This window comes from Stenotrophomonas sp. YJH_SMC_57 (genome assembly GCF_059369755.1).
The window spans coordinates 1-112,982 of record NZ_JCAFSZ010000003.1 but is presented as its reverse complement, the minus strand read 5'-3'; the positions used below and the strand labels follow the sequence as shown (position 1 = coordinate 112,982).

The 112,982-nt window shown below is 66.2% G+C and carries 98 protein-coding genes, 1 tRNA gene and 4 pseudogenes (1 of these 103 running past the window's edge); 55 read left to right on the top strand and 48 right to left on the bottom strand.

Annotated elements, in window-relative coordinates; translation table 11 throughout:
- A protein-coding gene (locus tag AC5P7U_RS04565) for a J domain-containing protein (RefSeq protein ID WP_005411327.1) crosses the window boundary here: on the bottom strand, positions 1-204 show its 5' portion. Its footprint begins 126 nt before the window's first position; 204 of the gene's 330 nt are visible here — the first part of the coding sequence; the start codon lies at positions 202-204; the stop codon falls past the left edge of the window.
- 144 nt (positions 205-348) lie between these two features.
- Between AC5P7U_RS04565 and AC5P7U_RS04560 the strand changes: the two genes are divergently transcribed.
- From AC5P7U_RS04560 to AC5P7U_RS04525, 8 genes are all read left to right on the top strand, one after another.
- Positions 349-1,275, top strand: a complete 927-nt coding sequence (locus AC5P7U_RS04560; RefSeq protein WP_197564877.1) for a phosphoribosylaminoimidazolesuccinocarboxamide synthase — start codon at positions 349-351, stop codon at positions 1,273-1,275.
- Positions 1,276-1,419: 144 nt separating this feature from the next.
- Positions 1,420-1,905 carry an Mpo1 family 2-hydroxy fatty acid dioxygenase gene (locus tag AC5P7U_RS04555; protein ID WP_049456234.1) on the top strand — a complete coding sequence of 162 codons (486 nt, stop codon included), beginning with the start codon at positions 1,420-1,422 and terminating at the stop codon, positions 1,903-1,905.
- Positions 1,906-2,238: 333 nt separating this feature from the next.
- Entirely contained in the window at positions 2,239-5,067 is a 2,829-nt protein-coding gene (locus tag AC5P7U_RS04550) for a monovalent cation/H+ antiporter subunit A (protein ID WP_197565052.1), read from the top strand.
- Positions 5,067-5,459 (top strand): Na+/H+ antiporter subunit C, encoded by a 393-nt coding sequence (locus AC5P7U_RS04545; protein WP_006474204.1) that lies wholly within the window; start codon positions 5,067-5,069, stop codon positions 5,457-5,459. The genes AC5P7U_RS04550 and AC5P7U_RS04545 overlap by 1 nt, the downstream gene beginning before the upstream one ends.
- A complete protein-coding gene (locus tag AC5P7U_RS04540; RefSeq protein WP_006474205.1) occupies positions 5,456-6,991 on the top strand; it encodes a monovalent cation/H+ antiporter subunit D in 1,536 nt (511 codons plus the stop codon). The genes AC5P7U_RS04545 and AC5P7U_RS04540 overlap by 4 nt, the downstream gene beginning before the upstream one ends.
- On the top strand, positions 6,988-7,494 hold the full coding sequence (locus tag AC5P7U_RS04535; RefSeq protein ID WP_006474206.1) for a Na+/H+ antiporter subunit E: 507 nt from the start codon (positions 6,988-6,990) through the stop codon (positions 7,492-7,494). The genes AC5P7U_RS04540 and AC5P7U_RS04535 overlap by 4 nt, the downstream gene beginning before the upstream one ends.
- Positions 7,491-7,775 (top strand): K+/H+ antiporter subunit F, encoded by a 285-nt coding sequence (locus AC5P7U_RS04530; protein ID WP_006399171.1) that lies wholly within the window; start codon positions 7,491-7,493, stop codon positions 7,773-7,775. Before AC5P7U_RS04535 ends, AC5P7U_RS04530 begins: the two co-directional genes overlap by 4 nt.
- Positions 7,772-8,161 (top strand): Na+/H+ antiporter subunit G, encoded by a 390-nt coding sequence (locus AC5P7U_RS04525; RefSeq protein WP_008266226.1) that lies wholly within the window; start codon positions 7,772-7,774, stop codon positions 8,159-8,161. Before AC5P7U_RS04530 ends, AC5P7U_RS04525 begins: the two co-directional genes overlap by 4 nt.
- 71 nt (positions 8,162-8,232) lie before the next feature.
- On the opposite strand, the gene AC5P7U_RS04520 is transcribed toward AC5P7U_RS04525, so the two are convergent.
- Together AC5P7U_RS04520 and AC5P7U_RS04515 are read right to left on the bottom strand one after the other, a co-directional pair.
- Positions 8,233-9,192 carry a sodium:calcium antiporter gene (locus AC5P7U_RS04520; RefSeq protein WP_197564013.1) on the bottom strand — a complete coding sequence of 320 codons (960 nt, stop codon included), beginning with the start codon at positions 9,190-9,192 and terminating at the stop codon, positions 8,233-8,235.
- A 73-nt stretch (positions 9,193-9,265) separates the two neighbouring features.
- Positions 9,266-9,922 (bottom strand): hypothetical protein, encoded by a 657-nt coding sequence (locus AC5P7U_RS04515; protein ID WP_197564014.1) that lies wholly within the window; start codon positions 9,920-9,922, stop codon positions 9,266-9,268.
- 125 nt (positions 9,923-10,047) lie between these two features.
- Between AC5P7U_RS04515 and AC5P7U_RS04510 the strand changes: the two genes are divergently transcribed.
- A complete protein-coding gene (locus tag AC5P7U_RS04510) occupies positions 10,048-10,587 on the top strand; it encodes a hypothetical protein (protein WP_006474215.1) in 540 nt (179 codons plus the stop codon).
- 75 nt (positions 10,588-10,662) lie between these two features.
- Here AC5P7U_RS04510 and hmgA read toward each other — a convergent pair whose 3' ends face one another.
- Together hmgA and hppD are read right to left on the bottom strand one after the other, a co-directional pair.
- Positions 10,663-11,970, bottom strand: a complete 1,308-nt coding sequence (hmgA, locus tag AC5P7U_RS04505) for a homogentisate 1,2-dioxygenase (RefSeq protein ID WP_006474249.1) — start codon at positions 11,968-11,970, stop codon at positions 10,663-10,665.
- Positions 11,971-12,055: 85 nt separating this feature from the next.
- On the bottom strand, positions 12,056-13,168 hold the full coding sequence (hppD, locus tag AC5P7U_RS04500) for a 4-hydroxyphenylpyruvate dioxygenase (protein ID WP_006474253.1): 1,113 nt from the start codon (positions 13,166-13,168) through the stop codon (positions 12,056-12,058).
- A gap of 129 nt (positions 13,169-13,297) precedes the next feature.
- Here hppD and AC5P7U_RS04495 point away from each other — a divergent pair, with 129 nt between their 5' ends.
- Positions 13,298-13,789 (top strand): MarR family winged helix-turn-helix transcriptional regulator, encoded by a 492-nt coding sequence (locus tag AC5P7U_RS04495; protein WP_049456242.1) that lies wholly within the window; start codon positions 13,298-13,300, stop codon positions 13,787-13,789.
- Between the two features lie 79 nt (positions 13,790-13,868).
- On the opposite strand, the gene AC5P7U_RS04490 is transcribed toward AC5P7U_RS04495, so the two are convergent.
- From AC5P7U_RS04490 to AC5P7U_RS04475, 4 genes are all read right to left on the bottom strand, one after another.
- Entirely contained in the window at positions 13,869-15,008 is a 1,140-nt protein-coding gene (locus AC5P7U_RS04490) for a hypothetical protein (RefSeq protein ID WP_197564015.1), read from the bottom strand.
- A gap of 203 nt (positions 15,009-15,211) precedes the next feature.
- Positions 15,212-15,817 carry a thioredoxin family protein gene (locus AC5P7U_RS04485; RefSeq protein WP_049456244.1) on the bottom strand — a complete coding sequence of 202 codons (606 nt, stop codon included), beginning with the start codon at positions 15,815-15,817 and terminating at the stop codon, positions 15,212-15,214.
- A 19-nt stretch (positions 15,818-15,836) separates the two neighbouring features.
- Positions 15,837-17,336 (bottom strand): peptide MFS transporter, encoded by a 1,500-nt coding sequence (locus AC5P7U_RS04480; protein WP_006474291.1) that lies wholly within the window; start codon positions 17,334-17,336, stop codon positions 15,837-15,839.
- A gap of 180 nt (positions 17,337-17,516) precedes the next feature.
- Entirely contained in the window at positions 17,517-18,392 is an 876-nt protein-coding gene (locus tag AC5P7U_RS04475; protein ID WP_197564016.1) for a tryptophan 2,3-dioxygenase, read from the bottom strand.
- Positions 18,393-18,727: 335 nt separating this feature from the next.
- Here AC5P7U_RS04475 and pdhA point away from each other — a divergent pair, with 335 nt between their 5' ends.
- From pdhA to AC5P7U_RS04455, 4 genes are read left to right on the top strand one after another with little or no spacing between them, the layout of a single operon-like run.
- Entirely contained in the window at positions 18,728-19,810 is a 1,083-nt protein-coding gene (pdhA, locus tag AC5P7U_RS04470) for a pyruvate dehydrogenase (acetyl-transferring) E1 component subunit alpha (protein ID WP_006474350.1), read from the top strand.
- Positions 19,803-20,870, top strand: a complete 1,068-nt coding sequence (locus AC5P7U_RS04465; protein WP_006474353.1) for an alpha-ketoacid dehydrogenase subunit beta — start codon at positions 19,803-19,805, stop codon at positions 20,868-20,870. Before pdhA ends, AC5P7U_RS04465 begins: the two co-directional genes overlap by 8 nt.
- A 1-nt stretch (position 20,871) precedes the next feature.
- Complete coding sequence (locus tag AC5P7U_RS04460) at positions 20,872-21,225, top strand: SH3 domain-containing protein (protein ID WP_012512332.1); 354 nt, start codon at positions 20,872-20,874, stop codon at positions 21,223-21,225.
- Positions 21,222-22,610 carry a dihydrolipoamide acetyltransferase family protein gene (locus AC5P7U_RS04455; RefSeq protein ID WP_197564017.1) on the top strand — a complete coding sequence of 463 codons (1,389 nt, stop codon included), beginning with the start codon at positions 21,222-21,224 and terminating at the stop codon, positions 22,608-22,610. Before AC5P7U_RS04460 ends, AC5P7U_RS04455 begins: the two co-directional genes overlap by 4 nt.
- A 111-nt stretch (positions 22,611-22,721) precedes the next feature.
- Here AC5P7U_RS04455 and AC5P7U_RS04450 read toward each other — a convergent pair.
- From AC5P7U_RS04450 to AC5P7U_RS04440, 3 genes and pseudogenes are all read right to left on the bottom strand, one after another.
- A pseudogene (locus AC5P7U_RS04450) lies at positions 22,722-23,027 on the bottom strand (VOC family protein); the annotation flags it as partial.
- Between the two features lie 3 nt (positions 23,028-23,030).
- A pseudogene (locus AC5P7U_RS04445) lies at positions 23,031-23,642 on the bottom strand (helix-turn-helix transcriptional regulator); the annotation flags it as partial.
- A complete protein-coding gene (locus AC5P7U_RS04440; RefSeq protein ID WP_197564018.1) occupies positions 23,642-24,277 on the bottom strand; it encodes a Rossmann-fold NAD(P)-binding domain-containing protein in 636 nt (211 codons plus the stop codon). The pseudogene AC5P7U_RS04445 and the gene AC5P7U_RS04440, both read right to left, overlap by 1 nt.
- Before the next feature lie 105 nt (positions 24,278-24,382).
- Here AC5P7U_RS04440 and AC5P7U_RS04435 point away from each other — a divergent pair, with 105 nt between their 5' ends.
- On the top strand, positions 24,383-25,921 hold the full coding sequence (locus AC5P7U_RS04435; protein ID WP_197564019.1) for a GGDEF domain-containing protein: 1,539 nt from the start codon (positions 24,383-24,385) through the stop codon (positions 25,919-25,921).
- A 105-nt stretch (positions 25,922-26,026) separates the two neighbouring features.
- On the opposite strand, the gene AC5P7U_RS04430 is transcribed toward AC5P7U_RS04435, so the two are convergent.
- The gene (locus AC5P7U_RS04430; RefSeq protein WP_006474503.1) at positions 26,027-26,953 is read right to left on the bottom strand and encodes a DUF808 domain-containing protein; all 927 of its coding nucleotides are present in this window, start codon (positions 26,951-26,953) and stop codon (positions 26,027-26,029) included.
- Positions 26,954-27,160: 207 nt separating this feature from the next.
- Here AC5P7U_RS04430 and AC5P7U_RS04425 point away from each other — a divergent pair.
- Positions 27,161-28,807 (top strand): annotated as a pseudogene (locus AC5P7U_RS04425) (ABC1 kinase family protein); the annotation flags it as partial.
- Positions 28,808-29,051: 244 nt separating this feature from the next.
- On the top strand, positions 29,052-31,157 hold the full coding sequence (locus tag AC5P7U_RS04420) for a phosphoglycerol transferase I (protein WP_197564020.1): 2,106 nt from the start codon (positions 29,052-29,054) through the stop codon (positions 31,155-31,157).
- A 393-nt stretch (positions 31,158-31,550) separates the two neighbouring features.
- Here the strand turns inward: AC5P7U_RS04420 and AC5P7U_RS04415 are convergent, their stop codons facing one another.
- Together AC5P7U_RS04415 and AC5P7U_RS04410 are read right to left on the bottom strand one after the other, a co-directional pair.
- Positions 31,551-33,980 carry a DUF3772 domain-containing protein gene (locus AC5P7U_RS04415; RefSeq protein WP_197564021.1) on the bottom strand — a complete coding sequence of 810 codons (2,430 nt, stop codon included), beginning with the start codon at positions 33,978-33,980 and terminating at the stop codon, positions 31,551-31,553.
- An 87-nt stretch (positions 33,981-34,067) separates the two neighbouring features.
- A complete protein-coding gene (locus tag AC5P7U_RS04410; RefSeq protein WP_006474562.1) occupies positions 34,068-34,316 on the bottom strand; it encodes a hypothetical protein in 249 nt (82 codons plus the stop codon).
- A 182-nt stretch (positions 34,317-34,498) separates the two neighbouring features.
- On the opposite strand from AC5P7U_RS04410, the gene AC5P7U_RS04405 reads away from it, so the two are divergent.
- The 3 genes from AC5P7U_RS04405 (at position 34,499) to AC5P7U_RS04395 (ending at position 36,865) form a co-directional block, all read left to right on the top strand.
- Positions 34,499-34,993, top strand: coding sequence for a lipocalin family protein (locus tag AC5P7U_RS04405; protein ID WP_197564022.1), 495 nt, complete (start codon positions 34,499-34,501; stop codon positions 34,991-34,993).
- 12 nt (positions 34,994-35,005) lie between these two features.
- Positions 35,006-36,217 carry an NAD(P)/FAD-dependent oxidoreductase gene (locus AC5P7U_RS04400; RefSeq protein WP_197564023.1) on the top strand — a complete coding sequence of 404 codons (1,212 nt, stop codon included), beginning with the start codon at positions 35,006-35,008 and terminating at the stop codon, positions 36,215-36,217.
- A gap of 168 nt (positions 36,218-36,385) precedes the next feature.
- Positions 36,386-36,865 carry a hypothetical protein gene (locus AC5P7U_RS04395; protein WP_006474647.1) on the top strand — a complete coding sequence of 160 codons (480 nt, stop codon included), beginning with the start codon at positions 36,386-36,388 and terminating at the stop codon, positions 36,863-36,865.
- Positions 36,866-36,917: 52 nt separating this feature from the next.
- Here the strand turns inward: AC5P7U_RS04395 and AC5P7U_RS04390 are convergent, their stop codons facing one another.
- Complete coding sequence (locus AC5P7U_RS04390) at positions 36,918-37,352, bottom strand: PepSY domain-containing protein (RefSeq protein ID WP_006474649.1); 435 nt, start codon at positions 37,350-37,352, stop codon at positions 36,918-36,920.
- Positions 37,353-37,495: 143 nt separating this feature from the next.
- Here AC5P7U_RS04390 and AC5P7U_RS04385 point away from each other — a divergent pair, with 143 nt between their 5' ends.
- Genes AC5P7U_RS04385 through AC5P7U_RS04375 form a run of 3 tightly spaced genes read left to right on the top strand, consistent with a single transcriptional unit; the run spans position 37,496 to position 39,770 of the window.
- Positions 37,496-37,786 (top strand): PepSY domain-containing protein, encoded by a 291-nt coding sequence (locus AC5P7U_RS04385; protein WP_008267113.1) that lies wholly within the window; start codon positions 37,496-37,498, stop codon positions 37,784-37,786.
- Positions 37,786-38,445, top strand: a complete 660-nt coding sequence (locus tag AC5P7U_RS04380) for a response regulator transcription factor (RefSeq protein WP_197564024.1) — start codon at positions 37,786-37,788, stop codon at positions 38,443-38,445. The genes AC5P7U_RS04385 and AC5P7U_RS04380 overlap by 1 nt, the downstream gene beginning before the upstream one ends.
- Positions 38,442-39,770: an ATP-binding protein gene (locus AC5P7U_RS04375; protein WP_197564025.1), complete on the top strand. Its 1,329-nt coding sequence runs from the start codon at positions 38,442-38,444 to the stop codon at positions 39,768-39,770. Before AC5P7U_RS04380 ends, AC5P7U_RS04375 begins: the two co-directional genes overlap by 4 nt.
- Positions 39,771-39,829: 59 nt before the next feature.
- On the opposite strand, the gene AC5P7U_RS04370 is transcribed toward AC5P7U_RS04375, so the two are convergent.
- Positions 39,830-40,150, bottom strand: a complete 321-nt coding sequence (locus AC5P7U_RS04370; protein WP_006474656.1) for a DUF6122 family protein — start codon at positions 40,148-40,150, stop codon at positions 39,830-39,832.
- Between the two features lie 43 nt (positions 40,151-40,193).
- On the bottom strand, positions 40,194-42,083 hold the full coding sequence (speA, locus tag AC5P7U_RS04365) for an arginine decarboxylase (RefSeq protein WP_133935788.1): 1,890 nt from the start codon (positions 42,081-42,083) through the stop codon (positions 40,194-40,196).
- Positions 42,084-42,274: 191 nt separating this feature from the next.
- On the opposite strand from speA, the gene speE reads away from it, so the two are divergent.
- Positions 42,275-43,129 (top strand): polyamine aminopropyltransferase, encoded by an 855-nt coding sequence (speE, locus tag AC5P7U_RS04360; RefSeq protein WP_197564026.1) that lies wholly within the window; start codon positions 42,275-42,277, stop codon positions 43,127-43,129.
- A gap of 123 nt (positions 43,130-43,252) precedes the next feature.
- Here speE and AC5P7U_RS04355 read toward each other — a convergent pair whose 3' ends face one another.
- Positions 43,253-44,158, bottom strand: a complete 906-nt coding sequence (locus AC5P7U_RS04355) for an aspartyl/asparaginyl beta-hydroxylase domain-containing protein (protein WP_053511758.1) — start codon at positions 44,156-44,158, stop codon at positions 43,253-43,255.
- A gap of 434 nt (positions 44,159-44,592) precedes the next feature.
- Between AC5P7U_RS04355 and AC5P7U_RS04350 the strand changes: the two genes are divergently transcribed.
- Entirely contained in the window at positions 44,593-45,252 is a 660-nt protein-coding gene (locus tag AC5P7U_RS04350) for an RIO1 family regulatory kinase/ATPase domain-containing protein (RefSeq protein ID WP_197564027.1), read from the top strand.
- A gap of 145 nt (positions 45,253-45,397) precedes the next feature.
- Here the strand turns inward: AC5P7U_RS04350 and AC5P7U_RS04345 are convergent, their stop codons facing one another.
- Complete coding sequence (locus AC5P7U_RS04345; protein WP_005411374.1) at positions 45,398-45,736, bottom strand: P-II family nitrogen regulator; 339 nt, start codon at positions 45,734-45,736, stop codon at positions 45,398-45,400.
- 154 nt (positions 45,737-45,890) lie between these two features.
- Here AC5P7U_RS04345 and ubiK (AC5P7U_RS04340) point away from each other — a divergent pair, with 154 nt between their 5' ends.
- Positions 45,891-46,142: a ubiquinone biosynthesis accessory factor UbiK gene (gene ubiK, locus AC5P7U_RS04340; protein ID WP_197564505.1), complete on the top strand. Its 252-nt coding sequence runs from the start codon at positions 45,891-45,893 to the stop codon at positions 46,140-46,142.
- Between the two features lie 40 nt (positions 46,143-46,182).
- On the opposite strand, the gene AC5P7U_RS04335 is transcribed toward ubiK (AC5P7U_RS04340), so the two are convergent.
- Genes AC5P7U_RS04335 through AC5P7U_RS04325 form a run of 3 tightly spaced genes read right to left on the bottom strand, consistent with a single transcriptional unit; the run spans position 46,183 to position 52,774 of the window.
- Positions 46,183-46,590, bottom strand: coding sequence for a hypothetical protein (locus tag AC5P7U_RS04335; protein ID WP_197564504.1), 408 nt, complete (start codon positions 46,588-46,590; stop codon positions 46,183-46,185).
- Between the two features lie 26 nt (positions 46,591-46,616).
- Positions 46,617-50,366: an RHS repeat domain-containing protein gene (locus AC5P7U_RS04330; protein WP_197564503.1), complete on the bottom strand. Its 3,750-nt coding sequence runs from the start codon at positions 50,364-50,366 to the stop codon at positions 46,617-46,619.
- Complete coding sequence (locus AC5P7U_RS04325; RefSeq protein ID WP_495220818.1) at positions 50,366-52,774, bottom strand: RHS repeat protein; 2,409 nt, start codon at positions 52,772-52,774, stop codon at positions 50,366-50,368. Before AC5P7U_RS04325 ends, AC5P7U_RS04330 begins: the two co-directional genes overlap by 1 nt.
- Before the next feature lie 188 nt (positions 52,775-52,962).
- Between AC5P7U_RS04325 and ubiK (AC5P7U_RS04320) the strand changes: the two genes are divergently transcribed.
- Together ubiK (AC5P7U_RS04320) and arr are read left to right on the top strand one after the other, a co-directional pair.
- Positions 52,963-53,214 carry a ubiquinone biosynthesis accessory factor UbiK gene (gene ubiK, locus AC5P7U_RS04320; protein ID WP_006474684.1) on the top strand — a complete coding sequence of 84 codons (252 nt, stop codon included), beginning with the start codon at positions 52,963-52,965 and terminating at the stop codon, positions 53,212-53,214.
- Positions 53,215-53,340: 126 nt separating this feature from the next.
- A complete protein-coding gene (gene arr, locus AC5P7U_RS04315) occupies positions 53,341-53,775 on the top strand; it encodes an NAD(+)--rifampin ADP-ribosyltransferase (RefSeq protein ID WP_006474692.1) in 435 nt (144 codons plus the stop codon).
- Positions 53,776-53,882: 107 nt separating this feature from the next.
- Here arr and arsB read toward each other — a convergent pair whose 3' ends face one another.
- The 3 genes from arsB to AC5P7U_RS04300 are packed head-to-tail and all read right to left on the bottom strand — an operon-like array spanning position 53,883 to position 55,799.
- Entirely contained in the window at positions 53,883-54,914 is a 1,032-nt protein-coding gene (gene arsB / locus AC5P7U_RS04310; protein WP_197564501.1) for an ACR3 family arsenite efflux transporter, read from the bottom strand.
- 14 nt (positions 54,915-54,928) lie between these two features.
- Positions 54,929-55,432 carry an arsenate reductase ArsC gene (locus AC5P7U_RS04305; RefSeq protein ID WP_006474699.1) on the bottom strand — a complete coding sequence of 168 codons (504 nt, stop codon included), beginning with the start codon at positions 55,430-55,432 and terminating at the stop codon, positions 54,929-54,931.
- A 37-nt stretch (positions 55,433-55,469) separates the two neighbouring features.
- Positions 55,470-55,799, bottom strand: a complete 330-nt coding sequence (locus AC5P7U_RS04300) for an ArsR/SmtB family transcription factor (protein WP_006474700.1) — start codon at positions 55,797-55,799, stop codon at positions 55,470-55,472.
- Between the two features lie 17 nt (positions 55,800-55,816).
- Here AC5P7U_RS04300 and arsH point away from each other — a divergent pair, with 17 nt between their 5' ends.
- Positions 55,817-56,545: an arsenical resistance protein ArsH gene (gene arsH, locus AC5P7U_RS04295; protein ID WP_006474701.1), complete on the top strand. Its 729-nt coding sequence runs from the start codon at positions 55,817-55,819 to the stop codon at positions 56,543-56,545.
- Positions 56,546-56,692: 147 nt separating this feature from the next.
- Here the strand turns inward: arsH and AC5P7U_RS04290 are convergent, their stop codons facing one another.
- Complete coding sequence (locus tag AC5P7U_RS04290; RefSeq protein ID WP_197564500.1) at positions 56,693-57,100, bottom strand: hypothetical protein; 408 nt, start codon at positions 57,098-57,100, stop codon at positions 56,693-56,695.
- Positions 57,101-57,155: 55 nt separating this feature from the next.
- Entirely contained in the window at positions 57,156-57,758 is a 603-nt protein-coding gene (locus AC5P7U_RS04285; protein WP_197564499.1) for a DUF998 domain-containing protein, read from the bottom strand.
- 259 nt (positions 57,759-58,017) lie between these two features.
- On the opposite strand from AC5P7U_RS04285, the gene AC5P7U_RS04280 reads away from it, so the two are divergent.
- The 5 genes from AC5P7U_RS04280 (at position 58,018) to AC5P7U_RS04260 (ending at position 63,591) form a co-directional block, all read left to right on the top strand.
- Positions 58,018-58,878 carry an OST-HTH/LOTUS domain-containing protein gene (locus AC5P7U_RS04280; RefSeq protein WP_197564498.1) on the top strand — a complete coding sequence of 287 codons (861 nt, stop codon included), beginning with the start codon at positions 58,018-58,020 and terminating at the stop codon, positions 58,876-58,878.
- A gap of 473 nt (positions 58,879-59,351) precedes the next feature.
- Positions 59,352-59,708 carry a hypothetical protein gene (locus tag AC5P7U_RS04275; RefSeq protein WP_197564497.1) on the top strand — a complete coding sequence of 119 codons (357 nt, stop codon included), beginning with the start codon at positions 59,352-59,354 and terminating at the stop codon, positions 59,706-59,708.
- Positions 59,709-59,936: 228 nt separating this feature from the next.
- Entirely contained in the window at positions 59,937-60,713 is a 777-nt protein-coding gene (locus AC5P7U_RS04270) for a hypothetical protein (protein ID WP_197564496.1), read from the top strand.
- A gap of 179 nt (positions 60,714-60,892) precedes the next feature.
- Positions 60,893-62,398 carry a YifB family Mg chelatase-like AAA ATPase gene (locus AC5P7U_RS04265; protein ID WP_495220817.1) on the top strand — a complete coding sequence of 502 codons (1,506 nt, stop codon included), beginning with the start codon at positions 60,893-60,895 and terminating at the stop codon, positions 62,396-62,398.
- Positions 62,399-63,027: 629 nt separating this feature from the next.
- On the top strand, positions 63,028-63,591 hold the full coding sequence (locus AC5P7U_RS04260) for a hypothetical protein (protein ID WP_197564495.1): 564 nt from the start codon (positions 63,028-63,030) through the stop codon (positions 63,589-63,591).
- A 142-nt stretch (positions 63,592-63,733) separates the two neighbouring features.
- On the opposite strand, the gene AC5P7U_RS04255 is transcribed toward AC5P7U_RS04260, so the two are convergent.
- Positions 63,734-66,052: a TonB-dependent receptor gene (locus tag AC5P7U_RS04255; protein ID WP_495220816.1), complete on the bottom strand. Its 2,319-nt coding sequence runs from the start codon at positions 66,050-66,052 to the stop codon at positions 63,734-63,736.
- Between the two features lie 334 nt (positions 66,053-66,386).
- Complete coding sequence (gene yidA / locus AC5P7U_RS04250; protein WP_495220815.1) at positions 66,387-67,220, bottom strand: sugar-phosphatase; 834 nt, start codon at positions 67,218-67,220, stop codon at positions 66,387-66,389.
- A 149-nt stretch (positions 67,221-67,369) separates the two neighbouring features.
- Between yidA and AC5P7U_RS04245 the strand changes: the two genes are divergently transcribed.
- Positions 67,370-68,032, top strand: coding sequence for an exopolysaccharide biosynthesis protein (locus AC5P7U_RS04245; protein ID WP_049421123.1), 663 nt, complete (start codon positions 67,370-67,372; stop codon positions 68,030-68,032).
- Between the two features lie 140 nt (positions 68,033-68,172).
- On the opposite strand, the gene AC5P7U_RS04240 is transcribed toward AC5P7U_RS04245, so the two are convergent.
- Together AC5P7U_RS04240 and AC5P7U_RS04235 are read right to left on the bottom strand one after the other, a co-directional pair.
- On the bottom strand, positions 68,173-69,483 hold the full coding sequence (locus AC5P7U_RS04240) for a PQQ-dependent sugar dehydrogenase (RefSeq protein ID WP_006474815.1): 1,311 nt from the start codon (positions 69,481-69,483) through the stop codon (positions 68,173-68,175).
- Entirely contained in the window at positions 69,476-69,916 is a 441-nt protein-coding gene (locus tag AC5P7U_RS04235; protein WP_049456483.1) for a DUF2231 domain-containing protein, read from the bottom strand. Before AC5P7U_RS04235 ends, AC5P7U_RS04240 begins: the two co-directional genes overlap by 8 nt.
- 344 nt (positions 69,917-70,260) lie before the next feature.
- Here AC5P7U_RS04235 and AC5P7U_RS04230 point away from each other — a divergent pair, with 344 nt between their 5' ends.
- A complete protein-coding gene (locus AC5P7U_RS04230; protein WP_006474820.1) occupies positions 70,261-72,027 on the top strand; it encodes a S8 family serine peptidase in 1,767 nt (588 codons plus the stop codon).
- A complete protein-coding gene (locus AC5P7U_RS04225; protein ID WP_197564245.1) occupies positions 72,027-72,623 on the top strand; it encodes a S8 family serine peptidase in 597 nt (198 codons plus the stop codon). Before AC5P7U_RS04230 ends, AC5P7U_RS04225 begins: the two co-directional genes overlap by 1 nt.
- An 87-nt stretch (positions 72,624-72,710) precedes the next feature.
- On the opposite strand, the gene AC5P7U_RS04220 is transcribed toward AC5P7U_RS04225, so the two are convergent.
- The 5 genes from AC5P7U_RS04220 to cyoA are packed head-to-tail and all read right to left on the bottom strand — an operon-like array spanning position 72,711 to position 77,256.
- Positions 72,711-73,391 (bottom strand): SCO family protein, encoded by a 681-nt coding sequence (locus tag AC5P7U_RS04220; protein WP_197564244.1) that lies wholly within the window; start codon positions 73,389-73,391, stop codon positions 72,711-72,713.
- Between the two features lie 11 nt (positions 73,392-73,402).
- Positions 73,403-73,735: a cytochrome o ubiquinol oxidase subunit IV gene (gene cyoD / locus AC5P7U_RS04215; RefSeq protein WP_006474871.1), complete on the bottom strand. Its 333-nt coding sequence runs from the start codon at positions 73,733-73,735 to the stop codon at positions 73,403-73,405.
- Between the two features lies 1 nt (position 73,736).
- Positions 73,737-74,372, bottom strand: coding sequence for a cytochrome o ubiquinol oxidase subunit III (gene cyoC / locus AC5P7U_RS04210; RefSeq protein WP_006474875.1), 636 nt, complete (start codon positions 74,370-74,372; stop codon positions 73,737-73,739).
- Complete coding sequence (cyoB, locus tag AC5P7U_RS04205) at positions 74,369-76,345, bottom strand: cytochrome o ubiquinol oxidase subunit I (RefSeq protein WP_006474876.1); 1,977 nt, start codon at positions 76,343-76,345, stop codon at positions 74,369-74,371. Before cyoB ends, cyoC begins: the two co-directional genes overlap by 4 nt.
- 5 nt (positions 76,346-76,350) lie before the next feature.
- Positions 76,351-77,256 (bottom strand): ubiquinol oxidase subunit II, encoded by a 906-nt coding sequence (cyoA, locus tag AC5P7U_RS04200; RefSeq protein ID WP_006474878.1) that lies wholly within the window; start codon positions 77,254-77,256, stop codon positions 76,351-76,353.
- A gap of 183 nt (positions 77,257-77,439) precedes the next feature.
- Here cyoA and AC5P7U_RS04195 point away from each other — a divergent pair, with 183 nt between their 5' ends.
- From AC5P7U_RS04195 to AC5P7U_RS04180, 4 genes are read left to right on the top strand one after another with little or no spacing between them, the layout of a single operon-like run.
- Positions 77,440-78,855, top strand: coding sequence for an aminotransferase-like domain-containing protein (locus AC5P7U_RS04195; protein WP_006474880.1), 1,416 nt, complete (start codon positions 77,440-77,442; stop codon positions 78,853-78,855).
- 55 nt (positions 78,856-78,910) lie between these two features.
- Positions 78,911-79,189, top strand: coding sequence for a hypothetical protein (locus AC5P7U_RS04190; protein ID WP_308308019.1), 279 nt, complete (start codon positions 78,911-78,913; stop codon positions 79,187-79,189).
- A complete protein-coding gene (locus tag AC5P7U_RS04185; RefSeq protein WP_495220814.1) occupies positions 79,189-79,788 on the top strand; it encodes a DUF6436 domain-containing protein in 600 nt (199 codons plus the stop codon). The genes AC5P7U_RS04190 and AC5P7U_RS04185 overlap by 1 nt, the downstream gene beginning before the upstream one ends.
- Positions 79,789-79,797: 9 nt before the next feature.
- Positions 79,798-81,312 (top strand): aminotransferase-like domain-containing protein, encoded by a 1,515-nt coding sequence (locus AC5P7U_RS04180; RefSeq protein WP_495220813.1) that lies wholly within the window; start codon positions 79,798-79,800, stop codon positions 81,310-81,312.
- Positions 81,313-81,379: 67 nt separating this feature from the next.
- Here AC5P7U_RS04180 and AC5P7U_RS04175 read toward each other — a convergent pair whose 3' ends face one another.
- Positions 81,380-82,681: an aminotransferase class V-fold PLP-dependent enzyme gene (locus AC5P7U_RS04175; RefSeq protein ID WP_308308021.1), complete on the bottom strand. Its 1,302-nt coding sequence runs from the start codon at positions 82,679-82,681 to the stop codon at positions 81,380-81,382.
- Positions 82,681-85,083, bottom strand: coding sequence for a TonB-dependent receptor plug domain-containing protein (locus AC5P7U_RS04170; RefSeq protein WP_495220812.1), 2,403 nt, complete (start codon positions 85,081-85,083; stop codon positions 82,681-82,683). Before AC5P7U_RS04170 ends, AC5P7U_RS04175 begins: the two co-directional genes overlap by 1 nt.
- Before the next feature lie 201 nt (positions 85,084-85,284).
- On the opposite strand from AC5P7U_RS04170, the gene AC5P7U_RS04165 reads away from it, so the two are divergent.
- Genes AC5P7U_RS04165 through AC5P7U_RS04155 form a run of 3 tightly spaced genes read left to right on the top strand, consistent with a single transcriptional unit; the run spans position 85,285 to position 87,968 of the window.
- Positions 85,285-86,112 carry an AraC family transcriptional regulator gene (locus tag AC5P7U_RS04165; RefSeq protein WP_006474964.1) on the top strand — a complete coding sequence of 276 codons (828 nt, stop codon included), beginning with the start codon at positions 85,285-85,287 and terminating at the stop codon, positions 86,110-86,112.
- Positions 86,113-86,125: 13 nt separating this feature from the next.
- A complete protein-coding gene (locus tag AC5P7U_RS04160) occupies positions 86,126-87,238 on the top strand; it encodes an alpha/beta hydrolase family protein (protein ID WP_414554932.1) in 1,113 nt (370 codons plus the stop codon).
- 58 nt (positions 87,239-87,296) lie between these two features.
- Entirely contained in the window at positions 87,297-87,968 is a 672-nt protein-coding gene (locus tag AC5P7U_RS04155) for a VOC family protein (protein ID WP_414554931.1), read from the top strand.
- Between the two features lies 1 nt (position 87,969).
- Here AC5P7U_RS04155 and AC5P7U_RS04150 read toward each other — a convergent pair whose 3' ends face one another.
- The 3 genes from AC5P7U_RS04150 to AC5P7U_RS04140 form a co-directional block, all read right to left on the bottom strand.
- On the bottom strand, positions 87,970-89,373 hold the full coding sequence (locus tag AC5P7U_RS04150) for a TPM domain-containing protein (RefSeq protein WP_414554930.1): 1,404 nt from the start codon (positions 89,371-89,373) through the stop codon (positions 87,970-87,972).
- Entirely contained in the window at positions 89,370-91,193 is a 1,824-nt protein-coding gene (locus tag AC5P7U_RS04145; RefSeq protein ID WP_495220811.1) for a M3 family metallopeptidase, read from the bottom strand. The genes AC5P7U_RS04150 and AC5P7U_RS04145 overlap by 4 nt, the downstream gene beginning before the upstream one ends.
- Positions 91,194-91,285: 92 nt before the next feature.
- Positions 91,286-91,792 carry a hypothetical protein gene (locus tag AC5P7U_RS04140; RefSeq protein WP_197564234.1) on the bottom strand — a complete coding sequence of 169 codons (507 nt, stop codon included), beginning with the start codon at positions 91,790-91,792 and terminating at the stop codon, positions 91,286-91,288.
- 81 nt (positions 91,793-91,873) lie between these two features.
- On the opposite strand from AC5P7U_RS04140, the gene AC5P7U_RS04135 reads away from it, so the two are divergent.
- Positions 91,874-92,500, top strand: coding sequence for a YiiX/YebB-like N1pC/P60 family cysteine hydrolase (locus tag AC5P7U_RS04135; protein ID WP_308308028.1), 627 nt, complete (start codon positions 91,874-91,876; stop codon positions 92,498-92,500).
- A gap of 54 nt (positions 92,501-92,554) precedes the next feature.
- Here the strand turns inward: AC5P7U_RS04135 and AC5P7U_RS04130 are convergent, their stop codons facing one another.
- The 3 genes from AC5P7U_RS04130 to ubiA form a co-directional block, all read right to left on the bottom strand.
- On the bottom strand, positions 92,555-92,713 hold the full coding sequence (locus AC5P7U_RS04130) for a hypothetical protein (RefSeq protein ID WP_014038817.1): 159 nt from the start codon (positions 92,711-92,713) through the stop codon (positions 92,555-92,557).
- Positions 92,714-92,985: 272 nt separating this feature from the next.
- Positions 92,986-94,410, bottom strand: coding sequence for a short-chain fatty acid transporter (locus tag AC5P7U_RS04125; RefSeq protein WP_197564232.1), 1,425 nt, complete (start codon positions 94,408-94,410; stop codon positions 92,986-92,988).
- A gap of 168 nt (positions 94,411-94,578) precedes the next feature.
- Positions 94,579-95,472, bottom strand: coding sequence for a 4-hydroxybenzoate octaprenyltransferase (ubiA, locus tag AC5P7U_RS04120; protein ID WP_006475017.1), 894 nt, complete (start codon positions 95,470-95,472; stop codon positions 94,579-94,581).
- Positions 95,473-95,622: 150 nt separating this feature from the next.
- Here ubiA and AC5P7U_RS04115 point away from each other — a divergent pair.
- The 3 genes from AC5P7U_RS04115 (at position 95,623) to AC5P7U_RS04105 (ending at position 96,960) form a co-directional block, all read left to right on the top strand.
- A tRNA-Arg gene (locus AC5P7U_RS04115) sits at positions 95,623-95,699 on the top strand.
- A gap of 146 nt (positions 95,700-95,845) precedes the next feature.
- Positions 95,846-96,550 (top strand): DUF433 domain-containing protein, encoded by a 705-nt coding sequence (locus AC5P7U_RS04110; RefSeq protein ID WP_006475019.1) that lies wholly within the window; start codon positions 95,846-95,848, stop codon positions 96,548-96,550.
- Complete coding sequence (locus AC5P7U_RS04105; protein ID WP_197564231.1) at positions 96,547-96,960, top strand: DUF5615 family PIN-like protein; 414 nt, start codon at positions 96,547-96,549, stop codon at positions 96,958-96,960. Before AC5P7U_RS04110 ends, AC5P7U_RS04105 begins: the two co-directional genes overlap by 4 nt.
- 77 nt (positions 96,961-97,037) lie before the next feature.
- Here AC5P7U_RS04105 and AC5P7U_RS04100 read toward each other — a convergent pair whose 3' ends face one another.
- The 3 genes from AC5P7U_RS04100 to AC5P7U_RS04090 form a co-directional block, all read right to left on the bottom strand.
- On the bottom strand, positions 97,038-98,393 hold the full coding sequence (locus AC5P7U_RS04100; RefSeq protein WP_414554927.1) for a Gfo/Idh/MocA family protein: 1,356 nt from the start codon (positions 98,391-98,393) through the stop codon (positions 97,038-97,040).
- A 65-nt stretch (positions 98,394-98,458) separates the two neighbouring features.
- Positions 98,459-101,434, bottom strand: coding sequence for a TonB-dependent receptor (locus tag AC5P7U_RS04095; RefSeq protein WP_164241624.1), 2,976 nt, complete (start codon positions 101,432-101,434; stop codon positions 98,459-98,461).
- A 122-nt stretch (positions 101,435-101,556) separates the two neighbouring features.
- Positions 101,557-104,916 carry a TIM-barrel domain-containing protein gene (locus tag AC5P7U_RS04090; RefSeq protein ID WP_495220810.1) on the bottom strand — a complete coding sequence of 1,120 codons (3,360 nt, stop codon included), beginning with the start codon at positions 104,914-104,916 and terminating at the stop codon, positions 101,557-101,559.
- Between the two features lie 322 nt (positions 104,917-105,238).
- Between AC5P7U_RS04090 and AC5P7U_RS04085 the strand changes: the two genes are divergently transcribed.
- The 7 genes and pseudogenes from AC5P7U_RS04085 to AC5P7U_RS04055 all read left to right on the top strand — a co-directional run.
- On the top strand, positions 105,239-106,393 hold the full coding sequence (locus tag AC5P7U_RS04085) for an SIS domain-containing protein (RefSeq protein WP_495220808.1): 1,155 nt from the start codon (positions 105,239-105,241) through the stop codon (positions 106,391-106,393).
- Positions 106,386-107,324, top strand: a complete 939-nt coding sequence (locus AC5P7U_RS04080) for an ROK family protein (RefSeq protein WP_414554924.1) — start codon at positions 106,386-106,388, stop codon at positions 107,322-107,324. The genes AC5P7U_RS04085 and AC5P7U_RS04080 overlap by 8 nt, the downstream gene beginning before the upstream one ends.
- A 16-nt stretch (positions 107,325-107,340) precedes the next feature.
- Entirely contained in the window at positions 107,341-108,675 is a 1,335-nt protein-coding gene (locus AC5P7U_RS04075; RefSeq protein WP_312560993.1) for a D-tagatose-bisphosphate aldolase, class II, non-catalytic subunit, read from the top strand.
- A gap of 34 nt (positions 108,676-108,709) precedes the next feature.
- Positions 108,710-109,486 (top strand): DeoR family transcriptional regulator, encoded by a 777-nt coding sequence (locus AC5P7U_RS04070; RefSeq protein WP_308308035.1) that lies wholly within the window; start codon positions 108,710-108,712, stop codon positions 109,484-109,486.
- Positions 109,483-110,610 (top strand): N-acetylglucosamine-6-phosphate deacetylase, encoded by a 1,128-nt coding sequence (gene nagA / locus AC5P7U_RS04065; RefSeq protein WP_308308036.1) that lies wholly within the window; start codon positions 109,483-109,485, stop codon positions 110,608-110,610. The genes AC5P7U_RS04070 and nagA overlap by 4 nt, the downstream gene beginning before the upstream one ends.
- A gap of 186 nt (positions 110,611-110,796) precedes the next feature.
- Complete coding sequence (locus AC5P7U_RS04060) at positions 110,797-112,584, top strand: MFS transporter (protein ID WP_308308037.1); 1,788 nt, start codon at positions 110,797-110,799, stop codon at positions 112,582-112,584.
- A gap of 159 nt (positions 112,585-112,743) precedes the next feature.
- A pseudogene (locus tag AC5P7U_RS04055) lies at positions 112,744-112,982 on the top strand (type VI secretion system tip protein VgrG); the annotation flags it as partial.

The following is a 112,982-nucleotide window of genomic DNA, read 5'->3' as shown; positions in this document are numbered from 1 at the left end:
CTTGCGATAGGCGCGCTCGACCTCGGCATCGGTGGCCTCCGAGGTCAGCCCCAGCTCCCGGTACGGGTTCTCCTTGTTCAGGCGGAACCAGTCCGAGTCGAAGGCATGGCCGATCAACAGGCCGACCACCGCGCCGAACAGCGGATTGGGCCGGAACAGCAGGGCGCCGGCGATGAATCCGAGCAGTTTTCCGTACCAGCGCATGGCGCTCCGGGGTCGACCGACGAAATGGACGCTCATTTTACGTCACAGCGGGCCCGGACCGCTTTACACTAGGCCGCCCGCTGGTCAGCGGGCCCGCCGGGTCCGTTGGGCAGCAGCCGTATCGACAACGCCCCAGGAGTGCCCGTGCCAACCACGCTGTTGCAATCCGATCTCCCCGGCCTGCCCTTGCGCCATCGCGGCAAGGTGCGTGATGTGTTCGATATCCCGCGCGAGCGGCTGCCAGCCGGAACCCCGCCGGGCGAGTACCTGCTGATGGTCGCCACCGATCGCCTGTCGGCGTTCGACGTGGTGCTGCCTGACCCGATTCCGGGCAAGGGCGAGATGCTCTGCCAGGTCTCCAACTTCTGGTTCGCCAAGACCGCGCACCTGATGCCCAACCACCTGACCGGCATCGACGTGGCCAGCGTGCTGCCCGAGGGCGTGGACCCGGCCCTGTATGCCAAGCGCGCGGTGGTCACCCGCAAGCTGAAGCCGGTACCGGTGGAAGCGATCGCCCGCGGCTACCTGATCGGCAGCGGCTGGAAGGACTACCAGCGCACCGGCAAGGTCAGCGGCATCGACCTTCCCGATGGCCTGCGCCAGGCCGAGCAGCTGCCGGAGCCGATCTTCACCCCCTCGACCAAGGCCGCCGTCGGCGACCATGACGAGAACATCGATTTCGATGCGATGGTCAAGCAGGTGGGTGCGGACCTGGCCGAGCGCGTGCGTGATGCCACCCTGCGCATCTACAAGTTCGCCGCCGATTACGCCCGCGAGCGCGGCATCATCCTGGCCGACACCAAGTTCGAGTTCGGCACCGACGCCGATGGCCGCCTGTACATCATGGATGAGATGCTGACCCCGGATTCGTCGCGCTACTGGCCGGCCGACGAGTACGAAGTGGGCACCAGCCCGCCGAGCTACGACAAGCAGTTCGTGCGTGATTACCTGGAGACGCTGGACTGGGGCAAGACCGCTCCGGGCCCGAGCATCCCGGCCGACATCATCGAGCGCACCCGCGCCAAGTACGCCGAGGCGCTGCAGCGCCTGGCCGGGATCAGCGTCGACTGATCCCCCTGCGCCCCCGGCCGGAAGGTCCGGGGGCGTTCTGAATGGGGTAGTGCCGGCCGCTGGCCGGCAACCTCGCGAACTCGGCTATGCTCTGGATTGCCGGCCAGCGGCCGGCACTACCGTTGTCCGAGGAAGCAACGCAGCATGCAGACCACCACCCAGCTTGCGCGGCCGATCGACCGCTACTTCGCCAGCTACTCCGACGACCACCGCAATGTGATCAACCAGCGCATCCATGTGGTGGCGGTGCCGGCCATCCTCTGGTCGGTGGTGGCCCTGCTGTGGTGCCTGCCGCCACTGATTACCTGGTTCCAGTACGGCATCTGGTCGGCGTTCGCGATGTTCAGCGCCTGGTGCTTCTACAACAAGCTGTCGCGCCCGCTGGGCATCGGCATGCTCATCCAGTTCTTCGTGTTCGGCTGCCTGTGCCGCCTGCTGGAGGCCGAAATCGGCCTGCATAACCTGTTCTGGCTGGCCGTGGGCGTGTTCGTGGTAGCGTGGGTCGCACAGTTCATCGGCCACAAGTTCGAGGGCCGCAAGCCCAGCTTCCTGACCGACCTGACCTACCTGCTGATCGGCCCGGCCTGGGTGATGGCCAAGGCTTACCGCAAGCTCGACTGGCGCTACTGACGTGCCGGCGGCCGACAGCGGTCGTCGTTTCCTGAACGGGCGGATTCCGTCACCCGCACTCGACGGCGGCCCTGCCAGCCTGCGCCGGTGAACCGCTCCCCACGCCCCGCCCGTTGACGGCAGCCCCTGTGCGACAGGGGCTGCGGTCTCCCTGCGCGGGCGTAGGGTGTCCCCCGAGGGCAACCGGGGAGGTGATGCAGGAACGCGATGCTGCGCCGCAAAAAAGATGAATCAGCGGACGTTACATGCAATTGATCGCTGTTCGATGGGTTTCGGCGACATTTGGCGGCCTGTTATCCTCCCTGACCTGCTCGTGAATCATGGATTCCCTGCATGCTCCCCAGCCTGCCCCTGCTGCTGGCCCTGCCCTTCCTGATGGCAGCGGCCGTTGCGGCCTTCCCCCGTAGTTCGCGCTCGACTGCTGCCTGGCTGGCGGCGCTGGCGCCGTTGGGTGGGCTGGCCATCCTCGGCTGGCTGACCCCTTCCGTACTCGATGGCCAGGTGGTGCGCACGATGGTGCCCTGGCTGCCGCAGATCGGCCTGGACTTCACCCTGCGCCTAGACGGGCTGGCCTGGATGTTCGCCGGGCTGGTGCTGGGCATCGGCGCGCTGGTGGTGCTGTATGCGCGCTACTACCTGAGCCAGCAGGACAGCGCGCACCGCTTCTACTGCTACCTGCTGCTGTTCATGGGCGCCATGCTGGGCATGGTGCTGTCGGGCAACCTGCTGTTGCTGATGATCTTCTGGGAAATGACCAGCATCAGCTCGTTCCTGCTGATCGGTTTCTGGTCGCACCGCCAGGACGCCCGCGAGGGCGCGCGCATGGCGCTGGTGATCACCGGCGGCGGTGGCCTGGCCCTGCTCGGTGGCGTGCTGCTGATCGGCCGCATCGTCGGCAGCTTCGACCTGGATGTGGTGCTGGCCGCCGGCGAGCAGATCCGCGCCAGTGCGCTGTACCCGTACGCGCTGTTCCTGGTACTGGCCGGCATCTTCACCAAGAGTGCGCAGTTCCCCTTCCACTTCTGGCTGCCGCACGCGATGGCGGCACCGACCCCGGTCTCGGCCTACCTGCATTCGGCCACCATGGTGAAGGCCGGCGTGTTCCTGCTGGCGCGCCTGCACCCGGCGCTGGCCGGCAGCGACCTGTTCTTCTACACGGTCAGCGGCATCGGCGCGCTGACCCTGCTGATCGGCGCCTGGAACGCGATCTTCCAGCACGACCTCAAAGGCCTGCTGGCCTATTCGACGATCTCGCACCTGGGCCTGATCACCCTGCTGTTCGGCCTGTCCACGCCGATGGCGGTGGTGGCCGGCGTGTTCCACATCCTCAACCACGCCACCTTCAAGGCCTCGCTGTTCATGGCCGCCGGCATCATCGACCACGAGACCGGCACCCGTGACATGCGCAAGCTGGGCGGGCTGCGCAGGCTGATGCCGTTCACCAGTGCGCTGGCGATCATCGCCTCGCTGGCGATGGCCGGCATTCCGCTGCTCAACGGCTTCCTGTCCAAGGAAATGCTGTTCGCCGAAGCGATCACCGCGGGCGGCCCGGGCACCATGCGCACGGCGGTGTCGATCGCCGCGCTGCTGGCCGGTGTGTTCGGCGTGGCCTACAGCCTGCGCTTCGTGCACGACACCTTCTTCGGCCCCGGCCCGCACGACCTGGACCGCGTGCCGCACGAGCCGCCGCGCTGGATGAAGGTGCCGGTGGAGTTGCTGGTGGTGATCTGCATCGCGGTGGGCGTGGCCCCGGCGCTGACCGTGGCACCGGTGCTGCATGCCGCCGCCGCGTCGATTCTCGGCCCGGCCATGCCCGAGTACAGCCTGGCCGTGTGGCATGGCTTCAACCTGCCGCTGGCGATGAGCGCGATCGGCGTGGTCGGTGGCGTGGCGCTGTACTTCGGGCTGCGCAAGCTGATCAACCTGCACGGCGTGACCAACGTCAGCACCGGTCGCAACGTGTTCCATGCCCAGCTGGATGCGGTGTCCGCGCTGGCCATGCGCCTGACCAATGGCATCGCCAACGGCAGCCTGCAGCGCATGCTGCTGGGCCTGGTGCTGGTGGCGATCGTGGTTGCTGCGGCGCCGTTCGTGGCCAATCCGGCCTCGCCGAACTGGACCGCACCGCAGCCGATCCCGCTGCTGGGCTGGGCACTGTGGCTGGTGATGATGGCCTGTGCGGTGGCCACCCTGCGCGTCTACAAGCAACGCCTGCTGGCGGTGCTGCTGGTCGGCGGCGTCGGCCTGATGGTGGCGCTGACCTTCGTGTTCCTGTCCGCGCCCGACCTCGCCCTGACCCAGCTGCTGGTGGAGATGGTCACCCTGGTGCTGATGCTGCTGGGCATGAACTACCTGCCTGCGCAATCCGGGCCGGAGCGGCCGCGCTGGCGCAAGCGCCGCGACGCGGTGATCGCGATCCTCGCCGGTGCCGGTCTCGGCGCGCTGGCCTATTCGGCGATGACCCTGCCGCCCAACACCATGGCCGGCGAACTGCTGGGCCGGGCGCTGCCCGAGGCGTATGGGCAGAACGTGGTCAACGTGATCCTGGTCGACTTCCGCGGCTTCGATACCTTCGGCGAGATCACCGTGTTCGGCATCGCCGCGCTGGTGGTGCATGCGCTGCTGCGGCGCACGCGGATGGCACCGGAGCAGATCATGCCCGGCCCGCCGATCAAGCTGCCGGTGCCGGCCGACCTGGCGCAGATCATGTTCCCGCTGACCCTGACCGTGTCGATCTTCCTGTTCCTGCGCGGCCACAACGCGCCGGGCGGTGGCTTCATTGCCGGCCTGGTGCTGGCGGTGCCGCTGCTGATCCAGTACGTGATCCAGGGCACCGCGTCGGTGGAATCGCGCTTCGGCTTCGACTACATCCGCTGCATCGGCATGGGCCTGCTGATCGCCCTGCTCAGCGGCAGCGCCTCGATGCTGTTCGGCGTACCGTTCCTGACCAGCGGCCACCTCGACCTGCACCTGCCGCTGATCGGCGAGGTGCCGTTGGCCAGCGCGATTGGTTTTGACATCGGCGTCTATCTGGTGGTGTTCGGCGGCGCCATGCTGATGCTGTCGATGATGGGCACGATCAAGCCGTCGCGCACCCGCACCGCCCGCAAGGGTGAGATCGACCTGCAACGCCGTTCGGCACGCACCGGGGAGATGCACTGATGGAACTGGCCCTGGCTACCGCGATCGGCGTGCTGACCGCCATCGGCATCTACCTGCTGCTGCGTGCGCGCAGCTTCGATGTGATCCTCGGCATGACCTTCCTGTCCTACGCGACCAACCTGCTGATCTTCGCCGGTGGCCGCGTGGTGCTGGGCAAGGCGCCGGTGCTGCAGGAGGGCGTGGACAGCCACCTCGGCAACTACACCGACCCGCTGCCGCAGGCGCTGGTGCTCACTGCCATCGTCATCGCGTTTGCGATGACCGCGGTGAGCATCGTGCTGGCCATGCGCAGCCGCAGCGACAACCACAGCGACCACGTGGACGCCCACGAGCCGGATGATGACCTGCAGGATGAGGGCATTTCGCCGCGCCAGGGCGAGGACCGCGCATGAACCATCTGGTGATCCTGCCGATCCTGATTCCGCTGTTGGGTGCTGCGTTGTCGCTGTTCGTCGAGCACCGCCGCTATGGCCCCCGGGTGCAGCGCGCGGTGGCCTGGACCTCGCTGTCGGCGCTGGCCCTGGCGGTCGGCCTGCTGTTCGCCACCACCACCAGCGGTGAGATCAACGTCTACCTGCTGGGCGACTGGCCGTCGCGGCTGGGCATCGCGCTGGTGGCCGACCGGCTGTCGGCGTGGATGCTGCTGACCACCCTGCTGCTGGCCATTCCCTGCCTGCTGCATGCCTGTTCGGGCTGGGACCGCCGCGCGCCGCACTTCCATGCGCTGTTCCAGTTCCAGCTGGTCGGCCTCAACGGCGCGTTCCTTACCGGCGACATCTTCAACCTGTTCGTGTTCTTCGAGGTGATGCTGATCGCCTCCTATGGCCTGCTGCTCAGCGGCGGCCGCGGCCTGCGCATGCGCATCGGCCTGCACTACGTGGTGTTCAACGTCACCGCCTCGACCCTGTTCCTGATCGCGCTGGGCCTGCTGTATGCCTCGCTGGGCTCGTTGAACATGGCCGAGCTGTCGCAGCGCATCGCCGAAGTGCCGCCGGCACAGCTGACCCTGGTCAAGGCAACGATGGGCCTGTTGCTGCTGGTGTTCTGCGCCAAGGCAGCGCTGATGCCGCTCTACCTGTGGCTGCCGGAGGCCTATTCGCGTGCCCCGGCGGCAGTGGCTGCGCTGTTCGCGATCATGACCAAGGTCGGCCTGTACGCGGTGCTGCGCATCCAGATGCTGTGGTTCGGCGACGACGCCGGTGCGATGGCCGGCTACGGCCGCGACTGGCTGCTGTGGGCCGGCGTGGCGACGCTGGTGCTCGGTGGCCTCGGTGCATTGGCCGCGACCCGCCTGCGCGTGCTGATCTCGTACCTGGTGATCGTCTCGGCGGCCACGCTGTTCATCGCCTTCGCCGTGGGTACGCCGCAGGTGCTCTCCGCTGGCCTGTACTACCTGCCGCACAGCAGCTTCGTGGCCGCGGCGCTGTTCCTGATTGCCGACCTGATCCGCCGCCGCCGCGGCGGCGCCAGCGACCGCAAGGAAGTGGTCGCGCCGATGCCGGGCAAGGAAACGCCGGCGGTGCTGTTCCTGATCGGCGCGGTGTCGGTGGCCGGCCTGCCGCCCCTGTCCGGCTTCCTGGCCAAGGCCGCGCTGCTGGCCGGCATGCCGCCGCAGTACACCGGCCCGGTGTGGACCGCGGTGCTGGTCAGCAGCCTGCTGGTGATCATGGGCCTGACCCGCGGCGGCATCCGCCTGTTCTGGCGCGTGCCGCCGGTCGACCCGCAGGCGCCGCCGCCACGCAAGGCACGGCTGCGCCGGGTCGAGCTGTACGCCGCCTGCATCCTGCTGGCCTACGGCATCGGCATGACCCTGGCCGCCGCACCGCTGATGCGCTACACCGACGCCACTGCCGCACAGCTGCTGCACCCCAGCGAGTACGTGCAGCAGCTGCGTGCGACCACGCCGGAGATCCGCCAGCCATGACCGCCCAGCGCTCCCTGTTCCGCCGCATCATTCCCTCGCCGGTGCTCAGCATCATGGTGGTGGCGTTCTGGCTGCTGATGTCCGACAGCTTCACCCTCGGCCAGATCGTGCTGGGGCTGGTGCTGGGCGTGGTGGTGCCCCTGTTCGCCGCACGCCTAGACCGCGAGTTCGCCCGCATCGGCACGTTGCGGCCGCTGCCGAAACTGCTGTGCGTGACCCTGTGGGACATCCTGATGTCCAACATCCGCGTGGCCATCCAGGTGCTGGGCCCGGAGAAGAACATCCACCCGGGCTTCATCTGGCTGCCGCTGGACATCGCCAACATCCACGGGATCGCCGCACTGACCAGCATGATCACGCTGACCCCGGGCACGGTCTCGGCCGTGCTCAGCGACGACCGCAGGTTCCTGATGGTGCATGTGCTGCACCTGGAGGACCCGCAGGACCTGATCGATACGATCAAGCGACGTTACGAAGCCCCGTTGATGGAGATCTTCCCATGACTGGATTCCAGATCATCCAGACCACGCTGGTGGTGTGCATGCACGTGGTCGGCCTGGCCATGCTGCTGGCTACCTGGCGCCTGCTGCGCGGCCCGACCGTGCCCGACCGCATCTTGGCGCTGGACACGCTGTCGGTGACCGCCATCGCCGAGCTGATGCTGTTCGGCATGTACCTGAACTCCGCGATCTACTTCGAAGCCGCACTGGTCATCGCCATGCTCGGCTTCGGCAGCACCGTGGTGCTGAGCAAGTTCGTGCTGCGCCGGGACATCGTCGAATGATCACCGCGATCCAGATCGGCCTGTCGATCCTGCTGCTGTTCGGCTGCTTCTTCATCCTGGTCGGGGCATTGGGCCTGGTGAAGCTGTCCACGTTCTTCAAGCGCCTGCACGCCCCCACCAAGGCCAGCACGCTGGGCGTGGGCTGCGTGCTGGTGTGTTCGGTGTGCTACCACATCTTCCTCGGCCAGGACCCGCAGCCGCGTGAGCTGCTGATCACCGTGTTCCTGTTCATCACCGCGCCGATCAGCGCACACATGATGGCCAAGGCCGCGCTGTCGCTGCTGATGGAGAAGCGTCCCAGCCTGCCGGGCAACGAACCGGCCGCCGAGGAACAGCTGCCGCCGCCGGAACCGGTGCGGGAAGAAGAGACCACACAGAAACGGTAGTGCCGGCCGCTGGCCGGCAACCGCAAGGTTCCGTAAGGCAACGAGGTTGCCGGCCAGCGGCCGGCACTACCTCAGGGTGCGCCCACCAGCAGCACTTCCAGCACCAGCCAGCCCACGAACGCGACCAGCAGGATCGCGCCTTCACCGCGGTTGATCTTCAAGTCGCCACGCAGCATCGGGTACAGCACCAGCGCGAACGCCAGCAGCGCCGGCAGTTCCAGGCGCACGAACGAGGCCGGCAGCGCCAGCGGCTGCAGCATGGCCATCGCGCCGATCACCAGCAGCAGGTTGACCGCGCTGGAACCCAGCACATGCCCCAGCACCATGTCGCCATGACCGCGGCGCGCGGCGGCGATGGCGGCAGCCACCTCCGGAAGCGCGGTACCGATGGCCACCGGCAGCAGGCCGACCAGCAACGGCGTCCAGCCCAGCGCGGTTCCGAAATCAGCCGCCGCACCGACCACCAGGCGTGCGCCCCAGTACAGGGCCAGCGCAGCAATCAGCACGCGCAGGACGTTCAACGGCAGGCTGGTGCGGCTCAGCGCGGACTCGGCGATGGCCGCCTGCACCTCGGCGCTCTCGCGGCGGCCACGGCGCAGCAGCACGACCTGCATGACGATGAAGCCGGCGACCAGCACGCCGCCTTCCCAGCGCACCAGCCGGCCGTCGAGGCCGAACAGGATCAGCAGCGCAGCGCCCGCCAGCAGCGACCACCACAGCACCGTCTGCAGGCGCGCGCGCAGCAGCAACGGTGCGGCGATCGCCGCCAGGGCCAGGGTCAAGCCCAGGTTGGCGATGCTGCTGCCCACCGCATTGCCCAATGCCAGCTCCGGTTGGCCGACCGCCAACGCCCGCGCGTTGACCGCCAGTTCCGGCAACGAGGTGGTCACCCCAAGCAACAGCAGGCCGGCGGTGAACGGGCTGGCCCCGAAGCGCTGGGCCAGGCCGGACACGGCCTTGACGATGGAGTCCCCGCCCAGCGCCAGCAGCAGCAGGCCGAGCAGGAACCAGGCAATGGCAATGGCGATCATCGAGCACTCCCCCAGCGGTCGTGGCGCGATTCTACGCTGGCCCCGGGCGCGTGGCTGGGCCGTGGATCAAGGATCAGCCACAGCCTTCCACGTAATCGACCTGCGGAGTCTTGCCGACCCGCCATGCGCCGACCCTGCCGTCGGCACCCAGCGCGAAGTCGATCACCGCATCGCCTTCCTGCGCCGGGCGCACACGCAGGTGCTGGGCCTTCTCGTCGTACTTGTCAGGGCCGACATCGGCGCGCTCGGGGTACAGCACCTGCAGCTCGCCCAGGGTCATGCCGACCTTGCCGCCGCCCGGTGCGGTGATCGCGGCGCTGCGCACGTCATAGCGCACCAGCTTGCGGCCTTCGATCATCAGGCGCGGATCCTCGGCGCCCTGCGGGCGCAGGAAGTAGCAGCCATCGTTGCTGTCGTCGGCCGGCAGCGGCTTGCCGGCCGCATCGGTGCCGAGCCCCTGCAGCGGCGCTCCAAATCCACTACGGACCTCGGCGATGTTGACGCCCAGCTTGGCGCCTGCGAAGCCGTCCAGGCGCGCTGGGCTGTCAGCCCGGAGGTCATTGGCGGGACGGGCGGCCAGATCCGGATCCGCCGACTGTGCCGGCCCGGTTGCGGACGCGGTTTCCGCCGGCGTGTCACTGCCGCTGCCCGCAGCTCCCTGTTTGTCGGAGCCGCCGTTGCAGGCGGTGAGCGAAAGGAGCAACAGACCAGCAATCGGGAGGTGCTTCATCGGTGCGGTTCCGTGGCACGAAGGTGGCTGCACGCTAGCGCAACGCGCGTGCAGGCGCTGCATTGTCATCGCGGTTTCATCGCCTTCGTTCAGGCTCGGCCTGCACCGACTCGCCAGTCCCTTCCATGCAACCGCGCAAGACCGATCTCGCCCGAACCGCGCTGCAGGCCCACCGCGCGCCGCTGGACATGCGCCAGCGCCGGCTGCTGATCCTGTGCGACGGCCAGCGCACTGTCGCCGAGCTGACCGGCCTGCTCGGCCAGGAAGCGCCCGCCATGGTGATCCAGCTGGTGCAGAGCGGCTACCTGGACACCGGGCCGACCGCAGCACCGCTGCCAGCGCCCGCAGTACCGGTCGCACGGCCCGCTGCGCCACCGGCCCCGACGCCCATCACGACCAGCGCACCGGTCGAACGCCGCCGCTCGCTGGTGGCCGCGCGCATCTATGTACTGGGCATTCTGGAAATGCAGCGCCACCCGCAGGCGGCGGCGCTGTTCCGCGACCTGCAGCAGGCACGCGCGGAAGACGAGGTGTTGCAGCGGCTGCAGTCGGCGATGCAGATGCTGCCCGTACTGACCTCGGACGGCTATTGCCAACGCGTGCGGCAGCGCCTGCTGGAGGCACTGCCGCTGGAGCATTGCGACGCCTTCGCCGAAGCGGCGTAAAGAAAAAGGGGACGGAGGGAATTAAGTCGTTTCAAGCATATAAGTGGGTGCCGACCAAGGTCGGCACCCACCAAGCTAGCGGGACGGCCGGAAATTGTTGCGCAGGCCGTTCCAGCACTGCTGGTAATCGCCCTGGCGATGGCCGGCGGCCAGCGCCTGCGCGGTCGGCCGGATCACCGCGCGGGTCTCGAACATGAAGGCCATTGTGTCCTTGATCACGTCCGCCTTCGACAGATCGGCATTGGAGGCCTTGTCGAAGGTCGGTGCATCCGGACCGTGGCCGCTCATGCAGTTGTGCAGCGACGCCCCGCCCGGCACGAAGCCTTCGGCCTTGGCGTCGTAGGCACCATGCACCAGGCCCATGAACTCGCTGGCGATGTTGCGGTGGAACCACGGCGGGCGGAACGTGTTCTGTGCCACCAGCCAGCGCGGCGGGAAGATCGCGAAGTCCATGTTGCTGGTGCCCGGTGTGTCGCTGGGCGAATGCAGCACCAGGAAGATCGACGGGTCCGGGTGGTCGTAACTGATCGAGCCGATGGTGTTGAAGCGGCGCAGGTCGTAGCGGTACGGCGCGTAGTTGCCGTGCCATGCCACCACGTCCAGCGGCGAATGGTTGATCGGGGCGCGCCACAGGCGGCCGTCGAACTTGGCGATCAGTTCGAAATCACCGTCCACGTCCTCGAACGCCGCGTGCGGGGTCTCGAAGTCGCGTGGGTTGGCCAGGCCGTTGGAGCCGATCGGGCCGAGGTCGGGCAGCTTCAGCAGCGCGCCGTAGTTCTCGCAGATGTAGCCGCGGCTCGGGCCGTCGGGCAGTTCCACCCGGAAGCGCACGCCACGCGGGATCACCGCGATCTGCTGCGGCTCGATCTCGATCACGCCCATCTCGGTCAGCAGGCGCAGCGCGCCCAGCTGCGGCACGATCAGCAGCTCGCCATCGGCGTCGTAGAAGTAGCGGCCGACCATGTCGCGGTTGGCCGCGTACAGATGGATGCCCACACCCGCGTGCGCATCGGGCGAACCGTTGCCACCCATGGTGTACAGGCCTTCGACGAAGTCGGTTGGCAGCTCCGGCAACGGCAGCGGGCTCCAGCGCAGCTGGTTCGGCGAGGCCGGCTGTGCGCCGAAATCGCACTGTAGCTGCGACTGCGCGAACGGGGTGAACTCGCCGTGGGTGACGGCCGGACGGATCCGGTACAGCCAGCTGCGGCGGTTGCTGCCACGCGGCGCGGTGAACGCGGTGCCGGTCAGCTGTTCGGCGTACAGGCCGTGGGCCACCTTCTGCGGCGAGTTCTGCCCGACCGGCAGTGCACCGGCCACGGCCTCGGTGGCGAATTCGTTGCCGAAACCGGACTGGTAGCCGCGGGCGGTGAGGGCGGTGGACATGGAAACTCCAGAGATTGCCGGCCAGCGGCCGGCACTACCATTTGGACAGGCCATGCCGGCGGGAGGCCGACATTACCCGCAGACCTTACAGCACGCCGCGGCGGATCTGGTCGCGCTCGATGCTCTCGAACAGCGCGGTGAAGTTGCCTTCGCCGAAGCCTTCGTTGCCCTTGCGCTGGATGATCTCGAAGAAGATCGGGCCGATGCAGTTCTGGGTGAAGATCTGCAGCAGCTTGCGCTGGTGGGTTTCCGGATCGGCGTCGATCAGGATCTTGTTCTTCGCCAGGCGCGCCACGTCTTCACCGTGGTTCGGCACGCGCTGGTCGATCACGTCGAAGTAGGTCTCCGGCGTGTCGAGGAAGTCCACGCCCTGCGCGCGCATCGCTTCAACGGTCTCGTAGATGTTCTCGGTGAAGCAGGCGATGTGCTGGATGCCCTCGCCCTTGTACGCGTCCAGGTACTCGTTGATCTGGCTCTTCGGGTCGGACGATTCGTTCAGCGGGATGCGCACGATGCCGTCCGGCGCGGTCATCGCCTTGGACACCAGGCCGGTCTTCAGGCCCTTGATGTCGAAGTAGCGGATCTCGCGGAAGTTGAACAGGCGCTCGTAGTAGTCCGACCACTGCTGCATGTTGCCGAAGTACAGGTTGTGGGTCAGGTGGTCGATGAAGGTCAGGCCGAAGCCGACCGGGTGCAGGTCGGTACCCGGGATCTGCTCGTAGTCGCCGTCGAAGATGCTGCCGGCGCTGCCATAGCGGTCGACCAGGTACAGCATGCAGTCGCCGATGCCCTTGATGACCGGCGCGTTGACCGCCTTGCTGTCCGGCTTGAAGGCGATGGCTTCGGCGCCATTGCCCAGTGCGGTCTGGTAGACCTCCTGGCCCGGCTTCTTGAAGCGGATGGCGAAGCCGCAGGCGCACGGACCATGCTTTTCGGCGAAGTCGGCGGCGAACGAATCGGGGTCTTCATTGACCAGGAAGTTGACGTCGCCCTGACGATAGACGGTAATCGGACGCTGCTTGTGCTTGAGCACCGCACTGAAGCCCATCTTCCGGAAGTACTCGTGCAGCTCCTGGCCACGGCCGGCCGGGGCGGCGAATTCGACGAACTCGAAGCCGTCGATGCCCATCGGGTTCTCGAAGGTGGTGACCTGCATGCCGGGGTTGGGGTGCGAGGCGGTCGGGACTGCGGTATTCATGGCGTGGCTCCGAATCGGTACCGCATCGGTACAAACCAGGTGCGGGCAGGTGGCGACCCGGCGAGAATGCAGGGTCTGGACCTACCCCTTATAGTTACACTTGAAACCACCAGCAAGGTGCACCGCAACATGAGCCCCGAACCCGCCTCGACCCGCCTGCGTGCCTCGCACGTCCTGCTCGACCTTGAACAGTTCCTGCCCTACCGGCTGAGCGTGCTGTCCAACCGGGTCAGCGGCAACATCGCCAAGCTGTACGGCGATCGTTACGGCCTGGCGATTCCCGAGTGGCGGGTCATCACCATCCTGGCGCTGTACCCCGGCTCGTCGGCCAGCGAGGTGTCCGACCGCACGGCGATGGACAAGGTGGCGGTCAGCCGCGCCGTGGCCCGCCTGCTGGAGCGCGGCTTCATCAAGCGCGAAACCCACGGCGACGACCGCCGGCGCTCGGTGCTGGCACTGTCCGCGGCCGGCTTCGAGGTGTACGAGACCATCGCACCGATGGTGATCGAGATCACCCGCAAGCTGATGTCGGTACTGAGCGACGAGGAAGAGCAGGTGCTGGAGAAGCTGATCCTGCGCCTGGCCAGCGACGGCCTGGAGCGGATGGGCGAAGGGGTCTGAGCAAAAAAGGGACGGAGGGGATTAAGTCGTTTCAGGCACACGTGTGCTGATTGCGGCTTAATCCCCTCCGTCCCCTTTTTCAGCTCAGGTGCTTGCGCCGCGCATGGATCCACGGCACTGCCAGCGCCGCGATGGCGCCGCCGGCGAAGCCCAGTGACGCCGCGACGGTGGCCGCTTCGACCGCCCCCGGCAGTGCCAGCGCCGCGGCCACCAGCAGCAGTGACGGCAGGCCGACGAAGGTACCCAGGAAGAAGTGCCAGCGCGGCGACCACGTGTTGAGCTGCAGCAGGCTGACCGGCTGCCAGGCTTCGGATGCGGCGTCTTCGGCGATCTTCGCCACCACCTTGCCCAGGTCCACTTCGGGCAGCGCGCGGCCGAGCCGGGCGGTGGCCAGCACTTCGGCAACCGCCTCCACCGGCGGGAAGCTGGTCGGCCACGCGACCGGTGCCGGCACGCCGTAAGCGGTCAGCAGCGGCACGCTCAGCCACGGCGCCACCAGCGGGCGCATGCGGCGACGGCCATGCACGCACCAGATCTGCGGCTGGCCGTGCGCGGTGACGCTGTACAGCGCCAGCTCGTTGGCCGGCGGGTAGCCCAGCATGGTCACCCGTGCCGCCAGGCTGTCCTGGCCCATCGCACGCAGGAAACCCGGGCGGCTGCGCCCTTCCTGCATCCACGCCAGGCCCAGCGCCCCCACCAGGTAGGCCTCGGCCACGTCCTTGCTGCCGGCGGTGGCGCGCTCGTCACTGGCCAGGTACCAGGCCAGTGACTTCGGTTCGGACACATCATCCAGCCCCCAGCGGCTGTCATCGCCCAGCACGTGGCGCACCGGCAGCCGCGCCGGGGCGGTCTCGCCCCGCTCGCCCGGCTGCAGGAACGGCAGCACGCCCTGGATGAAGGTGGACAGTTCGATCGCGCGCACGCCATGGCCCTGCCATTCCGGCGGCAGCAGTCCGGCCAGCTGGCCCTCGGCAGCCAGCGCGTCGAGCCGCGATTTCTGCTCGACCAGCTTCTGCACCGCACCCTTCAGCACCACGTTGTCGGGCAGCGCGATCTGCGGCAGGCGGTGGCGCGGGGGGGCCAGTTCGACGGCGTCCTGGCCGGTGCCCGCGTCATCCAGCAGCGCTTCCTGCGGCGGCAGGGTCACGCCGTCGCCTGCCCCAGCGTCGGCCAGGTCGCTGGCAGCTTCGGACAATCGTTCGGCGTGGTCGCTGTGCATGGGGCGTTCCGGTAGGTTGTGTCGACGGAGCGTCGACTGAAGTCCTTGCCGGTAACGGCGTACGTTCGGTGAAGTTGAGACGCCAATTCGGAGAGTGTGACGGCGCGCGCAGTAGATCCGCGCGGGGCGTGGATGCGAGCCGGTATCAGTGCCGGCCAACGGTCGGTACCCACCGAGCATGCCGGCCAGCGGTCGGCGCGACCTCATTCCGGTTTGTCAGGCGCCCACTGCTTGAGGAAGGCGCTCACACGCACAGGCTGGAACGCTTCGCCCCGGCGCAACTCGGCGGTGGCCTGCGACACCAGCAGGCTGCCGTCGGCGTCCAGCACCAGCAGGTGCGGGTAGTCGCGCTCCATTTCCGGGAACTGGGCGAGGAAGGCGGTGTTGGGCTGTTCGTCGCTGGCGTTGACCTTCACCCACACGTAGTGGGCGTCGCGGAAGCGGCGCAGGTCGCCGTTGCCTTCCACCAGCTCGTCCAGCGCCTGGCAGCGATCGCAGGCCGCGTTGCCGACCTCGAGCAGGATGCGCTTCTTGCCGCGCTGGGCTTCCACCTTGGCGGTGGCCAGGTCATCGGCGGGGTCTCGGGCCGGGTCGAACTGCGCGCCGAGCCCGGCGATGGCGGCGATGTCCGCCGCCACCGGGGTGTTGCCCGAGGCCACCGGTTCGCTGGGGTCAGCGACCGGTGGCTCGGTGGGTCGGGTGTCCAGCGGCTGCGTCGGCTCGGCGGCGGCAGGCGGTTGCGGTTGGGAACAGGCGCCGATCAGCGCCGCACAGACCACCACCACTGCACTACCGAGCTTCATACGCATGCCAGCTACCCTCTCATCATTACTTGACGCCGTGCATCAGCTTGTTGATCAGCGGGGCGATCAGGAACAGCACCACGCCGGAGCCGATCAGGGCCCAGAACCCGAAGGTATACCCCTTCAGGGCCGACTCGACCGTCATGCCGCCTTCACCACTGACCACGCCGGCGAAGATGCCCGACAGGTTGTTGCCGATGCCGGTGGACAGGAACCAGCCACCCATGCCGAAGCCGACCAGGCGCACCGGAGCCAGCTTGGTCACCATCGACAGGCCGATCGGCGACAGGCACAACTCACCTACCGACTGGATGACGTAGACCATGAACAGGGTCCAGAACGGGATCTTGCCGTCCACGACCATCTGCGACAGCGCGTACATCAGCAGGGCGAAGGCGGCGCCGTTGAACAGCAGGCCGAGGCCGAACTTGCGCGGAATCGACGGATTGGCGCGACCCAGGGCCACCCAGATCCAGGCGATGATCGGCGCCAGGGTGATGATGGCCACCGAGTTGACCGACTGGAACCAGGCCGTCGGGAAGGTCCAGTCACCCATCTGGCGGTTGACGATGTTCTCGGCCAGGAAGGTGAACGAGCTGCCGGCCTGTTCGAAGAACATCCAGAACATCACGTTGAACGCGAAGATGATCAGCATGGCGATCACGCGGTCGCGCTGCACCTTGCCCTCGCGGATGCCCTCGACCAGCAGCAGGATGGCCAGCGCGGTGAACATCGCGCCCAGGATCCAGGCCAGCGCAGTGGCGCCGGTGGCCAGCAGGAAGTACGCAACCGGGATCGCGACCACGGCACCGACCAGCACCAAGATGATGCGGCCGAAACCTTCAGCGCCGGCCGGCGGTGCACCGATGCCCTTCAGGCCGGCGCGGCCGATGTAGAACCACACCAGCGAGATCAGCATGCCCACGCCCGAGGCGATGAACACGACCTTGTACGACGGCATTTCCGAGGTACCGAAGACCTTGCGGGCCAGATACTCGGTCAGCACCGGGGCGATCATCGCGCCGATGTTGATACCCATGTAGAAGATGGTGAAGCCCGAATCGCGGCGCTCGTCCTTCAGGCCGTACAGCTTGCCGACCATGGTCGAGATGTTCGGCTTGAACAGGCCGTTGCCAACGATGATGGTGGCCAGGCCAAGCTTGAAGATGTGCTCCTGCGGCAGCGAGATCATGAACAGGCCGGCGGCCATGATGATCGCGCCGGTCAGGATCGAGCGCTGGTAGCCCAGTACCCGGTCGGCCACGTAGCCACCGAAGATCGCCGCGGCGTACACCAGGGCCAGGTAGGCACCGTAGATGCGGCTGGCGTCGCCCTCACCGGCAGCGTTGCCGTTGTAGAACTGGGAGACGATGTACAGCACCAAGGCCCAGCGGATGCCGTAGAACGCAAAGCGTTCCCAGAACTCGGTCATGAACAGCATCCACAGCGGGCGCGGATGGCCCAGCGTGGTCTTGAAGTCCGGCAGCGCCGGCTCTGGGGTGTTCGCAGTGGCGTTTACGCTCATGCGGGTTTCCTGGTTCGGTGGATGACGAGCACGTCCGATGTGCAGTGGAGCAACGCGCGAGGATCACCGACTTCTGGCGTTCACGTCAAATACACGCCGTTTGAGGCAGGTCACCGCCTGCTCGCTGAACTTGCATCTGAAACGATCCAGCCGCCGGCCGGGATTCAAGCTGAATGGGGATCAGCCCAATGCGGCCGGGGGCGCCGCCTGCAGGCTGGTGCGTACCTGGAACAGCTCGGGGAAGAAGGTCAGCTCCAGCGCCTTGGCCAGGAAGCCCACCCCGGACGAGCCGCCGGTGCCGCGCTTGAAGCCGATCACCCGCATCACGGTGCGCATGTGACGGAATCGCCAGAGCTGGAAGGCAGTCTCCAGGTCCACCAGGTCCTCGCACAGTGAGTACTCGCGCCAGTAGCGGTCGGTGTCCTGGTAGATGCGCTCGAACACCGGCTGCAGGGCGTCGTCGGCCACGTGCGGCTGGGTCCAGTCGTGGGTCTCGTACACCGCCGGCACGGCGTGGCCGAAGCGGGCCAGGTACTTCAGGAATTCCTCGTACAGGCTCGGCGCCTCCAGCACGGCGCGCAGCTGCGCCTGCCCGGCCGGGTCGTGCTCGAACACCTGCAGCATCTGCGCGTTCTTGTTGCCCAGCAGGAACTCGATGTAGCGGTACTGCAGCGACTGGAAGCCCGAGGACGGGCCCAGCACATCGCGGAAACCCATGTACTCGGACGGGGTCAGCGTTTCCAGCACCGACCACTGCTCGGTGAGCTGGCGCAGCACCTGCTTGCTGCGCGCCAGCACCTTGCGGCACTGCCAGACTTCATCGCGCTGCAGGAAGCCGATCGCCGCCCGCAGTTCGTGGCCGAGCAGCTTCAGCCACAGCTCCGAGGTCTGGTGCTGGATGATGAAGAGCATCTCGTCGTGGTGCGGCGGACTGGACAGCGGCTGCTGCGCGCTGAGCAGCTGGTCCAGCCGCAGGTAGCCTCCATAGGTCAGGCGCCCCTGCAGATCGGTGTGGATGCCGGCTTCGAGATCGCGTTGGTTGTTGTCGACGGACATGGGCGGGACCAGATCGGGGGCGGCAAGGGTAGCGCGTTGCCGCCGCGCTGGCAGCCGCCGGGTCCATACCGGGCCGTGCGGTTGGCCGTGGAGCATCGGCCGATGCCGGGGCTGCGCGTGGAACCGATCAGGCCGTTGCGCAGCCAGTCAGCCAGAGGCGTATTCTGATGCTTTGCAGCAACGACTGAATACGTTGTTGTTATTGGCCCCCCACCCGCCGGCAGGGGTAAAACAGGGCTTCGCCGTGTTGCGGCGCAGGAAGGCTATTCCGTACGCGTTCCTTAACATGGCGATTCATATCATTTGTAACTTCTCTGTCGAAGGTGCAGTACGCAATGACGGTTGCCGCTGAATTCAAGATCGAATACCTGCAGTACCTGGACGCGGACGGTAAGCTCGTCCGCGATGACCTGCCCGCGTCGCTGCGCGACCCCAAGGTCCTGGTACCGCTGTTCAAGCAGATGCTGTTCGTACGTACGTTCGACAGCAAATCCATTGCGCTGCAGCGCACCGGCAAGCTCGGCACCTACGCCGCCTGCCTGGGCCATGAAGCCGCGCACGTGGGTATCGGTGCCGCGATGCAGAAGGACGACGTGTTCGCACCGTCCTACCGCGAGTATGGCGCGATGTTCATGCGTGGCGTACGTCCGCACGACGTGCTGATGTACTGGGGCGGCGACGAGCGCGGCAACGACTACGGCGGCAATGCGGCCAAGGACTTCCCGTTCTGCGTGCCGATCTCCACCCAGTGCCTGCACGCCGCAGGTGCCGCACTGAAGTTCAAGCTCAACAAGGAACCGCAGATCGCCGTGGCGGTGTGCGGCGACGGCGGCAGCTCCAAGACCGACTTCTATGCTGCATTGAATTCGGCCGGCGCCTACAAGCTGCCGCTGATCCTGTGCATCGTCAACAACGGCTGGGCCATATCGGTTCCGCGTTCGGCCCAGACCGGTGCCGAGACGCTGGCGCAGAAGGGCCTGGCCGGCGGCCTGCACTGCCTGCAGGTGGACGGCAACGACCTGATCGCGGTGCTGGCGGCCATGGAGCAGGCGCGCGAACGTGCGCTGGCCGGCGACGGTGGCACCGTGCTGGAACTGATGACCTATCGCTTGTCCGACCACACCACCGCCGATGACGCGCGCCGCTACCGCGACGACGCCGAGGTGAAGGATGCCTGGCAGCGCGAGCCGATGCTGCGCCTGCGCAAGTACCTGATCAACGCCGGCGTCTGGAGCGAGGAAGAAGAAACCGCCTGGGTCGCCGCGTGCGGCACGCGCGTGGACGAGGAAGTGAACCTGTATCTCAACACGCCGGTGCAGCCGGTCGAGGCGATGTTCGATTTCCTCTACGCCGATCCACCGCAGGACCTGCTGGCCCAGCGTGCGCAGGCGATCGCCCTGGAGCAGCGCCATGGATGAGATCAAGAACGGCGCGCCCGGCGCGCACACCAACGCCGCCGACAGCGCCGCCGTCGCGCGCGGAGAACAGAGCATGACCACCACCCCCATCACCCTGATCGAAGCCATCACCCAGGCACTGGCCTGGGAGCTGGAGCACGACCCGTCGGTGCTGGTGCTGGGCGAGGACGTGGGCGTCAACGGTGGCGTGTTCCGTGCCACCGCCGGCCTGCAGCAGCGCTTCGGCTCCGAACGCATCCTCGACACCCCGCTGGATGAAACCACCATCGCCGGCCTGACCATCGGCCTGGCCGCGCAGGGCATGAAGCCGGTGGCCGAGGCCCAGTTCGACGGTTTCATGTACCCGATGGTCGACCATATCGTCTGCCACGCCGCGCGCCTGCGTTACCGCACCCGTGGCCGCCTGCACTGCCCGATGGTGCTGCGCGTGCCGTGGGGCGGTGGCATCCGCGCGCCGGAACACCACAGCGAAGCCAACGAGGCCATCTTCACCAACGTGCCGGGCCTGCGCGTGGTGCTGCCGTCGTCGCCGCAGCGCGCCTACGGCCTGCTGCTGGCCGCGATCCGCGAGCCGGATCCGGTGATCTACATGGAGCCCAAGCGCATCTACCGCCAGTACAAGGAAGTGGTCGTCAACGACGGCGAAGCCCTGCCGCTGGACGTCTGCTTCGTGCTGCGCGACGGCACCGACGTGACCCTGGTGACCTGGGGCGCGCAGGTGAAGGAAGCACTGGAAGCGGCCGACAAGCTGGCCGGCGAAGGCATCAGCGCCGAAGTGATCGACGTGGCCACGCTGCGTCCGCTGGACTTCGCCACCATCGCCGAGTCGGTGGCCAAGACCGGCCGCTGCGTGATCGTGCAGGAGGCCCCGAAGACCGCGGGCTTCGGCGCCGAGATCGCCGCGCGCCTGGCCGAGGAATCGATCTACGACCTGCTGGCTCCGGTCGAGCGCGTCACTGGCTACGACACCCACATTCCGCTGTTCCGCCTGGAAATGAAGTACCTGCCGAGCGTTGAGCGGATCGTGGCTGCGGCCAAGCGCGCGGTGGCGGCCGGCTGACATGCGGGCCCGCCTTCTGGGGGCTTACCGCAGCCAGTATCCCAACCCGCTCCGGTTCCGCACCGGCCAGATCGTCGAAGTAGGCGTTCGTGACGAGGAATGGCCGGCGTTTGCCTGGGTACGCACCAACGATGGGCGCGCTGGATGGGCGCCCATCGCCTGGCTGCAGCTGCTGGACGAGGGTCGCGCCGAAGCGCTGTGCGACTACGACGCCCGCGAGCTGGATGTGGAGAGCGGCGAGATGGTGAAGCTTCATCACGAACACGGTGGGTGGTGGTGGTCCGAGCGCGCCAATGGCGCGACGGGTTGGCTGCCGGCCCGCGAACTGGAACTGCTGGAAGAGAACTGCAAATGAGCCAGACCAAGAACTTCAACCTGCCCGACCTGGGCGAAGGCCTGCCGGACGCGACCATCGTCGAGTGGTTCGTCAAGGAAGGCGATGTGATCAAGCTGGACGAGCCGCTGGTCTCGATGGAGACCGCCAAGGCCGTCGTCGAAGTGCCCTCGCCGTTCTCCGGCAAGGTGCTGAAGCTGTCCGGCGTGGCCGGCGACATCATCCCGACCGGCTCGGTGCTGGCCAGCTTCGAGCTGGACCCGAACCTGCCGCAGCGTGCCGATGGCCAGGACACCGGCCACAGCCATGGCCATGCCGCACCGGCTGCCGCACCGACCCCGCCGCCGCTGCCGGCCGCTGCCGCACCGGTGGCTGCCGAAGCCGCCAAGCCCGCCGCTGCCGAGCGCGATGACGCCGGTACCGTGGTCGGCGCGATGCAGAGCTCCAATGCCGTGCACGCCGAGCAGGCGCTGGCAGTCGGTGGCGTCAAGGCCGTACCCGCCGTGCGTGCGATGGCGCGCAAGCTGGGCGTCGACCTGAGCCGCGTGCCTGCCACCGGCACCGATGGCGCGGTGACCATGGCCGACGTCAAGCAGGCCGCCGCCAACGGCAGCGCCAAGCTTGGCGCCACCCCGGCACCGGTTGCCGCGGCTGCCTATGCCGCGCCGGCCCCGGCGCAGGTATCGGCCCCGGTGCAGAGCGAAGCGCGCACGCCGCTGTCTGCCGCCGGCAAGCCGATGCGCACCCAGCCGCCGGGCGTGGTGGCCAAGGGCCAGCCGGAACCGCTGAAGGGCGTGCGCCGCAACATGGCCCGCGTGATGGCCGACGCGCACAGCAAGGTCGTGCCGACCACGCTGAACGACGATGCCGACATCCACGCCTGGCTGCCGGGCAACGACGTCACCGCACGCCTGGTGCGTTCGATCGTGGTGGCCGCGCAGAAGGTGCCGGCGATGAATGCCTGGTTCGACGGTGAAGCGCTGACCCGCACCCTGCACGCGCAGGTGGACATCGGCATCGCCGTGGACACCGACGACGGCCTGTTCGTGCCGGCCCTGCGCAATGCCGACATGCTCGATGCCCGCGGCATCCGCGAAGGCGTCAACCGCCTGCGCGAGCAGGTGGAATCGCGTTCGATCGCCGCCTCGGAACTGAGCGGCTACACCATCTCGCTGTCCAACTTCGGCATGTTCGCCGGCCGCTACGCGACCCCGGTCGTGGTGCCGCCGTGCGTGGCCATCGTCGGTGCCGGCCGTGCCCGCCACCAGATGACCCCGGTGATGGGCGGCGTGGAAGCGCACAAGGTGATCCCGCTGTCGGTCACCTTCGACCACCGCGCGGCCACCGGTGGTGAAGCGGCCCGCTTCCTGCGCGCGATGATGGACGACCTGGCGCTGGCCAGCTGATCGGTGGGTGCCAACCTTGGTTGGCACATGATCTGGAAAAACGCCGGGCACTGCCCGGCGTTTTTTTGTGCCCGTATCCACGCATGGCGTGGATCTACACAATGCGGGCGATCAATCGCGCGCGACCAACCCCTCGGCGCGACTGTAGACGCGCAGGCGATGGCCATCGGGATCGGCACCGACGAAGGTGTGTCCGAATTCCAGGGCTACCGGCGCCTGCAGGATCTGCACGCCGAGCGCGCGCCATGCATCGTGCATCTGCTGCACGGCTTCCGGGTTGTCCACCACCATCGCCAGTTCGGCGGCACCGGCCTGCGCAGACACGGGGGGCTGCACGTCATCGCGCTGCCACAGGCCCAGTGCGGCGCCATCGCCGAGCAGGAACAGGGCAAAGCCTGGTGACTGCTCGACCGGCGGCGCGCGCACCTGGCGGATGCGGTCCAGGCGGAAATGGCGGAAGTCCTCGCGGCTCTCGCACCAGGCAGCCAGCATCGGAACTTCATCGAAGTAGGCCAGCGCGAACGGCCAGACGATGCGTTCGCTGCGCTGGCCATGCGCATCCTCGTAACCGAACCTGAGGCGCTGCTGCGCACTGACCGCCTCGCGCACGGCCTGCAGGCGCGCCGCCGGCACTTTGGCCGCCGTTCGCGAAGGGCCTACCCGCAGGCCACTGTCACGCAATGCCTCGCGCCGCGCTGCGGGCAACACATGCGCGATACGCGCCAGGGCATCGCGTGCGGCTTCGGCCAACGCGGGTTCGGTACGGGCCGCAACCCAGCGCAGGCCCAGCACCAATGCATCGATCTCAGCCGGTGGCAGGGTCATCGGCGGCAGGGTATCGCTCGGCGCCAGCTGGTAGCCGATGCCGGCTTCCCCGCGCAGGTCGGCTCCCTGCTCGCGCAGGGTCTCGATATCGCGGTACAGCGTGCGCAGGCTGATGCCCAGCGCGTTGGCCAACGTCTGCCCGGCCACCGGCCGCCGATGGCGGCGCAGCAGCTGCAGCAGCTGGGTCAGGCGCAGCGCACGCGACATCAGCCGACCAGTGCGCTGGATGCCACCACGTGCTCGCCCGGCGGCGGAGCCAGCGCGGCATCCACCAGCGCCCTGGCAATCCGTTCGGCCGGATTGATCCGCCACGCCCGCGGCAACACCGGCCCCAGCACCCCCAGCACCCGCAGGGCGAAGTGTTCGCCACGGCGCACCTGCTGCCGCTGCCCGCCAATCAGGCCTGGCCGCACCAGGGTGAGCGAAGCAAACGCGAGCGTGCGCAGATCGCGCTCCAGTTCACCCTTCACCCGGTTGTAGAAGATCGCGGAGCCTGCATTGGCCCCCGCTGCCGAATTCAGTACGAACGCGCGCGCGCCCTGGCCGCGTGCCAGCTGCGCAAACGCCAGCGGGTAGTCATGGTCGATACGGTGGAAGGCCTCACGGCTCCCCGCTTGGGCCATCGTGCTGCCCAGCGCGCAGATCACCGCATCCACCTGCGCCCAGTCGGGCGCCTCCGGCAGGGCGTCGAACTGCAGCACCGGCGCGTACAGCTTCGGGTGGGCCAGGGTCAGCGCCCGCCGGGAAGGGGCCACCACCGCGCGGCAGCGCGGGTCCTCCAGCAGCATCGGCAGGGCCAGCCCGCCGACCAGGCCGGTTGCCCCCAGCAGCATCACGCGCATCACTACCTCCACTGCGGCATCCTGTCGCCCATCCTAGCCGTTCAAGCCGTCGGCGGCCGCGCCGATATGCTGGAACCAGTCCCTGCCAGCCCCAGGATTTGCTCCATGACGGACCAGCCCGACCACCGCCCCGCCCCCGGTACTGCCCTTGGGCCGCCGGCACGCGTGCGCGCGGTGGTGGATGACGGGCTGGGCGACCGCGTGGTGCTGCAGGGCGGCGGTGGCGTGGCCCTGCAGCAGCTGTTTGCTGGCGCCGATGCACCGGAGCCGCTGCTGGCCGCGTTCGCCAACGGCATGGCCACCCTGCCCGGCGAGCTGGGCGACATGGGCGACCGCCTGCAATCGGCGCAGGCCAGTGCCGATTGGCCGCGCTATGGGCGCGCGATGCGGCAGTTGATCGACAAGTACATCCGCACCATCGAGCAGCATTCACCAGATGGGCAGCCCGAAAGCCTGCGCTTGTCCGAGCAGCTGCGGCTGCTGCTGGGCGGCGCGGTGGTCGCACTGCTGCAGCACGACCCGGACCTGCGCGAACAGGCACAGGCGCTCGCCCTGCGCCTGCGCCAGTGGCAGCCGGGCACCGCTCTGGAGCCGATTGAACAGGGCGTGCGCGAACTCGGCCACCAGGTCGGCGTGCGCGCGGAGAGCTGGCAGGAGCAGCAGGCGCTGCTGCTGGAGCTGTTCGCGCTGCTGCTGGAGAACGTGAGCGAACTGCTGGACGACCGCAGCTGGCTGCAGGGCCAGATCGCCGCGGTACGCCAGCTGCTGGACGGGCCGCTGGAGGCCGAAGCCGTCGAGCGCACCCGCGCCGAGCTGCGCGAAGTGATCTACAAGCAAGGCCTGCTGCGCCAGGGCATCGACGATTCAAAGGCAGCGATGCGCGGGCTGATGGGCGAGTTCATCGAGCGCATGGATGGCATGGCTGCCAGCACCGGCGAATACCACGATCGCATCGGCAGCTACGCGTTGCAGCTGCGCGAAGCGCGCAGCATCGCCGACCTCAACCAGCTGCTGCAGGACGTGATGCGCGACACCGGCAAGGTGCAGCAGCAAGCCGCGCAGGCGCGCGACCACCTGGCCAACGCCCGCCAGGAAGTGGAGCGTGCCGAGCAGCGCATCGCCGAGCTGGAGCAGGAACTGCGCGCGGCCGGTGATCTGGCGCGCATCGACCCGCTCACCCAGGCATTGAACCGCCGCGGGCTGGAAGAGCTGCTGCAACGCGAGCTGGCGCGTGCCGCGCGCAACAACTCGCCGCTGGGCGTGGCGGTGATCGACCTGGATGATTTCCACCAGACCAACGATGCGCATGGCCATGCCGGTGGCGATGCGCTGCTGCAGCACCTGGTGTCCGTATGCAAGCTGCTGCTGCGCGCCACCGATGGCATCGCGCGGCTGGGCGGGGACGAGTTCGTGCTGGTGCTGCCGGAAACCCAGGGCGCTGACAGCATGGCCACGGTGCAGCGGCTGCAACGCTCGCTGGCACACCGCGTGCTGACCGTGCAGGAGAAGCGTGTGCCGGTGCATTTCAGTGCGGGGCTGGCCCAATGGCAGCCCGGCGACGACGCCGAAGCGCTGCTGCGGCGCGCCGATGATGCGTTGTACGCGGCCAAGCGACAAGGCAAGAACCGGGTGCAGGCGGGATAGCGCCCGGCCCCCGTGAACCGCCCAGGTAGGTGCCAACCTTGGTTGGCACACGCGAAAAACAAAGCGCCGACCAAGGCCGGCCTCCACCGGGGACCCCGTCGCCGCTTACTTCCCGCGCAGCTTCTGGAAGCCGCTCACCGCCGCCAGCACGATGGCACCGGCGATGATGCCGACCACCATGTTGCCCACCGCGCTGACCAGCCAGCCCCACTGGCCCTCGCCGCCCAGTGCCTGCACCGCGTGATGCAGTGCCGGCACGTTGTGCACCAGGATGCCGCCACCGACCAGGAACATGGCGATGGTGCCGGCTACCGACAGGAACTTCATCAGCCACGGTGCAGAGGCGACCAGGCCACGACCGAACGCCGCAATCGCGCCGCCCTTGCGCGACAGGTACAGGCCGACGTCGTCGAGCTTGACGATGCCCGCCACCAGTCCGTAGACGAAGATCGTCATTGCCAGTGCGACCACCGCCAGCGTCAGCAGCTGGTTGGTGAAGGTCGCGGTGGCCACCACGCCCAGGGTCAACACGATGATCTCGGCCGAGAGGATGAAGTCGGTGCGGATCGCCCCCTTCACCTTGTCCTTCTCCCACGCCACCATGTCCACCTGCGCGTCGGCCAGCGCCTTGCGCCGCTCGGCCTGGCGCTCGGCGTCGTCATCGGATGAGTGCAGGAAGCGGTGTGCCAGTTTCTCCACGCCTTCAAAGCACAGGAAGGCGCCACCGATCATCATCAACGGCACGATCAGCGGCACGTTCCAGCCACGGCTGTGCAGCCACGCCTCCAGCGCACTGATCGCCAGCGCAGCCGGCACCAGGATCACCTTGTTGACCAGCGACCCCTTGGCCACCGCCCACACCACCGGCAGCTCGCGGTTGGCGTTGACCCCGGTCACCTGCTGCGCGTTCAGCGCCAGGTCGTCGCCCAACACACCCGCGGTCTTCTTCGCCGCCACCTTGGTCAGCACCGAGACATCGTCAAGCAGGGAGGCGATATCGTCGAGCAGGGCGAACAGGCTGGCACCGGCCATGGGGCATCCAAGTGAGGGAATGAGCGGATTCTGACCGATACCGGGGCCGCTGCGGAAGCGGTCGGATTCACCGCGTGCCTACCGCCCCCCGGCGACACTGCGGAATCTGGACATTGCCGGCCAGCGGCCGGCACTACCAACTTTGTCGCATGGGAGTGTCGCTTGAGCAATCCGCCCACCGCCAATGGCAATCCCCCGCTGGTCAAGGGCATGAACCGGCGCAGCCAGATCCTGCGCCTGCTGATGCGCTACCGCCATTCGGGGGTGTTCTCGGGCATGAACCTGGATGCTGCCAGCAGCCAGGCCGACGTGCCCGCCGACGGCAACCCGGAACAGTTCGTCAGCGATCTGGAAGCGCTGGGGCCGACCTTCGTCAAACTGGGCCAGATGCTGTCCACGCGACCGGACATGGTGCCGGTGGAATTCGCCACAGCGCTGGAGCGCATGCAGGAAAAGGTGGCCGAGATCCCGGTCGAGCGCATCCATGCCATCGTCGAGCAGGAACTGGGTGCGCCGGTGAACAAGCTGTTCGCTTCGTTCGATCCCGAGCCGCTGGGCTGCGCATCGATCGCGCAGGTGCACCGCGCGGTGCTGCACGATGGCCGGCAGGTGGCGGTGAAGGTACAGAAGCCCGAGGTGGCCGCGCAGCTGCGCTCGGACCTGGAGGCGCTGCGCAGCTTCGCGCTGGCTGCCGACCACCTGACCCAGGTGGGCCGCCGCGTGCGCCTGCGCGACTGGCTCAACGAGTTCGCCAAGACCCTGATGCAGGAGCTGGACTACCACGCCGAGGCCGAGAACCTGGCCCGGTTCGGCCGGCACCTGAAGCCGTTCCGCCGGCTGTGGATTCCGCAACCGCTGTGGGATTACAGCAGCCAGCGCGTGCTGACCATGGAGCTGGCTACCGGCGTGCGCGTGGACGCGATTCCCGATGTGCGCCGCACCGAGCAATCGATGGACCCGCTGGCCGCGGCGCTGATCCGTGGCTACCTGGACCAGATCTTCGTGCACGGCGAGATCCATGCCGATCCGCACCCGGGCAACCTGCGGGTGATGCCCGATGGCCGGCTGGCGATCTTCGACCTGGGCATGGTCGCGCACATGCCGCCGCGCCTGCGCGAGCGGCTGCTGAAGATCCTGTTCGCCGCCGTGGATGGCCGCGGCGAAGAAGTGGCCGACGACCTGATCAGCATCAGCACCCGGCTGGAGGCGTTCGACGAGGAGCGCTACCTGCGCGAGACCGGCCAGTTGATTGCGCGCTACGCCGCCAGCGGCAGTTTCTCCGAGGGCCGCGTGGTGCTGGACATGGTGCGCATCGCCACCGCCTGCGGCCTGCGCACGCCGCCGGAGCTGAGCCTGCTGGGCAAGGCGCTGCTCAATCTGGAAACCGTGTGCCGGCTGCTGGCGCCCGAGCTGGAAACCCGCCGCATCGTCGAGCGCCAGCTGCAGCACGTCATGCGCGCGCGCCTGAAGAAGTCGCTGTCGGCCGCCAACATCGCCAGCGAAGCAATGGAGCTGCAGCAGCTGCTGCGCGATGGGCCGCGCAAGCTCTCGGACATCATGGCGCTGCTGGCCGAGAACCGCCTGCAGATGAAGGTGACCGGCCTGGAAGAATCACGGTTGATGGAGAACCTGCAGAAGATCGCCAACCGCGTGGCGGCCGGCATCATCAGCGCCGCATTGATCATGGCCGCTGCGATGATGATGAAGATCGACACTGGCTGGCACCTGTTCGGCTACCCGCTCATCGCGCTGATCCTGCTGTTGATCGGCGTGGTGCTCGGATTGGGCATCGTGACCAGCGCGCTACTGTTCGATCGTCGCGCGCGGGCACGCGAGGAACGCGGCCACCGCTAGCGCATGCATTGAAACCGCCGTATTCATGCGGTTTTTAATGCAATCCAACGAAGCCTTTCACGCCTGCTTTACCTTGCGGGCGTGATTCCGCGCGCGTCATTTCAACAAACATTTCAGTCAGGTTCGTGCATGCACTATCGGGTCATCGGCCTGTCATGTGGATGTGCTTGTGGCAGCGCCGGTCGGATGGACACGCGTCGGTACGACGTCCATCACCACCACCCCGTCACTGCCGAAGCTGCCTATGCTCTGGATACTGCTGCTGTCGTTGTTGCTGCTGTGCTGGTTGTTCCTCGCGTCCGACAGGTGGGTGTGGTGGAAGGCCGGTGCGTTCTCGCTGCTGCTGCTTGCACTCAGTGCGTGGTGGTTGATCGACAAGCTGTCCGGTGACGGGCTCAATGCCGCCACCCTGTACCACCTGGGCGCCGACATGGAAGGCGCCGGTGTCGCCGACTTCAAGGGCTATATCGCCGGTTTCATCGTGCTGGCGCTGGTCTCGCTGCTGCCGTTGTTTGCCACGCGGGTGAAGCGCTGGCGCCGGCCCGGCCACGGTGCTGCCTGGTTTGCAGGCTTCGCGGCGGTGTGGGTGGCCACGATCATGATCAGCCCGCTGGCGCGCGACGGCCAGCGCCTGTACCAGCAGCTGCGCCCGGTCGATTTCGCCCGTATCGCACCCGAATACCAGGTGCCGACGCAGCCATTGCAGCGCCCGCGCAACATCGTCTGGATCTACGGCGAAAGCCTGGAGCGCACCTACCTGGACGAGAACGTGTTCCCGGGCCTGATGCCCAACCTCAACCGCCTGGCCTCCGAGTCGCTGGATGTGCGGGGGCTGGCCTCGGCCGAGGGCAGCGGCTGGACCATCGCCGGCCTGGTGTCGTCGATGTGCGGCGTGCCGCTGACCACCTCGCAGGGCGACGAGAACAGCATGGACCGCATGGGCAGCTTCCTGCCCAAGGCCGTGTGCCTGGGCGACTACCTGAAGCAGCAGGGCTACACCAATCATTACCTGGGCGGCGCCAACGGCCAGTTCGCCGGCAAGGGCCAGTTCCTGGCCAGCCACGGCTTCGATGAAGTGCACGACCTGGCGTGGTTCAAGCAGCAGAAGAAGATCGGCCGCATCCACTACTCGGCCTGGGGCGTGCATGACGACGTACTGCTGGATACCGCCTACCAGCGCTTCGAACAGCTCTCGCGTGCGGGCTCACCGTTCATGCTGACCACGCTTACGATGGACACCCATCATCCCGCCGGCCATCTGCCGGTGTCGTGCAAGGGCGAGCGCTACCAGAGCCAGTACGGCAACATCAACATGCTCAACGCGCTCAAGTGCAGCGACCGGCTGATCTCGCAGCTGGTGCAGCGCATCCAGGCCAGCCCGTACGGCAAGGACACGCTGATCGTGATCGCCTCCGACCACCTGGCGATGCCCAACGATCTGACCCACATCCTGACCCAGCAGAAGCGCGAGAACCTGCTGCTGTTCCTCGGCAACGGCGTGGCACCGCGCCAGCTGGCGGTGGAGGACGGTTCGACGCTCGATTCCGGCGCCACCCTGCTCAGCCTGCTCGACCCGAAGCTGCAGACCATGGGCTTCGGCCGTTCGCTGCTGGATGAGAAGCGCGCACCGAGTGCCAGCGTGGCCGCACGCCGCGAGGGGGGCCGGGACTATCCGCAGTACCTCGCCTTCGCGCGTTCACTGTGGCTGGGCGAACCGACCCGCGAACTGAAGATCGATGGCGATGACCAGGTAGTGGTCGGCCTGCAGCACGTGCAGCCACCGGTGCTGCTGGAGTACGACAAGGACTGGGGCCTGAAGTCGGTGTATCTGGAAAACACCTCGCGCCAGTTCGATGACGCGAACCCGGACAACACCCTGGCCTACGTCGACCGCTGCACCGCGTTCGAGGACGGCTCGGCCGACGGCGACTGGTGCGCCCTGCTGGTCAACCGCGACAACGGCATCAAGCTCTACCGCGACAATGACCTGCGCGGCGGCATCGCGGTGGATGCACCGCTGGACGCCTTCCAGGGCCCGCGCCCGAGCGTGCGCCAGGCACACATGATCACCCAGAAGGGCCGCCGTACCCGCGCCGGCCAGTACATGCTGCAGCTGGTGGCGAGCACGCGCCCGGATCGCGGTTTCTGGATCGAGGCGGTGTCCTCGCAGCGCAAGGTGGTGTTGGCCCAGCAGTGGGTTCAGCCTGATGCCAACGGCAAGATCAACGTGTCCTTCGGGCTGGACCACGAAGTGGATGATCTGGAGATCCGTGCGTGGTTGAACCATGCCGAGAAGCTGGCGGTGGATACCTTCGCGCTGGTGCCCTCGCGCAGCCGCCCGCGGGGGTAGGGTTCTTTGCAGGGCCTGCGGCCCTGCACCTGCTGCAAGCAACGGCAACATCAAGAGCGGGCAGTCCGTGGGTTGGCGGGGCGGTGTCGACCTTGGTCGACACGTCTCTCAGATATCGAAATCAATCTGGGATCAGATCCGTTCTCCTCCGGAAAGCGGATCTGACCCCAAGAGCATTTCCGACAGATCGCGGAAATCTGTCGAAGGCGGGGTGGGTCCGGTTGCGGGGGTGTCCGCGGCATGGATGCCGCGGCCAAGCCTACATGGACGTATTTACGGCGTCCCCCGCAACCGGACCCACTCCGCCCTCCCACGGAATGCACGTTGTTGCCGTTGCCGTTGCTGTTGCTCCGGCTCGTAGCGGGTGCAGGGCGCAGCCCTGCAAAGAACCCCCTACTCCTGCGGATCGCGGGTGATGTGGATGTCGGTCGGGGTCGACAGCGGAATGTTCCGCTCCGCCAGGATCTGCAGCAGGCTGAAATACAGATCGCTGCGCGTCGCGTAGACCTGCCGCGGACTGGCCACGTAGGCGAAACTGTTCATCGTGATCTGGCCACCGGCAATGCTGTCGATGTAGACCGTCGGCGCCGGCTGCTTCAGCACGTTGGTATGCGCGGTGTACGCATCCAGCAGCGCCTGGCGCAGATTGCCGACATCGGTGCTGGGCGGCACCGCGAACTGGATCTGGATGCGGCCCTGGTTGTTGCCCATCGTCATGTTGCGGATCGTCTTGGTGATCAGCTCCGAGTTCGGCACGATCAGCGTTGACCGGTCGCCCACCTGGATCTCAGTCGAACGCACGTTGATGCGGCGGATGTCGCCTTCCTGATCACCCAGCTTCACCCAGTCGCCGATCTTCACCGGGCGCTCGGCCAGCAGGATCAGGCCCGAGACGAAGTTCTGGATGATCGCCTGCAGGCCGAAACCGATACCCACCGACAGCGCGCTGACCAGCAACGCCAGGTTCTTCAGGTTCAAGCCCATCGCGGTCAGCGCCCACAGGCCCACCAGGATGATGCCGACGTAACCGGCGATGGTGCTGATCGAGTTGCGCGCGCCCAGATCCAGTTCGGTCTTGGGCAGATAGGTATCGGTCAGCCAGCGCTGCAGCAGCTGGGTCAGCCCCATGCCCACCAGCAGCACCAGCACGCCGGTGACGATGCGGCCGGGCTGCAGCGTCAGGTCCTTGTTGATCTCAATACCATTGGACAGCGAGGCGATACGTTCGACGATCGTCCCAACGTTGCCAAACGGCGCGGCAAGGGCCAGCAGCGCAACCAGCACCACCAGGCTCCGCAACATGGCCGACAGCAGCACGCCCGCCTGCTCCAGCCGCGACACGCTCAGCCCTGTGCTGAGCAGGATGGTCTGGCCGACCTTGCTGTCAGCATTGAGCATCCAGGTGCTCAGATCATCAACGAACTTGAACAACAGGGTCGCCGCCAGCACCACGATGCTGCCACCGATCAGCTGCTGGTTCACGAACTTGGCGAAATTCACGTAGCCCAGCAGCGTCGCAACAATGGCCGCCACCACCGCGATGTTGCCTGCCACGCGCGCCAGCACCAGCCAGCTGCTGCGCCGCACCGGCGTGCTCGGGCCCTGCCCGTCGGCCTGCGCTTCCAGTTTGGCTTCGGCCTCGGCGGTCTGCCGGCGGTGCAGCCGCGCCAGCGTCACCAGCATGGCCATGATCAGGCCCAGGTAGGTCAGCGCGATCACACCGTCCAGCGCCACCGTGGTGACATCGCTGGTGCGCGTAGCCCGGTCGATGGCCACCAGCACCGTGCTCAGCCAGGCCAACGCTGCCGCGCCCCAGGCGTACTTGCGCAGTTTCAGCGCGGCGGTGTCATCCAGGTTCAGCAGCCGCCACGACGGCCGCGACGGCACCAGCAGGCAGGCACTGAGCGCAGCGATGAACGCGGCGGCGAAGGTGGCCTGCTGCACGCCGTCGGCCACGTTCTGCAGGCGCGGCGCAATCGCACCGATGGCGTTGAGCGAGGCGATGAACACCACCACCGCATAGCCGGGCAGCAGCGTGCCCACCAGCAACAACCACATGGCCAGCCCGGAACGGCGCAGACGGCCATCGGGCGCACGGTCGGACGCAGCGAACTGCCGCCCCAGGCGGCGTAGCCACAACCGCAGCGGGAACATCATCACCAGCGCGGCCACCAGGCCCAGCAACGGCGTGCCCCAGCCATTGGCGCGGATACCGGCGACGAACGCATCGCGTCCCTGCTCGGCCAACGGCGCAACCCGTGCGATATCAATCGGCAGGCGCTCGGCCACCTTGCTCCACAGCGCAGGCGACAGCGGTGAGGCGACCTTCTGCCCCAGCTCCTCGGTACGTTGCGCGGCGCGCTGCTGGTCGATATCGGTCGCCAGCTGCTGGGCGCGCACGGCACTGGTCTTCGCCTGGGCCACCGATGCGGCCAGTCCGTCGCGCTGCTTGTTGAGGGTGCGCCGTTGCGCCGCCAGTTCGGGCGGCTCGGTGGCGCCCTCGGCAGGCGTGCCCAGCTGGGCCAGCTGCTCGTCGAGGCGGTCCAGCTGCGGCTGCAGCGACTTCTCCAGCGCCTCGGCGTCACGTCGCGCTTTCGAAGCGTCATCGGACAACATGGCCAATGTTTCGATGGCCGCAGCATCACCACGCTTGCGGTCGACTTCCTTCAGCTTCGCATCGATATCCGCCAGTTGCTGCTTCGGCGTGGGGTCCTCGTCCTGCGCCAGCACCGGCGCGGACAGCAGGAAGACGCTGCACAGCAGCAGGACCAGCCAGGGGCCCCGTGCACGGATCGATCGCAGGAAAGAAGACACGCCAGCCACACCGGTTCGCGCGGACCACCGCGCCTGCGCGCGACTATACGGCACCGCCGATAAAGGGCGGGTGGGCAGGCCCGGCAGCGTCGAGCATCAGTACTTCAACCGCAGCTCTTCCACGGTCGGCTGCTGCAGCGCGTACCAGTCCTGGAACTCTTCCTCGGTGATCTCGTCGGGCGCATACACCGCCACCGGGTGCCAGTCATGGTCGGTCGGCAACGGCTGGCGCGGGCCGGCGCGCAGGCTGTAGCTCACGCCTTCGTAGTCGACCAGGTCATCGACCTGCGGCCACTGCTCGCGTGCGAACGCGGATTCACTCTTCAACAGGATCACCTGGTACATCGGCACCTCCACCTCGGTTGGATCAGGAAAACACGGCGCTGGCGGCAGGATACCGCCACGCCGATGACAACGCGCACTCCGTCGGGGCGACGGAACGTTCTGGACACGGCCATCGCCCCGGCTTCACCCGCCCATGGCAACGCCATCGGCATCGTGGAGGCCCCCCCCTGCCACCACTGCCGATGACCGACCACCCACCGCTGAAGACCGTCGCCGACCTCAAGCTGCCCCGCTACCAGGGCACCTGGTACGAGATCGCGCGCCTGCCGATGCGCCACGAGCCGGAAGGCTGCACCGACGTGTCGGCGCACTACACCCTGCTCGACAACGGCAACGTCGGCGTCACCAATCGCTGCCGCATGGACGGCGAGATCGAGGAGGCCAGTGGCGAGGCCTGTGCCGTCGACAACGACAGCGCGCGCCTGGAAGTGAGCTTCCTGCCCAAGGGCCTGCGCTGGCTGCCGTTCGCCAAGGGCGACTACTGGGTGATCCAGATCGCCCCGGACTACAGCGTGTCGCTGGTCGGCAGCCCGGACCGCAAGTACCTGTGGCTGCTGGCGCGCGAGCCGCGGCTGGACGCGACCGTGCAGGACCATTATCTGGCGGCGGCTCGCCTGCAGGGCTTCGATCTGTCCGAACTGATCCAGACCCCGCACACCGGCCACCCCACTGCCTGAGCAGCGCCGCGCATGGACCTGAAGAGTGGCTACCCGTGGTGGGCGGTACGCAACGGCCTGATACACGCCTTCCCGCCGTTGCAGGAGGACCTGCGCTGCGACGTGCTGGTGGTCGGCGGTGGCATCACCGGTGCGCTGATCGCCGACGAGTTGTCCCACCATGGGCACGACGTGGCGGTGATCGAGCAGCGCGACATCGGCTGGGGCAGCACCGCCGCCAGTACCGCGCTGCTGCAGTACGAGATCGATACCCACCTGCTGGAACTGACCGAACGCTACGGGCAGGACGCCGCTGCACTGGCTTACCGGGCCTGCGCGGAGGCGATCCCGGCCCTGGGCGAGGTGACGCGTGGCCTGAAGGACGTGGACTTCCAGCGCATGGACAGCCTGTACCTGGCCAGCCGCCATCGCGACGTGCCACGCCTGATGGCCGAGGGTGCCGCGCGGCGCGGCATCGGCCTGGATGCGCGCTGGCTGGGCCCTGAGGCGCTGCGGGAACGCTTCGACGTGGATGCCGGTGGCGCGCTGCTGACCCGCCAGGCGGCACGGGTCGACCCTTACCGGCTGACCTATGGGTTGCTGCAACGCGTGCGCCGGCGTGGCGGCCACGTGCATGACCGTAGCGTGCTGCACACGCTCGCGCCGGGCCCGCGAGGTGTGCGTGCGCTGACCGAGGCCGGCGCCACCGTCCACGCCCGCCACGTGGTGCTGGCCATGGGCTATGCCAACCAGCGCTGGCTCGAACAGCGGGTTGCACGCAACCGCAGCAGTTACGCCTTCATCACCGATCCGATCGATGCGGACATGCTGGACCGGCTGCGCAACACGATGGTGTGGGAGAGCGCCCGCCCCTATCTGTACCTGCGCGCCACTGGCGACCGCCGCCTGCTGGTGGGCGGGCTGGACGATGCCATCGACATCCCCGCCCGCCGCGACCGACGCGTAGAGCGCAAGGCCGACAAACTGATGAAACAGCTGCTGCACTGGTTCCCACGACTGGATCCGGTGCCGGCCTTCTCCTGGGCCGGCACCTTCGCCGAGACCGCGGACGGCCTGCCGTTCTTCGGCCCGCACGCGCAGTGGGGCCCCCGGGTTCATTTCGCCATGGCCTACGGCGGCAATGGCATCACCTACTCGATGATCGGCGCACAGCTGCTGCGGGCCCGCATCGAGCGGCGGAAGCATGCGCTGGAAGGGCTGTTCAGCTTTGAACGGTTGCCGTAGCGCCCACCTTTTGTAGAGTCGAGCCCTGCTCGACTCTACAGAGGCCGCAATCGAGCAGGCCCGGATCTACCGCAAGCGGCCGCCGACAGGCATCATTCAAGCAACCCCTGCTAGCGTCGGCCTGTACCGCCGCGTGTTGCGTGGCCACCTGTCCGCTGGAGCGCCGTCATGATCCGCCCCCTGACCCTGCTGCTGTGCCTGGCCCTGCCGGGAACCGTGCTGGCCCAGTCTGCTGCGGGCGCCACCGCGCCGCAGGCGGCCGGCCTGGACCTGTCGCTGCCGCAGGCGCCGATGCGCTACCTCAACGACCCGGCCCTGCAGCAGGACCCGCCCGGCACCTACTACGGCGACAAGAGCGGCCCCCGCGTTCACGACGACGCCAGGATCGCCGACGTGACCGACGACAAGGTCAAGGTGTCCGGCAGCTTCACCACCGGCATCGGCTATTCCAAGAACGGCGGCAACAGCCACTACAACGCCGCCACGCTGAACCTCAGCAAGAACTACACCACCGATGAAGGGAAGACCCACGGGCTCAACCTCAACATCCACGTGAGTGAAGGCAAGGGCCCGGGCTTCTTCGGCCCGTACGGCGGCTACTACGGCCGCGGCCCGGGCTGGGATTACCCGCCGCCGTACGGTTGGTAACACCGCGCGCGGGAGGCGGGCCGACCAAGGTCGGCACCTACCGGCACGCGAATCAATCCAGCCAGCCATCGCGCTCGCTGTGCAGGATGCGGCCGTCATAACCGCTCAGGCGCACCTCCACCTTCTGGTTGCGGGCATTGCGCGCTTCCAGCGACCAGGTCGCGCCGTCGCGTTCCAGCGAATGGATCTCGCGCAGGCCATGCGACTGCGCCCGTGCCAGAACCTGCTCGGTGGTCAACAGCGCGCGGCTGCTGTGCTCATCGAAGATCTCGCCGGTCTTCGGATCCACATAGACCTCGCTGAAGCGGCCATCGGCACGGCTCACGTCTGCCTCCCACAGGCCGTCATCGCGCTCGATCTCGTGGATCTGGGTGTAGCCGGCCTTGCGCAGGGTCTGTTCGACCTGGGCCATGCCCAGCGGCGCGGCCTGCGCGGCCGGTACGATGGCCAGCGCAGCGACGGTGGCGAGAGTGAGCGACTTCAACATGGGGGTTCTCCTGTTCGTGGCCGGATCATCCCGGCACCGCCACGATGCATGCCCCGGTTAACAGCGCCTTAGCCGCAGCTGTTAGGCAATCGTTAGTCGCCATCGGCATACTCGCGCCGGTTCCCCTTCCTGGCGCAGTCACGATGCTCCCCACCCTCGCCCTGCTGCTGGCCCTGGCCGGCGCCCCGAACGCTGCCGCTCCGACCCAGGACCCGGCGCAGCAGGTTGCGCGCCGTGCCGTGCAGCAGGGCCGTTATGTGCCGCTGGAAGGCGTGGTGCGTGATGCGCTCCGGCGCTATCCGGGCCAGCTGCTGGAAGTGGAGCTGGACGACGGCGTCTACGAGGTGGAGATCCTGCGCACCGACGGCGTGGTGGTGGAGCTGGATTATGATGCGCGCAATGGAAAGCTGCTGAAGACGGAGCTGGACGACTGATGCGTATCCTGCTGGCCGAAGACGATGCGGCGCTGGTTCAACGGCTGGTGCCTTTGCTGGAACAGGCCGGCTACGTCGTGCACACGGTGGCTGACGGGCGCCACGCCGAGGAGATCGGCCAGATCGAGGACCTGCAGGCCGCGATCGTCGATCTGGGCCTGCCCGGCCTGGACGGGCTGAGCGTGATCGAGCGCTGGCGTGGCAATGGCCGCAGCTTCCCGGTGCTGGTGCTGACCGCACGCGGGCGCTGGCACGACAAACTGGCAGGCTTCGATGCCGGCGCCGACGACTACCTCACCAAGCCCTTCCAGGCCGACGAACTGGTGCTGCGCCTGCGCGCCCTGATCCGCCGCAGCCATGGCCATGCCAGCCCGCGCCTGCAGTGCGGCCCGTTGCAGCTGGACGTCAACGCCGGGCGCTTCGAGCTGGATGGGCAGGCGCTGGCGCTGAGTCCGCAGGAGTTCCGCGTGTTGAGCTACTTCATCCACCACAGCGGCAGCGTGATCAGCCGCGACCGCCTCGGCGAGCAGATCTTCGAAGGCGGCTACGATCCCGATTCCAACGCGCTGGACGTCCTGCTCGGGCGGGTGCGCCGCAAGCTGGGCACCGACCTCATCCATACCGTGCGTGGCCAGGGTTGGCGGCTGGCCGAGGCATGAGCGCGCGCCAGCCTTCGCTGCGCCGCCGGCTGCTGCTGGTCGCCGGCGTCGGCCTGGTGCTGGTCTCGGTACTGGCCAGCGTCCTGCTGGGCGAGCTGTTCAAGCGCAGCGCGCGCGACCGCCTCGACCACGAACTGCAGCAGGACATGCTGACCCTGCTGGCGCAGGCCGAAGTGGACCCGGAAGGGCAGCTGCGCCTGCGCCAGGAACCGAACGACGCCCGCTTCCAGCGGGTGTTCTCCGGTGCGTACTGGCAGATCGCGGACCAGCAGGGCAAGGTGCTGCTGCAGTCGCGCTCGCTGTGGGACCAGACCCTGGCCGCCACCGCCGACGGCCCGACCCAGCGCAACCTGCCCGGGCCGATGCAGCAATCACTGCGTGCCCGCGTGCAGCAGGTGCGCCTGCCGCGCGCGGCGCAGGCCTATGTTGCCGTGGTGGCCAACGACCGCAGCGCACTGGATGCCGACGTTGCCGCGTTCCGCCAACGCACCGCGATTGCGCTGGCGGTGCTGGTGGCCGCGTGGCTGGCGGTGCTGGCCAGCCAGGTCCATTTCGGGCTGCGCCCGCTGCGCGGACTGCGCCAGCAGCTTGAGCGCATCCGGCGTGGCGAAGCCGAACGTATCGACCGCCGCCAGCTCGATATGGAGATCGCACCGCTGGCCGATGAACTGGACGCCCTGCTCGACCACCACCAGCGCATGGTGGCGCGTGCACGCAGCAGCGCGGAAGATCTCGCCCATGCACTGAAGTCGCCGCTGAGCGTGCTGGCCGCCGAGACACAGGGCGACGGCCGCGACTGGCGGCGTACGCTGCACGAGCAGGGTGCGCGCATGCGCGCCAGCATCGACCGCTATCTGGCCGCCGGCCTGGCGGTGGACCACCGGCAGCGCAGCGAGGTGGCCCCCGCCGCCGAAGCGCTGTGCCGGCTGATGACCCGCGTGCACGCCGGCCGTGGCATCCACTTCCGGGTGGACGTGGCCCCCGGGCTGGCCTTCGCCGGCGCCGTGACCGATCTGGAAGAAATGCTGGGCAACCTGCTGGACAACGCCGGCAAGTGGGCCCGCCACGATGTGCGGCTGCGCGCCCTGGCCCAGCAGGACCGGCTGCACATTGAAGTGCGCGACGACGGCCCCGGCCTGGACGAGGCCAAGCTGGAGAGTGTGTTGCAGCGTGGCGTGCGCCTGGACGAGCGGGTGGAAGGCAGCGGCCTGGGGCTGGCTATCGCAGCCGACATCGCCGCCAGCCACGGCGGCTCACTGCGCCTGTCGAACGAAAACCCCGGATTGCGCGCGCGGCTGGAACTGCCGCTGGCGCCGGCTGACTAGGTCGGGGCCGGACGGCCCCAGGCGCAGCCGGGCGTGGGCTCGGCCCAGCGCGTCACCCATCAGCGGTGGTGCATCCACCAGCAATCGATCGCGTCCAGCACGATGTGGATCATCAACCCGATGCCAAACAACCGCGTCTTCTTCGGCACGCACAGACCGGCATAGACCGCGATGGCCGGCGCGGTGTGCAACGGGTGGAAGCCGATGCTGCACCGGTTTGGCGCGTAGATCGGATCGGCCAGCAGGTGGTCCAGATCGATGATCCAGCCCAGCAGCATCAGCAGCCACGCCGAAGCGAAGCGCTTGCGCCAGAACAGCCATGCCAGCAGGGCTGGCACGGCGGCATGCAGGAACAGGTGGAAGATCGCGCGTGCGCTCATCGGGGCCGGTAGCGCCGGGCCATGCCCGGCGTTCCCGTTGACCTCAGACCAGCGGTTCGTCGGACAGGTAGGTGTAACCGGTCAGGCCGGCTTCCAGCGCGTCCGACAGTTCCTGCGCACGCTCCGGCGACAGCTGCGCCTCGGCCACGCGCTGCGCATAGGTGGCACGCAGTTCGTCCAGGCGGTAGCCCACGTAGTCCAGCATCACGTCGGTGGTATCGCCACGGCGCTGCTGGGTGATGGCATAGCCATCGGCATCGGCCAGCACTTCCACCGCGTCGGTGTCGCCGAACAGGTTGTGGATGTCGCCCAGGATTTCCTGGTAGGCGCCGACCATGAAGAAACCGATGCGATAGCTCTCGCCCGGCTTCATCTTGTGCAGCGGCAGCGAGCTGTCCAGGCTCTCGTTCTCGACATAGGTTTCCACCATGCCGTCCGAGTCGCAGGTCATGTCGGCGATGATGCCGCGACGGTCCGGGGTTTCGTCCAGGCGCTCGATCGGCACGATAGGGAACACCTGGTCGATCGCCCATACGTCCGGGATCGATTCGAACACGCTGAAGTTGACGAAGTACTTGTCGACCAGGCGCTCGTTCAACTCGTCCAGCACCGGGCGATGGCTCTTCTCGTCATAGCTCAGGCGCGCACGCACGCCGTGGGCGATGGCGTAGAACAGATCGTCGATGCGCGCACGCTGCGGCAGGTCGATCTGGCCCAGCGCGTAGCTGGCCAGACCTTCGGCGTGGAAGTGCTGTGCTTCCTGGAACAGTTCCACCGCCGGGCGCACGTCCAGCTCGTCGTGGATCTCGCGCAGGTGGCGGATCGCCGCCGGCTCATCGTCGTGCTGGTCCGGCACGCGGCCTTCCTGCGCCTCTTCCACTTCCGACACGTTGGCGATCAGCACCGCGTGGTGCGCGGTCATCGCGCGGCCGCACTCGGTGACGATGCGCGGCGGGGTCAGGCCGAACTCTTCGCAGGCATTGGCCAGCGGCTGCACGATGTTGCTGGCGTAGGAATGCAGGCCGTAGTTGATCGAGCAGAAGCTGCGCGAACGGGTGCCTTCATAGTCCACGCCCAGGCCACCGCCCACGTCGACATGGGTGATCTTCGCGCCCAGGCGCGACAGCTCCACGAAGTAGCGGGTGGCTTCGCGCATGCCGTTGGCGATGTCGCGCACGTTGGAGATCTGCGACCCCATGTGGAAGTGCAGCAGGTTCAGGCAGTCGGCGTACTCGGTGTCACGCAGCGACTTCCACAGGTCCAGCAGCTGGCGCGGCGACAGGCCGAACTTGGCCTTGTCGCCACCACTGTTCTGCCACTTGCCAGCGCCCAGCGAGGCCAGGCGCATGCGCACGCCCAGGCCCGGCTTCACGTCCAGCGCCTTGGACTCTTCCAGCACCAGCTTCAGCTCGGACGGCTTCTCGATGACGATGAAGGTCTGCAGGCCCAGCTTGCGGCCGATCAGGGCCAGGCGGATGTACTCGCGGTCCTTGTAGCCGTTGCAGACGATCAGGCCACCCGGGCGCGACAGCGCCAGCACGGCCATCAGCTCGGGCTTGCTGCCCGCTTCAAGGCCGAAGCCCTCGCCATGGTGGCTGGCCAGGGTGCCGGCCACGCCACGGGTCTGGTTGACCTTGATCGGGTACACGGCGGTGTAGCCGCCACTGTATTCCCAGTCCTGCTGGGCCTGGCCGAAGGCCGCCTGCAGCTTGCCCAGGCGCTGGCCGAGGATGTCCGGGAAGCGCACCAGCAGCGGCAGCTTGGCACCGGCCGCACGCGCCGCATCGACCACCTTGGGCAGCGACACCACCGGGCCGTCCGCCCCGGTCGGTCTCACCACCATGTGCCCGGCCTGATCCACGTCGAAGTAACCGTCCGCCCAATGCGGGATCGAGTAGGTCTTGCGGGCTTGGTCGAGGGACCAATCGGTCATTTCAGTCGGCCTTGTTGGCAATAAAAGGGGGGGCATGATAACGCCTATATGCCCACAGGTTCGTTATCATGCGCGCCCGCGCCCGTGACAGGTTCCAACCTGAACGGGCCGATCCGTCCGGATGTGGCATCTGTGCCACGCGGCCCCGCCCGCCAGCCCGGCTTCACCCCTCCGAACAGGACTGTTTTCCAATGACTGACAGCAACAACTGGTACATCGAACACTTCGAGCGCACCGGCTCGGCCATCGGCTATCGCATCACCGCCAAGCTGGACGAGGTGCAGTCGCCGTTCCAGAAGATCGAGATCTTCCAGACCACCGACTGGGGCAACCTGATGACCATCGACGGGGCCATCATGCTGACCAGCAAGGACAACTTCTTCTACCACGAGATGATCAGCCACCCGGTGCTGTTCACCCACGCCGCGCCCAAGCGCGTGGTGATCATCGGTGGCGGCGACTGCGGCACCCTGCGCGAAGTGCTCAAGCACAGCGGCGTGGAGAGCGTGACCCAGTGCGATATCGACGAGCAGGTCACGGTGATGGCGCGCAAGCACTTCCCGGAACTGTGCGATTCCAACGACGACGCCCGCGCCGAGCTGCTGTTCGACGACGGCGTGGCCTACATGGCCAACTGCCCGGCCGGCAGCGTGGACGTGGTGATCGTCGATTCGACCGACCCGGTCGGCCCGGGCGAAGGCCTGTTCAACAAGGCCTTCTACGAGAGCTGCTTCAAGGCCCTGAAGGACGACGGCATCCTGGTGCAGCAGTCCGAATCGCCGCTGATGCAGCTGGACCTGATCAACGAAATGCGCACCGAGATGGGCAAGGCCGGCTTCGGCTCGTTCAAGACCCTGCCGTTCCCGCAGCCGTGCTACCCCACCGGCTGGTGGAGCGTGACCATGGCGCGCAAGGGCGACAGCAGCTTCGACTTCCGCCAGGCCGACTCGGCCGCCAAGACCTTCAACACCCTGTACTACACCGCCGCGCTGCACACCGGCGTGCTGGTGACCCCGCCGTTCGTGCAGGCGGCGCTGAAGAACTGATCGGAAAGCGCGCCAACCAAGGTTGGCACCTACCCATGCAAAAGAAAAACCCGCGCTGGTGACGGCGCGGGTTTTTTCATGTTCCGGTAGTGCCGGCCGTTGGCCGGCAACCTCATGCAACGATCAGAGCGCCCAGATACCGGCAATCACCGCCACCACCAGGCCCCACTTGATCAGCTGGTAGGCCACCACGCTGCGCTCGCGCAGCGCCTTGGCCTTCAGCCGCACCTTGTACACGCTGCCGAACGCCTTGTTGACGCCGCCGGTCGGGTCACCCGGCAGGTTCGGCGACGCACCACCGGCCAGCAGCGTAGCCGCCACCGCACGGTTGAACAGGCCGGGCAGGCCGAAGTGCAGCGGCCGGGCGATGTCGCAGAACAGGATCACGCGATCATCCGGCGTCTCGTTGTGCGCATGGTGGATGTAGGTCTCGTCGAACATCATCCACTCGCCATCGCGCCAGCTCTTCTTGATGCCGTCCACTTCGATGTAGCAGCCGTCGTTGTTGGGCGTGGCCAGGCCCAGGTGCAGGCGCAGCGAACCGGCGAACGGATCGCGGTGCGGGCGCAGTTCACTGCCCGACGGCAGCTGGGCGAACATCGCCGCGCGCACGTCCGGCAGCGATTCCAGCAGTGCGGTGGTCTTGGGGCACATCGTCTTCGCCGACGGGTGCGACGGGCCGTACCACTTCAGGTAGAAGCGCTTCCAGCCACGACGGAAGAACGAATTGAAGCCAGCGTCGTTGAACGTGCTGGAGGCAGCGATCTTCTGCGCATCGCGCAGCGCCAGTGCCTCATCGCGGATCATCTGCCAGTTCTGGCGCAGCGGCTCCAGCTGCGGGAACTCCTTGGCCGGGTCCAGGAACGGCGTGGTCGGCACCTTCGAGAACATGTACATGACCACGTTGATCGGGGCCATGAAACTGGAGTGGTCCAGCAGCTGGCGCGACCAGCGCGCGCGGACCTTGCCACGGAAGTGGATGTACAGCACGCAGGCCACGAACAGCGCTGCAATGACGATTTTGATGATCAAAGCACTTTCCTCCAGCCGCGGCCGGAACGGGAAACGGGGCGATGCACGGCCTGGCGGCCAGCACCGGTGGGAGCGCGGCAGGGGACGGGGACGTGCCGGAGGGGGCGGCCGCCGATGTCGCGTGTTAACAGCTTATGGTCGGCAGGCCGTGCGCCGGGGTCAAGCCGGGCGTGCGTTGCGTTCAGCGCGACGCCGATGAATGGGCCAGAAGCGCGCACAACCTGTTGATCCAACAGGACGATCCCTATAAGTGAGACATGATTGTCCGATTCCGCGTGACGAACTGTTCCAGCCACGACCCCGACATTTCTCCGACAAATCGTCGATTAGCGAACTGGCGAGTACTAAAATTAACGAATGCTTAGTAACTTCCTGTAACACCGGTTCGCTTGACGCTTCGCGCCACCCACCGGGTCGACCGAGACCCCGACATGTATCTCCCTGCACTGCCCCCCTCCTCCTGCGGCGATGACGCTGCGGCGCCGCTGCTGCTCAAGCGCGGCAATCGCTTCCTGGCCCCAGACGTCTACCGCACCTGCCTGGACGGGCGCGAAGCGGTCATCAAGGACTACTCCCGCTACCGCGGTACTCCCGTTTCACTGATCGCCCGGCTGATGGTGCGCCGTGAAGCGCGCATGCTGCAGCGTCTCGGCGGCTGGAAACACGCCCCGGCCCTGCTCGGCACCCTCGGTGGCCTGGCACTGGGCATGGAGTTCATTCCCGGCCAGACCCTCAGCACCGCCCAGGCCGTCGGCAACGACGTGTTCGAGCAGCTGCAGCACGCGCTCAGCCGCCTGCATGCGGCCGGCATCACCCACAACGACCTGCATGGCACCAACGTAGTGGTGAGCGGCGGCGTGCCCGTGCTGCTCGACTTCACCTCGGCCTGGCGCGTACCCCGCTGGCTGCGCCGCGGCCCGCTGAGCCGGCAGATGCGCCGCAGCGACATGAAGAACCTGCTGAAGATCCGCCAGCGCGTGACCGGCCAGGCGCCGAGCGCCGCGCAGGCCGCGCTGGTGGCCGACCCGGGCTGGGTGTCCGCCGTGCGCCAGGGCTGGAAGCGGTTCTACAAGTGGGCAAAGCGCCGGTAACTGCTTTGCTTTGGTAGGGGTCGAGCTTGCTCGACCGCTTTACCGCTCTTTGTAGAGTCGAGCTTGCTCGACTGCTCTGCGCTTCAGTCGAGCAAGCTCGACTCTACAAAAGCCGCTTTACAGCCCGAATACCCACAAAACCGGGTTACAACGCGTCCGCGTCCAACTCACCGGTACGAATACGCACCACGCTGCCCAGGTCGTAGACGAACACCTTGCCGTCACCAATCTTGCCGGTGCCCGCAGCTTTCACGATGGCCTCAACCACCGCCTCCACCTGGTCATCGGTCACCGCCACTTCCAGCTTCACCTTCGGCAGGAAATCGACCACGTACTCCGCACCACGGTACAGCTCGGTATGGCCCTTCTGGCGACCAAAGCCCTTCACTTCCGTCACCGTGATCCCGGTAACCCCACGCTCGGCCAGCGCTTCGCGCACGTCGTCGAGCTTGAACGGCTTGATCACCGCCATGACCATCTTCATCGTCTATCTCCTGTCTTCCGGCGTGGAGGATAGCGCCTGAACGCGGCCCGTGCGAAGCGGCTGCGGCCTGTCCGGGCAGTGGGTGCCGGCAGTATCCTTGTGCCGATTGGCCTGCCCGCGCCGGATGCACGGGCCCACCCCCACGGAGCACCCCATGATCGACCTGAACCACATCGATGACCTCGCCCGTCGCCTCAGCGACCTGGTGCCGCCAGGCCTGCGCGAATCGCGCGAGGAACTGCAGGCCACCTTCAAGAGCGCGCTGCAGGCCGGCCTGGCCAAGCTCGATCTGGTCACCCGCGAGGAATTCGAAGTACAGCGCGCCGTGCTGCTGAAGACCCGCGAGAAGCTGGACGCGCTGGAAACGACCGTGCGTGAGCTGGAAGGGCGCTCGCCATCAGATTGAGTTGACGCCACTTTCGCCAGACAGCGAGGCGAAAAGCAGACTACCGCTCATCGTCAAACGCGAAGTGCCTCACGTCTTCGAGATCGAACACGGCACGATCCTGCGTCAGCCGAATCCGCCCGGACACCTGCACGCTGGCAGAGATATTGCACAGGCCAGGACTGTTACGCTCCAGGCATATACGCTTCTGTTCGGCGTAAAAACGTGCGACCGAACTGGCAGCCCCATGCTTGCCGATATCGAGGATTCGTGCGCCATCGCTGCAGCGGGAGTTGCGCAGAACCTCTTCGTGACGGTTATCCGTTACATATCGAGCTGACAAGACGACCTCGTCCCGATCATATTGGCCGGGATTCTTAGCGATGGCACACAGCACTTCATCATGAGGATCGTCTTTTGCGGTTGTCGCCCACCCACTGGCACATGCAGATAGCAGCAGGCCCAGCATGGGCACTAATGACGCTGATCTCATAGTCATTTGTCCTTCTCGGTCTTGGGCTGACGTGCTTCCCAGTTTGCAACAGAACCCTCCACCCCCTTGGCCTGTTCATCCTTGCTGATGTTGATCCCAAGGCCTTTAGCAACAACCGCCTCCGTGCCGTATGCACTCCGCTCTGTGGCACGAACCTCATCACTGGTGGCCGCGGGGCGTCCACGCTCCGCCGTATCAATATCGTGCTGATCTTCATGGGCTATCACCTGCGCCCCCGTCTTCGGGCTGTCGACCTTGCTGAGATCGACAGTGACTGTCCCCTTCTGATTGGTATTGGCGATTGTCTTGCCGTCCAGCTCACCGGACACATAATGCGGACCAGCGGAACCTTCGGTTCCTATGCTGCGCAGTATCTTGTCGACGATGCGCTGCTCCCGGCGATCTGTGAGGTTAGCGCGCGACTCCCTCAGTTGTCCGACATAAGCCTTGATAGGTGCGCACATCGCGGCTTCACAGGTGTAACGGCCATCAGGATCAACGAATCGATAAGGATTACTGCTCGCATACCAGTATCGATTGAATGCGTTCGTAGGACTGGCATGAGCCGTAACTGGATCGACAGAGAGGAAGCGACCGACGACCGGATCATAGTAGCGCTGCTGCATGTACGAGATGCCATTTTGGCTGTCACTTACATGACCTGAAAATCCCACTTCGTCTCTCAGCCCGCGATTCAACAACTCGCCGTAGGGATCATAAAAACTTTGTTCAATCACACTTCCGGAGGCATCGGTGGCGGCAATGGGTGAACCCAGAACATCCGCGTGCGCATATTTCGGGTGAACTACCCCGTCAGCCCCAGCCTCCAGGGTTGCAACCAGCATCGACCCCATATAGACGTATTCCCGAACCTTCCCATCACGTTCACTCTGCTGCCTGCGGAGCTTTCCCTCACTGTCGTACATGGAAAGAATCGAGCCACTGCCCTGCAACCACGCCAGAACGCGACGCCCATGGCCGTCATATCGATAGTTCTCTGGTCCTGGCGCCGAGCGCAGACGATTTCCGAAGTCGAATACGAATGGCTGGCCATTGCGCATCGAAAGGTTCCCTTGCACGTCATACGCCAAACCCGTCGTCGTCGCACCGTTGCTTGACATGATATTGGTCAAGCGATTACGTGCATCGTATCCATAGGTATGATCTTTGCGTCCAGACAACTTGGCGCTCAGCGTGTTGTCGAGAACGTCATACGCGTAGCGAATCACTCCATCCCCACCGAAGGCAGCCGACGTAGCTTGCGTCAGACGTCCGATGCCGTCGTAAGTCATCTGACGGCTACGGCCTGCGTCGATTGAATCGAGGATAGCGCTGACATTTCCGCTGGCGTCGTATGCATAGGTCAGGTCAACCGCGCTGGGTGACGCAGTGATCCGGGAAGGCAGGTTCCGTACATTCAACTCCTGCACGAACTGAACTCCGTTACCGTAGGCAAATCGCCGTGGGCTTCCGTTGGAATGGTACTCAGCGCCACTCACATAGCTACCGACGCGACTCGGCTGGCCCAGGGCATTCGGATCCAGAGCAATGAACATGCCGCTCGGGTATTGGATACCCGATCGCGAGGCGTTGGCGTCGTAAGAGTAGCCCAGCCCCCACGTGAACCAACCGGGCTGTGACGTGGATTCGCCCGTCATCAGCCTCCGCTTGTTATAGCTGTAGGCGTTGGTAGTCTGGGTCGTTCCACCGTCGTTGAGCGTGACTATCTGTGTTGGAAGTCCATCTGCGGCGTAACTCCAAGTCTGGTTTCCGTTCCCATCGGGGAACGTCAGCGTCGAAATCCTGTTACGCGCATCGTACGCCCGATCAATACGTCGCCCAGATCCCTGGGCCGCCGCCAGATCACAGTTGGCGGCATCCGGAAGGTTTAAACCACTGGCGGTCCAGAGAGTGTTGCCAGCGCCATCCTGGGCGATGACCGTAGCCCCAGACTCTGGCTCTATTGCCTTGCACAATTCCCCGCCAGCGCCGTACACAAGCGTGCGTTGCAAGCGCACGCTGCCGTCTGCATTGCGACGTACGATCGCCGCCGGCCGCCCATAGCGATCCCGGGGAATATCGGTAAATTCCCCTTCAGGCGCGCTGATGGCAATTGCATCAGACTGCGCCGGTGTACCGAACGCAAGGTACTGCACTCGGGTGGTATGGCCTCGCGGATCCACCGTGGTGCGTCGATTGCCCGCCTCGTAGGTGATGACGCTCGTTGCCACTCCGGACTCGGTATCCTGGGAAACCGATGTGGGGCGTCCCAGTGCATCGTACTCGGTCCAAATACCCTTCAGAGGCGGAAGCGTTACGCGGGTATTGGTATTCGCTGTGGCATCTCCAAATCGGCCCACACCTTCCTGATTCATCCGCCACTGCAACGGGTATTGCCCGGCTGCGGAAGGTGCGGTGATCGTGAATAGAAATTCCACGATGCCATTGGGGGGCACATCATGCGGCAGGGGAATGCGTGCGGCGCTCCACACGGTGTTGTCGGCAGGATTCTCGGTTGCCAGTGCGTAGCCCGCTCCGCTGCTCCACGTCGTCTCGCCTATGTTGCGGAAGCGCAACCGCATCTGCATCGTGCTACCCGTCTCCATACTGATCGGGAAGCCGCCCCCCTCCTCGGTTCGCGCGTTGTTCACAGGCGCGGTTACGTTGACCGCCACATTTGGCGTGGCGGGCCCGAACCAGCCCTTTCCATCAGCCCACATCTGTCTCTGGAAGTTGTAGACGCCGGGCGTTGTTGGCGCCTGCATTGGCACAGGGATATCTACTGTTTCGCCCGGCGCCACTGCGCGAGGCAGAGGAATGCGCGCCCCGCCCCATAGCGTGGAATCGGTTGGGTTCTGCGACCCCAACCAGTAGCTGCCCGGCTGCCACGTGGTGTCCCCGGTGTTCTTCATGCTTACTACGGCGGATTGGCTTCCCGCAGTCTTCATTTCACTGGCTACGGATTGACTATGGTACTCAGCGCCGTTGACCGGTTGCCAAATAAAGAAGCCGATCTGGCCTGAAGCAAGCCCAAACCAGTTCCCATTCCTGTGCATCTGGAATGACACGCCATACCAACCTCCATTGGCCGCGCCCGTGCTGGGAACCAGAGTGACGTTGAACGTCGCTGTTGCTCCCGGCGGCACTGATCCTGGGACGGATAGGCTTGAGGACTGCCAGTACGCCGGATTGTCGTTGGGCATGCTGAGTGCATATCCGCCTTCCGGCGTCCATGTGGTTTCCCCTGTATTCCTCATCGTGACCGTCGCCACGAACGGCTGGCCGGCCACCACGCGATTTGTCGACAGCGAGGCAGACACCATCTCAGCCGAGTTGACAGGTTCCGGAGGGGCATTGACAGTAATGACCACAGGCCCACTCTGCAGCGACCTGACAATCTCCTCTCCGTTGAGGTTGCGGATGCCCTGCGCCGTCAGCATGTACTGATACGTTCCTGGAGGCAGACCATGCACCGTGTACGCGCCATACGCGAAATTGGTAACCAGCGCACCGTTTTGCGTCAGCCGGACATTGTCGATGTACTCCGACTTTGGGCCCGCATTGGTACTTCCGAACTCAACCGTCATGGTCACAGTTGCTGGAGCTGTGTAGACGGTCTGCGCCGGGCCGGTCAGCCTGACCCAGGCTTGGGCGTGTACGCCGGGACTGATCGCTAGCGCCATGATCATCAGCAGCAGTGCGCCCAGCCAGCGCGACTGAACGTCCTCATCCATCATTGTCGGCACTCGCATCAGGGCCCCTCCACGCGATAGCGACCGGGATAGGACCGGAATATCGTCCTGCCGGCGTGGTCATAGGATGTGATGACCTGCCGCAGCGTTGAACTGCGATTGGTCGCGTCGTAGTCCTCGGTAAGTACAGGACGCATCAACGCGTCATGCCAAGTGATACGCCGGGCATTTCCGGTTGATTCCGTGCGACGCCAGTGTCCCGCTGCCAAGCCTCGTTCAGACCCGGTCGTCCGCTGATAGCTGATGATCGAATCATTCCACGCCACGCTATCGCCGCCGGGATACTGGATGAGAGCCAAGCGGCCGGCCGCGTCGTAGCCGTAGGAAGTGGTCGCCGCGGTTTCGTCGGTTCTGCTCAACAGCCAGCCGTTGTCGTCCACCGTGGCGGAGATGCTGGTGCCATCGGCGTACAGGATGCGCCGTGGCGTGCCCCGCTTGTAATCCTGCAGTTGTGTTTTGTTGCCGTTGCCATCAACCACCTGCGTTAGGTTCCCCAGTGAGTCATAGGCCAGCGTTTGCTTCAGCTTGCCGAACACCCATATTGAATTCGGGAGGGACTGTGCATTGAACTCGGTGCGATGTTGCTCGACGCCAGTGTCGGCATCTTCCACGCGTTCTTTCTGGCCTAAGGTCCAGCTAGCGAGATTGTCATTGAATACAACCCTGTCCTTAGCCACGGCCAGGTCGCTTCCACTGTAGGTCTGGACCGGCCTCGCAAAGAGGTCGAATAGATCCACCCGCTCGGTATATGCCGTGGCCTCACGCGTGGTGACGACCTGCTTCTGCGGCTCGATGAGTCCTTCGGTTGGGGTCATGATGCTCAGCGATTGCCCCACAAGAGGAATGAACTGACCAGCAGCCTCTTCCTTGCTCAGATACTGGTATTTCACACCTTGAAGCGTCACCCCCGCAGCATTGGCGGTCCGGGTCTCCAGCACCTTGCCTTCATCGACGCGCGGCCGCACGCCGAACAGATAGCTGGTGACGCTTCCGTCAGGCTCGGTCACCGTCGTCCAGCGACCCTCGGCTGAAAAGCCATCCTGGAAACCGTAGGTGGTCGTCATTGATGGCAGCCCCGGCCCACTGATGGTCCGCTGCTGCAGGTTCCAGACACCGATATAGGGCGTCTGCTCAGGCGACGAGCACGGGCTGATGTCGGTAGCGCGGTAGAAGTAGCGATACGCCAGTGAGTAGGTAGACACCGCACCCGCCGGATGACCCACCGCGTAGCTGTAGGGGCCGTAGACGGTTCCCATACGGGGATCGCACTCGGAGCCCTCCGGCGTAGGTCCAAAATTGGGTGGGCGCAGGGTGCCGCTGACGGTGTAGGTCCACCGCGTGCCGTCGGGAAGCACTACGGCAGCCAGTCCACCATCAATACGTGAACCCAGTACGCCGGGTTCGCGGTACTGGTAGGTCCATGTCCGGCCGTTGGCCGAGGCACTTGTAATGCGGTCGCCGGAGTAGCCAAGGGTGATGGCACGTCCGTCACTGCTGGTGATGGACGTCAGCTTGTCGCCGTTGTATCCGTAATTGACCCAGTTACCGAAACGATCCTCCACGCGCGTCGCCATGAAAAAGACATGGGTTCGCGACAGCGACCGGGTGGGTGCCAGCGGATTGTCCTTGTAGTTCATACGGGTCATTTCGCGCGTCACGACCCAGTTGAGGTAGTACTTCGTCCCATCCGGCGTGACCGCCAGGAACGCCTCACCAGGCACTCCGTTCTCGGTCTGCGGCAAGCAGCGGACGCGCACATTGCCGGCTGTCACCCAAGGATAGTTCTGCCCATCGGCGGGCATAGGGATGCCGGCTGATGCCACCAGCATCTGCGCGCTCCCTTGCCCCGGCAGATTCAGGCCGTAGCCGTTCCAGAACACGGTTTCCGGGTAATAGGAAATGCCGCCTTCGCCAATGTAGGGCCGCTTCTGCTGAGAACAGCGCTGGAAGCGGCTCGCATCGTTATCGGGCCCAACCACCCATCCGCGGGCGCTGAAAACACCCTCCAAGTGTGGAACGTCGATATCCCAATCGTAGAAGCCGGCAAGGTCGCCAGGCTTGCTGTCCTGATACAGGTAGCGCTCACTGATGCTGCGCTTGCGGCTCAGCGCCACAGGCGGCCCAGCGTTACCCGGGATGGCGATGTCTGTGACCGAAAAGCTCAACTGCCCGTTGAACAGAGAAATGCTCTCGCCGAACGCACCTGCATCAAGCTTCCCAAGCTGCTGGGCCTTGCCAATGCGATTGGCGTATTCGGACTCGGCTTCCACGAATTCCTGCGCTGAAGCCGACGTTGCAGCGAAGCACAGCAACAATGAAGCGAGCCGCCACCCATTGCATCCCATGATGTCCCCCTGGCAAGAATGAACAACCTGTTCATACAGCGCTGCCGATTCTGTACGGTCCAACGGCCTCACACTCGTCAGAAAAACCCGCATTGACGTGTAGGGCTTTTCCTAACAAGCCCGGCCAGCCACTGCGTTTGTGCTCGAAAAGTGCGACGGAATGGTCTGAGGAAGCCATTAAAAGGTTTCGCGCATGGTTTAACTCGGCGGACTGAAGATCGAACCGGCTGTTACCCCACGGCTCCCTCCCCATGATCGACCTGAACCACATCGATGACCTCGCCCGTCGCCTCAGCGACCTGGTGCCGCCGGGCCTGCGCGAATCGCGCGAGGAACTGCAGGCCACCTTCAAGAGCGTGCTGCAGGCCGGCCTGGCCAAGCTCGACCTGGTTACCCGCGAAGAGTTCGAAGTGCAGCGCGCCGTGCTGCTGAAGACCCGTGAGAAACTGGACGCGCTGGAAACGGCCGTGCGCGAACTGGAAGGGCGCGGCGCCGCAGAATGAAAAAAGGAGGCGCACTGCGCCTCCCACTTACAGAGTATTTCGCGGATGGGGCCTTGCCGCAAGGCCCTTCCGGCGCCCTAGACTCGCCGGCCTGCCGATCCGGCAGCACAGAGAGGGGCGGCACCAATGGCGCAGGACACCGAATGGACACCCGTTTCGCATGACACCTGCGACCAGGTCGCCGGGCCGTTCTATCACGGCACCCGCGCCGACCTTGCCGTGGGCGAGCTGCTGAGCGCGGGCTTCCGGTCCAACTATCGCGACGGTGTGGTGATGAACCACATCTACTTCACCACGATTGCCAAGGGCGCCGGGCTGGCTGCGGAGATGGCCCGGGGTGAGGGGCGGCCGCGCGTGTATCTGGTGGCGCCGACCGGGCCGTTTGAAGACGATCCGAACGTGACCAACAAGAAGTTTCCCGGGAATCCAACGCGGTCGTATCGCAGTGCGCAGCCGTTGCGGGTGGTTGGGGAGGTTACGGAGTGGGAGCTCTACGACCCGGAATTCGTTCGGCAGTTGAGAGCGTTTGTTGCTTCGGGGAGTGGGGAGATCATCAATTGATGGAAGGAGAGACCCGTGCTTTGGCTGACGAGAGATCAATGCAGCAGGTCGTCGAACGATGTCCGCTTTCGGCCAGAAGCGGACATCATCAAGAGAGTGTCGCTCTATCAGGTCCCGTTCCGCATCTCATACCAGCCCTGAGTTCGATTCACGATTCGAACCACCGACAGCATTACCGGCACTTCGATCAGTACGCCCACTACCGTGGCCAGTGCGGCACCCGAATGCACCCCGAACAGCCCCACGGCTGTTGCCACAGCCAGCTCAAAGAAGTTGCTCGCTCCAATCAGTGCGGATGGTCCGGCAACGCAGTGGGCTACACCTAGGCGACGGTTCAGGAGATAGGCCAGGCCTGAGGTGAAGTAGACCTGGATCAAGATGGGGACGGCGATGAGTGCGATGACCAGGGGCTGCTTGACGATCTGCTGTCCTTGGAAGCCGAACAGCAGCACCAGAGTAAGCAGAAGGGCAGACAGCGAAACGGGCCCGAGCCGGTGCAGCACAATCTGCAGACCAGTGTTCCCGTTGCGCGAAAGCATCCACTGCCGTAGCAGCGCAGCCACCACTACGGGCGCGACGATGTACAGCCCAACGGACAACAGCAGCGTGTCCCATGGAACCGTGATCGAGGAAATTCCCAGCAGCAGCGCAACTACCGGAGCATAGGCAACGACCATGATCGCGTCGTTCAGCGCAACCTGGCTCAGCGTAAAATTCGCATCGCCACGGCACAGGTTGCTCCACACGAACACCATCGCAGTGCAAGGCGCAGCTGCCAGCAGGATCAGGCCAGCGATGTAGCTGTCAGTCTGCCCAGCAGGCAACCAATCTGCGAAGACGTGGCGAAGGAATACCCACCCCAGCAGTGCCATCGAGAAGGGCTTAACAGCCCAGTTGATGAACAACGTAACCCCGATACCTTTCCAATGCTGCTGCAGCTGGCGCATGGCACCGAAGTCCACCCTCAGCAGCATCGGGATGATCATCAACCAGATCAGCACCGCGATCGGCAGGTTGACCTTGGCCACCTCCGCCGATGCAAGCGTGGCAAAGGCGCCTGGCAGGAAATGGCCAAGCAAGGTCCCGGCCGCAATGCACAGCGCCACCCACAGAGTCAGGTGGCGCTCGAACAGGCCCATGGCTGGACGCGGCTTCACGGGGAAGCGTCGATCGGCTGCAACTGGCCGATTTGGTCCAGCGCGCTTTGAAGCGCCAAGCGATCCTTCCATAGCGCTTCTGGCAATGCCAGTAGAGCACGCAGGCGAATCTTCACGATGGTGTGAGCCCGTGCAAACGCTGCAGCCTTCTCACTATCAGTGCCTTCTACCGTAGCTGGATCCGGCAAGCCCCAGTGGCTGCGGATGAAGTCCCCAAACACCAGTGGGCAGGACTCTGCGGCTGCTGAATCGCATACGGTGATTACCAGGTCCATTGGCGCGGCATCCACGAACTCATCCCATGACTTGCTGCGCAGTCCAGCAATGGGCATCCCTTCGGCCTGCAACTGTGCGAGGGCAAACTGATTGACGGAGCCCGCAGGCTGACTGCCGGCACTGAATGCGTTGAAATCTTCGCCGCCCCACGCGCGTAGCGTGGCCTCAGCAAGGACGCTTCGCGCGCTATTGCCAGTACAGAGAAACAAGACGTTACGTGTCATCGTGCAATCGCTTTGGCAGGAAAGGGAACGTGCGGTTTCAGCACTTGCACTCGGGAAAAGTCGGCACGCATTGCTCGCTTGGCGAGCCTGCGCAGCAGTTGTGCGTGAGGTACTCGATCAAGCCAGTCATGGCAGCGAAGTTCGCGCGGTAACAGACGTTCCGGCCTTGGCTCTCGCTCTCCACCAGGCCGGCCTGTAGCAACTCTTTCAGATGGAAGCTCAACGTTGCCGGCGGCACCTGCAGGGCCGTAGCGATGTCGCCAGCCATGCGTCCCGCTGGTCCAGCTTCCACCAGCAGGCGGAAGGCGGCCAACCGGGTGGCATGGCCCAGGGCTGTCAGAGCAGAGATTGCATTTGATGTTTCCATATTTCTAGAATAATCGAATGAAAGAGCCAATCACAAGCGCCGATCTACCAAACCTGGCTGTGGCCTCGCTACCGCGGCCCGACCACCGGCTTCTCGCTGCCGCGGACCAGGGTCCGCCGAGGATCCTGCTGCTTTACGGCTCGCTGAGGCCGCAATCGTTCAGCCGGAAGCTGGCCCTGGAAGCCGAGCGACTTCTGCGCCACATGGGTTGCGAGACCCGTGTGTTCGATGCCCATGGGCTGCCTATGCTGGACAGCGTGGACAAGAGCCACCCCGAAGTTCAGCGGCTGCGGGAATGGTCACAGTGGTCCGAGGGACAGGTCTGGGTTTCGCCAGAGCGACATGGAACCGTTACCGGCGTGTTCAAGAACCAGATCGACTGGTTGCCGTTGGAAGATGGCAGCGTGCGCCCCACGCAGGGCCGGACGCTGGCGGTGATGCAGGTGAGCGGTGGCTCCCAATCGTTCAATACGGTCAACACCCTGCGGGTGCTCGGCCGCTGGATGCGCATGTTGACCATTCCCAACCAGTCATCGGTGGCGAAAGCCTGGCAGGAGTTTGATGACGATGGGCGAATGAAACCCTCTCCGTACTACGACCGTGTAGTGGACGTGATGGAGGAGCTGGTGAAGTTCACACTGCTGACGCGAGGGCGGTCGGACTACCTGGTGGATCGCTACAGCGAACGAAAGGGTGACGATGCTGCGATTGCGTTGGCTAGGGCGGCTGGGGCTACAGCCTCTTGATGCTCAGCGGCCACGCTGCCAATCAAAACGTGGCCGCCGCTACTGCACATGGAAAGTACCCAGCCGCGGCTTATCAGAAGGAGGTGCTGGAGGCTATGTCCGCTATCGGCCAGAAGCTGACGCTCGCAGTACTTCAGCCACTCCCAATCACGAAACAGTTTGGACCTGAAGGAATTCTCGTGCCGCCCCCCACTTGAACATCTCCAACAGATCCTTGTCTTCATGCCGCTGCTCCCACGTGGAGAGAAAGCAGAAGCTCACGCCGCTTTGCATGGCAGCCTTTTGGAACCCAGCCAATTCTTCCTTCGTGACCGGATACTCGAACGGATCAAAGTGCAGAAGCCCCCACGGCTTGACGAGAGAGAACCCAGGCATGAGTTCCGAGAAGATCGCCTTGAGCTGGGGCCGGAGAGTGGAGAAGTCCTTGATCGGCCCCGCACGATTGCCAAGTGCATGACACTGGCGACGGATGGTCCTGTCTCCACCGGCCACGCGGGCAATGAAGTGGTCCTGGTGCACTTGAACGTAGATCAGCTGACGGCGAAAGATCTTCATCCCCTTTTCAACCCCACACGCTCAATGGCCGTCCATCCGCCTGCGGGCCTATCCATCAATGCACGGGCTGCGCCTTCAGCGCGCTTGAACCCCTGCGCACCAGATTCAGCGCCACCAGGAATGGCCACAGCGAGTTGATGGACGAGAAGAGGCGCTGGGTCAGCCCCCTGAAACCCTCCGGGTCGGCGCCCACCACATTCAACCAGAGATAGGCGACTGCCGCGATGCTCACCATGGCGGTCACGGCGTACGCCCTTCGGTGGGCAGACCACGCGCTCAACTCGATATGCGACATCGCCGGTGCAATGATGTTGGCGATACCGATGGTGTAGAAGCCGTGCATCGGATGGCCCATGGGCCAGAGCCCGTTGGTCAACATCGAGACGCCAAAGATCATCCAACAGAGCGCGCCTACTGCAATGCGGCGACCAGACTCACGCCATACCCCGATGGAAAACGCCACGAAGCCCACGCCGGAGCCGATGGCGGCGATCCTGCCACAGATGCCTGCGAGGGTTGGCGCCTGCAGCAGCTCGCTGGCGTGCTGTGCGAGCGGGTTGTAGCCCGGCGCGAACACTGCGGCAACGCTGGTCCAGAACAGGAACCACGGAAGCGGGACCAGACCTGCAGACAGAAGAAGTCGATTGCGGGGTAACACGTGCAGTGATCCTTGTAATGACCTGCGCCAGTGGATGGAATCCGTTCAATTGCCGCAAAACCTTCCTGATGCGGACAGGATCGCCCTGCGATGACTACACTTGTAGCTAAAATGTGCGTGGCGGTCCTTCGGGTCAATAGGCAGGAAGTCACTCACGCCTGGAAGAGAAGCGGACAACAGCCTCGGCCGGCTCGCGCCCCGGCCTGCGCTTCTCTCCGTCGAAGCGGTACAGTGGGCGAGACCCATGCTCAGATTTGCCATGGCCGTAATCGACCCGAATGACATTGCCGGTGCGCAGCACGAAGTGCAACGGCTTGTCGGTCGTTGCATTCTGCGCCTTCAACAGTGCGAGCAACTGATGAAGTCCATGCTGGCCTTTCAGAAGTTGTCCGGGACACCGGAAACACTCCCAAAGAGCTTGAACAACCGCAGGACTGAGATCGGCGGCAAGACCATGGGCGCTTTGGTGGGTCGCCTGACTACCGAATGCATGCTGAAGGAAGGCGGCGAAGTTCCCGACATCCCATCAGGTCTCGACCATGATTCAAGCCTTTTTGGCCTGCACATAGGGATCAATCTGCCAGGTGAATCCCATGCGGCCCTGCGAACGGATCTACGCGCGCTGGTGAACCTCAGGAATACGCTCGTTCACCACTTCTTCGAGCAGTACGACATCCGGACTATCGATGAATGCGTCAAGGCCCAGGATGCGCTCAGGCACGCTTGCACCGAGATCGATCGGCAGTTTGAACAACTGCGCACGCTTGCCGCAGATATGGCGCAGGGCATAACAGCCTTTGCTGAACTGGTGCAGAGCCCAGAGTTCCATGACTTTCTAGTCAACGGCATCGCGCCTGATGGGCAGATCCATTGGCCGATCGCCGGCATTGTCAGTGCGCTGAGACAGGCCTTCCGAGAACGGGCGATCGACGGTTGGGTGAATCTGGACACAGCCGCTCTGTGGATGGCAGAGCATCATCCGGAACAAACCCCCGGGAAGTATGGCTGCGCCCAATGGCTGGACGTCATCCGTGATTCCCGTCAATTCGAGCTGCGCGACTTCGCGCACAACGGCCAACGGGGAGCGTGGTTTCGCGAGCGGCCTGAGTCGACGGGCTGACCAAGCTCTGCTGGCGGTAGCCGCCATACGCCGTCGCCTACCAAGTTCTGTCGCATTTGCCGCGCCTTGCGTCTCTGGCCGAAAGATCTGACGACTCCGTTCCAGAAGTGCCGTTCCGCCTGACGCGCCAAGGCTCTTGCCCCTTTCCACGCTATGCGACAATGCCGATAGCGTCTCGGGTTTTGGCGGCATTGGCCCCCACCCCTTGGCAATCCTCACAACAGCAGGTAATCGTTACCCCGCCACCGTGCATCGGTGGTCGGGACTCGAAAACCCGGATTGCTAGACGTAAGTTTGCGCTTGCCAGCCGGCATCACCCTGCGTGGTGCCGGCTGGCAATCCGTCTGCCGGCTATGGCGGGCGGGGCGTGGGGGCCTCGTGCCCGCCGGCTTTGTCTAGCACCGGTTTTCGAGCCACGCCCTGTCCGCCACCTTTATCGGTGGCGGCTTCTGCCTGCATGCACGGAGCCTGCCATGACCAAGCCGCACTCCCCTCCCCCGCGCCCCATCCAGCAGCCGCCATCACCCGGCCCTGCCCTGGACCCCACCAGCCTCATCGCCGTCCTGCACGCCATCGGTGCCGGCGCTGCCGCCGACGGCCAACCCTGGCCCGAACGCCACCTGCTGCGCAGCCGGCAGATTTCCCTGTCCGACGCCGATTGCGCACTCACGGGCCAGCGCATCGTGCAGGAGATCCTGCTGGCGGCCGAACGCACGCGCCAGAACGGCGAGCCCGAGCAGTACGTGGGCGACCGGGTGATGGAGGGGCTGGTGATGGCTGATATTGCACTTACTGCTTTCGTCCACGAGCGGATGCGGCCCAGGGATTGAGGTGTGTTGGCGTTGCTCCCAAAGAGCAACGGTGTCTACTGGGGCCCGGAGCACTGTCAACCGGATTCTCCCTGGCCGCCTCGCCAGCAATTCCCGATGGTGATTGCCAGAATCATGCATCACCATCGAAGCGGCTCTCTGCAGGACACGCCATATGCATCAAGGAACCCGATGCACTACCTCAAGCATCAGATTGCCTTCAGCGACTGAATCAGACAGGTGCAATCCATGAACAAGGGTTACTCCGCCAGACATCTTGTTTCCCTCGTCGTCGCAGCGCTTTTTGTCTGCGCATGCCAGCCATCAGCAGTCCAGACGCCACAACCTGATCAATCCGCACTGCAGGCAGAGACGGCGCTGGCGCAGAGTGGCACTGATGAAATCCAGCGGCCGTCATCGGAGCTCCAGTGGCCTGAGGACCGGGGCCATTTCTCTGAAGAAGATCATCGGTACCTGAGTGCGCTATCCACCCGCTACAACAATATCTTCTCGGGTCTGGATGCAATGCCGGGCGCTGAAGCGGCGGCACTTGGGTTCCCGACAGCAAAGGAATGGATCGAGGCCCGGAATCTGTCTACGGAGGCGTTGAAGGCCAAAGCAGAGAAGGGGGATACAAAAGCAAAGGCCTTCTATGTTGACAGGCAACTGCAGATGATTGAATCACTGACAGCCTCGTCCGGCGCCGAAAACATCCTGGAAGCCTTTCAAGCCTCTCCCGAGCTTCGCGACAGGTTTCAACAGGACTTCATTGATGCTCATGTCACCGCCGGGGAGCTGCTGAAGTTCCATCCAAGCCCATTCTCTGCGTACCTCTTCGGCGTGAGCAGCGCCGCAACCGGAGGTGTTCCCTTCCCTGTTGCCGCATCCATCGCAGTGGCAGGCGAACTGGGCGACAAGCGATCTTCCGGGCTGCTGCAGGCTTACCTGGAGAAAATGGGGCCCATGGATCCCAGCGCTGTCGACAGCAGCTACAAGAGCATGCGCAGAACGGCCGGACTGGATTGAGCTCACCTTCCTGCTCGGTCATGTCCAACGCCAAAACGCCGGCGCTCTGCTCCTCTCTGCCGAGGCGATGTACCCGGCCCTCGGGCCGGGATACTCCTAGGTTGATCCTCCGCAACGCCTGATGGTGCACGGTAGTTCGACGGCCGCACCATCGAACATCTCGCCGCAGGAAACCGTACATGAGCCTGGCGCTGGTCTACAGCCGCGCCCGCGCCGGGGTCGACGCCCCGCTGGTGCGGGTGGAAGTGCATCTCTCCGGTGGCCTGCCCGCCACCCAGATTGTCGGCCTGGCCGAGACCAGCGTGCGCGAATCACGCGAACGCGTGCGTGCGGCACTGCTCTGCGCACGCTTCGACTTTCCACAACGGCGCATCACCTTGAACCTTGCACCCGCCGATCTGCCCAAGGAGGGTGGCCGCTACGATCTGGCGATTGCGCTGGGCATTCTGGCGGCCAGCGGCCAGGTCGATCCGCAGTCGCTGCTTCAGTACGAGTTCCTGGGCGAGTTGGGCCTGACCGGTGAGCTGCGGCCGGTGGCTGGTGCGCTGCCCGCGGCGATTGCAGCCGCTGAAGCCGGGCGCATCCTGGTGGTACCACCGGGCAATGCTGCAGAGGCTGCGCTGGCCCAGCATGCCGAGGTGCGCGTAGCCCGCACGCTGCTGGAATGCTGCGCCGGATTGGGCAATCCGCGCCTGCTGCCGCCAGTAGAGCGTGTGGACGCAACGCCGTTGCCACTGCCGGATCTGGCTGACGTGCGCGGGCAGGCGCACGCACGGCGCGCACTGGAAGTGGCCGCAGCCGGTGGGCATCATCTGCTGCTGATCGGCAGCCCTGGCTGCGGCAAGACGCTGTTGGCCTCGCGCCTGCCCAGTCTGTTGCCGGACACCGAGGAAGCCGAAGCACTGCAGCTGGCCGCGATTGCCTCGGTGAGTGGTGAAGGGCTGGACCCACGCCGCTGGCGGCAGCGGCCGTTTCGGGCGCCGCACCACAGTGCGAGTGCAGCGGCGCTGGTAGGTGGTGGCAACCCACCCTGCCCCGGCGAGATTTCGCTCGCGCACCACGGGGTGCTGTTCCTGGACGAGCTGCCGGAATGGAACCGCAGCGCGCTGGAGACGCTGCGTGAGCCGTTGGAATCCGGGCATATCCGTATCGCGCGCGCGGCGCGTAGCGTGCAGTATCCGGCGCGCTTCCAACTGGTGGCCGCGATGAACCCCTGCCCGTGTGGCTGGGCCGGTGACCGCAGCAACCGCTGCCTGTGCACGGATGAACGCATCACCCGCTATCGCGCGCGGGTGTCAGGGCCGCTGCTGGACCGCATCGACCTGCATATCAACGTGGCCAGGATGGATGCAGTGGAGTTGCGGGAGAGTACGCCGCTGGGCGAGCCCAGTGCATCGGTACGTGAGCGGGTGGAAGCTGCGCATGCCCGGCAACAGGCGCGTGGCGGGCTGAATGCCCATCTGCCCCCGGCGGCGCTGCGCGCCTGCACGAAACTGAGTGAAGCCGATCAGGATTTGCTGGAGCAGGCGATCGAGCGCCTGCAGCTTTCGGCACGGGCGATGCACCGAATCCTGCGGGTGGCGCGCACGATTGCGGACCTGGCGGGTTGTGAAGCGATCCAAACGGCGCATCTTTCTGAAGCAATCGGGTACCGGCAGTTGGATCGGGGGAAGCCCGGAGGTTGAAAGAACTCCCAGCGTCTCACTTGGGAGCAAGTGCAAAACATGTCGCTTATGCCCTCCCTTTCTGTCAGGAGCAGGCACGTGGGGCAAGACGAGCGCACCGCCATATGCAGCTCACGCCCCAATTGCATTCCGGCGATAGTTCAAGAGGACCGTTCCAGCGCTCACTGCGCCACGCCTTCGTAGTCGCCAACATTGAACTACCGCCGTTTGCAATCAGCGGGGCAACAGCTCGTTTACTCTTGATCATTCAAAGACTCCTGCCTTCCCGGCCAACCTAGGAGTTCTTTGAATCTTACGGAGATGCGTTGTCACTTCGCAGAAAGAGCATGGTAGAAAAAGCCGTCGCAGCCGTCAGTCACGACAGAGCTATCAATTGATCTCGCTCCGAAATGGAGCTTCGCATTTTTACAATGAGGTTGCGACGTGTCACTGGACCAGCACCTTGCTTCTCGCACCATCACTATAATCACGACGCACGAATTCACCGCGGAGCGCCGGCAGTTCCGTTTCGAGTCGCGGCCATCGCAGGACTGCAGAAGCCTGGCCTCAGCACGAGCTTCCAGATCTCCTGGAGCCAACGCCAGGCTTCACTGAGAAGTCGATCGGAATCAGCCAGGAGGCCTGAACACATGCAGTGCACCATTCCCGTTACTCTGTTCAATCGCGGCGTGCTCCTACAGGAGCTTGCCCCAGCAATCATCCTCTTCATCTGTGCCATAGGCCTCGCATTCCATGACGGCCTGGCCCCAAGGAAGAAGGCGGCTGCAATTGCCATCCTTTGCATGATCGGCGCCGCAACTTCAGCCTCCACAGCGATGCTGGCGCTGCGTTCGAAGATCGTAGTCGAAGGGGATACTTCCACTTTGCAGGCGGGCTTCTGGAAGGCCGAGCTGCCAACCGTCGCGCTGGTGGGTATCGGCGCAACTGAACCGGTGGGTGATTCACTAGGGAAGCGCAGGAACGGTATGAGCTCGCGCGGTGTCAATGTGGGCTGGTTCGAGGATCCGAGCGGGAGGCGTGTCTTCGCCCTGTCCGCTGGGCGTAGCCCCGTTCTTCTGCCCATCAGCGGCGGCTTCAGCGTGGTGTTGGACCAATCGACAGTTGATGATCTTTTGCAGTGTGATCGCCGCACACCAGCTCGCTGGGTCCGCAGCCGGACCGAGTCCCATGATGCCGTGATCATGAGGAAGTGATTGCCAACCGAGATCAACCACTGGAGGAACCGGCCCAGATCCTGTTGGAAGCGAAGCCTGGTTGGCGGGCTTTGTCGGCGTCGGCGGTGTTCCGCCGGGCATGGCCCGGCGCTACCGGATTGCAGACATTGTGGGGGATGCCTCAGAACGCCATCGACGTACTGAACATCAGCTGCCGGGGCGCGCTGCGCTGCAGGGTCTGGTAATCCCCCGAGAACGACGAGCCGGCGATGGTGGCGGTGCCGATGTTGTGGCGGTTGAACAGGTTGCTCACCTCCAGGCGCAGCTCCAGGCCGGGCACGGCGCTGTCCGCACCGAAGCGGTAGGCGGCATAGGTGTTGACCTGCCAGAAGGTCGGCACGCGGATGTCGTTCTCGTAGGTGAATGGCTGGCGCAGATAGGAGGTGCTGGTGGCACCGAAGCGCCAGTCACCGAAGTGCGCGGAAAGATCACTCACCAGCGAAATCTGCGGGTAGCCCGGCTGCGCGTTGCCCTTGATCGGGTACACCGTGTCACCCACCACGAAATCACTGTCGTAGTACGAACGGGCCACGGCCACGCCCTGGTAGAACTGCAGGTGGTCGGTCAGGTCGGCCGTGATGCCGAGGTCAGCGCCGATCACGTGCATCTTCGGCATCAGCCGCACGGTGTTGATCTGCGCGAACTGGGTACCGATGGCGGCCGACAGCAGGCGGTTGCGGATGTCGTTGTAGAACACATCGCCGGTGATCGTCAGCCGGTCGAAACGATGCGACGCGCCCACGGTCAGGTTCCAGTTCTTCTCCGGGCGCAACGTGCCGGCCACGCGGTCGAACTCTTCCTGGTCGGTGATGGTCCACGCCGAGGCGGTGTAGCCGATGTTGCCGCGCTGGGCCACGCGGTAGCCGTTCATGGTGTTGGCCAGGTCGATGAAGGCATCAGTGGATTCGGTCGGGCTCCAGAACAGCGAGACGTGCGGCAGGAAGTTGCTCTTCGCGCGCAGCGTGCCGTTCACCGGCCGGTCCTTGGCATCACCCAGGCCGCCGCCGCTGGTGCGGAAGTCCACGGACTTGAAGCCGACGCCCAGCTTCAGCGTGTCGTTCAACACGATGTCGTCCTGCAGGTAGAACTGGCGCGAGCGTGTGATCCAGCTCGATGCGTTGTCGGTCTTGAACGCGGGGCCGTACACATCGAACGGACCGGTGGCCTTCAGCGGCGGGCCCTCGCCCAGCAGCGGCTGCTGGTACCACTCGGTCTTGGCCGCGGCCTTGCTCTTCTCCTGCCAGAAGCCTGCGGTGAAGGTATGCGCGCCGGTCTCGAACTGCAGGTTGAGCATGCCGCCCAGCCGATTCACGCGCGGCGTCTGCACCTGCTCGGAGAACGGTGCACCGTTGGGCGATGGCACGGTCGGGTCGGTGAGCGTGGCCTGGGTATGGCTGTTGGCGTTGTACAGCTGCACGTTGCCGCTCAGCGCCGGGCTGATCTGGAAGCGATGGTTGATCGAGGACACGCGGTCGCGGGTGGTCTGGCCGGTGTCGTACGGGATCAGTTCGGACAGCTCACCGCAGGTGTAGGCGCCACAGGATTTGTCTGCGTTTTCCGGCGAAGCCACGTACCACGCCCACGCATAATCTGGATAGAAGATGTCGGCCTTCCAGCCCAGCTTGCGGATCATGTCGAAGGAGATGTTGTTGTAGCCCCAGACCTTGGCCTTGCTGTCGGACAGGAACAAGGTGAAGTCACCCCAGGCCACGTCCTGCTGCAGCTTCAGATCGCCGCGCAGGAAGTTCTGGGTGCCCTCGCCCTGGTACTTGTCGGCCGACACCCGCTGCAGGTCGACCAGCACCTTCGGGCCGTGCTCGCCGAGCTGGCCGCTCTGCCCGGATACGGTGGTAACCAGCGTGCTGTTGCTGCCCACGCCCTGCTTGATGCGCAGGCTGGGCGTGTCCTGCAGCTCGCGCAGGCGGTATTCCAGGCTGCCGCCGTTGACGCTGCTGGAGAACACGCTGGCCGGCGCGCCACCGGGGCTGACCGTGATCGCGCCGATGCCATCGGGCACGCCCACATTCACCACGCTGGTGCCGGTGAGCGAGAGGAAGCCGTTGTCGTTCAGCGGCACGCCTTCGAAGGTGATGCCCATTTCATTCATGCGGAAGCCGCGCACGAACAGGCTGGTGGCCGAGATGTCCAGGCCCAGGCCGTCGGTGGCGGTGTAGCTGGCGCCGGGCACCTGCTTGAGCATGGCCAGGCCGTTGTTGCCGGTGACCATGGCGTCGAGGTCTTCGGCCTTGATGATGTAGCGGTTCGGGCCGACCACCTGGGTCGGCGCGACGGCGGCGCCACGCGGCGTGGCGATCACCTGCAGCGCGTTCAAGGTGGTGGGCGTGTCGTGCGCGGTGTCGTGGGTCTCGGCGGCATACACGGGTGCGGCGATGGCGGTGATGATGGCCAGGGCGAGGCGCGTCGTGGGTGGGGTGTTCATGGGCAGATCCAGGTGCAGGGAGAGAGCGGCGCAGGCGCACGCCCAGCGCGACGCAGCACCGGTGTCGGCGCCCTGGCTGGCGATGCGATTGCGTTGAGGGAGTGACGGCGCAGCGCGCGCCGGTCAGCAGACGAAAGCGATCATCTGCCGTGGAGTTCGGTGGGGTGATTTCGACGTGCGAAATTCTTGCATCGCACTGCCGCATCCGCCATTGCGCCGTGGTACAGCGGGAATGGCGGTGGGGATGGGTGGGTTATACGTGGGTATAGGCCGGCGCGTGCCGATTGCGTGTGCCAACCAAGATTGGCACCTACCAGGGCACGGGGACGTGCGGTTACTGCGGGACGAAACGCTCGATCGCGCGCGCGACGCCTTCGTCGGCGTTGCTGGTGGTTTCAAACCGCGCCACCGCCTTCACCGCATCGATGGCGTTGCCCATCGCCACGCTGGTGCCGGCGTACTGCAGCATGGTCAAGTCGTTTTCCTGGTCGCCGATGGCCATCACGTTGGCGCGGTCGATGCCGAGGTGCTCGGCCAGCTTCTGCAGGCTTGGCCCCTTGCCGGCGCGGTGGTCGAACACTTCCAGGAAGAACGGTGCGCTCTTCAGCACCGCGAAGCGCTCGGTCAGTTCGGCAGGCAGGCGCGCGATGGCGGCATCCAGCACGTCCGGCGCGTCGATCATCATCAGCTTGATGAAGGACATCGACGGGTCCATGTCCTGCACGCGGCGATACGACAGCGGCATCCGCGAAAGATGCGAGTCGGCCACGGTGTAATAGCTGATGTCCTGGTTGGGCGTGTACATGCGCCGGCTGTCCAGCGCCTGGAAGTGCACGCCCAGTTCGCGGGCCACCTGCTCGCAGAACAGGAAGTCGTCGAAGCTGAGCGGATACTCGACCACGGTTTCGCGCGTGCCGATGCGCTGCACCAGCCCACCATTGCAGGCGATGCAGTAGTCATCGTCGCCGTCGATGCCCAGTTCCTGCAGGAACGGCGCCAGGCCGGGAACCGGGCGGCCACTGGTCAGCACGATGTGCACGCCCAGCGCGCGCGCCTGCGCGATCGCCTGCCTGGCCCGGGCGGTGACCTGGTGGGCTGGATCCAGCAGGGTGCCATCCATGTCGATGGCGACCAGTTCGATGGTCGATTGCCTGCGGCCCATGTCCATTGCGTTCAACTCGTGCGGGGCACGCCAGTTTAACCCCTCATGCCCGGTTCACCTCTTTGCCGGCGTTGGCCGGGATACTGAAGGACCCTGTGCGTCCCCCACCGCAGGACGGCCCGCTGACCGCCCTTCCCTGGAGAACCTTGCGACGCATGACCTACCGTGCCCCCGAAACCAACGACAGCGCGCCGCTGGCCCAGCAGATCGAGCAGATGATCGACGAGCTGCCCGGCGACCAGGTCAGCGTCGGCACCCTGCTCAGCGCGCTGGGCGATGAGGGCCTGCTGCTGATCGTGATCCTGCTCTCGGCCATCTTCATCATCCCGGTGTCGATTCCGGGGCTGAGCACGGTGTTCGGTGCCTCGATCCTGCTGATCGGCCTGAGCCGCGTGCGCAACCGCCCGCTGTGGGTGCCGCAGAAGCTGGCACGTCGCGAGATCGCCACCGACAAGCTGAAGGCCAACCTCGGCCGTGCGCTGAAGTGGGTGCACCGCATGGAGCGGTTGTCGCGGCCGATGCGGCTGGCGGTGATGGTGCGCTCGAAGAAGATGATGCGGTTGAACAACCTGATGCTGGTGTTCGCAACCCTGCTGCTGATGGCGCCGGCCGGGCCGATTCCCTTCAGCAACACGCTGCCGGCGCTGGCGCTGATGTCCTTTGCGATCGGCTTCATCCAGCGCGATGGCGCGGCGGTGGCGGCGGGCTACGGCTTCGTGGTGGCCACGGTGGTGTATTTCGGTGTGCTGCTGGGCGGCGTGGGGTTTGCCGCTGAGTCGGTGTTCAGCGGGTTGCGCGCGGCGCCGTCGGAAGTGTAGCGCCGAGGCGATGCTCGGCTGATTCAGGCTTTTTGTAGAGTCGAGCCATGCTCGACTGCTCCTTGCAAAAGCAGTCGAGCATGGCTCGACTCTACAAAAGCCAGATCCACAGCGGTCGAGCATGGCTCGACGCTACACAGCTATTTCGCGGACACCCGCCACACCACATCACCCACGTCGTCGGCCACCAGCAACGCGCCCTCGGCATCCATCGCCATGCCCACCGGTGCGCCCATCAGCGTCTTCTCGTCCTTGGAAGTGAAGCCACTGACCACGGTCTGCGGCCGACCGGTCGGCTTGCCGTCCTTGAACGGCACGTACACCACTTCATAGCCGCTCAGCGGCGAGCGGTCCCAGCTGCCGTGCTCGCCGATGAAGGCTCCGCCGTGGTACTGCGCCGGCAGCGCCTGCCCGGTGTAGAACAGCAGCCCCAGCGGTGCCACGTGCGAGCCGATGGCGTAGTCCGGCACGATCGCCTTGGCCACCAGATCCGGGCGCTGCGGCTGCACGCGCTCATCCACGTGCTGGCCGTAGTAGCTGTAGGGCCAGCCGTAGAAGCCATCTTCCTTCACCGACGTGAGGTAATCAGGCACCAGGTCGGCACCGATCTCATCACGCTCGTTGGCCACCGCCCACAGTTTCCCGGTACTCGGCTCCCAGTCCAGCCCGGTCGGGTTGCGGATGCCCGAGGCATAGATGCGGCTGCCACGCGTTGCCACGTCCACTTCCAGCACCACGGCGCGGCGGTACTCGACCGCCAGGCCGTTCTCGGTGATGTTGCTGTTGGAGCCCACGCCCACGTACAGCTTGCTGCCATCGCGGCTGGCCAGCAGTTCCTTGGTCCAGTGGTGGTTGATGGTGCTGGGCAGGTCGGTGAACTCGCGGCCCTTGTCGGACATACGGGTTTCGCCCGGCACGTAGTGGTACTGCATGATGTTGCCGGTGTTGGCCACGTACAGCGTGTCACCGATCAGCTGGATGCCGAACGGCGAGTGCAGGCCCTCGATGTAGACGTGCTGGGTCCAGGTGGTGGTGCCGGGCGTACGCCGCAGCAGGGTGACCCGATTGCCGCCCTTGCCGGCCTTGCCCGAACGAGCCTTCACCTTGCCGGCGATCCACTGCTTGGGCGTGGTGACCGGCTCTTCGCCGGGGCCGTTGCCTTCCACCACCAGCACATCGCCATTGGGCAGGGTCAGCAGGCGCCGCGGGTGCATCAGGTTGGCGGCGATGCGCTCGATCTTCAGGCCGTCGGCCACCGTCGGTGACTGGCCTTCGGCCCAGCCCACGCCCTTGGGCACCTGCATCGGCGGCATCAGGAAGTTCTTCGGCGCCGGCAGCGGCGGCTTCGTGCCGGACTGGTCGGCGGGGTGGTACTCGGCCTTGCCTGCACAGGCCGACAGGGTGACGGCCAGTGCCAGGGCGGCCACGGCGGGCAGGATGTGCTTAGCCATGACGGCCTCCCTGCAGCACCGGCGGCTGCAATGACAGCAGGATCAGGCCCAGTGCGATCAGGGCCACGGTCAGCGCCGACAGGATCGTGCCCGGTACCGCAACGGCATAGGCATCACGGCTGTGCACGAAGGCGTTCCAGATCGCCAGCAGCACGGCCACCAGGTTGAGGAAGAAGTCGATGCGGTCGATGCGGGTGGCCGTGCCGTTGCGGCGCCAGACCGCGAACAGGTTGATCAGCCGCGGCACGATGGCGATCAGCAAGCCGAAGGTGATCAGCCAGGCCGCGGCCTTGCCCCACATCACCTCGGCGCTGTTGAGGTAGATCGCGTCGAAGATCAGGGCGCCGACGAAGAAGCCGAAAGGTATCGGGTTCAACAGGCTGAACAGCGTGGTGCCGAGGCCGCGATGGGCCTGGGCCAGGGGGTTGACCATCTGGGTGCTCCGGTACGGAAGGGTGCACGGGCCGTAGTAGCACAGGCGGATGTGAGGGCGCGCGATGACGCAGGTTCCAACCAGGGTTGGCATCTGCCGGATGCGGGCAGTAGATCCACGCCATGCGTGGATGCGAGTGCCAGCCAAGGTTGGCATCCCTCAGATGCGAGCCAACGCCGTCGTCATTACCCCACGGCATAAGTGTTTGTGACGCAATTGGCACATCCGCAGATTGCTTGTGTGAAGAGGTAGGGGGTTGTTCGTTGTGTCGCGTTTGGCTCGTTGCGATGGGGCAGTCCCGCCCCGCCGTCTGCCATGCCGATTCACAACAGAAGGATTCGTGTATGAAGCGACACACGCAACGCTCCGCGCCACCGCGCTCCGCGCGCCTGGCCCTTGCCACTGCCCTGGTGCTGGGCAGCCTGGTGGCCACCGCCCAGGCCCAGCAGGCCGATCCGCTGGCGGGACGGCAGTGGCACCTGCTCAACACCGGGCAGGCGGTGCTGGGCGATACCCTGCCGGTGGCCGGCAACGATCTCAACGTGGATGGCCTGTTCCGCAATGGCATCCGCGGCCAGGGCGTCACCATCGCCATCGTCGATGATGGCCTGCAGATCGCCCACCCGGACCTGGCGGCCAACGTAGCGGCAGTGGCGGGCAAGAACTTCGCCAACGGCTCCAACAATCCCACCCCGTCCAATCCCGACGTCGACAATCACGGCACGATGGTCGGCGGCATCGCCGGTGCGGTGGGCGCCAACAATCTGGGCGTGCGCGGCGTGGCCTCGGCGGCCACCCTCAAGGGCTTCAACTTCCTGGCGTCCAACGCGCAGGGCAATTCAACGTCCAACATCGAGTATTCCTGGTGGGACGGTGCCGAAGTGGCCGACGTGCAGGTGTTCAACAACAGCTGGGGCTCCATTCCCGGCAATCCGAACCTGCCGCCGGCCTACAGCCAGAACGAAATCGCCTCCTATGAGCAGGCGATGTCCGGCACCCGCGGCGGTCGCGGCGGCATCTATGTGAAAGCGGCCGGCAACAACCACGACAACGGCTATCGGCCGGACGGCAGCGATATCTGCTCGGCTGACACCAAGAACCGCAACACCGGCTGCGTTCCGGCCGGCCGTGACCCGCGCAACAACCTGTTCACTGTGATCACCGTGGGCGCGGTGCGTGCCGATGGTGTGCGCTCCTCGTACTCGTCCACCGGCTCGGCACTGTGGGTGTCCGGCTTCGGCGGCGAGAACGGCTGGCAGCGGCAGGTCGTGCCCGGGCAGCTGGCGATCCGCTACGATCCGGCCATCCTCACCACCGACGTCACCGGCTGCCTGCAGGGCAGCAACAAGAACTCCAGCCTGCGCAACACCCTGGACGGCGCGCAGTCCGCCATCGACCGCACCTGCAACTACACCGGCAAGATGAACGGCACCTCGGCCGCCACGCCGATGGTCTCGGGTGTCGCGGCGCTGGTGCTGGAAGCCAATCCGAACCTGTCCTACCGCGATGTGAAGTACATCCTGGCCACCACCGCCACCCGCAACGATCCGAACCGGGCAGCGGTGACGCTGGCTGACGGCCGCGTGCTGGTACCGGGCTGGACGGTGAACGCCGCTGGCCGCGCATACAGCAACTGGTACGGCTTCGGTGTAGTCAATGCCGCACGCGCGGTGCAAGTGGCGGAGAACTTCCAGTCGCTGGGCGCACTGGTCGACAGCGGCTGGCGCACCACTACGCGCACCGTGGCCATCGGCAACACGCCAACGGCTGCAGCACGCCTGACCTTCCAGGTGGCCAACGGTGCACGCAACATCGAGAGCGTGCAGCTGGGCTTCCGGGTCAACCACAGCAACACCCGCCAGCTGCAGTTCGTGCTGGTCTCGCCCAGTGGCACCCGCAGCGTGGTGCAGCCGGCGTTCACCGCGATCGGTTCGGGCACCGGCGGCGTGCAGCGCAACTTCACCAACTGGGACCTGCTGTCCAGCAATGCCTTCCTGGATGAGAACGCCACGGGCACCTGGACGCTGGAAGTGACCGACCTGGGGCAGGCCGCGAACGCTGCATCGCGTGGCAACCTCGAATCCTTCAAGATCCGCGTTCTGGGGCACTGATGATGAAGAAGACCATTCTGTTGAGCAGCCTCGCCCTTGCGGCGATGACCACCACTGCCTGGGCCCAGAGTTCCGGCCAGGCCCCTGCCACGAGGACCCTGTCGACCGTGGATGCACAGGCGTTGAAGGCGGCGGCTACCGGCCGTTCGTTCGATGTAGGCGGTTCGCGATTCCAGCTGGCACCGTCAGCAACCGTGCAGCCCGCCAGCGGCGGCCAGTTCAAGATCACTCCCGCGGCTGATGCCGGGGCGGCGGCCACCAGCACGCGCAGCAAGCGTTCCACCGATGCCAGCGGTGCCGGCGCCGCAGCGCGCGTGGATGCTGGCGCCAGCAAGTTCGCTGCCGCCGTCTCCAGCGACGGCGCACCGGTGGTGGCGACCTCGCGGGTCAAGGTGTTCTTCACCGACGCGGCCTCGGCGCAGCGCGCGGCCACCGCAACCGGTGGCACCGTGGTGAAGGTGTCCAAGGCCGCGGGCCGGGCGATCGTCGAGTACCCATCGGTGAACGCGGCACTGGATGCGACCACCAAGCTGTTGTCCACCGCCGGCATCCGTGCGGCCGAACCGGACGTGGTGCAGTGGGAAGAGACCAAGTAGGGCGTTGAGTGGTGCCCCCGGCCGGCTGGCTCTCCTGGCCGGCCGGGGGATCAGGGGTGTGCCAACCAAGGTTGGCACCCAGCCGCGTCAGCGAGCGGCGAGGGCGCCGTTGTGGGACAGGCTGCAGCTGGCCAGCGGGTCGCTGCCGGCCGCCGGGTGCGCGGGCTCGAGCAGCAGGCGCTGCACGTCGGAGAACAGCTTGTCCACCGGCATGCCATACGGGGCGAACAGCCGCAGCCGGCCCTGGCGATCGAACACGTAGCCACCGGCAATGTGGCTCATCGTGTAGGTCTGCGGGATCGGGCCGGGTTCCTTTTCATAGAACGCCTTGAAGTCGCTGGCCATTGCGGCCAGCTGCACTTCGTTGCCGACCAGCGCGATTGCCTTGGGGTCGAACGCTTCCACGTAGGTACGGGCGACCTCCGGCGTATCGCGTGCCGGATCGACGCTGACGAACACCACCTGCAGCTGGTCGGCATCCTTGCCCATCAGGTGCTTGACCTGGCTCAGCTCGATCATCGTGGTCGGGCACACATCCGGGCAGCTGGTGAAGCCGAAGAACAGGTAGGTCACCTGCCCCTGCAGATCCGCCGGGCCACGCACGGTGCCTTGGCTGTCGGGCATCGACCAGTGCTGGCCGAGCTCTTCGCAGGCGATGTCCTTCGCGTAGAAGTCCATGCGCGACTGCGCGCTGCAGCTGGCCAGCAGGCCGAGCAGCAGGCCTGCGGCCAGCCGCAGGCCACGATGGGGGAACGCAATGCCTTTCACGGTGCGCAGGCTCAGTTGATCATCATGTGGTAGTGCATGCTCCAGATGATCCAGACCGACAGTGCGACGACGATGAACAGGATCACCAGGGTGAACACGAAGCTGGCCAGGTTCCAGCCACCTTCGGACTTGCGGTCCATGTGCAGGAAGAAGACCAGCTGCACCAGGATCTGCGCCACCGCGAAGCCGACCAGCAGGAACAGCGTGAGCGGACGCGACAGCACCGGGTTCATCACCAGTGCGAACGGCACCACGGTCAGCAGCGCGCACAGCACGAAGCCGATCAGGTAGGACTTGGTGGAGCCATGCGCATTGCCGGCGCGCGAGGTTTCGACGTGGGCCATGTCAGAAGGCTCCGATCAGGTAGACGAAGGTGAAGACGCAGATCCACACCAGGTCCAGGAAGTGCCAGAACAGGCTCAGGCACGAGACACGGGTGATGTTGGTGGGGGTCAGGCCACGGCGGTAGACCTGGTGCATCACCACCGCCATCCAGATCAGGCCACTGGCCACGTGCAGGCCATGGGTGGCCACCAACGCGAAGAACGCTGACAGGTAGGCACTGGTGCTGGGGCCCGCGCCTTCGTGGATCAGGTGCGAGAACTCGTAGATCTCCATGCCGATGAACGAGGCGCCGAGCACGAAGGTCACGCCCAGCCAGCGCAGCACTGCCGAAGCGTCATGGCGGTGCATTGCCAGCACGGCCTGGCCGTAGGTGATGCTGGAGACCAGCAGCAGGAAGGTCTCGGCCATCACGAACGGCAGCGAGAACAGCTCCTTGCCGGTGGGGCCGCCGGCGTAGGCGGTGCTGAGCACCGCGTACGAGGCGAACAGCGAACCGAACAGCACCAGGTCGGACATGAGGTAGACCCACATGCCGAACACTTTCATGCCGCCCTGCTCGTGGCCATGGTCGTGTGCGTGGTGGTCCTGGTGCGCCTGCGTATCGCTGGCCAGCTCCGGGCGGGTCAACAGGTTCATGCGCGTACCTCCTTGAGCTTGGCCAGGTTGGCCGCTTCGGTGCGCGCCACCTCTTCGGAACTGACGTAGTAGTCCACGTCCTCGTCGTAGGACCGCACGATCAGGGTCACGATCATGGCGATGAAGCTGGCGGCGGCCATCCACCAGATGTGCCAGACCAGGGCGAAGCACAGCACCAGGATCCAGATGTTGAGGATCAGCGGCACGCCGGTGTTCTTCGGCATGTGGATCGGCGCGTACTTCTTCGGCGGCGGCGGCAGGCCGCGCTTCTTCGCTTCGTGGAAGGCGTCCAGCTCATCGGCCTTGGGCACCACGGCGAAGTTGTAGAACGGCGGCGGCGACGGCGTGGCCCATTCCAGCGTGCGTGCATTCCACGGGTCGCCGGTCAGGTCCAGGTTGCGCTTGCGGTCGCGCACGCTCACGTAGATCTGCACCAGCATCAGGATGATGCCGGCGAACACGAACAGCGCACCGATGAAGGCAGCAATCAGGTACGGCGTCCAGGCCGGGTTGTCGTACTGGTTCATGCGCCGGGTCATGCCCATGAAGCCGAGCATGTACAGCGGCATGAAGGCCAGGTAGAAGCCGATCACCCAGCAGGCGAACGACCACTTGCCCAGGCGCTCGTTGAGGGTGAAGCCGAACACCTTCGGGAACCAGTAGGCAAAGCCGGCCAGGTAGCCGAACAGCGCGCCGCCGATGATGGTGTTGTGGAAGTGCGCGACCAGGAACAGGCTGTTGTGCAGCAGGAAGTCCGCACCCGGAATGGCCAGCAGCACGCCGGTCATGCCACCGATGGTGAAGGTGACCAGGAAGGCGATGGTCCACAGCATCGGCACGCTGAACTCGACGCGGCCACCGTACATGGTGAACAGCCAGGTGAAGATCTTCACGCCGGTAGGAATGGCGATGATCATCGTCATGATGCCGAAGAAGGCATTGACGCTGGCACCGGAGCCCATGGTGAAGAAGTGGTGCAGCCAGACGATGAACGAGAGGATGCCGATCGCCAGCGTGGCGCCCACCATCGACTTGTAGCCGAACAGCTTCTTGCGCGCGAACGTGGCGGTGACTTCAGAGAAGATGCCGAACGCCGGCAGCACCAGGATGTACACCTCCGGATGGCCCCAGGCCCACACCAGGTTCACGTACATCATCGGGTTGCCACCCAACGTGTTGGTGTAGAAGTTGAAGTCCAGGTAGCGGTCCAGGGTGAGCGCGCCCAGCGCCACGGTGAGGATCGGGAAGGCGGCGATGATGATCACGCTGGTGACCAGCACCGTCCAGGTGAACACCGGCATCTTCATCAGGGTCATGCCCGGCGCACGCATGCGCAGGATGGTGATGAACAGGTTGACGCCGGTCAGCAATGTGCCGATGCCCGAAGCCTGCAACGCCCAGATGTAGTAATCGACACCCACCCCTGGACTGAACTCGATACCCGACAGCGGCGGATAGGCCACCCAGCCGGTCATGGCGAATTCGCCAACGCCCAGCGAGATCATCATCAGCGCGGCGCCGACCACGAAGATCCAGAAGCTGAAGGCGTTGAGGAACGGAAACGCCATGTCGCGCGCGCCGATCTGCAGCGGCACGATGATGTTCATCAGGCCGACCACGAACGGGGTGGCCACGAAGAAGATCATGATCACGCCGTGCGCGGTGAAGATCTGGTCGTAGTGTTCCGGTGGCAGGAAGCCGTCACTGCCCGGGCCGGCCGCGGCCAGCTGCGCGCGCATCATCAGCGCATCGGCAAAGCCACGCACCAGCATGACCAGCGCCACCACCACGTACATGATGCCGATCTTCTTGTGGTCCACGGTGGTGAACCAGTCACGCCACAGCGGGCCCCACAGCTTGAAGTACGTCACCGCGCCGAGCAGCGCGAGGCCACCCAGCACCATGGCCGCCAATGTGACCACCACGATCGGCTCGTGCAGCGGCACGGCCTCCCACGTCAATTTACCCAACATGTTCGTTACTCCTGGGAAACCTGGGCACCACCGGCAACGCCCGCCGGGGTGGCGGCAGCGGTGTTCTCACCCACGCCGATGAACTGGTCGATGACCTTCTTGAACAGCAGCGGCTCGACACTGGAGAAGTGCTGTACCGGTGCGTTCTTGGTTGGTGCGGCCAGCGCCTTGAACTGATTGAAATCCAGTGCCTGCGGCGCGCTGCGCACCTCGGCCACCCAGCGCTCGAAGTCTTCGTTGCTGCTGGCGGTGGCGATGAACTTCATGTTCGAGAAGCCATGCCCGCTGTAGTTGCCGGACATGCCGCGGAACTGGCCCGGCTCGTTGGCGATCAGGTGCAGCTGCGTGCGCATGCCGGCCATCGCATAGATCTGCCCACCCAGCTGCGGGATGAAGAAGGTGTTCATCGTCGAGTTGGAGGTGATGTTGAACGCCAGCGGGCGGTTGGCCGGGAAGTTGAGCTGGTTGACCGTGGCGATGCCCAGGTCCGGGTATACGAACACCCACTTCCAGTCGGTGGCGATCACGTCCACGTGCAGCGGTTCGCCAGCCACGTCCAGCGGCTTGTACGGGTCCAGTTCGTGGGTGGACTGCCAGACGATCACCGCCAATACCGCGATGATGACCAGCGGCACGCCCCAGACCACGATCTCCACCTTGGTGGAGTGCGACCAGTCCGGCGTGTATTTCGCCTTGGTGTTGCCGGCGCGGAAGCGCCACGCGAATACGAAGGTCAGCACGATGGCCGGTATCACCACGATCAGCATCAGGCCGATGCAGATCAGGATCAGGTCGCGCTGGGCGAGCCCGACCATGCCCTTCGAATCCAGCAGCACCCAGTCACAGCCCGACAGGCCGACGCAGGCCAGGGCGACCAGCGCCAGGCGGATGCGGTTCCAGCAGATATTCATTGGAGGTCAACCCTGTTGAAGAAGCGCACTTGACCGGCTCGCCTGCGCGCAGCGCCCGGGCGTGGAGCGGCTACACTGTGGGTACGAGGTCACCTACAAAAAGGCGATCCACTCCAATCAAGCCCATACAAGATACATGATTGTATGGACTTGTGCATCTGCACGTATGGAAAAATCTGACCGATGACGCCTCCTGCCGCCGGCCGCCGCCTGAAACACCCCAACCGCACCTGGGTTCGCCCCTTCCGCGAGGGCGCCGGCCCGCTGTACCTGCAGATTGCCCAGCAGGTGCGCGAGGCGGTGGACGACGGCGTGTTGCGCCCGGGCGACCGCCTGCCGCCGCAGCGCGACCTGGCCCAACAGGTGGGCGTGGACCTGACCACCGTCACCCGCGCCTTTGCCGAGCTGCGCCAGGCCGGCCTGCTCGATGCGCAGGGCGCCGGCGGCACCTTCATTGCACTGTCGGCCGGCAACCGCAGCACCTCGGTCGACCTGAGCATGAACATCCCGCCGCTGCTGGGCAGCGCGCCGTTTGCACAGGGCATGGAGGCGGGCTTCCAGCACGTGGGCCAGCAGCTGGGCCAGGGCGAGCTGATGAGTTACCACGTCGGTGCCGGCACCCGCGAGGACCGCGCCGCCGCCGTGCAGTGGCTGGCACCGATGCTGGGCACCGTGGGGGCCGACCAGGTGGTGATCTGCCCCGGTGCGCAGACCGCACTGTGCGCATTGATCCTGGCCCGTACCCAGCCGGGCGAGCTGATCGCCGCCGAGCAGCTGACCTACCCCGGCCTGCTGGCCGCCGCGCGCGTGCTGCAGCGGGGCGTGCTGCCAGTGGCGATGGATGCCGAAGGCATGCTGCCGGACGCGCTGGAAGAAGCCTGCCAGCTGCGCCGCCCGCGCCTGCTGTACCTGGTGCCGACCATCCAGAACCCGACCACGGCGACGATGTCGGCACAGCGCCGGCAGGCGCTGCTGGCGGTCGCGAAGCGCCACGATTTGACCGTGATCGAAGACGATCCCTACTGGTTGCTGGCCGGGGACGCCGCGCCGCCGCTGGCCGCCCATCGCGACGCCGGCTGCCCGGTCTACTACATCTCCACCCTGTCCAAGTGCCTGGCGCCGGGCCTGCGCACCGCCTATCTGGTGGTGCCGGCCGGCGAGCCGATGGAGCCGGTGCTGGACGCGCTGCGCGCGATCGCGCTGATGCCGACCCAGTCGATGGTGGCCGTGGCCTCGCAGTGGATCCGCAGCGGCCAGGCCCAGGACATGGTGCAGCGCTTCCAGCAGGAACTGCGCGAACGCCAGGCGATTGCCGCGCAGTACCTGCCGTCGCGTGCCCGTGCCCATCCGGCCGGCCTGCATGTCTGGTTGCCGCTGCCGCCACGGCTGGACCAGTACCGGCTGATCCAGGCCGCGCAGGAACAAGGCCTGGGCATCGCCAGCTCCGATGCCTTCAGCGTGGAGGAACCGCCACCGGGCAACGCGATCCGCCTGTCGTTGGGCGGCGCGGTCGACCAGGGCGCGCTGGCCGGGGCGCTGGCCAAGCTGAACGAGATCCTGTCCGAAGCCCCCGAAGCGCGGCACAGCGCCATCGTCTGAACCGTGCGCATGGCGCGCTATCCATACAAGATGATATTTTGTATGCAATGTATGGATGAAGGGACGAGCGTCGATGCGCGCCGAGAAACTGAAGTTCCACCTGGTGATGGCCGGGTGCGGTGGCTTTGTGGTGCTGATGCTGGCCGCGCTGGCCTGGGTCTGCCTGCAGCCGCAGACGCTGGATGTGCAGGCCGCCGAGCGCCACGCCATCGAGCAGTGCGTGCAGCGCAGCGAGGATCCGGCGCGTAGCGAGATCCAGCGCCGCGCGCAGGCCGACTCCTGCCGCGAGATGCGCAAGCAGTACGTGCACAAGTTTGGCGGAGACGCGTCCTGATGGGCGCAGCCGCGCCGCGCCGCCGCTGGCTGCTGCCGATGATGATCGCCCTCGCCTGCCTGTTCATGGCCGGCGTGGCGGCGGCGTTGTGGCAGTACTTCGGGTACAGCGCGCAATCCACCTTCACCGAACAGGCCATCGTCTTCGACGACTCGCAGCTGCGCCTGCCCGCCGATCTGGCCGGTGACACCGGCCGTATCCGCGTGGTGCATTTCTGGGACCCGGCGTGCGGCGTGTGCAACCGCGAAACCGGCGCACACCTGAGTTACCTGATCAGCATGTACCGCCGCGCCGGCATCGACTTCTATGCGATCCGCCGCCCGGGTACCCACGGCGAGCTGCCCGAGCCACTACGCAGCAAGGTGATCCACCTGCCGACCATCGATGGCATCGAACACATCCCGGCCAGCCCTGCGGTGGCGATCTGGGACCGGCAGGGCCACCTCGCGTATGCCGGCCCGTACAGCATCGGCATGGTCTGCAACTCGGCCAACAGCTTCGTCGAACCGCTGCTGGACAAACTGGTGCGCGGCGAAACCGTGCGCCCGAAAGGACTGCTTGCCGTGGGCTGTTACTGCCCCTGGCACGCCCCGCGCTGAGGACGCGCAATGACTTCACCGAGGCTGGCCGGCGCGACCGCCGTAAACAACAACGGCGGTCACCTGCCCGAACCGACCGATGGTTATGGACAGGCTCCCGCCGTTGGAAACAACGATACGCCCCGACATGCTCCGTACATGCCGCGACCGGATGTCGCAGCGCGCGAGTGGGTGCAGGACGTGCTCGCGCACAGCGGGCCGATCTACCTGCGCATCGTCAACTCACTGGAACGCTCGGTGCGTCGCGGCGGCCTTGCACCGGGACAACGGCTGCCTTCGCAGCGCGCGCTGGCGCTGCAGCTCGGCGTCGATCTGACCACGGTCACCCGTGCCTTCGATGAAGCACGCAAGCGTGGCCTGATCGAGGCGCGCGGTCCGCAGGGCAGTTTCATCGCACCGCCCAAGGCCGGCTTCGAGCAGGTGGTGGACCTGAGCATGAACGTGCCGCCGGTGCCCGATGCCGATGCACTGGCCGAGACGCTGCGCCGTGGCGCCGCCGCCGTACTTGCGCGCAGCAACGCGCCCAACCTGATGACCTACCACCTGGGCGGCGGCAACCCGACCGATCGCCATGCGGCGGCGCGCTGGCTGCGGCCGATGCTGGGCACCGTGGACGACGCCTGCCTGCTGCTGACCGAAGGCGCCCAGGTCGCGCTGGCGGCGATCCTGCTCAGCCAGAGCCGCGATGGCGATGCGATCCTGTGCGACACGCTGGTCTACCCGGGGTTGCTGCAGGCAGCGGCCGCGCTGGGCCGGCGCCTGCTGCCGGTGGACAGCGACGAACACGGCATGTGTCCCGAGGCGCTGGCCCGCCGGGCACGCGAAAGCGGCGCGCGGCTGGTCTATCTCAATCCCACCTGCCAGAACCCGAGTGCATTCACCCTGCCGCTGCAGCGGCGCGAAGCGTTGGCGCGCGTACTGGAACGCGAAGGCCTGCTGGCGATCGAAGACGATCCGTACTGGCACCTCGCCGAGGACGCGCCGACAGCGCTGGCAACCCTGGCGCCGCGCCACGTGTTCTACGTGGCCACGCTGTCGAAAGTGATCAGCCCAGGCTTGCGCACGGCCTTCGTGCAATGCCCGGATGCGGCGCATGCCGAGTCGATGACGGCCGCGCTGCGGGCGACCCGCTTGATGGGTCATCCGCTGGTGTCGGCGCTGGCCAGCCAGTTGCTGTTGGATGGCTCGGCGCAATCGTTGCTGGCGCAGGTACGCAGCGAGGCGCGCGAGCGTCTGCGCATGGCACGGTACCTGCTGGCACCGTCACTGCTGGTGCGCGCCGAGGGCCTGCATGCCTGGTGCCGGGTGCCGGCGCCGTGGACCGATGCCACCTTGGTACGCACCGCACAGCTGCAGGGGCTGGCGATTGCGCCGTCATCGGCATTCTGCCCGCCCGGGGTGCTGCATCAGAACGGCGTGCGGCTGTCACTGGGGCTGGCGGCGGACCGCCGGCAACTGGAAAGTGCGCTGCGGCGGATTGACCGGTTGTTGTTGTCGGATGCGTTGCCGGCGATCGAGCGGTAGGTGGGGAACATCCACGCCATGCGCCGACGGAATGTGCCAACCAAGGTTGGCACCCACCAAAGCAGGGTCAGGCCAGGGCGGAGAGCGCTTGCACCAATGCATCCATCTGCTCCGGCCGGGTGAACACTGACGGCGTCACCCGTACGCATGCACCGGAATCGAGGCCGTCGCGGTGCGTGGTGAACACCCGATGCTCATCCAGCAGGCGCTTCTGCAGCGCGATGTTGTCGGCCGTGCTGGTGCGCCCGCGCAGGCGGAAGCTGGCCAGCGCACTGGCCAGCCCCGGGTCCGGCGAGGACAGCACTTCGATATGTGCCATCTGCCGTGCCGGCGCCGTCCAGCGCTCGCGCAGGTAGCGCAGGCGCGCCTGCTTGTTGGCCGCACCGATGCGCTGGTGCAATGCGATCGCTTCCGGCAGTGCCAGGTAGGCAGCGAAGTTGACCGTGCCGGTGTGCACCCGGCTGCCCACGCGGCCATCGTCGGTCTCGCCCATGTACGGGTCCAGATCCGCCACGCGGCCCTTGCGCACGTACATCGCGCCGACGCCGACCGGCGCACCGATCCATTTGTGCAGGTTGATGCCGACGAAGTCGGCTTTCAGGTCCGGCACCGCGTAGTCAATCTGGCCGAAGCCGTGCGCCGCATCGACGATCACATCGATGCCCCGCGCCCGCGCACGCTCGGCGATTTCCGCCACCGGCAGCACCAGCCCGTGGCGATGACTGACCTGGGTCAGCAGCACCAGCTTCAGCCGCGGCAGGCCCGCGAACGCGGCCTCGTAGGCCTGCAGGATCTGCGCGTGGTCCGGCACCGCCGGCAGTACGATGCGCTCCACCTGCACGCCGCGGCGCTGCTGCAGCCAGCGCATCGCGCCGATCATGCTGTCGTAGTCGATGTCGGCGTACAGCACCTGCTCGCCGGGCTGCAGGCGGTTGTAGCCGCCGATCAGGGCCAGCATCGCCTCGGTGGCACCGCGGGTCAGCGCAATCTCATCGTCCGCCACGCCCAGCAGTTCGGCCACCTGCCGCTGCACCGCCATGTACTGCGCCGGGAACTCACGGCGGCCATACCACGCGTTGCCATGGTTCACCTCGGCTGTGTGGCGCTGGTAGCTGGCCAGCGTCTCGCGCCCCATCGCGCCCCAGTAGCCGTTCTCGAGGTGGTTCACCTCGTCGGTGATGTCGAAGTGGCTGGCCACCGCGGACCAGTAGGTTTCATCGTGGGCCAGCTTTTCCGGTGCCACGGTCTTCGCGGGTATCTGCATCGGGCCAGCGTAGCGCGCGGCCGCCTGCGCAGGCAGTGAAGGCAGTACAGCGGCGGCCGGCAGCAAGGTGCCGGCGCGCAGCAGGGAACGACGGGTGCGGTCCATCAGAAGCTCAACCGGTACTGTGCGTACAGGTTGGCACCATCGGTGTCGTACGGCGCGTTGCGCGAGTAGACCAGGCCACGGCTGGCCTGGAAGGTGGCCTCATCCGGATAGCGGTCGAACACGTTGTCGGCACCCACGCGCAGGCTGTGGTGTTCGTTGATGCGATAGCCCACGGCCAGGTCGAGGAAGCTCATCGCGCCGAAACGCTGGTAGATGTCGCCCGCTGCATTTCCGCTGGAGTCGGTCCAGGCGCCGTAGTAGCGCATGCGCGCCATCAGCGACCACGCGCCGATGTCCCAGCTGCCGGTCAGGCTGCCCTTGTGCTCGGGCAGGCGGTCTTCGAACAGCACGCGCTGGGTCTCGTTGGTGGCCACCGAGGTGCTGCCATTGTCCACGCGGGTGCGGTTGTAGTTGTAGGCCAGGGTCAGCGTCATGCGGCCCGCGCCGAGGTCGCGCAGGTAGTTGCCGACCACGTCCACGCCGGTGGTGGTGGTATCGAAGTCGTTGGTGAAGTAGTTCACCGAGGTATAGCCCAGCGGGTTGGGCGTGCCGGCCGGAATGGCGAAGCTGGCCGACTGGCTGAAGCGGTCGGTGAGCTTGATCTGATAGACATCCACCGAGCCGGACAGGCCCAGGTCGGTGCGCCAGGTCAGACCCAGCGACGCGGTACGCGATTCCTCCGGCTTGAGCGGCTTGGCACCGAGCAGCTGGGCCAGCGGATCATTCGGCGACAGGCGGCCGCTGGTGAAGATCTGCAGCGTGCGCGTGTCCAGGCCCTGCGTGGTGCTGGTGGTGTTGAGCTGCGCCGGCGTCGGTGCACGGAAGCCGGTGGACACGGTGCCGCGCAGGGCTACGTCCGGGGTGATCGCAAAGCGCGCCGAGAGCTTGCCGTCCAGCGTGCTGCCGAAGCTGGAGAAGTCTTCATAGCGGCTGGCCGCGCCGATGCTCCAGCGCTCGCCCAGCGGCACCTCCATATCCACATAGGCGGCCTTGCTGCGCTGGCTCCACTGCCCGGCCTGGCTGGCCGAGAAACCCGGTGCGCCGTTGGAATTGGCTTCCAGGCCAGCGGCCGCACCCGGGCCGACCGCATACGAAGCCGGATCACCGGCGCGCACCTGGTAGGTCTCCTGGCGGAACTCGCCACCGAAGGCGACGTTGATCGGCCTGGCGAGCGCGGCCACGTCCCACTCGTAGTTGAAGTCGGCGTTGGCGTTCTTCTCGGTCTGGGTCAGGCGGCCGAGATCGAACGCGGTCGGGCTGGCCGGGCCGAGCGAGGCGTTGATCGAGTTCTTCAGACTGTAGTCGATGGCGTTGCGACCGTACGAGGCGCTCACATCCCAACGCAGCTTCGGGGTGATCTCGCCGCGCAGGCCACCCACCAGCTGCAGGTCGTTCTGCGTGTTGCCGTACTGCGGGCTGAAGCCCACCGGGTAGATCGAACGCAGGTTCCAGCCGGGGAAGATCGTGGTCGTACGGTAGGCGCCGGTGGTGGTATCGGGGTTGCGCCAGTTGAAATCGCTGACGCCATCGCTGTGGCTGTACAGGCCGAAGGCATAGAGCTCCAGCGTGTCGCTGGCGTTGCCCTTCACGTTGAAGCCGACGCGGCGGCTTTCAAGGTCCGGCTGGCCCCAGCGCTGCACCGGGTTCGGCACCTCCAGGTCCGGATGTGCAGCCTGGAAGGCGATGGCATCCGGGCGCTGGCGGGTGCGCGAGGTGGCATCGGAATTGGACGATTCGGCGAACAGCACCAGGCTGCCGTAGTCACCCAGCGACCAGCCGGTGCGCGCACTGAAGTCACGCGAGGCACCGTCGCCCTGCGCATACTGCGAATAGCCGGCGGTGATCTCGGTGCCGGGGCCATCCTCGAGAATGATGTTGATGACGCCAGCGATGGCGTCCGAGCCGTACTGCGCCGACGCACCATCGCGCAGCACTTCGATGCGCTTGATCGCACTGGTCGGAATCTGCGCCAGATCGGCCGCCTGCGCACCGCGGTTTCCCAGCAACGCGCTGCGATGGAATCGGCGGCCGTTGACCAGCACCAGCGTCTGGTCTGGCGACAGGCCACGCAGGGTAGCCGGGCGCACGAACACCTGGCCGTCGGCCATCGGCAGGCGCTGCACCACGAACGACGGTACCAGCTGGGCCAGCACGTCCTTCAGGTCGGTGGATTCAACCGACTTGATGTCTTCCTTGGTGAACACATCCACCGGCGCCAGCGTTTCGAACTGGGTGCGGTTGGAGGCGCGGGTGCCGGTGACCAGCATCGCATCGAGCTGGGTGGGCGCCGCGCGGCTGCCCGCGGTGGCATCGACCGCATCGGCCTCCGCTGCGATCGCGCCTCCTGCGCTGGCCATGGAAAGGGCAAGGAGGATGGAACGCGAAAGCTTCGAACGATGCACGGCAGGGCTCCGGAAAGGCACGACAGGGCCAGCACCTGCGCAGGCACAACAGGGCTGGACAAGGCGCGCAGTCTCGGCGCGATGTGTGAAGGAGCCATGACGTCAGTACGACAGCTTGATGCCGCTGGAGCGCAAGAACTGCTAAACGCCGCGCCGCCCGATCCGCTACTGTGCCCGGCATCGGCTTCTGGGAACGGCGGGATGAGCGCGGCAGGCAAGGCATTGTGGTACATCGAAACCCACGCGGATTCACCACTGGCCCTGGCCGATATCGCAGCGGCGGCCGGGCTTTCGCCGTTCCACCTGTCACGCCTGTTCCAGGCCCGCACCGGCACCTCGGTGGTGCGCTACCTGCGGGGGCGGCGCCTGAGCGCCGCTGCGCAGCGACTGGCCGAGGGTGCGGGTGACATCCTGCCGGTGGCGCTGGCGGCAGGCTACACCACCCATGCCGCGTTCACCCGTGCCTTCTGCGAACAGTTCGGGCAGACGCCGGAGCGGGTACGCGAGAACGGCATCGCTGGATTGGCACTGGTGCAGGCGATCCGCGTGGACGATGCGCCAGCCGCCTGCACGGAAGCCCCGCGCCTGCTCGACACGCCCGCCTTCCAGGTCGCTGGCATCGGCATGCGCCACACCCGTGACAGCAGCGGTGCGATTCCCGGGCAGTGGGCGCAGCTCAACCGCGAATGGCCAGCGCCGGCGCCGATCAGCTTCGGCGTGTGCTGCAACAGCGATGACGACGGCGGCTTCGACTACATCGCGGCACTGCCGGCCAGCGCGCTGTCGACTGTGCCCGCACATTGGCAACGCGTGGCGGTACCGGCGCGTCGCTATCTGGTGGCCTGGCACGGCGGGCACATCTCCAGTATCCGCTCCACCTGGTTCTGGCTGCTGGACCACTACCTTCCCCACTCGGGTCTGTGCCTGGCCGATGCGCCGGACCTGGAACGCTACGACGCCCGCTTCGATGAGCACACCGGCCATGGTGGCGTGGAAATCTGGTTGCCGGTGGACGAACGCCCTCGCTGACATGGAGTTGAAGATGCGCATGAAGGCCACTGTGCTGGGAATGATCCTGATCGGCCTGGCGAGCGTCGCCGCCGCCCACGAAACCGGGTTGGCCGGCGAACGCCACGGCACCACGACGGTGGACAGCGCCGCGGTGCGCGATGTGCAGCACCGCGACGCGCTGCGCTACACGGTCTGGTATCCGGCACAGGCCGGCAGCCGCGAGACCGCGCTGACCATCGGCCCGCCCGATGCGCCCCTGTTCGACGTCGGACGTGCAGCGCTGGATGCACCGGTTGCGGGCACGCGCCTGCCAACCCTGCTGCTCTCGCATGGCAATGGCGGCAGCGCGCGCATGATGGGCTGGCTGGGCACGGCGTTGGCGCGCGCCGGGTATCTGGTGATCGCGGTCGATCATCCCGGCAACAACGGTGCCGATCCGATGACCCTGCCGGGCAGCGTGCTGAGCTGGTTGCGTGCCGATGATCTGCGCGCCGCGCTGGCGGCGGTACAGGCCGATCCGGTGCTCGGCGCACACGTCGATCACAGCCGCTTGGGCGTGGTCGGATTCTCGGCCGGTGGCTACACCGCGCTGCTGGCCGCCGGTGCACGACCCGACCTGCAGCGGTTGCTGGCGTTCTGCCGTGCACATCCGGATGACGGCGTCTGCCGGCCCCAGCAGGAGGCCGCCACGCACACCATGGAAGCGCGCCGGGCCGCCGCGGCCTCCCCTGCACTGGCCCCCTGGATCTCCCACTCTGACGACGCGCGCGCCCTTCCCGGCGTGCGCGCGGTGTTCCTGCTGGCACCCGCGATCGTGCAGGCGTTCGCGCCCGGGCAGCTGTCCTCGTTGCAGCTGCCGGTGTCGATCGTGCTGGGCGATGCTGACAAGGTTGCCCCGCCGACGAGCAATGGCGAAGCTGCACAGGCATTGATTCCGGGTGCGACGTTGCTGCGCCTGGCGGGTGTCGGCCACTACGATTTCCTGTCCACCTGTACGGCTGCCGGCGTGCAGCGGCTACCGGACCTGTGCACCGCTGCGGCGACAAGGGCGGGAACCCACCGGCGGACGGTGGATGCAGCGACGGGGTTCTTCGACGCTGCGCTGCGTGAGCCGCACGATAACGAACCGTTGCATCTACGGTGACGCGTGCGCAATCCCCGCAGGATTAAACTCGGCGCATGCGCTCCACGGAGGATCGATCATGCGCCTGCTCCACCTGACCCTGCCGGTGTCCGACGTGGCCACCGCCGCCGCGTACTTCCACGACGTGCTGCAGCAGCGCGTGGTCGGCAACCACGTGCACGTCGGCTGGAGCACGATCGAACTGCAGCCCGCCGCTGATCATCCGGTCGGCGGCGTGCACCTGGCCTTCAACGTGCCGGACAACCGCTTCGGCGAGGCGATGGCCTGGCTGCGCGAGCGCACCCCCTTGCAACGCAATCCAGCCGGACTGGACTACTTCGCGCTGGAAAGCAGCTGGCAATCGCAGTCGGTGTACTTCACCGGTCCCGATGGCCTGATCCTGGAACTGATCGGGCGCCGCCGCCTGCCGGACAGCACGCGCCAAGGTGCTTTCCACGGCGGCGAGCTGACCTGCCTCAGCGAAGTCGGCCTGCCCAGCCACGATGTCGACAGCGTGCGCGAGCAGGCCAGCCAGCGGTTCGGCCTGCAGCCGATCAGCCCGCCGTCGCCGCAGTTCGCACCGATGGGCGACGACGAGGGCCTGCTGATCGTGGTGGCCGCCGATCGCCGCTGGTTCCCCGAGCAGAAGGATCTGCCCAACGCGCAGGGCCTGCAGCTGCAGGTCGGCGATGTAGGCGGCGCGGGTGTTGCGGAAGACGCTTCGCTGGGGTGGCGGGTGCAGGCTGCCTGAACTACCAGCTGCCCGACGCGCCACCGCCGCCGCTGCGCCCGCCGCCACCGGACCAATCGCTGGAACTGCTCGAGGATGAACGTGACGACGCGCTGCTGGACGCGCTGCGAGAGCCACCGGATGAGCGCAGGCCGCCGCGTGCCCTGTCAGCCGGCAGCAGGGTGAAGATCCACACGAAGTACAGCACCAGCGTGCCCGCACTCCACCCGATCGTCGCCGCAAGGCGCGCCGCCGGCTCGGCCCGATCGATGGCCAGCAGTGCGAAGAGTGCGTAGCCGGCACTCAGCAGCAACAACACCGTGAACCTTACCGCGAAGCTGCTGCGATCCTTGTGCCAGCGCGCGCGGCCGGCCTGTACGATGAAAAACACCAGCATCGCGGCAATGCCTACGGCCAGGTCCAGCAACACGTGCAGGGCCAGGCTGGGCGGCAATTGGCCGCGCAGCAGCATCACCCCGAAAAACACCCCATTGGCCCCGAGCAGGCCCAGCAATGCAACGCGCAGCCCCCGGCTGCGGCGCCAGCACCAGCCGAGCAGGCTCGCCACCGGTACGCACAGCGCCAGCACGAAGCAGAGCGCCGCCATTGCCTGGCGGGGTGCCCACAGCGCCGCCGCCAGCACGCCGGCAGCGATCACCACAGTCACCAGCACCGGGCGGCCCCAGGCCGGTAACCGCTTCGGTCGTGTCTGCGGCGTGGCGGCCGCACGCGATGTTCCGCGCCGGCGCTGGCGATGCCTGCGCGCGAAGTCGTCCGGCGTCCTTGCCTCGGGCCGCGAGGGCGGCGACCGCCACAGCCCGGCGAGGAAGCCGGCCAGCAGCGCCAGGGCAACCACCGAATCGGCGCTGCGCCAGTCCGGCGGCAGCACGTTGCGTGCCGACGGGTCTTCCCAGCCCGGCAACGCCTCGCCATCAATCAGCGCGACCACGACCTTCGTTCCATCCAGCAGCCCCTGGTCGAGGTCACCCTCGCGGAAGCGCGGCACGATCGCCTTGTCGATGATGCGCGCGGCATAGGCATCGGGAATCGCACCCTCCAAGCCATAGCCGGTCTGGAGGCGCACGCGGCGGTCCTGCACGGCCACCAGCAGCAGCACGCCATCATCGACACCGGCGCGGCCCAGCTGCCATTGCTCGAACACCCGCTGTGCATAGGCTTCGATGCCCTCGTCGCCAACCCGGTCGACCACCAGCACCTGCAGCTGCGCGCCGGTGCGCGCCTGCAGCTGTAGCGCCTGCGTGCGCAGCGCGTTGCGGGTGTCCGCCGACAGCGCATGGGCGGTGTCCACCACCGGATCTTCCAGCGCCGGCACCGCCTCGGCGGCCATCGCCATCATCGGCAACAGGCACAGCAGCAACAGCCCTACCGTGGCCCAGGTGCGCCTGACCGCGCGCAGCCCGCTCATGCGCCCTGCCCCTGTTCGATCCGCGCATGCAATGCCCGCAGCTGTGCGGCCAACTGGTTGAACACCTGCAGATCGGCATCCACCAGGGCCGGCCAATCCGGCGCCTGCCCCAGCAGCTGTGCCATCTGCTCGTTCGGCGCGCGATCAAAGCCTTCGCCCAGCACGGCCAGATAGCGCTGGCCGAACCGCTCCGGGTCGCGCTGGTCCTGCACGTAGAGCTGCACGGCCAACAGCCCTGCATACAGGTAGTTCACCAGATAGTTCGGGTCGTCATACATCAGGCGCTTGCCGATCCAGCTGTTGCGCAGCTGCGGATAGTGCTCCGGATCCTGGCCGAAGCGCGCCAGCACCTGGCCGGTCAGCGCATCCAGGTCATCGGCGGTACCCAGCGTGTTGTCGGCCACGCCCCGGTAGATCGACTGTTCCAGCTGCGCCTCCTCGGACGCGGTGAACAGTTGCAGCAGCATGTCGTCCAGCAGCGACTTCAGGTAGTAGGCCTTGGCCCGCGGGTCCTGCGCCTGCTGGTACAGCTGGTCGCGGAAGCGCAGTTCGTTGTAGATGGCGAACGCCTCGGTCAGCCATGGGCTGCCATTGCGCTGCAGCGGCGACGCATGGCCACGCTGCATCCACTCGCCATGCAGCGCGTGACCGGCTTCGTGCGCGATCTCGACATCGCTCTCCAGCTCGCCGCTGCGCACGCCGACGAACAGCATTGCCGGTACGCCAGGTGCGCTTACCGGGAAGGCATCCAGGCTGCGGTCACCGCGCTCGGTGGCCAGGTCCATGCGCCGGTTGGCCGGATCGAGCAGCGCGCGCAGCTCGCCGACATATGCCGGGCCCAGGTGCTGCATGGCATCGGCGGCGGTGTCGCGCAGCTGCGGCAGCGTCAGCACCGGCGGCGCGTATCCGGCATCGGGCACCGTGGTATCCCAGAGCTGCGGCGCATCGATGCCCGAGCGCGCGGCGTGGCGCAGCAGCATCTGCTGGTAGGCGCGCCGATCGGCAGCGTGGCCTTCGATCGCCACCAGCGTGGCATCCACCGCCGCTGTATCCAGGCCCATGCGCTGGTAGCCACGCGCCGGGGCCGAGCCATCGCCCTGCATGCGTGCAGCGGCATCGTTCACCTGCACCAGCCCCAGCAGTACCGAGGCCATCGGCTCCCGGCGTGATTGAAGACCTTGCCAGTAGCCCTTCCAGCCGGCCTCGCGCAACGCGCGGTCCGGATGCCGGGCCAGGGCCTGCTTGTCGTGCCCGGTATCCCAGTGCCGTCCATCGCGCTCGATCTGCGGGTATTCGGCGCTGCGCAGGATCTGCCCGCGCAGGCGCGCGAAGCTGTCCAGCGCCGGATCAGCCAGGGCGCCCACCGCCTCGTCCAGCGCGGCATCGGCCGGGATGGCGGCTTCCTTCAGCGCACGCGCGCGCAGGAACGCATACGGTGCCGCCCACGCCGCGTCCATGGGCGCCTCGCGCAACGCGGCGCGGCCGGTACGGGCAATGCGGCTGCACAGCCCCATCACCTGGTCCAGCGCCTGTGCCGGCCGGTGGTCGCGCGCGTTGCGGGCGGCCTGCAGGTGCAGGTAGGCATGATGGCGCAGGCACTGTGCCTGCATGGCCTCGGCCTGCTGGAAACGTTGCGCGGGCGCAATGCCGGCCGCGTGCTGCAGGGCCTCCAGCTGCTTTTCCAGCGCATCACGCGCGCGCTGCTCGGCCGCGGCATCGGCGAAGTAGGCACGATCGTCGGCCTGCAGCGATTCCGCCCGGATACCGGTAAAGGGGGCCATCACCAGCACGACGGCCATGGCGGCGGTGATGGTGCGCATCCTGCGAGCCTGCATCGGCGTCTCCCTGCCTGGACCAGGCCTTGAGCCTAGCAGCCACTGCCGCCCCGCGCCTGTGCCGGATCAGGCGTCCTTCAGATCGACTCGTCCTCGCGCTTGACCAGCGTCCAGCATGGCGCCTGGGCGAAGGTGTAGGTCTGCTGGTCGCTGCTGTCCGGCATGCGGATCTGCACCTGGCGCTGCCCATCGGCCAGCGCAGTGACCTGCATCTCGCGCCCCTGCCCGGCCAGCGCGGCGGGATCAGGCATCACCGGCCACTCGACGTCGGCCAGTGCCAGGCGGCTTTCGACCTTGCGCGGTTCCGGCTCGGCCTCGGCATCGATGTAGCTGTCCAGCAGCGGATCGGCGGTGGCCTTTTCCTGCAGCGCGATCTCGTTGCCGAAGTGCTTCAGGAACGCATCGAACTGCGGATAAGGGCATTCAGCACTGGCCGGCGTCGACTGGACCGCTGCGGCCGTGGATGTCGGCGCGGGCGCGGCCGGTGCGGTTTCCGTGGGCGTTGGCGGCGGCTCGGGCGTGCAGGCAACCAGGGCCACGCCACAGGCCAACGTCAGCACTGCGGCAGAACGGTATCGACGCATGGGCTCATCCTGAATCCGGTTGGGTCGCCCCATGCTACCGCGCACCCTACACTTCCCGTATTCCGCCCGTCCGAGAATTCCATGCATCGCGTCCTGCTCCTGATCGGCCTGCTGCTACCTGCCCTGTGGCCGGCCGTGGCAATGGCCGTCGATGTCCGCGAAGGCGACCTGCTGTTCGTGACCGCCGGCCGCAGCGGCCTCAGCGCGGCCATCGACGATGCCACCGGCAAGCAGGGCGCGCCCAGCTTCGATCACGTCGCGCTGGTCGCTTCCGCACCGAAGGGCTGGGAGGTACTGCACGCCGACGAGAAGGGATCGCGCCGGCAGTCGCTGCCTGCGTTCCGCCAGGACGCGCGTGCCAAGCATCGGCAGATCGTGGTCTATCGACTGCGTGCGCCGCAGCAGGCGACCATCAAGGATGCGGTCGCCACCGCACGCACGATGCTCGGCAAGCCGTACAACACGTCATACGTGTTGAATGAGGACAGCTACTACTGCTCGGACTTCATCGAACGCGCCTTCCGCGCGCATCACGTGTTCGCGCTGCAGCCGATGAACTTCCGCAATCCGCAGACCGGGCAGATCGCCCAGCACTGGGTCGACCTGTACCACGGCATGGGCATGCAGGTTCCGCAGGACCAGCCCGGCACCAACCCCAACGACATGTCGGCCGCGCCGGTGCTGCAGCGTATCGGCGTGCTGGAATAAGCGAAGCCCCGCACGAGGCGGGGCTTCACCGGTCACGCCGCGTACCGCGCGTGGTCATTCTTCTTCGTCGTGGCCGCCCTGCTGCTGGTTGCGCTCTTTGCGCTGCTGATCCTGTTGCTGCTGTTGCTGCTGGTCACGACGGCCCTGCTGCTGATCCTGCTGGTTCTGCTGACCCGGCTGCTTCTGGTTCGGGTTCTGGTTCTGCTGTGCCATGTCCGTTCTCCGAAAGCCACGCGCGAAATGCGGTGGACGGGGCCATCGTCCGCAGCGATTGGTTAATCACGCGTGCGTGGGCGGCTACATCTGTGTGTACGCGCGTGAATGAACACGCCAAGGCCCTTGCAGCACAAGCCCATGAAGGATTCATGCGGGTTCGGCATGTGCTCATGCCAGCGTCGGGGCAACGCGCATTCATGGCTGCCTCGGCCGGAAACGCGCGCTGAACGTGGCGGGTGTGCCCTGCTGCAGGGACACCCGCGCTGGATTCAGGGCATCACCGGCGGCACATACGCCAGGGTCATGCCCAGCAGCCACAGCAGGCCCAGCACCAGCGGGATGTGCACCAGCAGCTGGATGAAGGTGAAGCCGACGATGTCGCGTGCTTTGAGTCCCAGCACACCCAGCAGCGGCAGCATCCAGAACGGGTTGATGAGGTTCGGCAGCGCTTCGGCGGCGTTGTAGACCTGTACCGCCCAGCCCAGGTGCGCCTTCAGTTCGTTGGCGGCCTGCATCACGTACGGCGCCTCGATGATCCACTTGCCACCGCCGGACGGCACGAAGAAGCCCAGCACTGCCGAGTAGACGCCCATCACCAGCGCGAAGGTATCGGTGCTGGCCACGTGCACGAACAGGCTCGACAACCGGTGCGCCAGCGTCTGCCCGTCACCGCCGGCAGCGTGGGTGAGGATCATGGCGATGCCGCCGTACAGCGGGAACTGGATCAGCACGCCGGTGGTGCTCGGTACCGCCTTGGCCACCGCATTGAGGAAACTGCGCGGCCGCCAGTGCAGCAGCAGGCCCAACGAGATGAACAGGAAGTTGTAGGTGTTGAGGTTGGCGATGGCGGTGACCACCGGCTTGTTGGCGAACTCGTTGAACAGCCAGCCGAACGCCAGCAGCGAGAGCAGCACGGTCAGCAGCGGGCTGTATTCGAGCCACTCGCCGGGACGCGTACGCTGCTGCAGCGGCTCCGGCTCGGCCTGCGCGGCACCAGGGAAATCCTCGGCGGTACGGGCGCTGCCGGCGGCCGGCGCGGTCAACCAGGCGATCAGCAGCGAGACCAGGATCAGTACCGCGGTCAGCGCGATCGACTGCCACAGGAAGATGGTTTCGGTGAACGGCAATACGCCGGTGATCTCCACCAGCCCCGGCGGCATGCTGGCAGGGTTGGCCTGCAGCTGCGCGGCCGACGAACTCAACCCCATCGCCCACACCGCACCCAGGCCCAGGTACGCCGAAGCGCCGGCCGCGCGGTAGTCCATGCGCAGCTCGGTACGGCGCGCCAGCGCCCGCACCAGCAGGCCGCCGAACACCAGTGAGAAACCCCAGCTGAGCAGCGAGGCCAGCATGCTGACCAGGCCCACGTACACCACCGCACCGCGGCCGGTGCGTGGCACCCGGGCGAGGAAGTCGATGAAGCGCGCGACCACCGGTGCAGTGGCCACGGCATAGCCACCGATGACCACGAAGGCCATCTGCATGGTGAAGGGAATCAGGCTCCAGAAGCCGTCACCGAAGGCGCTGGCGGTAGCCTGGGGGGTCGAGCCGAAGCCCATCGCGGCCAGCGCGACGATGACCACGCCCAGCACCGCGAACACATACGCATCGGGGAACCACTTTTCCGCCCAGGCGGCCGAGCGCAACGCAGCGCGCGCCATCCAGCCGTCCTGTACTGCTGCCTTCGAGGCCATCATCCACCCTCCCAGGTTCGATCGCTCGATTCTGGGCGGTGGGGTGCAGGCTGTCAGCCACCTATTGGTCGTAGGTGGCGGAGGCTGGTCGCGCCGGCCGCTGGCCGGCAACCTCGCGATCGCACACGTGCACAGCCGGCCAGCGGCCGGCGCTACCTCACCCCGGGGTCAGCGCAGGGCCAGATCGACTGCGATGCCGGCAAACAGCGCGGCACCGACCCAGTTGTTGTGCAGGAACGCCTTGAAGCACGGCCCGCGCTCGCGGTTGCGGCAGATCCAGAACTCGTACACCACCAGCACGGTGGCCACGGCCACGCCGGCCAGGTAGTAGCCGCCCAGCCCGCCGCGCACACCGACCAGCGCCATGGTGGCCAGGAACAGCGCATACAGCACGCCCTGGATGACCAGGTCGAGATCACCGAACAGGATTGCGGTGGAGTGCGAGCCCATCTTCAGGTCGTCCTCGCGGTCGACCATGGCGTACCAGGTGTCGTAGGCGGTGGACCACAGGATGTTGCCGGCGTACAGCAGCCAGCCCAGCATCGGCACCTCGCCCTGTACGGCAGCGAATGCCATCGGGATGCCCCAGCCGAACGACATGCCCAGGTAGACCTGCGGCAGATGGGTGTAGCGCTTCAGGTAGGGGTAGCTGGCGGCCAGGAACACGCCGATGAAGCTCAGGCCGATGGTCAACCCGTTCAGGGTCAGCACCAGCCCAAACGCCACCAGCATCAGCACCGCGAACAGGATGAGCGCAGCGCGGCCACTGATCGCGCCGGTGGCCAGCGGACGCGCCTTGGTGCGTTCCACATGCGGGTCGAGCCAGCGGTCGGCGTAGTCGTTGATGACGCAACCGGCCGAGCGGGTCAGCCACACGCCGGCGGTGAACACGAACAGGGTCCACAACGGCGGCAGGCCGCCGGCGGCCAACCACAACGCCCACCAGGTGGGCCACAGCAGCAGCAGCGTACCGATCGGGCGATCAGCGCGCATCAGACTCCAGTAATGCCGCCAACGCGGCGTCGCCGACGACTGCGGCGAAGTGAGGGGGGTATCAGCCATGCCGATAGGATACTCCTGCCCCTCCGGCAGGGCTTTGCCTGGCGGGGGGAGATTTGTTCGGCGAAACTGGATAGAATGCCCGTCCCGCACCGCTTCATGGCGCTGCGATGCCCGCCCCGGCACTGGTCGGCGGCGCGGCGGTTCTACAACGCGCCCGTAGCTCAGCCGGATAGAGTAGTGGCTTCCGAAGCCATTGGTCGGGGGTTCGAATCCCTCCGGGCGCGCCATCTTTACGTTTTTTGACAGATTTGACCCGTCTGCAAATGGCGAGGGCAAGTGACGGCGTGCCATCTGTCTCAGTGAATGAGACCTGCTTGGCACAAGATGAGGAGCCAAATTCGTTGTTCCTCCTACATTGGGTAGACTCAGCCCCATGGGAATCGCCCTGCCAGCTTCGGACGGCCTTGGCCTCGGCCTGTACTCATACGCCGATGCTGCGCGCTTCATTGGTGGCAAACCGTCCGAACTCAGGCGCTGGGTCAAGGGATACGAAAGCCGTTATCACGGTAATGTCCAGGCACACCCGCCACTGTGGTCGTCGCAGTGGGCGGGGTCGGACATTGATGGGATCGGCTTCCGCGACCTCATCGAACTCCGCTTCATACGTACGTTTGTTGCGTGTGGCGTACCACTTAATCTGATCCGACTGACCATTACCGAACTACGGGAGCGGCTGGGCAAGGACTATCCCTTCACCAGTACAACCTTCAAGACCGATGGTCGTCGCATCTTCATGGAACTTCTGGACGAGAGCGGCGATGGAGCGTTGGTTGACGTCGTGAAGAGACAGGACGTCATGCGCAAGGTCATCGCTCCCTCCTTGCGCGATGGAATCGAGTTGGGTATCGATGATCACGCAGAACGATGGTTCCCCATGAGGGGCTCAAGGGCGGTGGTGTTTGATCCGAAGCGAAGTTTCGGCCAGCCCATTCTCTCCGAGTCAGGCGTTCCCACGATTGCCATTGTTGAAGCGCTGCAAGCGGAAGGCGGCGACGAGCGGCGGGTCGCACGCCTGTATGATCTGCCTCTTGCTGCAGTCAGGAAAGCACTGCAGTTCGAAGGCCGAGAAACGCCTTGAAGGCGCAGATCGACGAGAATCTGCCGCCTGCGCTCGCCCGGGCCATCGACGCCATTGCGCGCAGTGATGATCACGAGGTTGTTCACGTAAGAGAGTTCGTGAAGCCCGGCACTACCGACCTCGAGTTGTTCGATGCCGCAATTCATCGCGGCATCCGCGTTCACGTCACTCAGGACCATCATCAGCGCAAACCTGCCGAACGTGAGGCTATCGCGCGGCTCGGTTTAACGGTTTTCGTACTGGCCAAGGGATGGAGCACGCTCAGCCACTATGATCGTGCAGCACGCCTGCTCGAGTGGTGGCCCAAAATGATGCAACAAGCGCATCTGGTTCAACCCGGCGCCATGTTCCGCGTGCCGCACGCGAGAGCATCTGGCGGACGACTGGCACAGATCAAGTCGACCCGCTAAGCCAAACAACAACGCCGGGCATGGCCCGGCGTTGCATTCAGCTCAGTCGAGCATGGCTCGACTCCACAAAGAGCAGATCAGTACTTGCCGTCGAACGCGAAGATCGGCTTGCGCTGCTTCCACGCGCCGGCGGTGAAGTCCGGGAACTCCAGCGTCTGGAAACTGTTGGCGATCGACTGCTCGCTCAGCGGCGTGATCGCACTCCAGGTCACCGCATCGTAGATGTCGATCGGCATCGGCGCCTTGGCCTTCAGCGCTTCCACGAAGGCATGGATGACGAACCAGTCCATGCCACCATGGCCGGCGCTGGCGGCGGTGTCCGCGTTCTGCTTCCACAGCGGGTGTTCGTACTCGTCCTGGTACTTCTTGAACTCTTCCCACTGGTGCGGCGGGCTGCGGCCTTCAATATGGATCGAGTGGTTCACATCCATCCACAGGCCCTTGGTGCCCTGCACGCGGAAGCCCATCGAGTACGGGCGCGGCAACGAGGTATCGTGCTGCAGCAGGATGGTCTCGCCGTTCTCGCAGGCAAGCGTGGTGGTCACGACATCGCCCAGCTTGAACTTGACCTTGGTGCTGGGATGGGTGGTGCCGCCACTCTTGGCCACGGTGTATTCGTGCAGGCCGCGCGCCTTGGTCGCGAACGCATTGATGTGGGTGAAGCGGTTGCCGCGGTTGATGCCGGTGTACATCGCGCATGGGCCGATGCCGTGGCTGGGGTACAGCTCGCCGTTGCGCTCGACCGAATGCTCGGTGCGCCAGCGCGCTTCGCTCCAGCCCTTGGGGCCGAATTCCACGCCGCTGTCGTAAGGCTGGTTCGGATCGCCGGAGTTGAACTTCACGCCGCGCAGGTCGTGCTGGTAGCCGGCCTGCAGATGCACCAGCTCGCCGAACAGGCCCTGGCGCACCATCTGCAGTGCGGCCATCACGTCGCGGCGGTAGCAGACGTTCTCCAGCAGCATGTACGGGGTGCCGGTGCCCAGCTGGGTCTTCAGCACGTCCCAGTGGTCCTGCAGGGTGATGCCGGCCACCACTTCGCAGCCCACGGCCACGCCGGCCTGCATCGCGGCAATCGCCATCGGTGCGTGGTATTCCCACGGCGTGGCGATGATCACGCCATCGATGCCCTTCTGTTCCAGCAGGCGCTTCCAGGCGTTGGTGTCACGGTCCTGGCCATAGGTCTTGGGCGCCGGCTTGCCGGCCTTGCTGACCATGTCCACGGCGCGGCCGAGCATGATCGGCTCGATGTCGCACAGCGCGACCACTTCGACATCGTCGCGGCGCACCAGTTCCTTCAGCAGCACCAGGCCACGCATGCCGGTACCGATCATGGCCAGGCGCACCTTGCGCCCGCGTGCCCATGCCGGGGTCTGCGGCAGCAGGCTGCTGGCGGCGACAGCGGCGCTGGCCGCGATGAATTCCCTACGCTTCATGGCAAACATCTCTCCTCTAGGCAGCGTGCCGGCCGCAGCCGGCACGCCAGGTCACGCAAACGAAATTACTTGAACCGGTAGCCGATGGTCACACTGTAACCACGACCGAAGATGGTCGCGTAGTCACTGGAGTCACCCAGGAAGCTGTTCGGGTCATAGAACGGCAGGCGGTTGAACAGGTTCTTGACGGTGAAGCTCAGGTTCCAGGCATCATCCGGGCGCCAGGTGACGCTCATGTTGGCGGTCCACCACGACGGTGCACCGTCACACTTGCTCTTCTGCAGTGCCAGGTAACCGCCGGTGCAGGTTTCCTTGTTGTTGCTCACTTCGTCGACCTGGTCGGTGGCCCACTTGGTGCCGCCCACATAGTTGACGAACATGCTGGTGGTGACCTGCTTGTAGGTCCAGTCGGCATTGAGCGTGGCACGCAGGCGCGGGTTGTTGTAGTAACCCACCACATCGCCGTAGTACCAGCCGTTCTCCGCATCCATGTAGAAGCGGTTGCGGTTGGCGATGGTGGCGGCCAGGCCGATGTTCAGGTTGCCCCAGTCACCCAGCGAGAAGCGGCTGCGCGCATCGATGTCGAAGCCGTCGATCAGCGTCTTGCCGCGGTTCTTGTACTGGCCGACCACGCTGGCCACGTTGCCCGCCGAATAGCCCGGCAGGTTCGCCGGGCAGCTCACGCCGCTGGCCGGATCGGCGCACATTGCCGCCAGCTGCGCCAGGTTGGCCCGGTCGCTGTCGGTGATCGGCGAACGCGACATCGAGATGATGTCTTCCATGCGGCGGTAGTCCGGCGCAACGATCTCGTTGTTGCGGTAGATGAACCAGTAGTCGGCCGACACCGACAGCCAGCTGGCCGGCTCGTAGACGAAGCCGAGGGTGGCGATCTTCGCCTTCTCCGGCTTCAGGTCCTTGTTCGGCTGGGTCATGCGCGCCACGGTACGGCTGCAATCGACGTTCAGCAGGGTCTTGCCGAGGTCGACATCCCCCGGCCGCTGCGACTTCAGCAGCAGGTTGGCGATGGCGTTGGTCTCGTTGCAGCGCAGCTCGTCGCGGAAGCCGCCCAGCTGTGCGAACACGCCGCCGTTGCCGGACTCGGCCAGGCTCGGTGCGCGGAAGCCGGTGGAGTAGGTACCACGCAGCATCAGCTGATCGAAGGCCTGGTACTTGAAGCCGATCTTCGGCGCGATGTTGGCGCTGAAGTTCGGGTACTTGTCCACGCGCACCGCCGCATCCAGCTCCAGCTTGTCGGTGATCGGCGCCACGGTCTCGGCGAACAGCGCATAGGTATTGCGCTTGCCGTCGAACCACGAGCCGCCCTGCTGGGTGATCAGGCCGTTGGCCGCATCGGCGTTGCCCGGGGTGTAGAAGGTTTCGCGGCTGGCGTTGAAGCCGAACGCTGCACGCATTTCGCCGGCCGGCAGCTGGAACAGCGGGCCTTCGATCTTGCCGTCCAGGGTATGCAGGCGCGTCCACGACTGGATGTCGAAGGTCGGGAAGGCTTCACGGATCAGTGCGGCGTTGGCTTCGCTGATCTCGCCGAACTTGTAGGCCGGATGATCGGAAATGATCACGCGGCCCGTGCCCGGATCGATCGTGTACGGGCCGAAAGCCTTCTCGAAGCCCTTGGTGTTGACGTTGATGGTCTGGTAGGTGGTGGAGTGGGTACCGGCGCTGGCGAACGCGGTCTCCCAGTTCCAGTCGCCCACGTTGCCACGCGCGCCGGCCAGCACGCGGTAGCTCTTGTCGGTGTTGCGCTGGCCGAAGTAGTTGGCGCCTGCATCCTGCAGCAGGTACTGCAGGCCGACCACGCCGCCCATCATCGCCTTCATTTCCGGGCTGGCGTGGTTGTACTCGTTGTTCGGGCCCAGGAACGGATACAGGAACTGATTGACGTTGTTGCCGGTGTTGCGCGAGAACCAGCTGGTCGGGTTGCCGGTGGTGGTGCCGTAGGTGCGCGGGGTGCCACCGTTGGCGCGCAGGTCGATGTCGGTGTACGTCGCCTCGGCGAAGATCTCGGTGCTTTCGCCCACCAGGAAGGTGCCGTTGAGGTAGGCGGTGTTGCGCTCGGACTTGGCGCCGGCATCGATCTCGTTGTTCATCCAGGTTTCCCAGACGCAACGCGGGCCGGCCGCTTCACTGGTCAGCACGTTCTTGCAGCCCGGTGCCGCCTCCTGCACGCGACGGCCGGTCACCGGATCAAACGCGAAGTAGCTGCCCGGGTTGAACTCGCCCGGCTTGCTGCCCACGCCCAGGCGCAGGTTGTTGAGGTAGTTCGGGTTGTTGACGTAGTACTGGTCCGGCCGCTTGTCGTAGAAGTCGCTCAGCGGAATCGCGTCGCGGCGGTACATGTTCACCGCGCCGTAGATGTTGAAGCGGTTCTCGGCCAGGTCGCCGAAGCCGGCGGTGATGCTGGCCTGGCGTTCGCCGTAGGAGTCGATGCGCGAGGAGGTGTCGTTGGTGAAGCTGACTTCGGCACCCTGGAAGTTGCGCTTGGTGATCACGTTGATCACGCCGGCCACCGCGTCAGTGCCGTACACCGCCGAGGCGCCGTCGGTCAGCACTTCCATACGCTCGATGGCCGCTGCCGGAATCGCATCGATGTTGACGAACTGGGTCTGGAAGCCGGCCGGTGCGCCGTAGTACGAAAGGCGACGACCGTTCAGCAGCACCAGCGTGCCCTGTGCACCCAGCCCGCGCAGGTTGGCCTGCGAAGCACCGTCGGAACCGGTGAACAGCGAACGCGCGTCCTGCTGTGCAGGGCGCGCGGCCGGCAGGTTGTCCAGCACCTGCAGCAGCGTGCGCGCACCCATGTTCTGGATGTCCTGCTTGCTGATCACCTGCACCGGCGATGCGGTTTCAACGTCGGTGCGGCGGATGTTGGAGCCGGTCACCTCGATGCGGGCCAGGTCGGTGGCCTTGTCCTTGCTCTCTTGTGCAACGGCAGGAACGGCGACCGAGAGCAGCACGCCGGCAATGGCCAGCGTCAGCGGAGCGATCGAGCGACAGGGGGGGCGGTGGTGGCGGGCGGGCAACATCGGGGTTCTCTCCTGGCAGGGGTGCGGCGCGAATGGTGGATCGGCGGGCAAAACGCTCCCGGGCCACGGCCAGCAGGGCCGTAGTCGGTATGGGCGGGGGGAGGAGCGGTGTTACGAGGCGGTCATGGGGCGACGATGCTGGCGGAGTCGCCCTCCTGGCCGATCAGCACGGCGTTGGCCCAGTTGGCACAGACCTGGGCGGGTTGGCTGCCCTGCGCACCCAGCGTGCGCAGGCTCAGGGTGGAAAGGCCACGGATGTCCAGCTCCGGCTTGACCACGCCGGGCGCCTTCACCAGGCCGCTGTCGTACAGCAGGCGGTTGTCGCCCCAGACCTGGAACTGCAGGCCACCGGCAGTGCGGCACGCGTCGTCGATGCCGAGGTCGGCGCGCAGCAGGTGCCAGCCGCCCTGCAGGCGCAGGTCGATGCGGCTGTTGGCGGCCACGCCCAGGCCACGACGGAACTGCAGGCCGTTCATGCGCATGCCGGCATCGCCACGGAACGACTGGTCGGCGCGCACCTGGCTGGCCAGCGCGGCCGGCACCGGCAGCTCGGAGAGATAGCGCTGCCGGGCCGGTCGCTCCGGTTCCTGGTGCTCGAGGATGTGGAAGGTGGACAGCGCGATCGGGCCGACGTCGCGCGGCTGCAGCGCATCGAAGGCGCGGGCACTGCCCTGCGCCGCGGTGACCATCGGGTCGGTGCTGCTGGCGCCGTCGCCCTCCGGGTTCTGCACGCTCAGCACGCGGAACCGCAGCAGGCGGCCGGCATGCGCCGGGAAGTCGATGCGCTGCACGCCTTCCTTCAGCTGCAGGCGGCCACGGGCGATCGGCTCGCCCCACTCGCCATTGCTGTCGCCCAGGTACACCTCGTAATCGCGCACCTGGCCGTGCTTCCAGTTTTTGTCGTTGCGCGGGGCGATATCGATGCCATCGATCATCCTGCGCTCGCCAAAGCCGATCACCCACTCGTGTGCACCGGTGCGCACCGCCTGGTTGCGCACGCTGCGGAACCAGGTGGCGGGATCGTCGTCGAAGGCGTTTTCCAGCGCATGGCCGGGCTCTTCGGCCGGGCGGTTGACCACCAGCAGGCTGTCGGCCGGCAGTTCGCGGCCGAGCACCGGCGCGGCGGGGTAGGCATCATCGGCGACGGCCGCGGCCACCGCGAAGTCCAGCTGCAGCTGCAGCGGTTGGCGGATGTCCTGCGCGGTTGTGCGCACATGCAGCGTTCCGCGGCGCTCCTGGGCGTCGAAGTACCAGCCTTCGGCCGCAGTGTTGAAGGCGGCGGCGTCAGCCAGCGCCGGCAGCGCGCGGCCGCCGGCCTGCACCGCACGCGGCGCCTGCCGGCTGAGTACGCGCAGGCCATAGCGACGCTGCACCAGCTGGCCGTTGTACTGGCCCTGCACCGCATCAATCTGCACCTGCACTGGGCCACTGCCCTGCGCCGGTGCCTGCACGCGGATCACCTGCGTGCTCGACTCGCCCTGCTGGTAACGGCGGGTGTTGCCATCGTCTTCGTACAGCGTGTACTGCGAATCACCCTGCGGGTACAGGTCGAACGTCACCTCATCCAGCGGCTTTTCACCGTCGAACAGCATCGACGGGTACATCGGCAGGATCGCACCGGCACGCACGAACACCGGCAGCGTGGCCAGGTCGACCTGGCGATCCAGCTGGCGTCCGTCGGCGGCGGCCTGCACGCGGCGGCCATCCCAGTAGTCAATCCAGCCGCCGGCCGGCAGGTGGATGTCGCGGCGCCAGCCACGACTGGCTGCCTGGCTGCGGTATACCGGCGCCACCAGCAGGTCGCGGCCGAGCAGGAACTGGTACTTGTAGGTCTCATCCTGCGCGTGCGGATCGCGCGGGTTGTCCCACATCAGGCCACGCACCGGCGGCGCGCCGGTCTGCGCGGCCTCGTGCACCAGCCCATACATGTACGGGGTCAGGCGCATCTTCAGCTTCAGGTAATCGCGGTTGATGCTGCGGTAGGGCTCGTCGTACCACCACGGGTGCTTGCGCGCGTTCGACGACCAGCCGCTCATGCCCATCAGCACCGGGGTGAACGCCTTCCACTGCAGGTCGCGGGTGAAGGTTTCGGCGCTGCCGCCGAAGATCGCATCAACGTCGCCGCTGGCGTAGGCCATGCCGGACAGGCCCGACCCGACCAGGGTCGGCACGTGCCAGCGGATGTAGTCCCAGCTGCTGCTCTGGTCGCCGGTCCAGGCCACTGCGTAGCGCTGGATGCCGGCCCAGCCCATCACCGTCCACAGGAACGGGCGCGAATCGGAGTTGTCGAGGATGCCGTTGAATGCCTGGCGGTTGGCGTCCATCGCGAACTGGTAGCCCTTGCCGGTCCAGGCCACGTCCAGCTTCTGCACGCGGCTGCCGGCCTTGCCCACTTCCCAGGCGATCTTGTCGACGCCGTTCTCGGTCCACAGGCCGGTGCGGAAGCCGTAGCCGGCCAGGCCCTTCACCGTTTCCGGCAGCTGCTTGTAACCGCAACCATACCCATCGTTGGGCAGGATCCAGCCACCGGGCATGTCGTGGGCGCGGTACTGCTTGGCCACGCTGTCGATCACGTCGGGGGTGGTGCCGGTCGGGCCGTCGCTCCAGCCTTCGGGCACAGTGCCGGGCTTCTTGCTGTTGTCGCCGTCGTTGTAGCAATCGGCGTCACCGTAGGACAGCGCCCAGCGCGCGACCATGTTCGGGCGGCCGGTCAGCTGGGTGTAGCGTTCGATCAGCTTCGGCAGGTCGGTGCCGACGAAGTAGTAAGCATCGAAACGATCTTCGCGATGCAGCAGCGTGGCCTGGTCGGGCTGGCGCAGGTCGTAGCTGCCATCGCTCCAGGTGTTGCGCAGCATGCCCCAGCCACGGCTGCTCAGCAGCATCGGTGCCGGGCTGGGGCGGTCGCCCTCTTCCCAGCCGCCGGAATAGGACACCTCCAGCTCGCGACCCTTGAACTGGTAGCGGCCGTTCTGCTGGCCACCACCGTAATAGCCTTCGTCGGCCTGCGAGGACAGCACCTGCACGCTCTGCGTGGCATCCAGGTCCAGCGGCTGCAGTTCCTGCCACAGCGCGGTGGGCTGGCCGTTGTCCAGGCGCTCCAGGCGCAGGCGCAACGGCTGCCGCTGCACATGCAGCACCAGTGCATCGGTACGCACGCGGATTTCCTGCGCGTCTTCTTCCAGCTGCGCCTTTACGTTCGCCTGCGGTTGCGGCAGTACGATCGGCGCGGCCTTGTCGCCCGCGCCGGTCAGCGTGCCATTGCGGCCGGCCTGCACGCGGATGATGTCGGTCGCCGGCAGTTCGATGCGGATGCGCGCGCCCTTGTCGGTCTGCAGGTCCCAGCCCTGCACGCCGTCGCGGCTGTCGCTGGCGGCCACCGAACGCAGGTTGCCGACCGGCTCTGCCCGGGCCGGCAGGGACGCCAGCATCAGCGCCGGCAACAGGGCCAGCAGCAGCGGCGAGCGACGAACGCAGTTTTCCACGCGGACTCCCAACCCGTTCACCGGGCGTTTCGAAAGCGGTTGGGCCGACTCTAGGGCAGCGATTCGAAAGATGTCAACAAATTGAAAGGAAAAAGGAAGATATATTCCTTTGAAACGAAAGTTGTTGCGTCGCAATACTTTGTGTAAGCGCTTGCAGACGCCTGTTAAGCATTGTGCGATACGGCATACTGCCTCTTCTTTCGTTTTCCCACACGTCCAGCTCGAGGCAAACCCGGCATCACATTTTCTTTCTTTTTACTTTCGGTATTTGACATTTCGAAAGAAAACACAGATGGTGCGCTGGCCCAACTGGAACCTCCGAATGGACGTCACCCTGCTTTCCGATGTGTCCGCCTGGCAGCGCCTGGGCGGAGCCGATACCGCTACCGAAATCGCCCAGCAGCCTGCGCTGTGGGAAGCCCTTGCGCAGGATCTGTCGCGTGCCCGTGATCGCCTGCAGGCCTTCCTCGGCGACAGCCTCAACGATCCCCACCAGCGCGTGCTGTTCACCGGCGCCGGCAGCTCCGGCTTCATTGCCGAGATGGTGGCCGACGCGATCAACGCGCAGTGGCCGGCCGAGGTGCGCGTGGTGCATACCACCAGCCTGCTGACCCACCCGGCGCTGTACCTGCAGCGCGACCGCCCGACCCTGCTGGTTTCGTTCGGCCGCAGCGGCTCAAGCCCGGAAAGCGTGGCAGCAGTGGACCGTGTGCGCAGCGACGTGGATGACGCGCGCTTCCTCGACATCACCTGCAATGCCGATGGAGAACTGGCCCGCCGCGGTGCCGGCCGTGCCGACACCTGCACCCTGCTGATGCCGTCGGCCAGCTGCGACCGCGCCTTCGCCATGACCAGCAGCCTGACCTGCATGCTGCTGGCCGCGCTGACCGTATTCGACCGCTCGCCGTGGGACGCGCGCATCGCGCGCCTGAAGCAGATCGCAGCACTGGCCCGCGAAGGCCAGGCGCAGTGGGATGCGCCGGTCGCCGCGCTGGCGCAGCGCCCGTTCAACCGCATCATCTACCTCGGCAGCGGCCCGCTGGAAGCGCTGGCCCGCGAGTGCGCGCTGAAGGTGCTGGAGCTGACCGCCGGCCGCGTGCTGGCACTGGCCAATACGCCGCTGGGTTTCCGCCACGGCCCGAAGTCGACGCTGGACGGCAACACGCTGGTGGTGGTGCTGCGCAGCGTGCAGCCGCTGGCGCGGCGCTACGAACAGGACCTGCTGGAAGAACTGCGCCGCGACGGCGTGGCCGGCGAGGTGCTGGCGATCGGCCCGCATTCGGATATCGGTGCCGAAGACGAATACACCCTCACCGTGCCGGCACTGGACGACCCGTGGCTGGCGCCGGTGTGGCTGGGCTTTGCGCAGCTGTTCGCGCTGCAACGCTCGGCCGCGTTGGGCCTGACCCCGGACAATCCGTTCCCGGACGGCACCGTCAACCGCGTCGTCAAGGGCGTCACCATCCACCATGGCTGAGCTGATTGCCCACGCCGGCTACGGCATCGACATCGGCGGCACCAAGATCGAGCTGGTGGCGTGCGATGCGGCGATGCAGGTCACCTGGCGCCGTCGCGTCAGCACGCCGCAGGGCGACTATGAGGGCTTCCTGCAGGCGATGCTGGGGCTGGTGGCCGATGCAGATGCTTCACTGGGCCGCAACGACGCCGCCATCGGCATCGCGCTGCCCGGCGTGCGTGATCGGCGCACGGGTCGCCAGCTCAGTGCGAACGTGCCGGCGCTGACCGGCCACAGCGTCGCCGCCGATCTGCAGGCCCGGCTGCAGCGCCCGCTGCACTTCGGCAACGACCTGCAGTGCTTTGCCCTTTCCGAAGCGCACGGCGGCGCCGCCGATGGCTACCCCAGCATGTTTGGCGCCATCCTCGGCACCGGTGCAGGCGGTGGTTTCTGCCTGCACGGCCGCCTGCTGTCCGGCTTCAACGGCCTGGCCGGCGAATGGGGCCACTGGAGCGTGCCCGGCCACCTGCTGCAGCGCCACGGCCTGCCGCTGATCGACTGCGCCTGCGGCCTGCAGGGCTGCGTCGAGCGTTACGTCTCCGGCAGTGGACTGGCGATGATCGAACGCCATCTGGACGGCAGTGCCGCCGACGCCAGCGCGGTGATCGCACTCGCCGAAGCCGGCGATACCCGCGCGCGCAAGGCGCTGGACATCCACCGCGACCTGCTCGGCCACAGCCTGGCCGCACTCGTGCTGGCGCTGGACCCGCATGTGATCGTGCTGGGCGGTGGCCTCTCGCAGTACGCGCCGCTGTACCAGCAGCTGCCAGCGGCCATCGCCGCCCATCTGTTCAACGGCGTGCAGGTACCGCCGATCGTGCCGCCCCGCTTCGGCGATGCCGGCGGCGCACGTGGTGCTGCCCTGCTCGCCTGCCACCCCTCGTTTTCCTGATGTCCGGAGCCTGACCATGTCCCCGTTGCAGACCCTGCTTGCCTCCCACCGCGCCGGTGCCAACGTCGGCCTGTACAGCGTCTGCTGCAGCAACGAGCAGGTGCTGCGCGCCGCCATGCATGTGGCGCTGGCGCACGGCACCGTGCTGCTGGTCGAGGCCACCTCCAACCAGGTCGACCAGTTCGGCGGCTACACCGGCATGACCCCGCCGCAGTACCGCGATTACGTCGGCACCCTGGCCGACGAGGAAGGCTTCCCGCGCGAGCGGCTGATCCTGGGCGGCGACCACCTCGGCCCGAATGCCTGGCAGAAGCGCCCGGCCGCCGAAGCGATGGCCCACGCCCGCGTGCTGATCGAGGCCTACGTCGCCGCCGGCTTCCACAAGATCCATCTGGACTGCAGCATGTCCTGCGCCGATGACCCGGTGCCGCTGCCCGATGCCATCGTCGCCGCACGCTCGGCCGAGCTGGCCGGGATCGCCGAGCGCACCGCCGCCGAGCATGGCCTGCCACCGCCGGTCTACGTGATCGGTACCGAAGTGCCGATTCCCGGTGGCGAAGCCTCGCTGGCCGAAGGCCTGCAGGTGACCACGCCCGCGGCCGCCGCGCAGACTCTGGCCATCCACCAGCAGGCGTTCGATACGCCGCAGCTGCGCGATGCCTGGCAGCGCGTGATCGCGATGGTGGTGCAGCCGGGCGTGGACTTCGACCACAGCAGCGTGCACGAGTACGATGCCGCCGCTGCTGGCACGCTGGCCGATTTCCTCGAACAGCAGCCGCGCATCGTGTTCGAAGCGCACTCCACCGACTACCAGCGCGAAAGCGGCCTGCACGCACTGGTGCGCGACCACTTCGCCATCCTCAAGGTCGGCCCGGCCGCCACCTTCGCCTATCGCGAAGCGCTGTTCGCGCTGGCTGCGATCGAAGCGGAGCTGCTGCCGGCTGCGCAATGCTCGCGCCTGCCGCAGGTGCTGGACGAGGTGATGGTGGCGCAGCCGAAGTACTGGCAGTCCTACTACCAGGGCGATGACGCCACACTGCGCCTGCTGCGCAGCTACTCCTTCAGCGACCGCTGCCGCTATTACTGGGGCGAGCCGGCACTGGTGCAGGCCGTGCAGACCTTGTTCGCCAACCTGGAACAGCACGCACCGCCGCTGGTGCTGCTCAGCCAGTACCTGCCGGAGCAGTACTGGGCCGTGCGCGAAGGCGCCCTGGCCAACACGCCCACCGCACTGGTGCAGCACCGCATCGGCCTGTGCCTGGGCGAATATGCCCGCGCCTGCAGTGCCAACCAGGCCGGCCACCGCAAGCAGAAAGAAAGTTCGGCCACCTCCGTTCTTGCGAACGGCTAATCTCTACCTTTCCTGACGACACCGAGAGATGGCCATGCGCAACACCCGCTCCCGCCGGCAACAGATCCTGCAGCTGCTGATCGAGCACGGCTCGGTGCAGGTAGCCGATCTGGTCGAGCGCTTCGGCGTGTCGGCGGTGACCATCCGGGCCGACCTGACCCACTTCGAGTCGCAGGGCCTGGCCAACCGCACCCACGGCGGCGCCACCCTGGTGCGCACGCCGCCGCAGGAACAGGACATCCACGAGAAGGATGCGCTGAACCTGCCGCTGAAGGAGTCGATCGGTGCGCGCGCCGCGCGCCTGGTGCAGCCGGGCGACAACATCATCATCGATTCCGGCTCGACCACGATGACCCTGGCCCGCCATCTGCGCACACAGCGCGACGTGACGGTGATGACCAACGGCCTGAACATCGCCTGGGAACTGGCCAATGCACCCGGCATCAACGTGCTGCTGACCGGCGGACTGCTGCGCCAGCAGTCGCTGTCGCTGCAGGGCAGCCAGGCCGAAGCCAGCCTCAACTCGTACAGCTTCGACACCCTGTTCCTGGGCGTGGATGGCCTGGACCTGCAGTTCGGCCTGACCACCCACGACGAAGCCGAAGCCCGCCTCAACCACCGCATGGTCGAGCGCGCGCGCCGCATCGTGGTGCTGACCGATGCCTCCAAGTTCGGCCGCGTCAGCCTGCACCGCATCGCCCTGCTGGACCAGATCCATACCATCATCACCGACGCCGGCATCGACGACGCCACCCGCGAGGGGCTGCAGCGACTGGGCATCGAGGTGATCATCGCCGAGCCCACCGCATGACCGACACCCGCTCCCTGCAGGGCCGCATCCTCACCCCACTGGGTTGGCGGCGTGGCCACGTCCATTTCGATTCGCACGTGCGCCAGCTGCAGGTGGACGACCACAGCGGCGCTGACGATCTGCAGCTGCCGGTGATCCTGCCCGGCTTCATCGACCTGCATGTGCATGGCGCAGCCGGCGTGGACCTGATGCAGGGCGGCGACGTGGCGCGCACCATTGCCCGCACCCATCTGCGCTTCGGCACCACCACGCTGCTGGCCACCACCATGACCGCCGGCCTGGACGAAATCGAGCATGCGCTGCAGGGTGTGGCCGCCACCATGGCGGCGCCCGATGCCGAGGCGGCCTGCATCGTCGGCGTGCACTTGGAAGGGCCGTTCATCAGCCCGCAACGGCTGGGCGCGCAGCCCAACCGAACGATCGAAGCGACGCTGGCCCTGGTGCAGCAGCTGCATGCACTCGCCCCGATCCGGGTGATGACGCTGGCGCCGGAGATCGGCGAGCACACCGCGTTGATTCCCGCGCTTGCAGCGATGGGTATCCGTGTGCAGCTTGGCCACAGCGCCGGCACCTACGAAGAAGGCGTGGCCGCACTGCAGGCCGGCGCCTCCGGCTTCACCCACCTGTTCAACGGCATGACCGGCGTCGATCACTATCGCCCGGGCATCGCCGCGGCCGCGCTGGCGCATGCGCAGTACGCCGAGATCATCCCCGACCTGCAGCACATCCACCCCGGCGTGATCCGGCTGGCCGCACGCGCGATCCCGCGCCTGTATGCGGTGACCGACGCCACCGCTGCCACCGGCATGCCCGATGGCGAATACGCACTGGGCGAGCAGCGCGTACACAAGTGCGGCGGCTGCGTGCGCCTGGCGACCGGTTCGCTGGCCGGCAGCGCGCTGACCATGGACCAGGCGCTGCGCAACCTGGTGCAGGTGGGCCTGGAGCTGGCTGATGCCTCGCAACGCGTTTCCACCTTCCCGGCCGACTACCTCGGCCTGGGCGATCGCGGCCGCATCGCGCCCGACGCCCGCGCCGACCTGGTGGTGCTGGACGCCGAGCTGCGCCTGCAGCAGGTAGTGGTCGGCGGGCACGTGGTCGATTTGAACGCTGCAAGCGCCTGACGTGCCGCCCGTCCTGACGCCTGGAACACCTGACGTACCGCCGCTCCTTGACGCCGGAAATGCCTGACGCACCGCCTTTGTAGAGTCGAGCTTGCTCGACTGCTCTGCCGCGCCCTGCGCGGTCAGTCGAGCAAGCTCGACTCTACGAAAGCAATCCGCACCGAAACGCCTCCTGGGAATACGCCGATGACCGCAAGCACCGCCCCGCGCTGGCCCGTACGCTACCTGCTCTTCATCGGCGGCCTCGGCGGCCTGCTGTACGGCATCGACATCGGCATCATCGCCGGCGCCCTGCCCTATCTTGAAGCCACAGCCAGCCACGCCTGGCAGCTCAGCAGCCAGCAACTCGGTTTCGTCGTGGCGGCGGTACTGCTGGGCAGTGTGCTGTCCTCGCTGTTTGCCGGCATGGTGGCCGACCTGATCGGACGCCGCGGCGCGATGCTGCTGGCGGGCCTGCTGTTCACCGCGTCGATTCCGATCATGGCGCTGGCCTCGGGCTACACGCCGTTGCTGCTCGGCCGACTGCTGCAGGGCATCAGTGGTGGCCTGATCGGCGTGGTGATTCCGCTGTACCTGGCCGAAGTGCTCAGCCCCGAACGACGCGGGCGCGGTGCGGCGATGTTCCAGCTGCTGCTGACCATCGGCCTGGTACTGGCGGCGCTGATCGGCCTGTACCACGCACATGCAGTCGACGCCGCCGCTGAAGCCGTGCGCTCACTGCCGGTCGCGCAGCAGGCGCAGGAACTGTTCACGGTGAAGGACCACGCCTGGCGCACCATCTTCTGGACCTGCCTGGCGCCGGGCCTGCTGTTCTGCGCCGGCATCTTCTGGCTGTCCGAGTCGCCGCGCTGGCTGGTGCGCCGCGGCCGCATCGATGATGCGCGCCGCAGCCTGCAGCGCGTACTGCCCGCTTCGGAGGTGGAGCCGACGCTTGCACAGATCCAGGCGCCGGAATCGAGCAGCCGCGACGGCAAGCGCGACCCGCTGCTCAGCCGCCGCTACGTGGTGCCGTTCCTGCTCGCCTGCGTGGTGCTGGCCTGCACCCAGGCCACCGGCATCAACTCGGTGCTGGCCTACGCGGTGAACATCCTCAACCAGGCCGGCCTGTCCGGCTCGGTAGCGAACAGCGCCGACGTGGCGATCAAGCTGCTCAATGCGGTGATGACCGTGGTCGCGCTGCTGCTGGTCGATCGCAAGGGCCGCAAGTTCCTGCTGATGCTCGGCAGCGGCGGTATCTGCGTGGCCCTGCTGGCCGCCGCGACCCTGTTCTTCCAGGCCGAGCGCGGCCGCGCAGACGTGCAATCGCAGCTGCAGGCCGCGGTCAGCGGCGATGGCCTGCAGCTGGTGCTGGATGAAGCGCAGTGGCAGCGTCTGGGCGTGGGCATCGACAGCGAAGGCCGGCCACTGCAGCTGACCGTGTCGTACGCCTACGGCAATTTCACCAATGTGCGCGCCCTGCGCAGCGACAGCCTGACCGATCGCGAGCTGCGCATCGAGCGTGCCGGCACCGTGCAGCCGGACAGCGTGATCGGCGCGTTCTTCCGCAAACTGCACCTGAACCCGTTCGCCGACCCGGCCAAGGCCGCGCAGGCACCGTTGCGCATCGAGCAGGCCCGCATCGGCCCGGTGCCGCCGCCGGCACACGGCTGGGCCGTGGCCGCCTGCATCCTGGTATTCGTCGCGTTCTTCGCAGTCGGCCCCGGCGTCTGCGTGTGGCTGGCGCTGTCCGAACTGATGCCCAACCGCATCCGTTCCAACGGCATGAGCATCGCGCTGCTGATCAACCAGTTCGTGTCCACTACCATCGCCGCGATCTTCCTGCCCACGGTGGGCCACTACGGCTACGCCAGCATGTTCGTGTTCTGGGCGGCGTGCACCTTCGTGTTCTTCCTGGTGGCCGCGCTATGGCTGCCCGAGACCAAGGGCAAGTCGCTGGAGGAGATCGAAGCACGGTTTGCCGGCAAGCGGGGCTGATCGCGGCGTCGCGATTGCACAGCCCGTCTTCCGTAATCCTGTCGTGAACAGCCCGATCCGGGGCCGACAAGCGTGATGCATCCCGCAGGAATGGCGTAGCTCGCGGCAGCCGGCGGCGTCCTGCCCCAACAGTTCTCCCACTACAAAGGGAGATTCTGCATGGGCATGGATGCCGCTGGTGTCGCACTGGTCCGGGCAATCACGCTCGACGCCCGGCAACCACGCCTGTTGCGCCTGCAGGGGCTGCATGAAACGTGGGTCGTCGAACGCTTCGAAGGCACCGAGTCGGTGTGCGGCGACAACCGCCTGCAGATCGACTGCCTGGCCACCGACGCCTTCCTGGAACTGGAATCCTGGCTGGAGCAGCCGCTGACCCTGCAGCTGCGCCAGGCCGACGG

Excerpts from the sequence above, each read along its gene's own strand:
- AC5P7U_RS04075 (WP_312560993.1), top strand. The coding sequence starts at position 107,341 with ATGTCCCCGTTGCAGACCCTGCTTGCCTCCCACCGCGCCGGTGCCAAC.
- AC5P7U_RS04490 (WP_197564015.1), bottom strand. The coding sequence starts at position 15,008 with ATGCACAGCGACCACGCCGAACGATTGTCCGAAGCTGCCAGCGACCTG.
- AC5P7U_RS04190 (WP_308308019.1), top strand. The coding sequence starts at position 78,911 with ATGAAGGGACGAGCGTCGATGCGCGCCGAGAAACTGAAGTTCCACCTG.
- AC5P7U_RS04510 (WP_006474215.1), top strand. The coding sequence starts at position 10,048 with ATGCAACCGCGCAAGACCGATCTCGCCCGAACCGCGCTGCAGGCCCAC.
- AC5P7U_RS04530 (WP_006399171.1), top strand. The coding sequence starts at position 7,491 with ATGACTGGATTCCAGATCATCCAGACCACGCTGGTGGTGTGCATGCAC.
- AC5P7U_RS04455 (WP_197564017.1), top strand. The coding sequence starts at position 21,222 with ATGAGCCAGACCAAGAACTTCAACCTGCCCGACCTGGGCGAAGGCCTG.
- AC5P7U_RS04555 (WP_049456234.1), top strand. The coding sequence starts at position 1,420 with ATGCAGACCACCACCCAGCTTGCGCGGCCGATCGACCGCTACTTCGCC.
- AC5P7U_RS04370 (WP_006474656.1), bottom strand. The coding sequence starts at position 40,150 with ATGAGCGCACGCGCGATCTTCCACCTGTTCCTGCATGCCGCCGTGCCA.
- AC5P7U_RS04400 (WP_197564023.1), top strand. The coding sequence starts at position 35,006 with ATGGACCTGAAGAGTGGCTACCCGTGGTGGGCGGTACGCAACGGCCTG.
- AC5P7U_RS04275 (WP_197564497.1), top strand. The coding sequence starts at position 59,352 with ATGACCAAGCCGCACTCCCCTCCCCCGCGCCCCATCCAGCAGCCGCCA.
- AC5P7U_RS04235 (WP_049456483.1), bottom strand. The coding sequence starts at position 69,916 with ATGGTCAACCCCCTGGCCCAGGCCCATCGCGGCCTCGGCACCACGCTG.
- AC5P7U_RS04380 (WP_197564024.1), top strand. The coding sequence starts at position 37,786 with ATGCGTATCCTGCTGGCCGAAGACGATGCGGCGCTGGTTCAACGGCTG.
- AC5P7U_RS04390 (WP_006474649.1), bottom strand. The coding sequence starts at position 37,352 with ATGTTGAAGTCGCTCACTCTCGCCACCGTCGCTGCGCTGGCCATCGTA.
- AC5P7U_RS04495 (WP_049456242.1), top strand. The coding sequence starts at position 13,298 with ATGAGCCCCGAACCCGCCTCGACCCGCCTGCGTGCCTCGCACGTCCTG.
- AC5P7U_RS04305 (WP_006474699.1), bottom strand. The coding sequence starts at position 55,432 with ATGACACGTAACGTCTTGTTTCTCTGTACTGGCAATAGCGCGCGAAGC.
- AC5P7U_RS04405 (WP_197564022.1), top strand. The coding sequence starts at position 34,499 with ATGACCGACCACCCACCGCTGAAGACCGTCGCCGACCTCAAGCTGCCC.
- AC5P7U_RS04525 (WP_008266226.1), top strand. The coding sequence starts at position 7,772 with ATGATCACCGCGATCCAGATCGGCCTGTCGATCCTGCTGCTGTTCGGC.
- cyoD (WP_006474871.1), bottom strand. The coding sequence starts at position 73,735 with ATGGCCCACGTCGAAACCTCGCGCGCCGGCAATGCGCATGGCTCCACC.
- AC5P7U_RS04540 (WP_006474205.1), top strand. The coding sequence starts at position 5,456 with ATGAACCATCTGGTGATCCTGCCGATCCTGATTCCGCTGTTGGGTGCT.
- AC5P7U_RS04545 (WP_006474204.1), top strand. The coding sequence starts at position 5,067 with ATGGAACTGGCCCTGGCTACCGCGATCGGCGTGCTGACCGCCATCGGC.
- ubiA (WP_006475017.1), bottom strand. The coding sequence starts at position 95,472 with ATGGCTGATACCCCCCTCACTTCGCCGCAGTCGTCGGCGACGCCGCGT.
- AC5P7U_RS04290 (WP_197564500.1), bottom strand. The coding sequence starts at position 57,100 with ATGAAGATCTTTCGCCGTCAGCTGATCTACGTTCAAGTGCACCAGGAC.
- AC5P7U_RS04520 (WP_197564013.1), bottom strand. The coding sequence starts at position 9,192 with ATGATCGCCATTGCCATTGCCTGGTTCCTGCTCGGCCTGCTGCTGCTG.
- AC5P7U_RS04145 (WP_495220811.1), bottom strand. The coding sequence starts at position 91,193 with ATGCGCACCATCACCGCCGCCATGGCCGTCGTGCTGGTGATGGCCCCC.
- arr (WP_006474692.1), top strand. The coding sequence starts at position 53,341 with ATGGCGCAGGACACCGAATGGACACCCGTTTCGCATGACACCTGCGAC.
- pdhA (WP_006474350.1), top strand. The coding sequence starts at position 18,728 with ATGACGGTTGCCGCTGAATTCAAGATCGAATACCTGCAGTACCTGGAC.
- speA (WP_133935788.1), bottom strand. The coding sequence starts at position 42,083 with ATGACCGATTGGTCCCTCGACCAAGCCCGCAAGACCTACTCGATCCCG.
- cyoB (WP_006474876.1), bottom strand. The coding sequence starts at position 76,345 with ATGTTGGGTAAATTGACGTGGGAGGCCGTGCCGCTGCACGAGCCGATC.
- cyoA (WP_006474878.1), bottom strand. The coding sequence starts at position 77,256 with ATGAATATCTGCTGGAACCGCATCCGCCTGGCGCTGGTCGCCCTGGCC.
- AC5P7U_RS04465 (WP_006474353.1), top strand. The coding sequence starts at position 19,803 with ATGGATGAGATCAAGAACGGCGCGCCCGGCGCGCACACCAACGCCGCC.
- hmgA (WP_006474249.1), bottom strand. The coding sequence starts at position 11,970 with ATGTCCACCGCCCTCACCGCCCGCGGCTACCAGTCCGGTTTCGGCAAC.
- AC5P7U_RS04150 (WP_414554930.1), bottom strand. The coding sequence starts at position 89,373 with ATGAGCGGGCTGCGCGCGGTCAGGCGCACCTGGGCCACGGTAGGGCTG.
- AC5P7U_RS04550 (WP_197565052.1), top strand. The coding sequence starts at position 2,239 with ATGCTCCCCAGCCTGCCCCTGCTGCTGGCCCTGCCCTTCCTGATGGCA.
- AC5P7U_RS04240 (WP_006474815.1), bottom strand. The coding sequence starts at position 69,483 with ATGGCTAAGCACATCCTGCCCGCCGTGGCCGCCCTGGCACTGGCCGTC.
- arsB (WP_197564501.1), bottom strand. The coding sequence starts at position 54,914 with ATGGGCCTGTTCGAGCGCCACCTGACTCTGTGGGTGGCGCTGTGCATT.
- AC5P7U_RS04085 (WP_495220808.1), top strand. The coding sequence starts at position 105,239 with ATGGACGTCACCCTGCTTTCCGATGTGTCCGCCTGGCAGCGCCTGGGC.
- yidA (WP_495220815.1), bottom strand. The coding sequence starts at position 67,220 with ATGGACATGGGCCGCAGGCAATCGACCATCGAACTGGTCGCCATCGAC.
- AC5P7U_RS04395 (WP_006474647.1), top strand. The coding sequence starts at position 36,386 with ATGATCCGCCCCCTGACCCTGCTGCTGTGCCTGGCCCTGCCGGGAACC.
- AC5P7U_RS04165 (WP_006474964.1), top strand. The coding sequence starts at position 85,285 with ATGAGCGCGGCAGGCAAGGCATTGTGGTACATCGAAACCCACGCGGAT.
- AC5P7U_RS04335 (WP_197564504.1), bottom strand. The coding sequence starts at position 46,590 with ATGCTGGGCCTGCTGCTATCTGCATGTGCCAGTGGGTGGGCGACAACC.
- ubiK (WP_197564505.1), top strand. The coding sequence starts at position 45,891 with ATGATCGACCTGAACCACATCGATGACCTCGCCCGTCGCCTCAGCGAC.
- AC5P7U_RS04060 (WP_308308037.1), top strand. The coding sequence starts at position 110,797 with ATGACCGCAAGCACCGCCCCGCGCTGGCCCGTACGCTACCTGCTCTTC.
- AC5P7U_RS04080 (WP_414554924.1), top strand. The coding sequence starts at position 106,386 with ATGGCTGAGCTGATTGCCCACGCCGGCTACGGCATCGACATCGGCGGC.
- AC5P7U_RS04160 (WP_414554932.1), top strand. The coding sequence starts at position 86,126 with ATGCGCATGAAGGCCACTGTGCTGGGAATGATCCTGATCGGCCTGGCG.
- speE (WP_197564026.1), top strand. The coding sequence starts at position 42,275 with ATGACTGACAGCAACAACTGGTACATCGAACACTTCGAGCGCACCGGC.
- AC5P7U_RS04535 (WP_006474206.1), top strand. The coding sequence starts at position 6,988 with ATGACCGCCCAGCGCTCCCTGTTCCGCCGCATCATTCCCTCGCCGGTG.
- AC5P7U_RS04070 (WP_308308035.1), top strand. The coding sequence starts at position 108,710 with ATGCGCAACACCCGCTCCCGCCGGCAACAGATCCTGCAGCTGCTGATC.
- AC5P7U_RS04460 (WP_012512332.1), top strand. The coding sequence starts at position 20,872 with ATGCGGGCCCGCCTTCTGGGGGCTTACCGCAGCCAGTATCCCAACCCG.
- cyoC (WP_006474875.1), bottom strand. The coding sequence starts at position 74,372 with ATGAACCTGTTGACCCGCCCGGAGCTGGCCAGCGATACGCAGGCGCAC.
- AC5P7U_RS04110 (WP_006475019.1), top strand. The coding sequence starts at position 95,846 with ATGGGAATCGCCCTGCCAGCTTCGGACGGCCTTGGCCTCGGCCTGTAC.
- AC5P7U_RS04440 (WP_197564018.1), bottom strand. The coding sequence starts at position 24,277 with ATGCGCGTGATGCTGCTGGGGGCAACCGGCCTGGTCGGCGGGCTGGCC.
- AC5P7U_RS04125 (WP_197564232.1), bottom strand. The coding sequence starts at position 94,410 with ATGGCCTCGAAGGCAGCAGTACAGGACGGCTGGATGGCGCGCGCTGCG.
- AC5P7U_RS04375 (WP_197564025.1), top strand. The coding sequence starts at position 38,442 with ATGAGCGCGCGCCAGCCTTCGCTGCGCCGCCGGCTGCTGCTGGTCGCC.
- AC5P7U_RS04100 (WP_414554927.1), bottom strand. The coding sequence starts at position 98,393 with ATGAAGCGTAGGGAATTCATCGCGGCCAGCGCCGCTGTCGCCGCCAGC.
- AC5P7U_RS04260 (WP_197564495.1), top strand. The coding sequence starts at position 63,028 with ATGCAGTGCACCATTCCCGTTACTCTGTTCAATCGCGGCGTGCTCCTA.
- AC5P7U_RS04280 (WP_197564498.1), top strand. The coding sequence starts at position 58,018 with ATGGCCGTAATCGACCCGAATGACATTGCCGGTGCGCAGCACGAAGTG.
- AC5P7U_RS04255 (WP_495220816.1), bottom strand. The coding sequence starts at position 66,052 with ATGAACACCCCACCCACGACGCGCCTCGCCCTGGCCATCATCACCGCC.
- ubiK (WP_006474684.1), top strand. The coding sequence starts at position 52,963 with ATGATCGACCTGAACCACATCGATGACCTCGCCCGTCGCCTCAGCGAC.
- AC5P7U_RS04515 (WP_197564014.1), bottom strand. The coding sequence starts at position 9,922 with ATGAAGCACCTCCCGATTGCTGGTCTGTTGCTCCTTTCGCTCACCGCC.
- AC5P7U_RS04475 (WP_197564016.1), bottom strand. The coding sequence starts at position 18,392 with ATGTCCGTCGACAACAACCAACGCGATCTCGAAGCCGGCATCCACACC.
- AC5P7U_RS04430 (WP_006474503.1), bottom strand. The coding sequence starts at position 26,953 with ATGGCCGGTGCCAGCCTGTTCGCCCTGCTCGACGATATCGCCTCCCTG.
- AC5P7U_RS04385 (WP_008267113.1), top strand. The coding sequence starts at position 37,496 with ATGCTCCCCACCCTCGCCCTGCTGCTGGCCCTGGCCGGCGCCCCGAAC.
- AC5P7U_RS04345 (WP_005411374.1), bottom strand. The coding sequence starts at position 45,736 with ATGAAGATGGTCATGGCGGTGATCAAGCCGTTCAAGCTCGACGACGTG.
- arsH (WP_006474701.1), top strand. The coding sequence starts at position 55,817 with ATGAAAGAGCCAATCACAAGCGCCGATCTACCAAACCTGGCTGTGGCC.
- AC5P7U_RS04155 (WP_414554931.1), top strand. The coding sequence starts at position 87,297 with ATGCGCCTGCTCCACCTGACCCTGCCGGTGTCCGACGTGGCCACCGCC.
- AC5P7U_RS04485 (WP_049456244.1), bottom strand. The coding sequence starts at position 15,817 with ATGCGTATGAAGCTCGGTAGTGCAGTGGTGGTGGTCTGTGCGGCGCTG.
- AC5P7U_RS04300 (WP_006474700.1), bottom strand. The coding sequence starts at position 55,799 with ATGGAAACATCAAATGCAATCTCTGCTCTGACAGCCCTGGGCCATGCC.
- AC5P7U_RS04410 (WP_006474562.1), bottom strand. The coding sequence starts at position 34,316 with ATGTACCAGGTGATCCTGTTGAAGAGTGAATCCGCGTTCGCACGCGAG.
- AC5P7U_RS04140 (WP_197564234.1), bottom strand. The coding sequence starts at position 91,792 with ATGCGTCGATACCGTTCTGCCGCAGTGCTGACGTTGGCCTGTGGCGTG.
- AC5P7U_RS04180 (WP_495220813.1), top strand. The coding sequence starts at position 79,798 with ATGACTTCACCGAGGCTGGCCGGCGCGACCGCCGTAAACAACAACGGC.
- AC5P7U_RS04265 (WP_495220817.1), top strand. The coding sequence starts at position 60,893 with ATGAGCCTGGCGCTGGTCTACAGCCGCGCCCGCGCCGGGGTCGACGCC.
- AC5P7U_RS04330 (WP_197564503.1), bottom strand. The coding sequence starts at position 50,366 with ATGCGAGTGCCGACAATGATGGATGAGGACGTTCAGTCGCGCTGGCTG.
- AC5P7U_RS04135 (WP_308308028.1), top strand. The coding sequence starts at position 91,874 with ATGCATCGCGTCCTGCTCCTGATCGGCCTGCTGCTACCTGCCCTGTGG.
- AC5P7U_RS04225 (WP_197564245.1), top strand. The coding sequence starts at position 72,027 with ATGATGAAGAAGACCATTCTGTTGAGCAGCCTCGCCCTTGCGGCGATG.
- AC5P7U_RS04230 (WP_006474820.1), top strand. The coding sequence starts at position 70,261 with ATGAAGCGACACACGCAACGCTCCGCGCCACCGCGCTCCGCGCGCCTG.
- AC5P7U_RS04095 (WP_164241624.1), bottom strand. The coding sequence starts at position 101,434 with ATGTTGCCCGCCCGCCACCACCGCCCCCCCTGTCGCTCGATCGCTCCG.
- AC5P7U_RS04245 (WP_049421123.1), top strand. The coding sequence starts at position 67,370 with ATGACCTACCGTGCCCCCGAAACCAACGACAGCGCGCCGCTGGCCCAG.
- AC5P7U_RS04195 (WP_006474880.1), top strand. The coding sequence starts at position 77,440 with ATGACGCCTCCTGCCGCCGGCCGCCGCCTGAAACACCCCAACCGCACC.
- nagA (WP_308308036.1), top strand. The coding sequence starts at position 109,483 with ATGACCGACACCCGCTCCCTGCAGGGCCGCATCCTCACCCCACTGGGT.
- hppD (WP_006474253.1), bottom strand. The coding sequence starts at position 13,168 with ATGAATACCGCAGTCCCGACCGCCTCGCACCCCAACCCCGGCATGCAG.
- AC5P7U_RS04420 (WP_197564020.1), top strand. The coding sequence starts at position 29,052 with ATGCTCTGGATACTGCTGCTGTCGTTGTTGCTGCTGTGCTGGTTGTTC.
- AC5P7U_RS04350 (WP_197564027.1), top strand. The coding sequence starts at position 44,593 with ATGTATCTCCCTGCACTGCCCCCCTCCTCCTGCGGCGATGACGCTGCG.
- AC5P7U_RS04175 (WP_308308021.1), bottom strand. The coding sequence starts at position 82,681 with ATGGACCGCACCCGTCGTTCCCTGCTGCGCGCCGGCACCTTGCTGCCG.
- AC5P7U_RS04130 (WP_014038817.1), bottom strand. The coding sequence starts at position 92,713 with ATGGCACAGCAGAACCAGAACCCGAACCAGAAGCAGCCGGGTCAGCAG.
- AC5P7U_RS04270 (WP_197564496.1), top strand. The coding sequence starts at position 59,937 with ATGAACAAGGGTTACTCCGCCAGACATCTTGTTTCCCTCGTCGTCGCA.
- AC5P7U_RS04480 (WP_006474291.1), bottom strand. The coding sequence starts at position 17,336 with ATGAGCGTAAACGCCACTGCGAACACCCCAGAGCCGGCGCTGCCGGAC.
- AC5P7U_RS04185 (WP_495220814.1), top strand. The coding sequence starts at position 79,189 with ATGGGCGCAGCCGCGCCGCGCCGCCGCTGGCTGCTGCCGATGATGATC.
- AC5P7U_RS04435 (WP_197564019.1), top strand. The coding sequence starts at position 24,383 with ATGACGGACCAGCCCGACCACCGCCCCGCCCCCGGTACTGCCCTTGGG.